Below are 115343 nucleotides of genomic sequence, written 5' to 3'. Positions count from 1 at the left end.
CGGTATCTCCCTCCCGGCAGGAAAAGATGGAACCCCGGCTTCGGAAGATTTCGTCGAAGGTGCTCTTAATGATTGTGGAGTAGGTGTAATTCAATGGTCCACGGCTTACGCCTATTCGGAAGCCACCTTTGGCGACAATCCTCCCTCAAGCATTGCTGATTTCTTTGATACCGAATCGTACCCGGGCGCGCGCGCGATTAGAAATGATCCCACCGTGATTATGGAATGGGCGCTTATGGCGGATGGCGTTGCACGCGATGATGTGTATCCAACTCTTGAAACTCAGGAAGGTGTTGATCGCGCATTGGCCAAGATGGATGCCATTAAGTCCGGTCTTCAACTGTGGTCATCAGGTCTTGGACCCGTTCGATTGTTGAAATCAGGAGATGTCGTAATGTCATCTGTGTGGGCAACTACAGCAGCATCCGCAGCATCTGAAGACGATGCAGATTTTCAAGTCGTTTTTGATGGCCGCGTCATGGAATTGGATCTTTTTGGAGTTCCAAAAGGCAGCCGCTACAAGGCAGAAGCATTGGAGTTTATCCGATTTGCTAGTTCGACTGAGTCGTTAGCCAACATGGTGAACTATCTTCCAAATGGCCCGACCCGACAGTCATCTATGTCATTGCTATCGGACGAGACACTGGCACTGATCCCAAACAGTCCTGCATACTCTGAAAACCTCAGCATCGTTTCGGATGCCACTTGGTGGGCGGAAAACCATGGACGGCTTGAGGAGGCTTTTCAGGCCTGGATAAGCGAAAGTGGACTGCAGGGCCCATCCGGCACAACGCGATAGTAGGGGAAGATAATGTCTGATACCCATAACAAATCTTCGGAAAATCTGATCGCACAATCAGGTTGGTTTTCCGGCATGAACGCCTTTATGGCAATTGCATCGATGCTAATGATCATTGCTTTCGTTGCATATACTATTTTCGATGTTGAGAAATCCTCGGCCGTTTTCGCGGCTGGCAAAAATTTCATAATCGGAACGATGGACTGGTTCTATGTGCTGGTCGTGAATGCGGCACTCATCTTCTCCGTTTGGTTAATGTTCTCTCGGTTTGGCGATGTGAAACTGGGCAAAGAAGACGATGACCCAGATTTTTCGACCTTTTCTTGGATAGCAATGCTGTTCTCAGCTGGTCTTGGCTCAGGGTTGATATATTGGGGCGTTGCCGAGCCGATGTATCACATTCAAGGCAACCCCTTTGCAGACGTGCTTGGACTTGAGGCTGGTTCTACCGAAGCGGCCGTCAAAGCGGTGACAATTACAATCTTCCATTGGGGGTTTCACGGCTGGGGTCTTTATGTCCTTGCAGGGATGTCATTGGCTTACTTTGCCTATCGTCACGACCTGCCTTTGACGCCTCGCGCTGCCCTCTATCCCATCCTGAAAGACAAAATATACGGTCCCTGGGGACACCTGGTAGACTTGATTGCAGTCTTCGGAACGATCTTTGGTATTGCCACCTCTCTCGGGCTAGGAATAGTCCCGATCGGCGCCGGAATCGAGCGGCTGGGCTTGATGGAAAATACGGTGTCCAATCAGTTGATCCTTGTTGCCATCATCACAGTGCTGGGAACAGCATCAGCGGCATCAGGTGTCGGTAAAGGAGTTCGAATTTTGTCGGAAATGAACGTCATGGCCAGCTTAGGGCTTTTGATCCTGTTCATTGTTCTGGGGCCAACCGCCTTCATCCTTGGCATTACGATTTCAGGAATTGGCGATTATCTGTGGAACGTCATACCTATGGGTTTCCAGATCAACGGCGATCCTGAAAATCAATGGCAGAGCTGGTGGACCATCTTCTACTGGGGCTGGTGGATTGCATGGTGCCCATTTGTAGGCATGTTCATCGCCCGGGTTTCCAAAGGTCGAACAATCCGCGAATTTACCCTCGCTGTGCTCTTCGTACCGGTTTCTGTGGTGATGATCTGGATGGGTGTATTTGGTGGTGCCGCAGCAGGTGTTGATCTTTTCTATAACGCCGGTGTCGCGGAAACCGTCAACGAGGATTATGCACGCGGTGTTTTCGCAACCGTAGCTGGATTTGGCTACGACTGGCTAACATTGCCAATGTATGTGCTGATCACCGTGTTGCTGATCTCTTGGTTTGTAACATCCTCGGATTCCGGCACATTGGTGATGTGCACCATGCTGTCAATGGGTGACGAACACCCGCCTGTGAAGTTTCGGATCTTCTGGGGCTTGACATCCGGTATCGTGGCTGCGGTTTTGATGTTGGCGGGTGGTCTCAGTGCGCTTCAGACTGCTTCAATCGTAGCCGGGTTGCCAATCGCAGTTATTGTTCTTCTTATGATCTACGGGATGATAAAAACGTTGCATGAGGAACATCCACTACCCGATTATGAAGACAAACGTGAAATCGAGTTCTTGAATCGATAAGTTGCCGTCGGGTGGAGCCCTTAGGGGCTCCACATATTCGTGGCAATTTTGAGGTGTGTGTTGGCGTATTACGACTGTGTTCCACAAATCATCAACAGTTCGTTTCGAAGAAATTAAACACACCGTCGAACAGGCTGAAGAACAGACTACGAGGTTGGGTTAGGTACTTAGGCGGCAATACTGGATTGGCGCTTTGCACCGGTCGTCGATGCACTGCGCAGTGTGAACACGACGATTGCGTCAACTGTCGTGGCCGAGATCGGCGACATGACGCGAATCGACAATCAGCGACAACTGATGGCCTGGCTCGGGTTGGTAACGAGGGCTCTATTGCGAAGTTTTACTTGGCTGAATAGATCACTCGAAACTGCGTGTTAAGCGGCCAATTCTGTGAATTGCCGAAATGGACAAACACCTGTTGTAAGTTTAGCTTTACGGATCATGTGGGTCACTTCTCAGCAGAAATCAACAATGAGCAAACCAATCAGCCCGCCGTCTCCTTACCTTGGCATGGCGGCGCTCGGAGGCCACCAGCGACTTTTTTTGTGCGTGAAGCCGAGGCGCTTGAGCAGCGAGGTCGATACCGATGTCCGTGTAATCCAAGTGTTGCTGGGTCATGCCAAACTGACGACAGCCGCGCGAAACACCCATGTGGCCACCAAGACGCTGCGCAACGTTGCCAGCCCGTTTGAGAATATCCGGGATGTGACCTGAAAGAGGGCCCAGCGTGCCAAGGCGCGTGCTGGAAGTCGCTGACATCTTCCGTGCTCATGGACGTGCATATCGGCAGGCCAACGCAGGCCATTTGAACCTTTCTCAGCTCAAGGTCATGTCAGCTATAGAAGCCTGCCGGACAGAGGCTCTCGGCGGGCATGTCGCCGTCTGCACAAAGTGCGTTCACCATCACATCGCATATAATAGCAGCAAGAACCGACATTGCCCGAAGTGCCAGGGGCCGGCCGCACGCGATTGGATGGCAGCGCAGGCAGATGACCTGCTGCCGGTGGAATATTTCCATCTGGTCTTCACCGTGCCAGCCGAGATCGCACGGATCGCATACTGGAACAAACGGGCCATTTACGGCCTTCTATTCCGGGCACCCGTGGCCTCGTTGGCAAATATGTGGACAGCTATGAATTCCAGGATGGAACGCTGGAATTCCGGACAAAGGGTGTTCCACCGCCCTACTCTGCTTACGACAAAGATCAACGTGTGAGCCACGCGGCGATCATCGGGAACAAGCGGCTGAGCGCAGTGCTGGAACACATCAAGCAAGAGCAGGATAAAACACCACCGAAGAAGCGCCGCGTCGGCACTCAGGCCACACGCTACAGCTCAACAGGTCGGCGCAACAACGGCTGGAACTCAAGGCTTGCAAAAGTGGCGAAAGAGAAGCGGGAAGCCAGCCAGGGCTCCGATATTTGAGGTCTCCACCCTGTCAGGCTGCACCACCGTTCCGCGGCAACTGGGACATTTGTACTTTGCAGACCAAGTGACATTTCAACTTGATTGCAACACGAAAAGCGATGATAGGCCATCGAGAAGTGACCCACCTTTGTTTATGTCTCAGCGGTTATGTTGTGGTCAATGTCGGCGTTTCCTTTCTCGTTTTCTGTGCAGCCTCAGAGCTGGCCTTGAAACGGTAGCTGTCGTTGACGGTTTAGAGGATGTGGCAGCGGTGCGTGAGGCGGTCGAGTAGCGTGGGTGTCATCTTTGCATCCCCAAAGACCTGCGCCCATTCAGAGAAGCTGAGGTTAGTTGTGATGATGACGCTGGTGCGCTCACAGAGCTTTCTGATCAGGAGGAACAGAACCTGACCGGCGGTTTGAGCGAAGGGCAAATAGCTCAATTCATCCAGGATCAGGAAGTCGCGTCGGGAGATCAGATCAGCTGTTCAACCCTGGCATTCTGCGCGGGCTTCGGCATCGAGCTTGTCCACCAGATCGACGACGTAGAAGAAGCGGCCCCGGCGCCCGGCTCGGATACTGGCACGAGCAATACTGACGGAAAGATGGGTCTTTCCGGTGCCAGTTCCGCAGATCAACACAAGGTTGCGCTGTTGGTCCAGGAAATCACCCCGGCCAAATCACGGATCAGGGTTTCGTTAACCTCGGCCGTCTCAAAATCGAACTCTTCCAGCTCTCTGACCGCTAAAGACAGCCTTTGTCGGCCGCAACAGCAGTTTTCGGCGAAGGCCGAATGGTCACATAGACGATATAGCAGAGCATCAGCGTCACAATGATCAGGATCGTCGCTGATATCGGTCGTTCCACAAATATCATCAGCCCGTCGCGCGAAATCAATAATGACCTTCTCAGGTTGTTTTCCAAGACCGGCCCAAGGATTATACCAATGATAATTGGTGCCAGCGGGTAATTTCCCTTGCGCAGAAGGTACCCGGCAACCCCAAAAAAGAACATCACCCAAAGATCAAAGATCGAGTTTTGCAGGCTGTAAGTACCCATCATCGAGAGTAGCAAAACTGCCGGAAGGAGCCACGCTTTCGATACTTTCAGCACTGCACCGAAGAACGGAACCAATACGATACCAGCAACAAACAGGACTGTATTTCCGCAAAGATAGGCAAGAAAAATACCCCCAGCAATGTCAGGATTATACCGAAATAGCTCCGGCCCCGGAAAGAAACCCAGAAGAAACAACGCTCCAAGTAGAACTGCAGTTGACGCATCTCCAGGGATGCCGAGGGAAAGAGTTGGGATCAACGCGCCGCCGCAGCATCCGTTGTTAGCGGCTTCCGTAGCCACAACGCCACCCTCAGCGCCTTCGCCGTAGCCCTCTTCGGGCTTGGACAGGCGCTTGGCAGCGGCGTAGGACACGAAGGCGCTCACATCGCCTCCTGCCCCGGGAATTGCCCCGAGAAATGTGCCTATGAGTGCCGAGCGTACGACATTGACTTTATGCTTTGCGATTAGACGGAGTGCGCGGAAGGAAATTACCAGTTTCTGAATTTCCGGACGTTTCAAAAAGTCGCCGCTCTCGATCTGGAAAAACAACTCGGAAAGCGCAAATAGCCCGACCACAATGGCGACGATATGAGGACCACTGGTCAAGTTGAAGTTTCCAAATGTAAATCGGTAGGCATTTGTAAATTCATCGGTGCCGATCGTGGCAAGGATCAATCCAAACCCACCAGCGATCAGGCCTTTGATGGCAGAGCTTTCTGAGACAATGGCAATGGTCAGCAACCCGAGAATAGCCATGGCTGCGTATTCTGGTGGCGCGAAGTTGAGGGCGAAAGCAGCCAATATTGGTGAAAACATAACCAAGACCAAGCCGCCGATAAGACCTCCGATCGACGAAGCGGTGATTGATAGTCCAATTGCGTCCTGGCTGCGTCCCTTTTGAGCCAGCGGGTAGCCATCGAACAGAGTGGCTGCGGCCAGTGGTGTACCCGGTATCCTCAGTAGAATTGCGGAGATTGATCCACCTGCAGAGCCACCAACTTGGATTGCGATGAGCATTGCCATCGCAGGAATAGGCGGCAAATGGAAAGCCACGGGCAGCATAAGCACAATGCCCATCAGTGGACCTAGGCCGGGCAGTACACCGATCAGCAGCCCTGCAACAACCCCAACCACGGTGAGGGCGAGTGATGCAAATGTGAAATATAGTGGTGCGCCTTCGCTCAGCAATTGAAACATGTCGAATTTCCTATCCGAACAAAGTGAATTTGAGCGCGCCCAATGGCAACACGACGTTGAGAAGACCCTCAAAGATACCAGCCACAACAATGGTCATCGACAGGGCACCGACGATGCTGGACGCCCAACCAAGGCCGAACATGCGCAACAAAGACGCGAGAAGAATTGGCGTGGCTGCGTAGTAACCGACCGGCTTGAGCGCAATCAGGTATGCCACAAAAACGACCGTGGATACCAAGGCAATACGGGTTGTCGGCGTGCCTTCAATAGGGGAGCGTTTAGACACCCTGCCACCCAGTATTCGAAATAGATTGATACCAGACAATGCAACCATCAACCATGCAACGATCCGCGGAAATATTGCTGCGTTCTGCAATGGCCCGCCACTGGCCACCTCTTGTTCCACCAGCGAGGTGGATATTTGCCAAAAAATGATTAACGGTACGCAGAGCAACATCGCCCATGCGACCCAGTCAAATCCAAACTCCTGAATTCTCATGTGCCCCTCCCAAGTGGTTTGGCCGACCAGTCTGCCCGGTCGGCCCAGTTCTCAATTGCTAGGGTCTTTTACTGCCCGAGCTTTTCTTGCTCCCAAGCAATGGCATCGATGCCGCCTTGAATTTGGTCAGCGATCGGACCCACGGTTTCAGTATAAACATCAGGGCCGAGCAATGTGGGCACATAGCCCATGTCGATCAGACGAGCTTGAATGTCCTCACGCGCCAATGCTGCACCCATAGCGTCCTGCATTTGGGCAACGATATCTGCAGGCGTATCCTTGTGAACCAACCACCAGTTCCAACCCATTGTTGAAAGGCCGGTCATGCCGGTGTCAATTCCGTACTCTGATAGCAACGGAGCCCCGCCATAGGTTTCAGATGCAGCCCCGAAGTCAGATAGCACGACGAGGATATCGACATCCTCTTTGTTGATTTTGTAAACACCGGTGTTGATCACCATGAAATCAAGGATACCCCCACGCACGTCACGAGCGGCGGCGTCGATTTCAGGGTACGGTACGACCTGTGCATGAACGTCGGAAACTTGCATGACTTTAGCTGCAGACATGTGCGGCAATGCCCCAGGAGAGCCCGGTGAGTAGCGCAGCTCACCCGGCCGCTCTCGCATGTATTCAATAAGACCCGGAAGGTCAGTGAACCGGTCTTCACCCTTGCGGACAGCGATCGCAAACGCATTAGCTGTGGCCGACCAAAGCGGGGTGAAATCTTCATAGGACCACTCTGCATTGCCCTGCATCGGCTGCAAAACTAACGGCGCGACGTAGCCGTCAAAGATGGTGTAGCCGTTGGCTTCGCGCGACAGCGCCGTTTCAAATGCTTTCACGCCCCCTGCCCCCGGTGTGGAAACAACCGAAATATTGACGCCAAGCTCCTCACCCATGGCATCGGCAATGACTTGGCTCGCCGCCATAGTGACACCCGGATTCCATGGGTAGATGTTCTCGATGTTGCGCTCCGGGTATTCCGCCAATACAGGTCCTGCAATCAGCGCAACGCCCAATGCGGCGGCGACCAGATTAATTGATAATTTCATGGGTTTCCTCCCTGTTGTTCTCCCGTAGATGACCAAGCCCATACCAGCGGAAGACTTCTTCTGGTGTGTCATGGGTCTGAAGAACCCGGACGGCTTGCCGCAGCAATCGATCCGCGATTCCTGAATTCTCGAGTTGGTTTTTCTGCTTAGGATCAGCGACCAGATCAAATAGTCGCGTGCCGATATCTTGGAACGCCAACCCGTCGTTCATCGGTACTCGCTTGGCTCCGGGAAGGGCTGCAATCGACAGCACGGGAACACCTTTCGTAAAGTCGAATCCCGGAGATAAAGTGGCCGTCTTAAGCTCTTCGAAGGTGAAAAACTCGTCCATGTGGGCTGGGGCCAGAGTGTATTCCCGCAGACCATCCGCATAAAGATCCGGCGGATAATGGTAGAGCGCGTACCGTCCATCGGTGACGCCTAACGGGCCACCAAACAGACCAAAGAGTGCTACGTCGCGACCAGTCTGGTTCTTGCCCGAAATGACATCCCCAAGATCGATGGACCTGACCTCGATAGGCACGGCAACTTCGTGAAAGCCAAGGAGAGTTGGCATAATGTCGGCAGTCTGCGTGAGAGCATCGGTTCGGGTACCCGCCGCCTCAGGTGTGCGCGGATCATGGATCAACAACGGGATGTGGCTGATTTCTTCATAGTAAGGCATTCGCATTTTGCCCCACCAATCATGTTCAGACAGCAAGAAGCCATGATCGGTTGTTAAAATGAGAGCCGTGTCTTTCCACAGATTATTCTCGTCGAAGTGATCGAGTAAACGACCGAAATATTCATCACACATAGCGACCAATGCAGCGTAATTTGCGCGGATTTCGCGCATCTCGACTTCGGACTCGCTGACTTGCTCGTAGCGAGGCCAATCCAATATCTTGCCGTCGTAGCCGCTCTGATAAGCGTCTTTGAATCGGGGGGGTGCACGGAACGGCTCATGTGGGTCGAAACATTCAAGCATGAGCAGCCAATTGTCGGCATCATGGTTCCGTTCTAAAAAATCTAATCCTGCAGCAAAGCACTGTGGACCAGGAAAGTCAGCCTCGTCGCGAATGACTTCGCGATTGACCATGCCTTGAAACCGCTTGTTCGATTTCTCAAAAGGATAATGCCTGCCTGAATACTCTTCGCGGAACCGTTCAACAGGCGGCTTTACCATCGCGACCCAAGGATCGTGCTCCTGCCCACGAATAAAATCCCACGTCGAAAAACGTGTGTGAAAGCCTGTCCCACCGTCTTCGAAGTAATGAAGGTGGTCGCTGATGAGATGGGTGTAAGTGCCGCTGTCCTTCAGAATTTGCGCGAACGAATTGTCAAACGGTTCGAGTGGTCCCCACGAACGGTGGGTGAAATTCAAGCGCCCGGAATGCATGTCGCGGCGCGCGGGCATACAGGGCAATGAGCCGACATAGTGCCGATCAAAGGTCTTGGACCGCGCCGCAAACCGATCAAAGTTAGGCGTCTTTACCGAAACACCACCGTATACGCCCATTGCCGACCGATTAAGACTGTCGAACAAAACAAAAACTGTCTTCATGTGTCCCTCCTGTGTAATGAGAATGGACTTCTTGGTGCGATAATGTAAAATTCAAAAAACTACCGCTAAGATAATTTGGATTTATCGTATGAGTGCGTTATTCATGAACCGCCGCATTGAACAGTTTCTGGCGGTGTATGAAGAAAAAAACATTCACAAGGCTGCCGAGGTGCTGGGAATTAGCCAGCCAGCGCTCACGGTTAGTTTGAAAAACCTTGAAGAAGCCTTGGGTGCCAAATTGTTCACCAGGTCTGTGAAAGGCATGTCACCGACCCCTGCTGCTGGGGTCCTTTACCGATTTGGAATGACGCTCCATCAGTGCGGCAGGTTTGTCGATGAAGAGATTCAAGGCTTGTCAGGTGGGATAACAGGCAGGCTTCGCGTTGGAGCGGGTGTTGCATGGGCAACAACCGTTTTGCCCGATGTCATGAATAGAATGCATGAGAAATTCCCCGCTTTATCGATCGATTTGATCACAGGTGTGGGTGATCAACTTGCCACGCGATTGATAGATGGTGAGTTAGATGTTGTTGTTGCGGCCGGGTCTGTACAGAGCCTCGCCTCACCAGAATTCCACTGTGAGCCAATGATCAACCTGCCCATGAAAATTGTGGCGGATCCAAAATCGAAGCTGGCGCAACAGTCTGTTGTTTCTCCCGAGCAGCTTGCATCGGTCAAGTGGGTGAGTTTTTATGAAGATGAAAGCATGGTGCAATTCTCAAACCACTTTCTCGCCCTACATGGATTACCGCCGGCCAAATTTGTCATGCGAACCAACTCGCCCACTTCATTGACATCTTTTCTCAAGAAAACCGAATTTGTTGCCATTTTGATTGCTCCCCTGGCGGGATCGACGACGATGGCATCAGGGTTGATCCAACTGAAATCGAGTGTTGCTCTCTGGGAACTGCCAGTTGCCATCTATTACCGCAAAATAGTTGAAGGTTCTGAAACGATCGCCAGTTTCAGGAAACTGACCAAGTCAGCGATGGAACAATTCCGCGAGTGAAAACAATAGTCGGTATTACCTGTAGTAACAACCTACTGCACCTCAGAGGATAGCATTGTCCCATATGTTGGGTTTGACAATTACGAGGCAATCTTTGAAGTTGCACAGCATCTGATCGAACTCGGACACCAAAACTTCGCTATGATTGCAAGCATGAACGAAAGTAATGATCGTCAGCGAACGCGCATTGAAACTGCCAATATGATCCGCAAGTGGCAGCTTGGATATTCGAAAGGCGGATTGTATCAATTTGCCGAGCTCGCTGGATAGATACAGCCGATCAAAGCGATAATTCGATCAACGCCAAAGTTTACGGCATGTATGGACATCCCCCTTTGGGCAAGAAGAATCTTTGGTTGGTAATTCGGGTAGTCGGGTGCTGACATGTATGCGGCCTCATAGTGCGGTCTTCACATGCCGCGGGCCGTTCTCTGATTGCGGTCTTGTCAAGTGGAGACTTGGATAGTCCGTCCGGGGACATGGTTCTCTTCGAGGTCAGCCAGTTCGCGCCTCATTTTGGTATCCGGTGGTGGTCGTCTCAAATGTATGGATAGGGTTGTGCAGAATGATCCACATCCCATCGGCCCAGCACGAGATCGACCAACCTCCGCCCCTTCGGGACATAGCTCCCCGCCGTCTGGGGCGGGAATTCCGCTCAGGCAATGGTTTCCTTTGTCCACTTGAACTAGGTTTCTCTCTTCCACAGCGTCAGCATCAGCACGGCGCGTTCGGTTTGGAAGCGCAGGATCTTGTCAAGCGCCTGAACGTCCGTTTTGCCATCCTTTCGGTTGGAGCGGTCAATGCTGAGATGGGTTTCATGCTGCATGATCTGCAAGAGGCCAATCTGGCGCGGCTTGCTATTGATAACGCTCAAATCCGCGTGGTGGTCGCCGATGGCGAAAAACTGGGCAAACGCGCCCCGGTGACCCTGGATGCCCTTGGAAAGATCAACGTCTTGTTCACCTACGCCAAGCCAGATGCATCGATTTCCAAGATGTTGTCGAAAAACGAAATCGACCATGTTTGCGTGAACAAATCAAAACAAGTCCGGTCGATCTGCCAAAACCCACGAGCACCCCCGCCGACGGAACGGGGCTCTATTCGCTGGCAACAGACTGTAAATGGCATTGCCAAGTTATCTGACGGGATGTGTCGCAAATTATGAGGTCCAATTGACGAACATGGGTGCGCGCTACCTTCAATTGCGACTCCTATTAGAAAACAATGAGTTATCTAATGAGGAGATTGTGCCATGGGAGCCGTGTACAAGCAACTGAGCATTGAGGAACGCCGTAAAATCGAACGCTGGCGACATGCAAAGGTCCCTGATCGAGAGATGGCGCGCGTCCTGAAGCGCTCGAAAGCGACGATCCATCGCGAGATCAAACGAATTTCTTCTCCGACGAATGTCTGCCCAAATGTGATGGCTACTACAGTGCCGCCGCGCATCTGATGGCGGCCGATCGGCGCGCGCGGCAGCGGAAACTGGTCCGGCACCCACACTTGCGCAAACGCGTTGTCGAACGGCTAAAGAATGGCTGGACGCCCGAACAGATCGGCAATCGGATGATTTTCGAGCGCGCCGGGCTCAGGGTCTGCCGGGAAACGATCTATCGTTACATCTATTCCAAAGAAGGCATGGCGGATGACCTGTGGTGGTATCTGCCAAACCATCGCAAAGCGCGCAAACCCCGGCGCGCCAGAAAGCGCGTGCCGCCGAAGTTCGATCGCGACGTCAGCATCCTGTTCCGCCCTGACGATGTTGCTCACCGCCGCCAGTTCGGACACTGGGAGGGAGACCTTATGCTGTTCAAATAGTGCCTTGGGCAGTCCAATGTGACATCGCTGGTCGAGCGTGTCAGCCGGTTCACGGTGCTTCTGAAGAATCCGAACAAGCGCACGAAACTGGTGATGGGCAAGATCATGAAGGCCGCACGCGACCTGCCCCACCTGGCCCGGAAATCCATCACCTTCGACCGCGGAACTGAGTTCGTTAGCTGGCCGCACCTGCAAGCCGAGATCGGCACACAGACGTGGTTCTGCGATCCCTCCTCGCCCTGGCAGAATGGCACGGTCGAGAACGTCAACCGACGCGTCCGGAGATGGCTGCCCTGCAGGCGCGACATCACGGCGGTCGCAGATCATTTTCAATTCATGATCTGAGACCGCCTCAACAACACGCCGCGCAATTGCCTCGGGTGGAAGACGCCGGCAGAGGTCTTAAGAGAAAAAATGATGGCGGAGCTGGGCCGATCCCCCTACCCTAGGAGACAATGGGAGTCGCAGTTCAACTATCGCTCACATGCGTGATCTGACGTTTGTTCCCGTCGAATAGATTTCGAACAGGTTTCAACATGATCTCACCGAAAGGCTGCCATTTCCCCAAGGATGCCGCTACCGTGGCCGAGTATTGCTCCGCCGTTAACACATTTTCTGGGTACATTCTCTTGTGAGCCGTGATTCTGGTGATAACTTCGCGCGTGTAATTTGACGCTGTAGTCGATTGCAATGGAGAGAATTGTTGGGACGCGTTAAGATTTCTGACATCGCTAAGGTCGCAGGGGTTTCCAATGCAACTGTGTCATATGCGCTAAGCGAAACCGGCAGGGTATCCACCAAAACCCGTGAGAAAATTCTGCGTATATCCAAAGAAATGGGTTTTCTCCGCGATGATACGGCAGCACAATTGCGAACCGGAAAGTCTTCTCTTATCGGGGTTATTCTAAACACGGTTGTTAACCCGTTCTTCAGCGAGTTGGTCGCTGCTTTGGAAATGTCGGCATATGAGGCGGGGTACCTAACCTTGCTGGCCACTGCTCAGAATGATCCTGTACGCCAACAAAAATTATTGGCGTCCATGATCTCGCAAAGCGTCGCGGGAGTTGTCGTCAGCCCTGTCCACATTCTTGGGCCTGAATCTTTGACAGAATTGACCGCCAGAAATATTCCTACAGTGGTGTGCGTGCGCGATGTGCCGGGATCCGGGGCAATTTTTGTCGGTGCCGACGAAGAGATGTCCGGTTACCTGGCGGCCAGTCATCTGATCGAATACGGCCATCGGTCATTTTGGTTTATGGGGGGATATGAGAGGACAACAACCTGGCAAGGCCGGAGAAACGGGGTTCTGAAAGCTCTGGCCGAATCTGGACTTCCCGCCGAGGTCTGCACTTTGGTTCCTGGATCACAAGTGCCGGACTTCGTTTATCAAAAACTTGTTGGCGCCTATGGAGATGTGAATTTTCCAACGGCGGTTTTGTGTTTCAACGATGACCAGGCAACTGGCGTTTACAAGGCGGCGAAGCACCTGGGAATTCGCATAGGCAAGGATCTGTCAGTTGTAGGAATTGATAACATCCAGCAAAACGATTCTCTCAATCCTGGCCTGACATCTGTAGATATTCACCCTCAGGACATCGGTCGAATTTCAGCGGAATTGGTGTTGAAAAGCATGCGTCTGGACAAGGCTAATATAGATCCCGTGATCCTGGAGCCAGAACTCGTCATCCGGGACTCTGTCGCGCGTTCGGGTTGACTAAATTCCTGGTCTCATGTGATAGTTAGTAACTATATGGTTACTAACTATCACATGAGGTTGGGCGAATGCGACAGAAAAACTACGACTATGTGATCGTGGGCGGGGGGTCGTCAGGCTGCGTGATGGCGGCCCGCCTCAGTGAAGATCGGGATGCCAAAGTCCTGCTGATTGAGGCCGGTGGGCGTGATCGAAGCCCACTTTTCCATATGCCCGCCGGATTTGCAAAAATGACAAAGGGCATCGCGTCCTGGGGGTGGTCCACGGTTCCTCAGAAAGGTTTGAACGGACGTTCTCTGTGGTACACCCAAGCACGCGTGGTTGGGGGCGGGTCCTCGATTAACGCACAGATTTACACGCGTGGCAATCGTCTGGACTATGACAATTGGGCTAGTGACCACAGCTGCGACGGTTGGAGCTATCGCGAGGTTTTGCCTTATTTCAAACGCGCCGAAGGAAACGAGAGGTATGAGGACGATTTCCATGGGGGAGAAGGCCCGCTGGGTGTTTCCATGCCGCGCGGCGCTTTGCCCATCTGCAGCGCGTTCCTTCGGGCGGCCCAACAATGGGGTCTGCCATATAATCCGGATTTCAATGGTAGACAGCAAGCAGGATGCGGATTCTATCAACTGACTCAGAAAGATGCACGCCGGTCTTCCACATCACAGGCCTACCTTAAATCAGCTGAGCTGCGGCCGAACCTGACGGTTATGACGGGCACTCAGGTTCATCGAATCATTTTTGACAAAACGCGTGCCGTTGGCGTTGAAGCCTCGAAAGGGTCTGAACAGATCACGCTACGAGCGGATCGCGAGATTTTGCTGACCTCCGGTGCAATCGGGTCTCCGCGTCTTTTGATGCTGTCGGGGGTTGGGCCTGCCGATCACCTTAAATCTGTTGGTCTTGACGTCATACATGATTTGCCCGGCGTCGGCTCGAACCTGCAGGATCATCTGGATCTTTGTACAATCTCGGAATGCACCGGGCGACATACGTATGACGGGACCGAGCGAATTGACCGGACCATTCTGGCCGGGCTGCAATATTATCTGACCCGGACCGGCCCGGTCACGGCGTCACTGTTTGAAACAGGCGGGTTCTGGTATGCCGACGAAACGGCAGACGCGCCCGATATGCAGTTTCATTTTGGTCAAGGATCCGGGATCGAAAAAGGGATCGTCAAGGTCAATGGCTGCGGCGTCACTCTGAACAGTACATTTGCGCGCCCCCGGTCTCGGGGCACCGTCAGGCTGGCATCAGACGATCCGACCGCCGCGCCGTTGATCGACCCAAATTTCTGGGGCGATCCCTATGACCGCGAAATGTCCCTGCGCGGTTTGGAAATGGCACGGGAAATCATGCGGCAACCGGCGTTAGAAGATTATGTGCGGCATGAGATTCTGCCCGGCCCCGGCGCATCAGAGACCGAAGTGCTGGATTATGCCGTCGGAATCGCCAAGACTGACCATCACCCGGTTGGGACCTGCAAGATGGGGCATGATGACATGGCGGTGGTGGACACCGAACTTAAGCTACGCGGGCTTGAGGGCATCCGTGTCTGCGATGCATCCATCATGCCCGCGATCAACTCGTCAAACACGAATGCGCCAACAATTATGATCGGTGAAAAAGCTTCGGATATGGTTCGGGGACTTGATCCTCTGCCCGCAGTCATTTTCGCGGAAGAGCGGAACTCCAAACGCCGAGAACTGGTTTAGACATTGTAAGTGCTCAATCTTTTGGAAGGATAAAAGTCCTCTTGACTAAGTAACTGAATAGTGCGTTAATCGTTTCATCAAATGACAGGAGATGGCTGTGCACACACTGGGTTTGCATCATATCGGATTCACCGTACCTGACATGGAAGAAGCCGTGGCGTTTTTCACCGACGTATTCGGCGCTGTCACAATCATGGAATGCAGCTCGGTCGATGTGGATGATGACTTTATGCTGACCCGACTGGGTGTTCCTGCAGGGTGCAAGATATCCGATCAAAGGGTTCTGCAGATCGGCCGGGGCGGATCGCTGGAGGTGTTCGAATATTCCGGTGTGACCGATCCGACGCCGATCAAGCACAACGCTGAAGTTGGCGCGATGCATATAGCCTTCGAAGTCGACGATGCTTTTGCCACAGCTGAACGGCTGAAAGCCAAGGGCGTGGATGTGTTGGAGGGTCCTACCCTGATCGAAGGCGGGCCAATGGACCGACTGGTCTGGATGTATCTGCGCGCACCCTGGGGCCAATACATCGAGATCGTCAGCGCAAAAGGGCCACTCGGCTACGAGGCGGAGGCCTCTGAGCTGCTCTGGACCCCGTCCCAGGGCAAATAATTGACAATAGATTAAACGTTTCACCAGAGACGCGACAAGCGTCAAGCAGCGGAGGAAAAACCATGAAATCACTAAGACTAACCGCATTTGCGTCAGCCGTGACGATCACGGCAGCGACAATGGCGCACGCAAAGGATTTTGACGGCGTTGAACTCAAGATGCTCGCCATTGGCGACACGTCTGTGACCCGCCTTGCGCCGATCGTGGACGAGTTCGAGGAACTGACCGGCGCGAAAGTGCAGATCGATATGTTCCCCTATCCCGGCCTGATCGACAAGATCGTGATAGAGGCCAGCGCCGACAGCCCCTCCTATCAACTGATGTGGGTCGACAGCCCCTGGGTCGGCGTTCTGGGTGAATCCGGCGCGCTGGAGGATCTGACGGATCTGGTCAAACGCGATGCCGAGGAAATCCACCTGGACGATATCTTGCCCATCCAGCTTCAGGAAAACACATGGCAGGGCCGATTACTGGCCTTCCCGGCCTCGGGCATGATCTGGCATCAGAATTACCGCAAGGACCTGTACGGAAACGCAGACGAGCAGGCAGCGTTCAAAGAGAAATACGGCTATGATCTGGCCCCGGCGCAAACTTGGGATCAGTATATCGACATCGCTGAGTTTTTTACCCGCAAGGCGGGCGAAACGCTGGCTGGCGAAGCGCTCGAGAAAGACTTCTATGGCAATGCGCAGGCCTATAGCCGTGTAGCCGGTGCGATCACGCACGACTTTTTCCCGATCATGCGCAGTTTTGGCGGCAGTTATTGGGATCCTGAAACTGGCCTTTGCGCCATGGACAGCGAGGCCGCCCTGGCAGCTGCCGACGTGATGAAACGGCTGGTGGCGTTCAACCCGCCGGATTACCTGGGCCTGATGTGGGACATCCGTACCGGCTATATGGAACGGGCCGAGGTGGCCCAGTCTAGCTATTGGTCTGTGCGCACCGTGCGCCTGACCAATCCGGAAGAGGCGGTCCTGCCCACCGTTGGTGAAGCGGGCTATGCCGCCAGCCCGACCGGGGACGGCACCGCCCAGCCCACAATGACCGGCGCACTGAGTTTTGGCATCAACTCCAAGGCCACCGATCAGGAGAAAGAGGCTGCGTGGGAATTCATCAAGTGGGGTACATCCCGCGACATGATGCGCCGCTTTGCCGAGGAAGGATCGGGCGTCAGCCAGTTCTACAAGTCAATCCTGTCCGACCCGGATCTGCAGGAAAAATACCCGTATTATAAGGTCCTTCTTGAAACGCAGGACAACGCGCGCCGCCGCATCTTTCACCCGTTCTACGCCGATGTGGAAGAAATCTTTGGTGTTGAGTTGAACAAATACATGGCAGGCGAGACGGAAACGGCCGAAGAAGCGCTGGCCAACGCTTGCACCAAGATCAACACGCGGCTCAAAGTCTTCCCCGAGGACCTGCGCCTGCGGTGGATCAACGACGCACCGGCTGAAATTTTTAATTAAGGCCGGCCTCCCTGCTGCCCCGGGACCCATGTGCCGGGGCAGCGTTTACCTTTCAAAGACTGACGAAAGCCTCGCTTCATGGCGTATATCCGCAAGCGCAACAGATCAATCTTCCTGATCTTTCTGCTGCCAGCCATCCTGGTCCTTTTCCTGACGACCATTTATCCGATGCTCTATGCTGGGTATCTGAGCTTTCGGTCTTATGATCTGGCCAAACCCTTCGTACCCCGCGTTTTCGTTGGGTTGAGCAACTATCAGAACGTGCTGACGACAGGCGATTTCCTGCACGCTCTGAAGATCACTTTTCAACTGATGGCGATCACGCTGAGCATTCAGTTGTTCATCGGCGTTGGCCTTGCGCTTCTGGTCACGCAGCGTCTGCCTGGAATGAGTATTGCGAGAACCCTGCTGTTAATCCCAATGATGATCTCCCCGGTGATCGTTGGTCTTGTCTGGCTGTTTCTGTATTTTCCCGAGTTGGGCTATCTGAACTATTTCCTCAGCTATATTGGCATCGGCCCCATTTCGTGGATCACCTCGCCGGACTGGGCCCTGTGGGCGATTGCGATCGCCGATATCTGGCAATGGACGCCGTTCATCATGATGGGCACCGCTGCCGCCCTGACCAGCCTGTCGCCCGAACCTTACGAGGCCGCGAAGATCGACGGAAACACGCGCTGGCAGGTGTTTCGCTATGTCACCCTGCCCCAGTTAAAGCCTGTTCTGGTCAGCCTGCTGTTCCTGCGCGCCATCGACGCCTTCAAGATCTACGACATCATCTTTGTCCTGACCAAAGGCGGACCGGGCGATTCAACGGAGGTGCTGTCGCTCTATATCTACCGCCAGTCCTTCACATTCTGGCAGATGGGAGTCGGGGCGGCGGCTTCATTCGTGTCGCTGATCATTATCGTGGTGCTGATCACCTTCTTCTTCAAATCCCTCAACCGCGATCCGATGCAGAGCTGACGGTGACGATATGAACAAACCAAGCACTCAACAAGCGATCCTGGTCTACACCCTGCTGGGGATTGCCCTAATCGTCTTCATGACGCCGATCTATCTGATCGCCTCGTCCTCGGTAAAACCCAGCCCGATCATGTTCCAGAAACCTCCGGCGATGATCTTTGAGCCGACTCTGGACCACTACCGCGATCTGTTCGCGATGCGGCCCTTTGGCAAGTTCATCGGCAACAGCCTAATGGTGGCGTTGGGATCGACTGCGTTTTCGGTCTTTTTCGGCAGCATCGCGGCCTATGCGATCAGCCGGATCAAGCATAAGCGGATGAACGATGTCGCGTTCTGGATTCTGTCGATGCGCATGTTCCCTCCAATTGCCGTGGTCGTGCCGTATTACATCATCTTCAAAACCGTTGGCTTGCTGGACACACCGATTGCGCTGATCATCGTCTATTCCACAGCGAATATTCCGCTGACCGTCTGGCTGATGAAAGGCTTCTTTGACGAGGTGCCCACCGCACTGGAAGAAGCCGCAGCAGTTGATGGGCATGGGCTGATCTCGATCTTCTGGAAGGTCACGCTGCCGCTGGCCGCGCCCGGCCTCGCCGTTTCGGCGGTGTTTTGTTTCATCTTCTCTTGGAACGAGTTCCTGTTCGCCCTGATGCTGACCGGTTCCAACGCGCAAACGGCGCCGGTGGCGGTCATGTCCTTCTGGTCATCCGACGCGGTGCAGTGGGGCCGCATCATGGCCGGTTCTTTCGTCATTCTCATTCCCGGTGTCGTCTTCGTTCTGACCTGCCAGCGTTGGCTTGTACGCGGGCTGACGATGGGATCGGTTAAATAAAGGAAATTCTATGTCTGAAATAACCTTGAGAAATGTCATCAAGCGATACGGAGCGGTTGAAGTCGTCCACGGCATTGATCTGGATGTAGAAGAAGGCGAATTCGTCGTCCTGCTGGGACCATCGGGCTGCGGCAAGACAACTACCCTGCGCATGGTTGCAGGGCTTGAGGATGTGTCGGATGGTAATCTATCGATCGGAGAGACCCGCGTGAATGAAGTCGCGCCCAAGGATCGAGGCGTGGCGATGGTGTTCCAGAACTATGCGCTCTATCCGCATATGACCGTACGCCAAAATATGGAATTCGCGCTCAAGCCACTTGGACTTTCCGCCAAGGAAGTCGCACGGCGGGTTGACGAAATTGCCAATATGCTCGGTCTGTCCGAACTAATGGCGCGTCGCCCGGCCCAGCTTTCTGGAGGGCAACGCCAGCGTGTTGCGATGGGCCGCGCCATGGTGCGGACACCAGATGTGTTCCTGTTTGATGAACCTCTTTCCAATCTGGATGCAAAGCTGCGAACGCAAGTCAGGCTTGAAATAGCCAAACTTCACAACCGTCTGGGTACAACGGTCCTGTATGTCACGCACGACCAAGTCGAAGCGATGACCCTTGCTGACAAGATTGTCATTATGCGCGACGGTCATATCGAACAGGTCGGCACACCCGAACAGGTCTATAGCCAACCCGACAACATGTTTGTTGCCACGTTCATCGGATCGCCCCCGATGAACATGATCCCCGCGCAGGTCCGGGAGAGAGAGCTGCAGGCAAATGGCCTGGCCCTCAAAGTTCCGCCCCGGTTTGAGGGGAGACTGGCGGAGGGGCAGTCCGTAACTATCGGCATACGACCGAACGGATTGTCGCTAGCCGGGGCTGAGATGCCAAACGCTGCTCCGGCGCGCGTCGAAGTTACGGAATACCTCGGCAATGAAGCGCTTCTGGACCTGCGTGTCGGACCGCATGAATTGATCGCCGAAGTTCCCGCGTTAGGGCGACCAGCCCCAGGGACCGAGATTTCCGTACAATTCGACCCGGATGCCATCCATCTGTTCGATACCGAAACCGGCGCAAGCCTGTCACGCTGAAAGAAGGGCATGAACGATATGCCGAAGGAAGTCGTCTTTCCCGCCAAGAATACATTTATCCTATCGGATTATCAGGATGTCCCCCTTGGCCCTGACGAGATCCGGGGCCAAACCATCGCAACGCTGATCAGTCAAGGCACAGAACTGGCCTGGGCCAACGGAGACGACTTTCCGATCCGCCCGGGCTACGCCGCCGTCTTTCGAGTGGATGAGATCGGGACGGCGGTTCAGGGTATCTCTGCCGGGGACCTGCGCTTTTGTATGGGGCACCACCGGTCGACGCAGCAATACCCGGTGCGCTACACTTTGGCGGTGCCGCAGGGAATGGAGGCTGAAACTGCCTTGCTTGCCCGGCTGATGGGCGTGTCCATGACCACGCTGATGACCACAAGGGCGCGCCCAGGTGACAAGGTGATTGTGACCGGGGCCGGCCCGGTCGGCCTGCTGGCTGCACACAACTTCAGCATTGGTGGATATGAGGTCAGTGTGGTCGAGCCTGACGCAACGCGCCGGGCCCAGGTTCAGCAATCGGGCATTAGAACGGCATTGCCCGCTATGCCGGTGGACGATCCCAAATACTCGCGGCAGGTTGCCCTGGTCGTTGATTGCTCTGGCCATGAGGCTGCCATTCTTGACGCCTGCCGCATCGCCCGGCCGGGCGGAGAGGTCGTTCTGGTTGGGGTGCCATGGCAAAAGCGGGCCGAAATCCCGGCCCATGACGTCCTGAAAGAAGTCTTCTTTGGCTATGTCACCCTGCGCAGCGGATGGGAATGGGAAGTGCCGATTCACAGTCGCGACTTTGTTTGGGAAGAGCTGCTGGAAGGATACAACAATGCCCCGCAAAGTGTGTTCTCGGGCTTTGAAAAAGCCATGAAGTGGCTGGCCAAGGGGCGTTTGGACATGGGTGATCTGATGGCTCGGCGTCCCGTTGACAATATCGGGTCTGTCTACTCGGATATTGCCAGCCGGACACTTGCGGAGCCTTTGATCGTTCTGGACTGGGCCGAAAGCTGAACGCCAGAGGAAAACAGCGCTCAAAGACCGATGGCTCGCAGCCCTGCCTCGGCACATTTGATATCGTCAGGACCGGCAGCGCCGGATATGCCAATTGCGCCGATCAGGATACCGTTTTCGTGGATCGGAATCCCTCCGTCCCAGGCACAGAGCCTGGGGCGATTGACCATCCCGAGTTGCAATTCGGGGCTGGACAACATGCGCTCGGCGAAATCGCGTGTCGGCTTGCCCAACACCGCCGTTTGCGCCTTGTCCTGCGCAAATTCGGCCACGGCCGCTGGGGTGTTGTCCAACCGTCCCGCGGCAAGCATGTGGCCGCTTGCATCCACAACCATCGCCGCAACCGCCCATCCGTTGTCTTTTGCGTAAGACAGAGCGGCCTGAACCGCAACGTTCGCGGCCTCCTGCGTGATCATGCGCTTTGTGATTGATACCTTCATGGTTCCCTCGTTCATAAGTCGAAAATCAGTTCGTTTGTGCCTTGCTGCACGCGCATTTCGTCCTGATTGAATACATCGAACCGAAAAGAAATGATGCCGCGTTCAGACGAGGTCGTTGTCCGTTTACTGACAACTGTAAGTTCTGCCCGGATCGTATCCCCGGCAAAGACTGGCTTCTCGAACCGCCAGTCCCAGCCTAACGAGGCCAGCCCCTCAGGTTTGGCCTCGGCTTCAAATTTGAGTCCGTCGACAACCGACAGAACCAGCAACCCATGCGCGACCCGCGCCTTGAACCCACGCACCTTAGCGGCGGAATCGTCCAGGTGCAGTTCGTACCTGTCGCCAGTCAGCGCCGCGAAGTCCGATATGAGATTCGCTGAAATCTCGGCAGACCCTGTTTTTATTACGTCGCCGACGCGCAGGTCGTGAAAGCCGTAGGTTCCAGCCTTCAACGACTCTGTCACTTGGGAACCGGAGCGTCTTCGCGCAGCAGGCCCTTGGCCTTTAGGTCAACCCAGAACTGAGTGGGGATCTCGTGGCTGAACCAAGTCAAATTCTGATCCAGTTGTTCGACCGTCCGCGTCCCTGCCATGAAGGTTGGAACCGCCGGATGCGCGACGACAAATTGCAGCGCGGCAGCTGGCAACGGAACGCCATATTCGGCGCAGACCGCCTCGATCTTGCGAACCTTATCCATGATATCCGCGGGGGCCGGAGCATAGTTGTACTTGGCCCCTTCCTTGGCACCGGTTGCCAGAATGCCCGAGTTGAAGCCACCGCCAACAACAACCGCAGCACCGCGCTCTTCGCACAGCGGCAGGAATTTATCCAGCGCGTCCTGTTCCAGCAGCGTGTAGCGGCCCGCCAGCAGGAAGCAGTCAAAATCGCGCTGCTCAAGTGCGGCATGGCACACTTCCCATTCGTTCACGCCCACGCCGATGGCCTTGACCAGACCCTGCTGTTTAAGGCTTTCCAGTGCCTTCCACGCGCCATCCATCGCCTGTTTGAATACTTCGGGCTGCTCGTCACCACGGGTGAACACGTCGATGTCGTGGATGAAACAGATATCCACCCGTTCCAGCGCCATGCGCTGCAGACTGTCTTCGAACGAACGCATCACACCATCATAGGAATAGTCGAAATGCATGGTGAAGGGGGCGGCGTTGGTCCAGGGCTCGAAATTGATATCCTGACGACGTCCTGGTTTCAAAACCCGGCCCACTTTGGACGACAGGATGAAATCACCACGGTCCTTCCAGCGCAGGCTGTGCCCTGTCCGCATTTCCGACAGGCCGTGCCCATACATCGGAGCGGTGTCGAAATACCGAACGCCTTTGTCCCAGGCGTGCTGGATCATCGCGTCAGACGTTGCCTCATCGATCTCGCGGAAAATGTTGCCAATGGGTGCCGTCCCAAAGCCAAAGGCAGACACCTCAAGATCAACGCGGCCAAACTTGTTTCTCGTGTTCGGATTCATGCGAACCTCCCTATGTGCAAGGTAAAGAATGGGCCAATTGCACGCTAAATAGTAACTGTCTGGTTATTTACTTCGAATCCGAAATCCGATCAACCCACTTGACGAAGGTTGGTGTATTTGCATATTAGTAACCGATTAGTTACTATATGGGACACATGCCATGTTTCTGACAGAAACCCACATCCAGGTCCGCGACATGACCCGCCAATTCGCGCAGGATGTTATCCGCCCTGTCGCAGAAGAATTGGACCGGGACTCGCGGTTCCCGGCAGAAATCTACGATCAGATGGCGGAGCTTGGCCTGTTCGGCATCGGCGTGCCCGAGGACATGGGCGGCCCAGGATTTGATACGTTAACCTATGTGTTGGTGATGGAAGAGCTGTCCCGTGGATATGCCTCGATCGCCGATCAATGCGGCTTGCTGGAACTAGTCACGACGCTGCTGGTGCGCCACGGAACGTCGGAACAGCGGGACAAGTGGCTGGGCGGCCTGCTGGCGGCCAAACTGCGTCCAGCCTATTGCATCACCGAACCCGAAGCGGGAACCGATGTGTCGGGCATCCGCACTACTGCGGTCCGGGACGGCGACGGCTGGGTTCTGAACGGCGGCAAAATCTGGATTCACAACGCACCGGTCGCTGATCTGGGCTTTGTGCTGGCCCGCACCGATCCCGAGGCCGGGCATCGCGGCATGTCGATCTTTGTGGTCGACCTGCACGCCGACGGCGTGACCCGTGGTCCGAAAGAGATCAAGATGGGTCAGCGCGCCAGCCAGGTCGGCCCGCTGTCTTTCGACGATGTACGCCTGCCCGCCGACGCCCTGCTGGGTACCGAGGGGCGCGGCTTCCACATGATGATGAGCGTTCTTGACAAAGGCCGTGTCGGCATCGCAGCGCTGGCCGTTGGCATCGGTCAGGCCGGACTTGAAGCTGCCACCGAATACGCCCAGCAGCGCAAGCAATTCAACAAACCGATTGCGGATTTTCAAGGTGTGCAATGGCTGTTGGCTGACATCGCCAAGGATGTAGAAGCCGCGCGACTGTTGGTACATTCCGCTGCGTATAAACTGGACACCGGGCAAGACGCGACCAGAGCCTGTTCGATGGCCAAGTGCTTTGCCGGGGATATGGCGGTGCAGCGGTCGTCGGACGCGGTCCAGGTCTTTGGCGGATCAGGCTATATCCGCGGCTTCGAAGTCGAGCGCTTGTACCGGGACTCCAAGATCACCCAGATCTACGAAGGCACAAATCAGATTCAGCGCATGATCATTGCGCGTGAGCTTTTGTCGAAGGGAGCAGAAACATGAGCCGACAAGTCGTACTTATCACCGGGTCCAGCCGTGGCATCGGACTCGCAGCTGCGGTCGAGCTGGCCAAAGCCGGTTTCGATATTGCACTGAACGCACGGTCGGACAACGAAGAGCTGGACAATGCGACCCGGACAATCGAGGAGTTGGGGGTAAAGGCTTTCAAAGCAAACTTCGACATCAGCAAAATCAATGAACACACGGGCGTGCTGGATCGGATCGAGGCGTCGTTGGGTCCGATCACGACGCTGGTCAACAATGCCGGTGTTGGCGTGATGAGCCGGGGGGACCCTCTGGACGTTACCGAAGAAAGCTATGATCGCTGTCTGGATGTCAACGCAAAGGCGTTGTTCTTCCTGACTCAATCCCTGGTCAAGCGCTGGCTTTCCCGTGATCGCGATCCGGACCTGCACTATTCGGTCGTGAACGTGACATCGTCAAACGCAAGTGCCGTTGCCGTACCGCGCAGCGAATATTGCGCCTCTAAAGCGGCGGCAGCCATGATTTCCAAGGCGTTTGCCGCGCGTCTGGGGCCCGAGGGCATTCCGGTTTTCGACGTCCAGCCCGGCCTGATTGCAACCGAAATGACCAAACCGGTGATCGCCAGTTATCAAAAACGTGCCGAAGAGGGCCTGTGCTTGTTCCCACGCGTTGGTCAGCCCGAAGAGCTTGGCACCGTGATTGCCTCGCTTGCGACAAACCGCATCCCCTACACAACCGGACAGGTAATCTCCGTCGATGGCGGTATGCTTGTCCCCCGTTTCTGAGGTCGTCCATGAAGATCCAACTCCCCGATGTCGCAGGCAAACTGCATAAATATTCTCTGGTCGGCACCCCGGTCGCATCGCCGAATCTGACACCCGACTCGGCCCGGGTTCTGTATTCCGCCGCCCATGTTGTGTCCGATCCGTTCGGCGATCATGACCCGACTGGCCTGGCCAATGTGGACTGGGCTAAGACGATGGAATTCCGCCACTATCTAGCGGGCATGGGCATGGGCATCGCCGAAGCGATGGACACTGCGCAGCGTGGCATGGGGCTGGACTGGAACGGTGCGCTGGAATTAATCCGCCGCACCAAGGAAGAGCTGCCGGATGCGCTGGTCGCCAATGGCTGCGGCACCGATCATCTTGATCCCGCCGATGCGCACACTCTGGACGATGTGCGCCGCGCTTATCTGGAACAGGTCGAAGCCATCCAGAAGGTGGGTGGTCGCCTGATCCTGATGGCCTCGCGCGCGCTGGCGAAGGTGGCCAAAGGCCCCGAAGATTACATCGCCGTGTACCGCGATGTTCTGGCCGCCTGTGATCAACCTGTGATCCTGCACTGGTTGGGTGAGATGTTTGACCCGCAGCTAGCTGGCTATTGGGGATCGGACAGTTTCGACACCGCGCTGGAAACGGCCCTTGCGATCATTGAGGAGAACGCCGCCAAGGTGGATGGTATCAAAGTCTCGCTGCTGGAAGCGGAGAAAGAGATTGTCATGCGCCGTCGCCTGCCCGAGGGCGTCAAGATGTATACAGGCGACGATTTCAACTATCCCGAACTGATCGAAGGCGACGATCAGGGCTATTCGCACGCGCTGCTGGGCATCTTTGACCCGCTGGCACCTGCGGCGGCCTATGCGGTCAGCAAGCTCAGCGAGGGCGATGCTAAATCCTTCCGTGAGACTCTGGATCCAACGGTGCCGCTAGCGCGCCATATCTTCCGCGCGCCGACGCAGTATTACAAGACCGGCGTTGTGTTTCTGGCTTGGCTCAACGGGTTTCAAGACCATTTCATCATGCTGAACGGCGCACAATCGACTCGCTCGCTGCCCTATTTCACCGATTGCTTCAAAATGGCCGATGAATGCGGCCTGCTACGCGATCCCGATCTGGCGGTCGAGCGCATGGGGAACATGCTAAAGCTGTACGGGGTCTGATTGGCATGCGCGATTTTTCGAAGGACCATTCCGCGCTGGCGCTGAATACCGCGACCCTGGGTCATAATCTTGATGGGCACGGGGCCGGTTGGTCGCCCGAGCGCGTCATTTATGCCTGCGCCGAGCGGGGATACGGTGGTGTCACCTTTTGGCGGCGCGAGCTGGACGGGCGTGAAACCGAAATCGGTCAGCGTGTTCGTGACGCCGGAATGCAGGTTGTCGGTCTGTGCCGCACACCTTTTCTGACCGGCCCTTTGGCTTTGCCCTCCGATCAGGAGATCATGGACGATTTCCATCTGTCCATCGATCAGACTGCGGCTTTGGAAACCTCGGTGCTGACCATCGTCACCGGCGGCCCCGAGCCGGGGACAAAAGGTGTTCTGGAGAGTCAGAAAATTCTGGCCGACCGGGTGGCGCGCGCTGCGGCTTACGCCGCTGAACGCGGTGTCAAACTTGCACTGGAGCCGCTGAACCCCGCAACTGCGGGAAATCGCACTTGCCTGATGACCGCTGCAGATGCACTGAATGTTTGTGACGCGGTGGGTGCAGACAATGTGGGCGTCGCAATTGATGTCTATCACGTCTGGTGGGACACGACGCTGGCTGACACGCTTGCGACCCGCGCCAATGGACGCATTCTGGGCTATCACCTGTGCGACTGGCTGGCCGACACTACTGACGTTCTGCTCGATCGCGGCATGATGGGCGACGGCGTCGCCGACCTGCCCGCCCTACGTGCCGCTGTTGAGGATGCGGGGTACACCGGCCTCTGCGAGGTCGAGATATTCTCTGCCAACAATTGGTGGAAACGCGACCCGAATGAGGTTTTGGACACAATCGTTGACCGCTTCAGATCCGAGTGCTGACGAGAAAGTCTATTCATAACAAGAGAAAGCGCTACAATGAAGGTACTTGTGCCTGTCAAGCGCGTGATTGACTACAACGTGAAAGTTCGTGTTAAGGCGGACGGGAGCGGAGTTGATCTCGCCAATGTAAAAATGTCGATGAACCCGTTCGACGAAATCGCAGTGGAAGAGGCAATCCGCCTTAAAGAAGCCGGCAAGGCTGACGAAGTTGTTGCCGTTTCGATCGGTGTGAAACAGTCGCAGGAAACCCTGCGGACCGCACTGGCCATGGGTGCCGACCGCGCCATTCTGGTAGTGGCCGCCGATGATGTTCATCAGGACATCGAGCCGCTGGCCGTTGCCAAGATCCTTGCCAAAGTGGTTGAGGAAGAGCAGCCGGGCATCGTTCTGGCGGGCAAACAGGCGATCGACAACGACATGAACGCCACTGGTCAGATGCTGTCGGCCCTGCTGGGCTGGAGCCAAGGCACTTTCGCGTCCGAGCTGGACATCGAAGGCGACACCGCCAAGATCACCCGTGAGGTGGATGGCGGTCTGCAGACTATCAGCGTCAAGATGCCGACCATCGTCACCGTTGACCTGCGCCTGAACGAGCCGCGCTACGCGTCGCTGCCCAACATCATGAAGGCGAAGAAAAAGCCGCTGGATGAGAAAACCGCCGCCGATTACGGCGTCGATGTCACGCCGCGTCTGGAAGTCGTCAAGACCGAAGAGCCGCCGGCACGCGCCGCCGGTATCATCGTGGGCTCGGTTGATGAGCTGGTCGAGAAACTCAAAGAAGCGGGGGCTGTGTAATGGCTGTTCTTCTTCTCGCAGAGGTTAACAATGGTGAGCTGTCGGTTGACGCCACCGCCAAGACCGTTGCCGCCGTCAAATCGCTGGGCGACATCACCGTTCTGGCTGCAGGTGGTTCCGCCGCCGCGGCTGGTGAGGCCGCTGCCAAGATCGATGGCGTATCAAAGGTTCTGGTCGCCGAAGGTGCCTCGCTGGGTCACCGCCTGGCGGAATCAACCGCAGCCCTGATTGTGGGTCTGGCCGATGGGTACGAGCATATCGTTGCCCCTGCGACCACCGACGCCAAGAACGTGATGCCGCGCGTTGCAGCCCTGCTGGACGTGATGGTGATCTCGGACGCGTCCGGCGTGGTCGACGCCACGACCTTCGAGCGTCCGATCTATGCGGGTAACGCGATCCAGACCGTGAAATCGAACGACGCCAAGAAAGTCGTGACCATCCGGACCGCCAGCTTCGATGCGGCGGGCGAAGGTGGTTCGGCGGCTGTCGAGACCATCTCGGTTGGCGACAACCCGGGCCTGAGCTCGTGGGTCGAGGACAAGGTAGCCGAAAGCGACCGTCCGGAACTGACCTCGGCTAGCGTTGTTGTCTCGGGTGGCCGTGGTGTCGGCTCGGAAGAAGACTTCAAACTGATCGAAGGTCTGGCTGACAAGCTGGGCGCCGCCGTTGGCGCATCGCGCGCTGCCGTTGACTCGGGCTATGCCCCGAACGACTGGCAGGTGGGTCAGACCGGTAAGGTTGTTGCCCCGGACCTCTATGTCGCTGTCGGCATCTCGGGCGCGATTCAGCACTTGGCCGGTATGAAGGACAGCAAGGTCATCGTTGCGATCAACAAGGACGAAGAAGCGCCGATCTTTCAGGTCGCAGACTTCGGACTGGTTGCAGACCTGTTCAACGCCGTGCCGGAACTGACCGAAAAACTCGGCTGATATCTGCCAAATAGCTTTAATCACACATATGACCTGCTGAAAGGCAGGTCATTGCTCCGAGAGGAATACACCCATGTTGCGCGAAGTTCATTTTCAGCAATTGGTTGAAACCCTGACAAACGTCATCGCGCGACAGGAAAACGAAGCTTGCGCTTCCGCAGTGGGCATGATGCTCCGGCTGGACCGAGACCAGATACAGCCCAGCACTCAGCCACAAGAATTGCGAGCCCTCACTATCCTGCTGCAATTCGCCAACCTGATGCAGGTCACGGCGCCGGAGGATTCCGAGCACGCCGTCCGGAAACTGCAAAAAGATCTGACAAAATTCCGCGCATCCGATCCTGATCTATTCAAGGACACCGTGAAAAATGTGTGTCTGGAGCTTGTTCTGACCGCTCATCCCACGGAAATCAAACGGCAGAGTATCCAGAGGATCGAGCGTGAACTTTACGATACGCTGCTTCAGGACCCTACGGTTGCAGATCCGCAAAAACTGTATCGCTCTGTTCTGACGCTCTGGAACACCGCGCAATCGCGCGGCTCGAAATTGTCGATTTTCGACGAGATAGTGAACGGCGTATCCGTATTGCTGCACTCGGTTCTGCCTGCGGCGGTTGGTTTAATGAAAATTCTGGACCGCCATCCGACCAGCGGTCTGGTTCGTTTTGCGAGCTGGATCGGCGGTGATCGCGACGGCAATCCGTTTGTCGATGCAACGACACTGGAATTCGCGGCAGTTGAGCACGCGACGGCTATTCTGGCCTATTACATGGTTCAGGTTCGAGCACTCGAGCGGAAACTGTCGCTGGATGACAGTCTGATAGATGTCCCTGAAACTGTCAAAGCGCTGGTGGCGGAGACGATTGATGTCCCGCAACATTATGCAACCGAGAGCTTCCGCCTTGCGCTGTGCGGTATTCATCAAAGGCTTGCCGGTTTCAGCCGGGTCCTGAAGGGCAGCGGACCGAAGGAGAGCACCGATTATTCTGCGTCCCGATTCCAGGCTGAATTGCAAATAATCTCGGATGCCCTGCACGCTCTCGATCTGCGGGAATTGTATCAGGACGAATTGGATCTCCTGATTGCCACGGTGGATGTGTTCGGGTTCAGGATGGCATCAATCGATCTCAGGCAGAATTCCAGCAAGCACGAAATACTCGTGGCGGAATTGCTGAGCAAGGTCGCGACCCCGACGGATTATGCCAGCCTGAACGAGAAAGAGCGCGTCCGCCTCCTGACCGGGATGCTGGAAAATGCGCGACCGCTCTGGGTACAGGGCATGGATTTGTCCGAAGAGTCCCAGTCCGAGGTTGCCATCTTCCGTATGGCAGGCAAATTGCGAGATGAGATTGACTCCGAAATCATCACAAACAGCATCATTTCCAACACCGAAAGCGTGTCAGATATCCTGGAACTGGCCGTTTTGCTGCAGAACTTCGGCCTTTTGAACGAAACGACGGCCATCGCCGTATTGCCGGTGCCACTGTTTGAGACCATCGACGATCTTCGGCGCGCACCGGGCATAATGGATGAACTGCTGTCGATCCCGGCCTATCGCCAATTGGTTCAGGCACATGGCGGGTGTCAGCAAATCATGCTGGGTTATTCCGACAGCAACAAGGATGGCGGCATCGTGACCGCGCGGTGGGAGGTTTCCAAAGCTGAGACCGAATTGGCACGGACGATTTCTCGCCACGGCCTGTCCGCTCGTTTCTTTCATGGCAGGGGCGGGTCGATCGGACGCGGCAGCGGCACCGTCGCCGAGGCCATAGCTGCACAACCCAAGGTTCCTTCGTCACTCAGGTTTCGTGTGACAGAGCAGGGCGAGGTCCTGTCCAAGAGGTTCGCCAACCCACAGCAATCCACCGTGCATCTGTGCGAGTTGATTTCGGGCGTCACAAAGTTTGGGATGTCCTTTGGTGAGGACAGGCAAACCGTGGCCGACGCTGACGGATTGTTGGAAGGTTTGTCTCAGAACGCCTATCGGAGTTACCGGGACCTGGTTCAGAAGACCCCCGGCTTCGTCACGTTTATGCGTCAGGCTACGATTTTGGATTACATCGCATCGCTTAATATGGGGTCGCGCCCCGTTTCGCGCGGACAAATCGATAACCTGTCCCAGTTGCGCGCAATTCCCTGGGTATTCAGCTGGGGCCAGAGCCGGTTCATGCTGCCGGCCTGGTACGGGTTCGGCGCGGCGGTGGATCAGATGAACAGCGGTGATCGCGCCGACCTGACCAGGCTTTACCAACACTCGGATTTTTTCAGAGGCATGATCGATGGCATGGCCCTGTCGATGAGCAAGGTCGACATGGATATCGCCCATCAATACGCCCAACTTGTCGAAGATGCCGCCATTCGCACCGAGATCTTCGGGAAGATTCGTGATGATTGGGCTCTGTGCGTCGGCGCATTGGGTGACATCCGGCAACAGGCACTGAAAGACACCAACGCGGATTTTGCATCACGCAGGCAACTCGTGGCGCATTTGAACAACTCACAGGTTGTGCTTCTGGGTCAATTGCGCCGGGATTCTGAAAATCCCGATTTGCAGAACGCGCTGAAACTGACCATCAATGGAATAGCTGCGGGGCTTCAATACACGGGTTGATCAGTACTGCTCAACCCGATGAAATCGCCCCGTAAGGTGATCTGTACCAAACAGATGCATCCCGCTAAGTTACAAGGATGGCGCGGAAATCGTTTACGTTGGTTCCGGTTGGACCGGGCGAAAACAGATCTCCGACCGCCTCGAAGGCGGTGAAAGCATTGTTGCCGGTCAGATCCGCTGTCGGGTTACGACCGGCGGCGCGCATCCGGGCGCAGCTTGTTCCATCCACAAAGGCGCCGGCGTTGGCTTCCGAGCCGTCGATGCCATCGGTATCCGCCGCCAGCGCGACAATGCCGTCAATACCATCAATTTCCTGCGCCAGAGACAGCAGGAATTCGGTATTGCGCCCGCCTTTTCCCTTTCCACGCAGAGTGACCGTGGTCTCTCCGCCCGACAGGATCACAACCGGCTTTCTGAAGGGCCGGTCCTTGCCCGCCACCTCGCGGGCGATCGCAGCGTGCACACGGGCCACGTCCCGAGCCTCGCCCTCGATGGCGTCCGACAGGATCACGGCGGGAACACCCTGCGCTTCGGCAGCGCGGGCTGCCGCGTCCAAAGACAACCCTGCCGAGGCGATGACACACACCTCGTTGCCGGAAAAACGCGCATCCTCTGGTTTAGGGGCTGCGGCGGAGGGTGTATTAAGGTGGGCCATCACCGACCCGGGCAACTCGATACGGTGATCCGTGATCAGGCGCAGTGCGTCATCGCGCGACACCCTGTCCGGCACCGTTGGGCCCGAGGCCACCTGTGCGGGATCGTCTCCTGGCACATCCGAGACCACAAGGGAAACCACCCGAGCAGGATGCGCAAGCGCCGCCAGCCGGCCGCCCTTGATGCCGCTGACATGCTTGCGAATGGCGTTCATGACCGAGATCGGTGCCCCTGATGCCAGAAGTGCCTGGTTGAGGGCCTGTTCATCCGCAAGCGACAACCCGTCGGGCGGGCACGGCAGCAACGATGACCCGCCGCCGCAAATCAGCGCCACCACCAGGTCATCCGGTCCCAAGCCGGACACCGTTCGCATCAAAGCCTGGCTGGCTTGTACCCCGGCTTCATCGGGAACCGGATGAGATGCCTCAAGCACCTCGATCCCGGAACATGCGGCCCCATAGCCATAACGGGTGACAACCACACCGGACAATGGACCGTCCCACAGAGTTTCGAAGGCCTGCGCCAGTTGAGCTGCGCCCTTACCTGCGCCGATCACAACGGTGCGTCCCTTGGGCGGTCGGGGAAGTTGGGCTTTCAGCGCCGCAAGCGGGTCGGCGGCTTCGACTGCCGCGTCAAACAGCGAGGTCAGAATTGCAGCGTTTTTCATTCACATCTCGATGTCGCAGACAAAGACGCCATCCGCGCCGCCGTCCAGCTTTTCAACGATGCGTCCGCCGATTTCCTGATGGGCGCTGTCGTTCAGATAAATCTCGCGCACTGCCACATCCCGAAAGTCGAGCCAAAACATATCGTTGAAATCCCGTACCAGCGGCGTTTCGATCGAGACGTTCTTGCGATGCTGAAAGTCCAGTATCCCGTCGATATGCCCGGAAAGTCCGGCCAGATCGGAATACAGCGCCGCCTTCTCTGCATCGCTTGTGTCTGCTTTGAAACGCAGGTGAACAAGGTGACGTATCATATTGGGCTTCCCTTTCAGCGAGGTGTTACCAGAATTTTGCTTTTTTGCGGTCCTTGAAGGCGGATAGGCCGGTTTTCAGCTCGGGCTGTGCGGCAGCAATACGACCGGCGAGCGCCTCAAAGACACGTTCGCGCTCTTCTCCTTCGGCGGCATTGATCAGCATTTTTGCCAGTTCAATCGCAACAGGACCGCGATGGCGCATCCGTTCGACGAGGTCATCAGCCGTAGCCATACCCCGGCCCTTTTCAACCACCTGATCGACGATCCCTGCCGCCAGCGCCGCTTCGGCCGAAAACTCTTCGCCGAAGATAGCCATGCGCCGCACGAGCTGGGCGCCGAACCGACGCACCGCCCGCTGAGTACCAGACCAGCCGGGGATAATACCAAGCGCGGGCTCAGGTTGCCCGATCCGGATATGGGATTCTGCGATGCGATAATCCGCGCATGCCGCCAGCTCAAGCCCGCCGCCCAAAACATGGCCGTTGAGAACGGTGATGACCGGTTGCCGCAAACGCGTAAGCGCGTCCAGCGCCTGATGCCCATCCCGCAACCAGTGTCGGCCAAACCCGTCGGGAGAGCGGCTTGACCAGGCATCAATGTCACCGCCCGCGCAGAACACCTTACCCGCACCCGTCAGGATGACAACATGCGCATCATCGGCGTGTTCGATCTGTCGGCAGATGGACATAAGATCATCCATCATGGCTTCGTCAATTGCGTTCAACCGGTCGGGCCGGTTGATGGTCAGCCGCGCGACTCCATCTTCGATTTCCAGCAGAAAGTGCTCCATCATGCTATCTACAATTGCAGACCCATGGGGGCCGGATCAAACAGTTCTGCGTCCATCGTCACCAAATCATCCGCCACCAACAACGGGGTCGCCGCCTGATCCAGAACGTCCTTCTGCAGGTCCACGCCTGGCGCGATCTCGGTCACCATCAGACCACGTTCTGTTAACTTGATGACACAGCGCTCGGTCACGTAGGTCACGTCCTGCCCTTGCGCTTTTGCACGCGTGCCGGAAAATGAAATCTGGTCGACCTCATCAACGAATTTGGCAACCTTTCCTTCCTGCAGGATGTTCAGTTGACCATCTTCAATGGTCATTTTTGCCCCGGCATTGAAATTGCCCGAGAACACGATTCTGCGCGCCCGCGCGGTGATGTCGACAAAGCCGCCCGCCCCGGCAGTGCGATGCGGGATCGCCGACAACCGGGACACATTGACCGAACCGTTTTTGTCGACCTCAAGGAAAGACAGAAGCGACGCATCGAACCCGCCCGCCTGGAAGTAACAAAACTGATGCGGCGATGGGACGAACGCCTCGGCATTGGCCGAGCAGCCGAATTTGAAATCCAACAGCGGCACACCGCCGACGGCCCCCTGTTCGATCATCCATGTGACCGCGCCATGCAGCCCCTCTTCGACCAGAATGCGCGGGACATTGGCCGAAATGCCAAAGCCGATATTGACCGCCCATCCGTCTTTCAGTTCCTGGGCGACACGGCGGGCAATCACTTTGCCCACGTTGAATTCCGCCTTACGGAAGCTGCTGAGCGGGCGGGTCAGTTCACCCGATATCGCCGGATCATATTCGGTCGCGGTGGTCTGTAACTGGTCCGGAGCCTCGACAATCGCATCCACCAGAATACCCGGCACATGCACGTCATGGGGCCGGATGCTGCCCGCTGAGGCAATACGCTTGGCCTGCGCAATCACAATTCCGCCGTTGTTGCGCGCGGCCAGAGCCATCTCCATCGCGCCCAGATAGGCTCCCTCATGCTCAAAGCTCAGGTTGCCCTTCTCGTCAGCAGTTGTGGCACGGATAATGGCGACGTTCGGAGCCATCGACTTGAAATACAGCCACTCCTCGCCTTCGAACTCCATCCGTTTGACGATAGGTTCCGCGCGGGCGGCGTCATTCATCGCACAGCCCTCGATATCGGGGTCTACAAACGTTTCCATCCCGACCTTGGTCAACACGCCCGGTCGTTTGGCTGCGGCCTCACGCAGCATATCAAAGATGATGCCCGACGGGACGTTATAGGCCCGCACCTGCTCGCTCGTAATCATCTGCCAGACCAGTGGCGGCTCGGCCTTGCTTGGGCCTGACGGGTACGACCCACCGATAATCCGGGTCAAAAGCCCTGGCTTGGCGATATGATCCACCCCTTTGGTGCCGAACATATCACCTGCGGCAATGGGATGGATTGTCGTCAGGTTCTGCGGCGCAGCTTCGGCGTCAAAGCGCTCGCCAATGCCCTTGAGAACCGCATCCGGACAGCACAGACCGCTTGACGAATTCACGGCAACAGTGGCCCCGTCTGGCACAAGATTTGCCGCTTCGCGCGCCGACATTTGCTTGGTCATGCGATCCTCCAGTAAAGTAACTAACTGGTTATATTATATGCATTGCGGACGGCGAAAAAGCAACAGGAATTTAGCTCGGGACGCAATTGACCTGACACTAAGTAACCAATAGGTTACTTTCAAACTGAATCTATGGGAGGAACACTATGAACATCTACTTTCAAGGCACAAATCAACGCACATTCGGCACTTTCCCCCTGACCGCAAGTGAATTGCGAGATGCGATGAGGATCGCGGCAGAGGTTGGGTATCGTTCTTTCGATACCGCTCAGATGTATGAAAACGAACAGGAAACCGGCGATGCATTGGCTGAGCTTGGACTGTCGCGCGACGAGATTTGCGTCACCACCAAAGTTCATCCTGACAGTTTCAGCGAAGTGGCTTTTTTGTCGTCGGTTGAAGAAAGCCTGAGGAAACTGAGACTGGATTATGTTGACGTGTTGCTTTTGCACTGGCCCCCAATTGGCGGCGACATCGCGCCTTCCCTGAAACTGCTGGAGCAGGCACATTCGCATGGGCTGACCAGGAACATCGGTGTTTCAAACTACACGGCACAGATGATGCGGGACGCAACCAAAATCATCGACACTCCGCTAGTAACGAACCAGGTCGAGTTCCATCCGTTGCTAAATCAGGATACCTTGCTCGCCGCAAGCAGCGAAACCCGGATTCCTCTTTCGTCTTACTGTTCGGTTGCGCGTGGTGAAGTCTTCAAGAATCCGGTCTTTGCCGAAATCGGTGAAGGCTATGGGAAGACCGCAGGGCAGGTCGTGCTGCGGTGGATTCTACAAAAAGGCGTATCGATCAACACGATGTCCACCAAGCGCGCCAATATCCAGGCCAATTTCGACGTAATGGACTTCACCCTGTCCGGCATCGACATGGACCGGATCGACGCCTTGACCCATACCGGCTACAGGATCGTCACCGAAGATCTGGTGCCCTGGGCCCCAGAATGGGACTGAAGAAAAAAAGGGCGGTGCCAATATTCGGCACCGCCAGTCAGGGGAGTTATCCAAGCCTTTGAGAGCGGCCTGCTCAGTGATTGCCCCTGATCATGTCAGAAGCTTTTTCTGCCATCATTATTGTTGGGGCATTGGTGTTTGATCCGATCAGGCTGGGCATGGCCGAGCTGTCGCAGATCCGCAGGCCGTCAATCCCGTGAACCCGCAATTGCGGATCGACCACCGCCATCTCGTCCACACCCATCTTGCAGGTACAGGTTGGATGGTAAGATGTGCGGCCATATTTGCGCGCATAGGCCTCAAACTCAGCCTGCGTTTTGACGCTGTCATCGGGAAAGCGGATCTGGCGGATGTATTTCTGCAGGCTTTTCTGCCGGAAAATCTCAACGCTGTGTTTCACGCCCTCTACCGAGATTTTCAGGTCATCCGGGTGCCCGAGGAAGTTAGGATCGACCAGCGGCATGTCTTCCACCCGGTTGGACCGCAACCGCACTGTTCCCCGTGCTTTGGGCCGCACGGTATACGAGTTCAACGTGATGCCAGAACTGCCTTTGGGAACGCTCGGCACCCCGGCCTCAGCCCCGGCTCCGGCAAGGAAATGGAACTGCAGATCCGGCACAGGTGCGTCGGGATCACCGTACCAAAAAGCCCCTCCTTCGACGACATTCGATGTCACCGGGCCCGAGCCGAACAGATAATACTGCATCCCGGCCCAGACAGACCAATGCAGCTTATTGTATTTGTCCAGACTTTGATGGCCGTTAAGCTCGGCTACAATGTCAATGCCGAAATGGTCGGTCAGGTTTTCGCCCACGCCCAGCAGGTCATGCTTTACGTCGATCCCGTGCTCACGCAGATGCGCGGCAGGTCCGACACCTGACAGCATCATCAGTTTCGGTGTGCCAATTGCACCGGACGTCACCAGAACTTCCTGATCCGCGGTGACGGTACGTAGCTGCCCGCGCTTTTCGAACGCGACACCCGTCGCACGCCCGCCCTCGATCACGATGCGCTGAACCTGACAACCGGTTTCCACCGTCAGGTTTGCACGCGAAAGGACCGGTCTCAGATAACCCACAGCAGCGGAACAGCGTTTCGCGTTCCACGTCGTTGTCTGATATACTCCTGCCCCTTCCTGTTTGGGGCCATTGAAATCGGGATTGTACGGCAGGCCGGCCTCCTGACAGGATCGAACAAAGGCACGGGTCATTTCCTGGGGCTGAGGAACATTGGACACACCCAACGGGCCTTCGGTTCCATGCCAATCACCGGACAGGATGGCATTGCGCTCGGATCGAACGAAATACGGTTTGATCGCATCAAAAGACCACCCTTTGCAGCCTTCCTCATTGGCCCAGCGGTCATAGTCGACTGGGTTGCCGCGGGTAAAAACCTCGGCATTGATCGAGCTGCCACCCCCCAGCACCCGCCCTTGCGCATAGGGGATTTCTCGGTTGTTTGCGTGTTTCTGCGGGACCGTGTTGAAGCCCCAGGTGTGCGGTCCGTCGGTCATCTTGGCAAAGCCCACGGGCATGTGAATCAGCGGATGGCTGTCCTTGCCGCCCGCTTCGAGCATCAGCACCCGAACGTTGCTGTCCTCAGACAGGCGGTTGGCCAGAACACACCCGGCCGAGCCGCCGCCTACGATCACATAGTCATATCCCTTTTCCGCCATCACGCGATCCAATGCGAGCGTTTGCCGATCTCAACATGGATCGACTTGACCTGTGTATATTCCTCGACCCCGTGCATCCCGGCCTCACGGCCCCAGCCGGAGGCTTTGAACCCGCCGATGGGCAGTTCAGGGCCACCTGCCAAAGTTGTGTTCACCCAGAACCGCCCGGCCTGAACCCGGCGCGAAATCGTCAGGGCCTTGTCGATATTCTTGGTCCACACGCTAGCGGCCAGACCGTATTCGGTGTCATTGGCAATCGCGATGGCATCCTCGATCGAGTCAAACGGGATTACAACCAGAACCGGCCCGAAAATTTCTTCCCGCGCGACCGCCATATCGGTCGTCACGTTTGTAAAGACCACCGGATCGATATAGTGCCCGCCGGAAATCTCCGGCGTGGTGCCGCCTGTCAGCAGGGTTGCGCCCTCTTCCTTTCCTTTGGCAATATAGGACAGGATCGTGCGGTTCTGCGCATCCGTAGTAATGGCTCCGGCCTGCGTGCGCTCGTCCAGCGGATCGCCGACGCGCACCTTACGCAGCTTGTCCGCCACCATTTCCGAGAATTTCTGCGCCACTGACCGCTCGACCAGCAGGCGTGCGCCCGACACACAACACTGGCCGGTATTGAAGGCGATGCCAAAGGCCACGCCATCGGCGGCATCCTCAAGGTCGGCATCCGCGAACACGATCTGCGGGTTCTTGCCGCCCAGCTCCAGCCCCAGCTTCTTGAAGTTGCTCTGGCCCGCAGCCGCGACCACCGACCGGCCCACAGCAGTCGAGCCGGTAAAGGACAGCATGTCGACATCCATATGCTCGGCCAGTTTCTGGCCAATCACACTGCCCGAGCCGGTGACCACATTGAATACCCCATCGGGCAGCCCGGCCTCGGACAGGATTTCGGCAAGGATCAGCGTCGTGGCGCTGGTCACTTCCGAGGGCTTGGCGACGATGGTACAGCCCGAGGCCAGGATATAGGGCACCCTCTCGCACAGGATCAGGAACGGGAAGTTCCACGGGGTGATCAGGCCGACAACCCCCACCGGCTCGCGCGTGACGATACCCATTGCGCCGTCGCCGCTGTTGTTGAAGCTTTCGCCATGCAGCGCCCGCGCCAGTCCCGAGGCGAACTCGAACATGCCAACACAGCCCTGAACCTCCGCCCGCGCCTGCGTAATCGGCTTACCGTTTTCCAGCGTCTCCCAATAGGCGATCTCTTCTGTTTTTTCGCGGATCAGCTCGGCGGCTTTCAACAGGACAGATGCCCGATCCGCCCCGGACAGGCCACACCAGCGGCGATCATCGAAACCAGCGCGGGCCGATGCAACCACGTCGTTCAGATCGTCTTCGGTGCAACGCGGTATACGCGTGACCGGCACACCATGACCGGGCGAAGACCGCTCAAACACGTCGCGATCCCCGGCAGGCACCGATTGACCGTTCATGAAAAACCCGAACTCGCGCGGTTCGGAGGGCGGGGTCAGAATGTGGCTTTGTTGATCCATCGGTAATGCTCCATCAATGCGTTGCGTACTGGACCCCGGGCCTTGCGGTCACGGCGATTGGCTCTGCACGCAAAGACCGCCAACCCAAAGTCCTTTTGTGTCCGTCAGGTCAGAACGATCTGCGTTTTCAGATCCCCCGGACGATCGGCAAAACTGTCAAAAGCGTCCTGTATCTGCTCCAGCGCGTAGGAGGCGCCGGTAAAACGGTCGGTTCTGATCCGTCCATGCGTCAGCAGGGTCAGAGCATCATGCATGTCCTGCCCCATTCCAGCAACGGACCCTTTAATCGAGTTTTCCTGCAGGATCACCTGCAGGATATCCACGGGCAGGGTTTCGCCCGCACTGGTAATCCCGAAGGCCGCGATATGCCCGCCTTTGCGGATCAGCCGGATCGCCTGCTGGTACAGCACAGGCAGTCCAACGCTTTCGATCACCACATCGGCACCGCGACCATCCGTGTGTTTCAGCACGGCTTCTTCCAGCGTGGCCGGATCGGTGACACCCACATCAGCGCCAGCCTCCAGTGCCATGTTCACCCGATCGTCGGACAAATCCGCCACGATGATCGGGGCGGCACCGATTGTGCGAAGCAATTGAACGTGCAGATTGCCGATGGGTCCCGCGCCCAACACCACGACGGACTGGCCGAAGGTGATATTGGCCTTGCGCGCGCATCGCACCACGCAGGCCAGTGGTTCGGTCAGGGCCAGAATCTCGGCGGAAACATCATCAGGGGCCCGGATCACCAGCCGAGCGGGAACCGAGATATATTCTGCGAAGGCCCCGTCCATGGTGATACCCGTCTGCTGCATCTCCGGACAATTCAGGATCTCATTGCGGCGGCACCAGAAGCAGGTGCCGCAGCCGATATTCATGTCGACCACCACCGGCGCGCCCAGGCTCAGGCCGGTGACGTCTTCGCCCAAAGCTGCGATCGTGCCGGTGAATTCGTGCCCGGGAACCATCGGCAGATTTTCTGCCGCGTAATGGCCGTTGAAGATATGGATATCGGTACCGCAGATCCCGACACGTAATATACGGACCAAAACCTCGTCCCGGCCGGGTTCAGGGCGCGGGACGTCCTGCACCTCGAACTGTCCCGGCTTGACCAGCACGGCTGCTTTCATGGTCTGCGTCATTTCACAACCTTCAACTTGGTCCGGTCGATGGTCAGCGCAATCGCTCCGATCAGGATCAGGCCGAACACCATCTGCTGCTGGGTCGCATCAACTTCGAAATACAGCATCGAAGACCGGATCACAGCGACGATCAGCGTGCCAATCAATGTGTTGACGACCCCGCCTACGCCCCCGGTCAGAGGCGTGCCACCGACCAGAACGGCAACGATTGCAGGCAGCAGGAACCCGTTGGCCAGTGTGGGAGAACCACCGGACAATTTGACCGAGAACAGCAGGCCCGCAATCGCCGCCAGCCCACCGGACAGGGCAAATGCCATGATCTTGATCCGGTTGACGTTGAGGCCCGAGGCCACGGCCGCGGGTTCCCCGGCGCCAACCGCCTTGAGTGCCCGCCCGAAGGTCGTGCGCGATTGCAGGAACCACGCGCCCAGAACCAGTACGGCAGCTATGATCAATTCACTCGGCAGGCCAGCGACCGAGCCGGTCATCCAGCCAAAGCTCGTTTCCCGCATCGTGGCGTCCATGAACAGAGCGCGTTGACCGGATAGGTATTGCGCGACGGAGAAGGCGATACCGCCAACCGCCAGGGTTGAGATGAAGGACGGCACATAAAGCCGTGTCGTCACATAGCCCGAGATGCTGCCGAGCACGACGCCGGACAGGATGCAGATTAGTGCCGCACCAATGCCAAACGTCGGCAGCGCAATCGTGGCAACAACCGTCGTCATGTTCGCAATCGACTGCGCCGACAGGTCGATGCCACCGATATAGATCGCGAAGGTCATGCCAAGTGCCATGATGAACAACGGCACGATATCCGCCGTCATCGATATCAGGTTGGCAGGCCGCAGAAAGTTGGAATCCGCCGCGCCGACAACCAAAACAAGAAACAGCAGGGTGATCCAGGGCAGATGGGGTTTGATACGTTCAAAACTCATGGGTTCGGGCCTCAGATCATGTGGTGGACAAGGTCATAAAGCGACGGCTTGTCCCCCGGGCTGCAATCGAAACGTTTCTGCGCGACACCGTCTTTCAGAACGATGATCGTGTGGCTGAGGCCAATGGCTTCTTCCAGCGTATCCGCGACCAGTATGATGCCGACGCCATCGTTCGACATTTCGCGCACCATGTCGTAGACATCTTCCTTGGCCCCGATATCCAGACCGCGCGTCGGGTGGTCCAGCAGGATGATATCGGACCCGGCAGACCGCCATTTCGCCAGCACAACCTTTTGCTGGTTGCCGCCTGAAAGCCCGCCGCAATCCTTGTAGACATCCGGTGTCTTGATCGCCAAACGGTCGATCCACTGTCTGGCAAGCGTCTTTTCCTCGCCAATTCGCAGAACGCCGGACCTGGCGTAGTTTCCCATCTGGCTGAGCGTCATGTTCTCATAGACATTCATGCCCGCAACAATACCCTCGACCTTGCGTTCACGCGGGATGTAGCCAACACCACGAGACACGCCGGACTGGGCCGTGAATTTGGAAATGGCATCCCCTTTGAGTACAACACTGCCCTCGGACGGTGTTTCCAGCCCGAAAATCGTGCGCAGAATGGCCTCGCGCCCCGAACCTTCGGTGCCAACCAGGCACAAAACCTCACCCGGGTGCAGGTCAAGCGAGATGTCCGAATAGCTGCCATTGACTGAGACATTCTTGAGTGACACCAGCGGCTTCGCCTCGGCCTGATAGGCCTTTTGCTTCTGTTCGCGGTAATATTCCTTGTCGACGTCGCGACCCACCATCTTGTGCTGGATTGCATCCACCTTGGCGTCGCTTTGGGCGACGACGTCTACAACCTCACCATCTTTCATCACGTAGATGCGGTCGGACAGGTCCAGAACCTCATCCATACGGTGGCTGACAAAGATGAACGACGCACGGTTGGTGAGTTCGCGCACCAGGCTGAACAACAGCTCAACCTCTTCCTTAGCCAGCACGCTGGTCGGCTCGTCCAGCAGAATGACCAGGTCGCCATCAATCCGCTCTTCCAGCGTCAGAACCTTGGCCAATTCGACCAGTTGCCGCTGCGCAAAGGACAGTTTCGAGGTGATCATGCCCGGATCGATATCCAGTTTGACCTTGGCCAGCTGCTTGCGCGCGGCATCGGCCATGGCTTTCCAGTTGATGACGCCATAGCTGACAAACTGCTGCTCGAAACCCAGAAAGATATTCTCCATCACGGTCAGGTTGGTAATCAGGGATTGTTCCTGAAACACCATACCGATGCCGTGATCCATCGCCTGACGCGGGTTCTGGAAGCGGACCTTGGTGCCGTCGATGGTGATGTCACCGCCATCAGCCTGATAGGCGCCATAGATGACCTTCATCAGGGTGGATTTGCCAGCGCCGTTTTCACCGACCAGCCCGACGATTTCGCCGCGCCCGATCTTGAAGTTGACGGATTTCAGCGCGTGAACGCCGGGGAATTTCTTGTCGACATTAGTTAGTTCATACATTTGCCCGCCCCTATTTCACGAAGGTTACGGATTTACGGTCGGTCGACAGAACCACCGCAGCAATGACCAGAACGCCCAGAACACCGTCTTGCACGTAGCCCGGCAGTCCAATCACAACCATACCGTTGTTGATGACGTTCACTATCAAGACGCCGATCAAAGTGTTCCATACACCACCGATCCCGCCCCACAGAGCCGTACCGCCCACGACGACCGAGGTGATCGAGACAAACATGAAGTTCGAACCGGTCGCGGTTTCTGCGATCCCGATCCGCCCAACGGCCAGCAGCGCACCGACCGCATAGAATACACCCGCAAGCGCAAAACCCATGATCCGCACACGGTTCACATTCAGACCCGAGGCATGAGCCAGTTCTTCACCGCCGCCCACGGCATAGAAGTTGCGCCCCAGTGTGGTGCGCGACTGGATGAACCAAGCGATCAGCAGGAACAGCAGCGCCACGTAACACATGATCGGAAAGCCGAACCAGCGCTCGGTCAGCAATGCGCGGAACAGGTCGTCTTCGACCCGGATCCGATCCCCGCCAGTCAGCAGCAATGCAAAACCGGTGCCGACAAAGCCCATGGCCAAAGAGGCCATGAAAGATGGAATCTTGAGAATGACATGGACAAGTCCGTTTACCAGTCCAATTGCGGCACCGACAAGCAATGCAAGCGGTAGGGCCAGCCATGCCCAGGATGCCAATGTGCCCCCAAGCCAGATAAAGGCAAAGGCAAACGCAACCGCGCAGACGGAAACAGTGCCCTCCATCGACAGGTCAATCGACCCCATGATGATGATGAAAGTTACGCCGATGGCGACCATCAGTGCCGGCGTGGACGAGATGCCGATCCGCGCAAAGTTGCGCAGCGAAAAGAAACGCGGCTCCATCACGGTAAAAGACAGAACGAGGATCAAAAGGACGATCAAGGGCGCCCATTTGATCAGAACATCCCGTGTCAGCACATTGCTCACGTGCTTCCTCCCACTGAGTGAATTATTCAGGTCGTCTGCCGGTAAGGTCAGACTTCGATTGACGGACCGGGGCATAGCCCGGTCCGCTGGGGACTTTATTTGTACTGAATCTGGCCGTTGGTCGGGCCCCAGAAATCCTTCCAGTCATAGGCTGGAACGCTGTCCAGATACTCGGCCTTGAACGCCTGCGCGTCTTCCGGACGGATCATGATGGTCGGGCCATAGAACTCACGGCTCGAATGCGGTTCGTCTGACGGCTTGAAGTGACCGGTGGCCGCGTAGTAGGCCAGCGCCGCAGTGATACCACCACCCCAGTGCGGGTTGGTGAAGACGGTGGCGAGGATCTTGCCCTCGGCGACCAGTTCGACCGCCTGCGGGTTGCCGTCATAGGATACGATCGGCATATCCTCGATACCTTCGGCCCGCAGAGCCTCCAGAACACCGTAAGCGATGGTATCGTTGGCACAGTGTACGCCTTTGATCTCATCACCGTACCGGGTCAGGAACGCGCTCATGACCTGATTGGCTTTCTGGGTGTCCCAGTCTGCAGGTTCGGCTGCCAGAAGTTCGACATCCGGGTAATCGTTCAAGGCGGTCTTCAGGCCGGCCAGACGCTCAATTGCAGGGTTGTTCGAGGCGATACCACCCAGATGCACAACACCACCGCTGCCGCCCATGGCGTCCAGCAGGATGCGCGCAGTCTGCTCGGCCGGACCTTCATCGGACCAGGTCATGTGGCTGACATAGTGATCGCCAAAGTCCCACGGATGCAGATCGTCAGTCTTGTTCCAGATAGTCGAAACATACCCGCCGGCTTCTGCAACGGCCTCGACAACCGGGCGGGCGTTCGGCGCGTCATTGGTGTCGATGGCCAGCGCCAGTTCGCCATTGGTCTTTGCCAGCAGCGCCTTGACGTCCGCCAGCGATTTTTCGGACGAGCCTTCGTTGATCAGGTGCGTCAGGAAATCCTTCGGCTTGCCGAGGCTTTCCACAAACGCCTCACCGCCCGAAACAATTTCGTTCCAGTACGGGTTGGTTCGATTGCGGTACGACCAAGCAACTGTCGGGTCAGTGATCGCCGCGCGCGCCATGCCGCCCAGCATGCTCGATGCAGCAGCACCACCGACACCATAAGCTGACGCCAGCAGGAAGTTGCGACGGGTGATCGTCTCCTGCTCGATGAACTTCTTGATAAATGACATATTGTCCTCCCATTACGTTCAGCATGCGGGTCCAAGTGAATGGACTGTGCCCCTCCCCTGGTGCGAATCCAGCTTTGCCATTTCCGCACACCGCGAATGCACTAACTAGTTACTTCTTTACGGAAGCGCCTGTCAAGTGTTAAGAACAGGGAACTTATGCTATAGGCGCGACCGATTGCCCTAACGGGAATCGTCGGCACAACCGGGAATAGCCATTTGGGCAGTTTCGTGAATAGTTCAGACCTGACAGCTGACGATTGAACCGAGGACTAAGCAGTGACCGAAATTACCAAGAGCAAAAAAAAGCGAGATGCCGAGGCGACCAAAGCAAGAATCCTTCAGGCCGCGAAGAAGGAATTCGCCAAGCATGGGCTGGGTGGCGCACGCGTAGATGAAATCGCCGAACGCGCAAATGCCAACAAGCGGATGTTGTACCATTATTTCGGTAGCAAAGAAGATCTGTTTCGCACCGTTCTGGAAGCGGCCTATCTGGATATCCGTAGCGCCGAGCGCAAGCTGAACCTGGAAAGCTTGTCCCCGACAGATGCGATGGAATCCCTGGTCCGGTTTACCTGGAAATACTACCTCAAGAACCCTGAGTTCATTACACTGGTGAACAGCGAAAACCTGCATCGGGCGCGTCACATCAAATCTCTGCCAAACCTGCCCGAAACCATGCACGGTCTTGTGGGTATGGTCGAAGACATTTTGAAACGCGGTCAGGAAAGTGGTGAGTTTCGTGAAGGTATCGATGCCACACAGCTCAACATCACCATCGCGGCAATAGGCTACTACTATTTGACCAACCGATTCACCGGCTCATACCTGTTCGGGAAGAACCTGATGACTGAACAAGCCCTCGAGGAACGGCTGGATTTCAATGTGGACAGCATTCTCAGAATTGTTAAAGCTGAGCAAAACGCTTCAAAATGATTCAGAGAGTGAAACTCGGATTCACCGATATCCGATACCACCCCTTCAATCTTTAGACGAATTTCCATATGACGGCCAATTTGAGACGATTACTTGACTCACCCGGCGTATGACCTTCTATGTTTTGTAACCTTACGGTTACAATGATGCCAACAGGGAGGAAGGCATGAACAAGATAATCAAAACGCTGACGCTTACGACAGCGGCGATAGCGCTGTCCGTCACGGCGGCTCAGGCTGAAGATGTCGAGGTTCTGCATTGGTGGACTTCGGGCGGTGAAGCTGCCGCGCTTAATGTTCTGAAACAAGATCTCGAAGGCCAGGGCGTTGGCTGGCAGGACATGCCTGTTGCCGGTGGTGGCGGGACCGAGGCCATGACCGTGCTGCGCGCGCGGGTCACTGCAGGCGATCCACCCACTGCAGTCCAGGCATTGGGATTCGACATTCTGGACTGGGGCAATCAGGGCGCGCTGGCCAATCTCAACGAGCTTGCTGCCAAGGAAGGCTGGGATGAGGTCGTCCCCGAGGCGCTGCAGTTCTTTGCAAAGGTTGACGGCAAATGGATCTCTGCCCCGGTGAATGTACATTCGACCAACTGGGTCTGGGCCAACAAGTCGGTTCTGGATGCCAATGGCATCGCGGTCCCTGAGACATGGGAGGATTTCGTCGCCGCTGTCGAGACTCTCAAGGCGGCAGGCATCACGCCCATCGCACATGGCGGCCAGGCCTGGCAAGACGCCACTGTGTTTGACGCAGTTGCGATGTCTGCAGGTGGTCCCGATTTCTACAAAGCCGCCTTCATCGACCTTGACGAAGAGGCGCTGGGATCGGACACCATGAAAGAAGCGTTCGACCGGATGGCCTTTATCCGCGACAACGTAGATGACAATTTCTCAGGCCGCGACTGGAACCTTGCGACGGCGATGGTCATCAACGGTGAAGCCGGTTTTCAGATGATGGGGGACTGGGCCAAGGGTGAATTCCTCAACGCAGGAAAAACACCGGGCGAGGATTTCCTCTGCTTCCGCTTCCCCGGCACGCAGGATCAGGTGACGTTCAACGCTGACCAGTTCATGATGTTCGATCAGGGAGGTTCGGTTTCGACAGAACAGGCCGCACTGGCCAGCGCGATCCTGTCGCCCTCGTTCCAGATTGCCTTCAACAAGGTGAAAGGTTCAGTGCCTGCACGGACGGACGTTGACGGCAGTGAACTGGACGCATGTGGCCAGCAGGGAATGAAAGACCTGGCGGCTGCGGCCTCATCGGGCAACCTGTTCGGTTCGATGGCGCATGGTCATGCCGCTCCGGCTTCGGTCAAGAACGCTGTTTATGACGTGGTCACCGCCCATTTCAATGGCGAATATGACAGTGAAACTGCTGTAACAGAACTCGTCGACGCGGTGTCGATCGCCAAGTGATCTGACGTGAAGGGCGGCTTTGGCGCCCTTCACAACCACTCAAATCGCTCTCACCGTCATCTGGAGGGACGTCATGGCTTCGGCTGCCGAGACGGATTTCAAAACCCGTCTGCAACACTGGATTCCGAAACTCGTCCTGTCACCGTCACTGGTCATGGTGTTGGTGTTTGTTTACGGGTTCATCCTGTTCACCGTCTTTGTATCGTTTACCGACAGCCGCATCCTGCCATTCGTCGACAAGGATGGGCAGCGCACATTCGACCTGATCGGGCTGTCGAACTACGAAAAACTGTTCAGGCTGTCCCATTGGGAAATTGCACTGACCAATATGGCGGTCTTCGCCGGTCTCTACATCGTGGTGTGCACGATCATCGGCCTGACGCTTGCCATTCTGCTAGATCAGAAAATCCGCGGCGAGGGCTTTCTTCGCCCGCTCTACTTGTACCCGATGGCGCTGAGCTTTATCGTGACGGGCACCGCATGGAAGTGGTTTCTGGATCCCGGCATCGGCCTTGAAAACATCGTGCAAACCTGGGGCTTGACCAGTTTCGAGTTCGACTGGATCAAAGACCGTGATTTTGCGATCTACACCGTCGTTCTGGCGGCGGTCTGGCAAACGTCCGGCTTTGTCATGGCGATGTTTCTGGCGGGCCTGCGCGGCATCGACAACGAAATCCTCAAGGCGGCGCAGATGGACGGCGCGTCCAACTGGAACCTCTATCGTCGCATTATCATCCCGCAGCTCAGACCCGCATTCCTGTCAGCTTTCGTGATCCTTGCGCATCTGGCGATCAAGACTTTCGACCTTGTAATCGCAATGACCGGAGGCGGACCCGGTCGGGCAACCGAATTGCCCGCAACCTTCATGTATTCCTACACGTTCAGCCGCAACCAGATGGGGATCGGCGCATCCTCGGCCGTGATCATGCTCATGACCATTGCCGCCATCATGATCCCGTATCTCTATGCAGAGCTGAAGGAGAAGAAGTGATGGCGATTGCAAGCTCTGACACCGCCATCCGCACGGGTCGCTTCACCCGCACCCTGATCTACGTCGTGCTGATCCTGTTCGTCCTGTTCTACATGCTGCCGCTATATGTGATGCTTGTGAACTCGGTCAAACCGCTGGGAGAAATCACCGGCGGAGGCATGATGTCCCTGCCCACTGCCTTCACTCTGGAACCCTGGGCCAAAGCATGGTCCACCGCACAAATCGGCGTCGAACCCACGGGTCTACAGCCGTATTTCTGGAACTCCATTTCCATGGTGGTGCCCGCTGTGGTCATCTCGACAACTCTGGGTGCACTCAATGGCTATATCCTGACCAAATGGCGGTTCCGGGGCGATACGATCCTGTTCGGGCTGATGCTATTCTCGTGCTTCATTCCGTTCCAGATCGTTCTGATCCCGATGGCAGCCATTCTGGGCAAGCTGGGCCTTTCGGGCAGCACTGCGGGGTTGGTGCTGGTTCACGTGGTTTACGGCGTCGGATTCTCGACCCTGTATTTCCGCAACTACTATGCCGCATTTCCAACCGAACTGGTCCGTGCGGCACAAATCGACGGGGCCGGGTTCTTTCAGATTTTCTGGCGTATCCTGCTGCCATCGTCGGGTCCGATCATCGTGGTCTGCGTGATCTGGCAATTCACCAACATCTGGAACGACTTCCTGTTCGGTGCCTCCTTCGCCTCAGGTGACGGAGCCCCCATGACAGTCGCTCTGAACAATCTCGTGCAAAGCTCAACCGGGGTGAAGGAATACAACGTCCACTTCGCCGGAGCGATCCTTGCCGCCATGCCAACCCTGCTCGTCTATATCGTCGCCGGACGTTACTTCGTCCGCGGCTTGATGGCCGGCTCTGTTAAGGGGTAACCGATGGGTTTTCTCGATATCAATAACGTCACCAAATCATATGGCACAGTCGAGGTGCTGCACAGGGTTAACATCGCGGTTGAAGAGGGCGAGTTTCTGGTGCTCGTCGGGCCATCGGGCTGCGGCAAGTCCACATTGCTGAACATGATCGCGGGACTGGAAGAAATCACATCCGGTGATATCCGGATCAAGGATTCGGTGATGAACGGGGTGCATCCTTCGAACCGGAACATTGCCATGGTGTTCCAGTCTTATGCGCTCTACCCCAACATGACAGTGGGCCAGAACATCACTTTTGGGCTTGAGATGCACGGCGTACCGAAACCCGAGCGTGAAAAAGCCATGGCCGACGTTGCAAGACTGCTGCAGATCGAACAGCTTCTGGACCGTAAACCGGGCCAGCTGTCCGGTGGCCAGCGCCAGCGCGTCGCCATGGGGCGTGCCCTTGTCCGCAACCCGGATGTGTTCCTGTTCGACGAACCCCTTTCGAATCTCGACGCGAAACTGCGCGTCGACATGCGCACCGAGATCAAGAAACTACATCAAAAACTCGGGACAACTATCGTCTACGTCACCCATGACCAAATCGAGGCGATGACACTGTCGACCCGGATTGCCGTTATGAATGGTGGATATGTTCAACAACTCGGCACACCGAAAGAAATTTATGACACGCCCGCCAACCTGTTTGTGGCAACATTCATGGGCTCTCCGTCGATGAACCTGATCAATGTTACTGTACAGGTCGACGGAAATTCGGTCTATGCGAAGACTCAAAATGACCAGGGTAAAGACCTTCGCCTTGCTCTCTATGAGCCTTCGGAGGCGTTGAAAGCCTTTGACGGCAAAGACGTGATACTGGGCGTGCGGTCCGAGGCGCTGACGGATGTCGAAGGTGCCGACCAGCGATCATCCCATGTGGAGGTCATCCGAAACACGGTAACCGTAACCGAGCCTGCCGGCTCAGACACTTTCGTAGCGACAACCGTCGGAGGTGCCGAATGCGTGGCTCGGATGCGAGCCGACACAGATGTCTCACCGGGTCAACAGGCCGAATTCGCCTTCAACATGGAAAAGGCCGTCGTGTTCGACCCTGAAACAGAAAATCGGATTCAGTAGAAGACCTTCCTCACGAAGATACCGTTACGTGCACTTGGACTAAGGGAGCATTTTCGACGAGACAGGCTTCGTTGCGGAGCATGTCGCTTACGGCGATGATGGCAGATGCGCGGGCTGCGCGACTACGTCGTTTTTGCCGTTTGTGCCCTGCAATATGAACTGTCACTGAACGACTACCGACTGGCGTCGGTAGGATCGGCGATGTGGTTTTCGAGGTATTGCAGCACGATGTCTTCGGTAATGGCTCCGTTGGTGGTTGAGAAATACCCCCTGCCCCAGAACCGGCGACCCCAATAGCGCCTGCGCAGCGCGGGAAATTCCCGTTGTACCTTGTGAGACGAACGCCCCTTCATCTTGCGCACCAGATCCGAGATGGCGATCTTCGGCGGCACCGACACGAACACGTGGACGTGGTCGCTCGACAACACCCCGCGCAAGATGTCGACTTCGTTCTCGTGGCCAACCTGACGGATGATGGCGCGCACCCGCAGGCGCACCCCCCGAGAATTGCCGAGTTTCCACCAATTCGGAACCTGATCCAGCGCTCTAGAGATTGCTGTGCGAAGGGCTGAGCAATCGAGGCAACTGTAGACTTGTTCGGTACGAGTACGATTGCGAGCTTGATCCATGTTCGCCAAATCGTGAAGGACTATTTGTACAGCTAACTGCAGAATCCTGCCGGGCTCGGCGTCGCTCCGGTCTGTGCCTTCAACGCTATACAGGATGAGTGCAGAGCAGAACTCAGCGGCAAACGTGAGGCACCATCAATTGGTGATAAAAAAATTCGGCAAAAGTGTAATAATCTGTGGCACGGCGATCATGACACCTATCAATACAATCAACATGAAAAAGAACGGCAACGTCGCCCAGAATACTCTGTCGATCGGCAGCTTTGAAACCATCGCCACGCCATAAAGCGCCACGCCGACCGGCGGGGTGATCAGCCCGATCACGCAGACGATGCAAAACAGAACACCCAGATGCAGCGGGTCAATTTCATACGCGGTCACCAATGGCATGATCGCGGGCACGAGCATCAGGATAACCGGCGTGGCATCCATGAAGAACCCGAGGATCAGCACCAGAACCAGGATCAGGATCATCACCATGATTTTGCTGTCGACCAGAGTGGTCATGCTGTTGGCCAGCATCATCGGCACCTGCTCGCGGGCGATCACCCAGGCATCAAGACCGGAAACGGAGACGACAAGCATCAATGCGCCAACGGCCGTGGCGGTGCCGACGACCGCTCCGTAGAACGCCCTGAAGCTGATCATCCTGTAGATGATCCCCAGCAGGATTACGTAGACCACAGCCGTCACCGAGGCCTCGGTAGGGGTCAGGATACCTGAGAAAATTCCGCCAATGATGATGACAGGGGTCAGCAAAACCAAAATGGCGCGCCAAAAGGTCTGCATGACCAGCCGAATCGAGAACGGGTCGCCTTTTGGGTATCCGCGCTTCCAACTGATGATCGAGACCAGCGCCATCATCGAGATACCCATCAAAAGCCCCGGACCGATACCGCCGATGAACATCTTGCCGATCGATACATTCGCCGTTGCCCCATAGATGATCATTATGATCGATGGCGGAATGACCGGCGACAGAGTGGCCGATCCAAGCGTGACGGCCGCGGCGAAACTGGGATCGTAACCGCGCGCGCGCATGGCCTTGACGGTGATCGTACCCACGCCCACGGCATCTGCGGCGGCAGAGCCGGACATCGCCGAAAATATCATCGAGGCAACGACCGACACATAGCCCAGCCCACCCCTGATCCAGCCAATGACCGCCTGGGCGAAGTCAAAGATACGCTCGGTTGCGCCGTAAAGGTTCATCAGGCGGCCCGCCAGCAAAAACATCGGCACGGCCAGCAGGATGGATTCGTTTACCGTTCCCAACATCCTCTGAGGGGCCAGCGCAAAGGGCACGCCTTTAAAGTGAAGATACCCCAATGCGGGCAAACCGAGCGCAACGAAAATCGGGGCCCGCATGAGCAGCAGTGCAAAAACCGCTAAAAGAACGAAGGTAATCATCGAACAGCCCTATTCCACAAACGCATCACCCTGTGGGTCGCCGACATGCTGCCGGCGAAAGAGGAAGCCAACTGCATGAATTGCCATAAGAAACATGCCCACCGGAAGCGCCATGGTTTGCATGGATTTCGAGACCTGAAGCACCGGCATGATTTGCGCGGCACCCTTGATCGACGCCTGAGTTCCAATCCAGATCAGCATCATGATAAATACGAGCGTGGCCAGATCGACGATGTACCCCACCACGCTACGCGCGGTCCGGGGCAAAGCGTTGTAAACAGCATCGACAAGAAAATGCTGTGACAAGCGCATGGCGCGCGCCGCACCAACAAACACCAGCCACGCAAACAGCAGACGCGCAATTTCCTCGGTGAAGTCCAGGGGCTGATTCAGAAAAAACCTGAACAATACCTGCATGGTCAGGATGACGACCAAAGCGCATAGCACTACGAACAGGATGACACCTTCGAGCATAAACGCGAAGTCATCGACAGTTTTGACCATTTTGCGCATGAATGGCTCCTTTGGTCGGGGCCGCTTGGGGAGAGAAGCGGCCCCGGAGTTCTGGTGCTTTATTTCGCATTCATAATGCGTTGCACCAATTCCTCTCCGTATTGCGCAGCGTATTCATCCACGACTGGCTTTACGGCTTCGATAAAGGCTGCGCGATCAGGCTCGATGACTGTGACGCCGTTCTCCTTCAGCCAAGCAAGATCGGATGTAAAGTTCGTCCGGAACAACTCTCGTTGCAATTCAGTCACCTTGGCAAAGGCGGCGTCGAATTCGGCGCGCTGTTCAGGTGTCAGCGCCGCAAGCGCGTCCTTGTTCGCGATGACCGGCTTGTACAGGAAGAAATGTCCCGTCAGCGAATAATATGGTGCCTGCTCGAAGAACTTTACGTTTCGATAGCCTGAACTGTCGTTCTCGGCGCCGTCGATCGCGCCGGTTGCCAGACCCGTGTAGACCTCGCCATAGGGCATCGGCGTTGCCTTTGCACCAAGGGCGTTGAACGTATCGATGTAAACCGGGCTGCCAATGACGCGGACTTTGAGGTCTTTCAGGTCGTCGAGCGACTCGACTGGTTCTTCGCGGGTAAAGACATGCCGCATACCCGCCGACCACCAACCAAGAATCTCTACATTCGCCTCCGCTTCGATCCTGGCCTCAATCTCAGCCCCGATCTCGCCATCAGTAACAGCCCAGGGATGTGTGTCGGCATCGCGGAACAGAAACGGAATGTCGTAGACCCCCGCACTAGGTGCAAACGCGGACAGATTGGCGTTGGCCGCCGTTGTCATACTGAGTGCCCCGAACTGCACTTGCTCGATGGCGTCCTTCTCACCGCCGATCTGACCTTGTGGAAAGGTGGTCATGGTGATGCCGGTTGTTCCCTCGTTCAGCAACTTTTCCAGTTCCGCGAACGCAACGTTTGAGGGCTCTCCGGGCGGGTTCACATGCGCCGCGGTCAGTTCGGTCGCTTGTGCGCCGCACAAAGACGCGACAATCGCAAGCGCTGAAAAGACACCAAGTCTGGCATTCCTGTTCATAGGTTCTCCTCCTTTGAAACCCTGGTTGAAGTCTCGGAAATTCCTGCCGTGCCTCCGTCAGTCGGCAGAAGCCTGAGAAATTCCATCATTGCTTCCGACTGGCCGTTCAGCGTGGCATACCCCGGCACGGTCTTGCATCCTGCAGCGCGCGCTGCCTTGAGAAGCGAGGTTTCGGCAGGCTCCATGACCAACTCCGCCACCACTTGACGGGGCTCCAGCAAATCGGCGTCAAACGGTATCTCGCCCTTGCCGTGCATTCCGACAGGTGAGGCATTGATGACGATATCTGCAGTCGGCAGGCTTTCCGCGCCTGCTGCGAATGTTGTGCGGATCCCCGACCCGGACAAACGCGAGACCAGAGCCGCAACCTTATGCTCGTCGATGTCAGAAATCCGAACATCAGCGGCACCAGCCCGCGCAATCGCATAGGCAACAGCGGCACCTGCCCCTCCGCCTCCGAAAATCTGAACACTCCGATCAGTGGGGTCCACGCCTGCCGCCTGCAGCCCGCGTACGAACCCCTCCCCATCCAGAATGTCCGCGATCCAACGCCCATCCGGGTCAACCCGGACAACATTTATCGCTCCGACAGCTTTGGCCGCCGTTGAGACCTCATCAACAAGCTCAAGAAATGTGGGCTTGTGTGGAATTGTAACAACGAAACCGGCCAGATTGCGCAGTTGGCGAAGCCCTTCCAAGGTGACCCCGAGATCAGCGGGGTGAATGTCCGCCGGTACAAATACGGTATTGCTCCCGGCTTGCGCCGCCCTGAGGCTCATCAATGCCGGAGATTTGGTTTGAGACGTGGGGTGCCCGATCACAAGAACGAGACGTGTTTCACCCGAAACAGATATGCTGGTCTGTTCGATGTCCATCAGAATTGGTCCATCGAGAGGCTGCATTTCCCCGCGGGCAAACCAAACCCTGCTTTGGACACAGGATCGTTGCAGCCCCCCCGGCCCGATGTGTCACTAGCATTAGGTAGCATGGCATTCCCCCTTGCTTACACGTGTAAGCAAGGTTGCGTGATTCGGTCAACCGCGGTATTAACCAATCAGTTACTTTTTTTACTTGTCGAACCTCGAACCACCAGGGCAGGCTCCAGTTTGCTGACGGGTAACTCCTGTTGCCAATTCGCAATCTGGCTCAGCAGAAGCCTTCCTGTCTCGACACCGATTTTTCGGTGCCGCACGTCCACAGTTGTCAGCGGCGGATCGCAAACCCGCCCAAAGGTGAGATTGTCAAATCCGGCCAGTCCGATTTCAATTCCGGGGATACGGCCGGCATCGCGAACCGCGCGCAGACATCCAAACGCAACCAGATCGTTGTGGCCAATCACCGCATCTAAATGTGGGCCCTCTTCGAGCAGGCGACGCATTTCCACAAATCCGAATTCTTCCGAAACCGGGCCTGTGCAAACGGCTGCGGGCTTCGTCCCGATTTTTTTCAACGCGCCCTCAACACCTTCCAGCCTATACTGGAACGTGCTTGTTCCCCGATAGCCACCGATCACGGCAATCCTGCGGTACCCCTCGGCCAGCAGGTGCTCTGCCAAAAGCGCTCCGGCAGCTTTGTCATCCAGTGAGACCAGCGGAAGCGAGGATCCGGCAACGCCTCTCACATAGAAGACTGTTGGAATCTGGCGTTTGGTCGGGATGTCAAAATCCTGGGCAGTGGAACCTTTGCTGGGGTTGACAATAAGGCCCGCCACACCAGTGCCGACAAGCTCGCTCAGCAGTTTGGCTTGCCGGGTCTTGTCGTCATAGGATTGCCCGAGAATAGTCGAATACCCGGCAGTCGACAGAAATGACTCGAGATCCGAGATGACGTTTCCATAAAATGGATTGGAAATGTCCGTAACCAGGACACCGACAAGCCGGGATTTCCCCGTCTTCAGCGCAACAGCGCCCTGATCACGCACATAACCGCTCTCGGCCAGTTGCTTTTCGACACGGCGGCGCGTTTCCTTCGAGACCCGGCCTTTTCCGTTAATGACATTCGACACGGTGGCACGCGAAAGGCCAAGCAACTCGGCAATCTTCTTGGTATTTGGGACGTGTGACTGCACGAAGCCTTTCCTGAGACCAAACCTGTTCGACTTTGCAAACGAAAGACCTAAACGTCCAGGCGGCTTTCGTCAAATATCGTGCGCCGCGTGCGGCACCGGGAACCGATAGGATCAGCCAAGACCATTCCTGTCCAAACCTGCCAACACTCTACGTCTGATCAGGCAACAGATGGTCCGGTGAATTCTGATAACAAACCGGCCTGAGGAACCGCCGGATCGACAATGTTCCGACGCTTGTTGCCCCAAAATTCGTCGAAGCGGGATATGGTCCGCCGTGAACCATGCTGCCCGTGACCTTAACACCAATTGGGAAGCCATTGAACAGAAACCTCCCGGCCATGCGTTCGAGGATCGGCAGCAATCTGGCCGCGGCAACTAAGTCCGCGCCATCCATATGGATTGTCGCGGTCAGTTGCCCCATCATTGCACGCGCCAGATCATCGAAGTCACTGACGCTTTGGGTCACTACAACAACTCCTAAAAGCCCAAAAACCCCATGAGCCAAAGCGGGATTGACAGCAAAGGTTTCAACAGTCACTCGATATAGGAAGGCGCTGGCAGTGCGATGCTCCGCGATGCCCTCATATCCGGTTTCCACACCCTCTACGGATGCGATACGGTCGCGCCCTTCGTAAAAGTCGTCCGCAATGCCACCAGACAGCATCGTTTGCGTTGAAGCATCCGCGAGCGCAGCCGCCGCTTCTGCAGAAAATACTTTGGCCGCTGATCCCTCTGGCAGGAAAACAAGCCCTGGATTGGTGCAGAATTGCCCTGCTCCCATGGTCAGCGAAGCCGCCCAGCCGCGCGCGATATCCGCACCACGAGCGTCAACGCCTCGGGCAGCAGGAACATCGGGTTTACCGACCCCAACTCACCAAAGAGTGGGTTCGGTTCTTCGCGAGCCGCACACAGATCGAACAAAGCGCGTCCACCGCGCTGGGATCCGGTAAAGCCCACGGCCTTGATGAACGGGCTTTGGACCAAGGCACCGCCCATGGCAATACCGCCGTCATGGACAACACCTTCAGATCCTAACGCCGATCATTCTGGATTGGCCCGAACGCAGGTTTGCAGCGGCCGCATTTCGAACGAAACTAAGACCATCTGCCGCCTTCAGGACTAAATATCTGGTCTTGCCGGAAACACGGCCTTGCCAGCCATCACGTAAGATGCTGTTGTAACGGACACGCCTGACCTGGCGACAACATCCTTCTAGCCAAAATACCTTCACAGGCAGATAGCTGGCCAGTGCGTCGCAAGTCGGAATGTTTACAGGGAAAATCCGCAGCCGAATTCAAGCGATGTGAGCAGCACAAGAGCGGGACGCCTTCAGACCGTTACCAGGCGGGCAACCAGGCCATTGTGGGCAGGAATTGTGTCCACGTTGATGATGGCAACAGCAAGCGGCAAGAAACGCCAGAAACCTTCAGCTTGGACTATCTGCATCGCTTTTCGCTGTCCCTCATTCTTGCCTCAACGCAACGCGAAGCCGGTGCGCCGTGTCGCTTAGCAAACCATGTTCATCAAGTTCACGAGCGTCGCTCGATGAAAGTGCAATTACCCCAAGTCTCAAGGACCCGAATTCGCGCTCTACAATGTCCTGCAGTATAAGGAATTCCATCTTGCTGTCACGATCTTGGGCTTCGAAGGTGTTTCCCCCAAACACGCCGCTTGTTGAGACAACGTATTGCCCACCAGCTGACAGCGAACGGAAGCTCAAACCTCTACTTGCCGAATAAGCGATAGCCTGCAATTTTCGGTCGGTCAGAACACCCAAGAAAGACGTCCTGCGAGACTGGATTCTCAAATAGCGCACAGTGGCGGCAGCGAACGGGCTGACATCTCCAAAACCCCAAGCCGAAAACCCAATGCGCCAGCCCAAATCACTGAGTGTGATGTCCCCACTTGGCGCTCGGTTCGTGATCCGGAGCTGTTCCAACGTTTCAAATTGCCGGTATGCGGTACTCCTTGGAAGTTTGGCCCGAATGGACACCTGGTTAACACTCGAACCCTTTGCCGCGCTCGCACCATCTAACAGATCGGAAAACCTGGCGACCGCCCGATCATAACTGTTCTGGATTTGGTGGGGGAGCTGGCGATCACTCATCTTTCATTTTCTCACGACAAGAGCGCATCGTCAGGTAGGTCCCACCTCGTGTGATCTTCAGCCCAGATGTCCGCCTTAACGTTTTTTGTCTCATATCCCTTTGTCAGGATGACAGGCGTAGGAGCTTCAATGCGCCGCGTGGTCGATTCACCTCGAAGCAAAGCGATTGCTGTATCAATTGCCTTGGCTCCCATCGAAGATGGATAGTCGATCGCACACAGAGGAATCCGGTTTTTCAAGGCAGCTCGATAGATACCGTTGACGTCGCCGCCAGTATGGGGAGGAATTGGTACGCGGGCGGTCAAAAAGGCGTCGATTGACCCCAGCCCCTGGAGGCCGCTATCCGACCAGACTCCATCCGGAATCTGATCAGATCTAGACAGAAGTTCTTCAATAGAGGAACGCCCTCCTTCTCTCGTCCATGTCGTATAGCGGTGAGCAGTGATGGCCACATTGGGCAGTTCTTCAAACACGGACAATGCAGCTTTCAGCCTGCGTTCTGTTGGGCTTGCACCACGCAGGCCAGACAAAAGCCATACGTTCCCTTCGCCCTTCAGATGTTCGGAAAGCCAAATAGCACTGAGCCGCCCAATCAGATCATCTGACGCGGTAACAAAAACGGTGTAGCAATCATCGCGTACAGGCCTGCGGTCCAATGCGACGACAGGCAAGCCACGTTTCATGCATCGACGCAAACTGGACGTCAACTTGTGATTAGTTTGTGGCGATGCACTGATGACCAGAGCGTCGATGCCGAGAGAAACCAACTCTTCAAGTTGGCTCGCCTGCTGTTCGGCATCGTCTTCGGCATTCCTGACAATGATGTCCGAAATCCACGGCGAGAGGCGAGCGTGTTTTTCCGTCACACTGCGTTCCAATGCCACGCGCCAAGGGTTTGACCGCGACGCATTGGCGAACCCAATCTTCCATGGTGGCGAGGAGCCGATGGGCGGCAAGGAAACAAGGTCGAAGAGTTGAGGGTGCATTTTCAACCCTTCAGGCGCAGCGATCGTGGTCAGGGGACCGGCGCGCAAAGTTGCGCGATCCTCAACGCGGTCAATTGGCGCGAAAGGCAGATCTCGGCTCGCTGATCCAAGACGGTAGCCGCCCTCCACCTTTTCCAAGTAGCCTCTGTTCGTGAGCGCTGCCAAAAGCGCAAAGCCTGTAGATCGAGCAACTCCACTGCGGGTCAGAATATCCATTGGCTGCAACGGCCGATTTTTGTGATCAAAAGCGGATAGGATAGCGACAATGCGTTCAATGTTGGGTGAATGTGTCAAAGGCCAGCTCCGTGATAGCCAACACTAGGCCCGATTGATGGGCGGTACAAACACGGAGCTGCGATTTCAGTCTTCGACGGATACCATTTTTCGTACGACGAGTGGCGTCGCCTGAGCGGCCTCCATGCGCGGTGCCCATTCGCTGAACCAGTCCATTGCAAGATGCTGATCCAAGGCTTCGGCAGAAGACCACACTTCGATGATGGTCATTCGCGATGGATTGTCTGCCTCACGCCACAATTCGTATTGTTCGCACCCAGCTTCCTTACGGGAACGGGTCATGAATTCTTCGCGGAACATCTCCACAAACGTGTCCGCTTCATCTGGCGTTACATCCAGTTCAACAAGTAGTCTCGCTTTTCCCATTAGTCTGCCAGCTCCCAGAAACGTTCGTATTCAGCTTTCAGGGGGTGCAGGTCCTTACGGCTTTCCATGTAGTAACCAACCCATTCAGCAAGGCGGCGACCCGCGCGACGACAGACTTCCTTGGCGGGATCGGCACGAGGTTCCCCCGCGACGACAGCACCGTAATGGAGACTCTCTTTCTTGGCGACGTAGTCAGTGATGCCAAAGACGAAATAGCCCATGTTCATCATCATGATGCTCATCGCCATACATGCCAGCTCGCCGCCCCCACCAAGGCTACCGGCCGAGGTGAAGGGTACGGCGAATTTGCCGTCGGTCTTGAACCAGATATCGGGTGTGCGTTCGTCCCACCATTGCTTCATTTTCCATGAAACGCCACCAAGATGAGTTGGACAACCTATCGCGATGCCGTCGGCCCAGAACACGTCTTCGGTTTCAGCTTCATCGACATGTTTGACGCGGATCTCCATGCCGGAGACTTGTTCGATTCCCTCCTTGACAAAAGGTACGGCGGTTGACGTGAACTTACGGTCGCTTTCGCTGTCGTAGATAATCAGGATTTTAGCCATTTGGTCCTCCCATTGGTTGCAACTTCAGAAGGAGCGTTTTTAGATCATCCATTCAATCCCAATAAACTGTCAGACTTCCCATATTTTGGACTCGCGAGAATATTCACATGAATACGTAAGATGCTGACAAAAAAGGGCATTGCCAACTTGTATGCGCGTTCTGAACTGGTTGCCGCTCACGCATGAAGATACTGCCCACAATGCCGCGCCTGAAGGGCTTTCGTTTTCCGCGCGAGATCATCGCTTATGCCGTCTGGGTCTACCATCGCTTTGCGCTTAGCACCGCGGATGTTGAAGATCTACTCGCGGAACGCGGTGTGACGGTCAGCCGGGAAACGATCCGGCAATGGGTCAACCGCTTTGGCGGCCATTTCGCGAATTGCATCAGGCGTGACCGGCCAGCCGCGGCCGACAAATGGCATTTGGACGAAGTGGTCATCCCGATCAACGGTCGGAAATACTGGCTCTGGCGGGCCGTGGATGCGAACGGAGATACTCTTGATATCCTCGTCCAACCACGGCGGAGTGCTAAGGCAGCCCGGCGCTTTCTGAAGCGGCTGATTTCGCAATTCGGCGAACCCCGTGTTGTGATCACGGATAAGTTGCGAAGCTATTTCAAGCCGATCCGCGATCTCGCGCCAATTGCGGATCACCGAGCACACAAAGGGTTGAACTATCGGACGAAGGATCACACAGACTCACTCGAAAGCGAGAAAAGCTCATGGGAAGCTTCAAGTCGCCAAAGCAAGCGCAAAGGTTCCTTGCCGCACACGACCAGATCAACACCGTCTATCGACCCCGCCGCTATCAACTCTCCACCGTCTCATACCGTCACGCCAGAACCGAGACTTTCGGCCTCTGGGACGGTTACGCTCTCGAAATGACCGCCTGACAGACGCAGGTCAGACCGCCGTCAGCCGCGTGCAAACAAGTTGGCAATGCCCTTTAATCCCTCGTCGCTAGCCGGACAGCAGTCAATCCTTTCCACAACCGGCGTGATGGCATGACCAACATCATGTCGTCGTAGGGTGTAGTCACTGCCCGGTCGCCGTCATAGCCGATCAGCGTTCCGGCCCGCTGAATGATCTCGCCACCCGAAAAAGCCTCGGCAAAGGTGAACCCTGTCTCGGACTGAATGGTCACCGCCTCTTCGACCGTGAAATATTGTTGTTCATCGGAGGGCAATGCAAATTGGTCGACTAGGTCGAGGTCAATTGTCCCCAAGGCAGCGAGGAAACGGATCGAGGATTCCCGGGCAAGGATTCCGGCACCAGCAGACCAGTGCTGCCCACATTCAATAAGCAATGCGGTTTTTTCTGAAGCCGGGTCATCAAATCCGCCATAGTCGCGCATCCTACGGCCATTGGCATGCCCAAAATCGCCCACGACGCGTTCCGGAACACCTACTTGCGCGGCTAACGCCTTTGCCTTTTGGTGCTTACCGGTCATCATCAAAGGCGGCGAATAGTGCTGCATCGTGTGGATGTCGAGCAAATAATCGATGTCTTTCAGCGCCGGGCGCACCTCGCGTGCGCGCCGAAGCTCAATACTGTCGCGTTCGCCCTCCAGCACGCTACTGTCCCAGACACGGTTCATGTCCTCGTCCACCCACCGACTGGCATTGGGATCATTGGGGTCGAAGGCATTGTAGGCTTCGATATTCATGAAGGCCAAGGTAAGTGAGCCCGCAATGGGGCGAATGTCGCTATTGAGTATCCATTCCAGCGCGATGGCGCCACTGGGTTCATTGCCGTGAATGATCGCCGAAATCATTGTATTGGGGCCGGATACGTTGCTGTCGAAACGCCAAACGTAGGGGATGCCAGTATTGCCAGCCTCAAAGGCAGAAATGTCCGGAGGAGTCAACTCGACGGGATATTCATTTGGTGAACTGGGGGTCGGCATGGCGGTTCTCTCACATATGTCAAATTGAAGTGGAATAGGGATCAGGCGGAGTCGTCAGCTTGACGTAGCGCATGAACTGACGGGCAATTTCCGACGGGGTTCGCCCGGCAGGCATGACGAAGCTCGATTCATAGACGATATCGGCGTCGAAAGGGCGCACGCAGATGCCCGGAAACACACCGGTCAATAGCGGAAACGGATTCAACAATGTCACTCCCAGACCGGCCTTCGCAAGTTGCAGCGCAGCAAGGCTGGTGGAGGTCTCTGCTACCGGATAGGTGGTCACCCCAGATCTTGCGAGAATGCGGTCTGTCAGCGGGCGTGTTCCAAGACGGTGCGACAGTGTAATGGTTCTTTCCCCGTCCAAATCCTCAGGACTAACCGTGTTCAGCGCGGCAAGTCGATGGCCTTCCGGCATCGCACAGATGATCTGAGAGCGTCGCCAAGATACCAGTTGGACGCCTGCGTGGTGGATCATGCCAGTGGTGATGCCCAAATCGTAGCGCCGATCGAGAATGCCAAGCACAAGGACATCGGTGCTCTGGACGTCTAAGTGAATCTGTTTTGACGGGTTTTTTTGGAGAAACCCCGCGAGTCTGGAGGTTACAAAATTATGCGCCAGTGTAGGTGGGACCACTAGCTTGAGCGGCTGATCCGCCGGATCGGCCCAGACGGATCCGTCGATTTGCGCCAGCGTCTTGAAGATAGGGTCGAGCATCCCATCAAGCGTAAGTGCCTCCTCGGTCGGTTCAATTCGTCCAGAAGTCCTGACAAAAAGCGAGCGTCCGACGCGCGCCTCAAGTTGCGACAAGCATCGACTGACAGCTGATTGCGAAATACCCAATCGCTGCGCGGCACCAATTGTAGTGCCGGTGGTCACGAACGCACGTAACGATTCAAGTTCCTTCAATCTATGCAGTTGCTTGCCCATGCCGCGCAGTCTCCCTGTGTTTTGCGATCATCACCATCCACCCAATGCGAATTGCTTTATGCATTTTTGCATAGCTTCTTCTGTTGTTAATGAAAAAGCTACTGCCTAGCATCTCAAATTGAACGAGAGACTACTCATGACGACCGAGAATATCGGAAACCGCCAATAAATCAGGGAGATGTTCACATGAAATTCTCAACTATACTGCTGGCTTTGGCAGGAGGCGCGATCACCTTCGGATCCAGTCCGGCTTCGGCGGAAAAACTGACCTTCGGCCTCGCCTCGGAAACAACATCAATGGACCCTTATTTTCACAATGTTGGTCCGAACAACGCGCTTTTACTGCACATCTACGACCGTCTAATCCGCCAAGACGAACGTCAGCAGCTGAGCCCCGGTCTGGCCCTGTCCTGGAAACCCATCGACGATCTGACATGGGAGTTCAAGCTGCGCGAGGGCGTCAAGTTCCACGATGGCACCGACTTTAACGCCGACGACGTTGTTTGCTCGTTCGAGCGGGCGCCGAACGTCCCCGATTCGCCCTCCAGCTTTGCGACCTACGTAAAGGGCAAGTCGGTTGTGAAGGTTGACGACTACACCGTCCACTTCAAGACCGAGACCCCTTATCCGCTGATGGGGAATGATGTTTCAACCGTGGCCATCGTGTCGGATTCAGTTGGATGTGGTGCAGCCACAGCCGACTACAACTCCGGCGCGGCCGCCATCGGAACAGGGCCTTTTATGTTCGGAAGCTACACACCAGGCGAGTCGGTCGTACTCAAGAAAAACCCGAACTACTGGGACGGCGCAGCAGAGTGGGACCAGGTGGAGTTCCGACCTATCGCCTCGAACCCATCTCGTGTCGCGGCGCTGCTGGCGGGTGATGTGGATGTGATTTCCGGCGTGCCGACCACCGATATTGTCACACTCAGAAACAACGATGCGGTTGAGTTGCACCAAGGGCCGTCGAACCGAGTGATTTATCTGCACTTGGATCAGTTCCGCGAAAACTCGCCCTTTATCAAGGCGCTGGATGGCAGCGACATCAAGAACCCGCTGCTGGATGTGCGCGTACGCAAGGCGATCAGCAAAGCGATCAACCGTGATGCCATTGTCGAACACGTGATGGAAGGTGTCGCTATTCCGGCAGGGCAGTTGATGCCAAGCGGTTTCTTCGGTGTTTCCGAAAACCTTCAACCGGAAACGTATGATCCCGATGGTGCCAAGGCACTGCTGGCCGAGGCCGGCTATGGCGACGGCTTCCAGATGACGATCCATGGGCCTAACGACCGCTATATTAATGACGCCAAGATCGCCGAGGCCATCGGTCAGATGCTGACCAGGGTAGGTATTCAGATGTCGGTCGAAACCATGCCACGCTCGGTTTACTTCAAACGCGCTTCGTCCGGTTCACCGGAAGGCACTCCGGAATTCAGCTTTATCCTCGTTGGTTGGGGTGCAGGATCGGGCGAGGCATCTTCACCGCTAAAATCTTTGATCCACACCTTCGACAAGGAAAAAGGGTTCGGTTCCTCCAACCGCGGGCGTCATTCCGACGCGGCAATTGACGCGGTGATAGAGGAAGCGCTGGCCACTGTCGATGATGCAAAACGGCAGGATCTTCTGGCCAAGGCCACGGAAATGGCTATGGAGACCCAGGCGATCATCCCGACCCATTTCCAAGTTAACACTTGGGGTACACGCAAAGGCCTGTCCTACATCCCGCGTACAGACGAGTATACGGTTGTGATGAGCGTCAAAAAAGACTGACAAATTCTGAAACGGGCCGCAGACGATTAGCGGCCCTTTCGTTTTAGCGGTCAGGAGAGGACGAATGTCCACATTCATTATTCGCCGTCTGTTGCAGGCCATCTTGGTAATGGCGTTGATGTCGGTCATCGTATTTTTCGGCGTCAACGTGATCGGAGACCCGGTCCACATGCTGGTCAGTCCAGAAGCCGATCAGGCTGAGATCGAAGCGGCAATTCGGCGGCTTGGGCTGGATAAGCCAATCTGGGAGCAATATCTGCTTTTCGTCAAAAACGCCATGCAAGGCGATCTAGGAAAGTCCTTCATCTTTGGTGAACCTGCGCTAAAACTCATCTTTCATCATATGCCAGCAACTCTTGAACTGGCCTTCAGTGCATTATTCCTAGCGGTGCTTATCGGTATTCCCCTGGGTCTTTTTGCAGGGTTGAACCCCGACAGCCCCATCTCTAAGGGGATCATGGCCGGGTCGATCTTCGGTTTTTCACTTCCGACATTCTGGGTCGGACTGATGTTGATATTGGTCTTTTCCGTGGAACTTGGCTGGTTGCCTTCGACTGGGCGTGGAGAAACCAGGTCTGTCTTGGGATTTGAGACGAGCCTCGCGACCGTCGATGGGCTCAAGCATATCATTTTACCCGCACTCAACCTTGCACTGTTAAAAATATCACTGGCAGTCCGGCTGACCCGCGCGGGCGTGCGCGAGGCAATGGGGCAGGACTATGTTAAATTCGCACGCGCTAAGGGGCTATCGACCAACCGCATCATCTTTGTCCATGTCCTGAAGAACATTATGATCCCGGTAGTCACGGTGATGGGGCTTGAATTAGGCAGCCTGATTGGCTTTTCCGTGGTGACTGAAAAGATCTTCGCCTGGCCCGGCATGGGCAAACTGTTGATCGACGCGATTCTTCAGCTCGATCGGCCAGTCGTCGTCGCCTATCTCATGATCATCGTTGTGTTCTTCGTTCTTATCAACATGATCGTCGACATTCTTTATTCGATCCTCGATCCGAGGGTCCGCTTGCAGGATCAGGGCGCATGACCGATATGACCGCAGCCAAGCCCGCTGTCCGGGTAGAGACACCGTTTCAGCGGTTCCGTGCGGAATTCTTTGAAAGCCGGATCGCAACAGCCGCACTAATCGTGTTCAGCTCTATCGTGGTGCTGGCGCTGCTGGCACCTTGGATTACACCGCAGAATCCTTACGATCTGGGGCAGGTTGATGTGTTGGACGGGCGCTTGCCACCGGGTTCGGAGGCTTTTGCCGGTTACACTATGTGGCTCGGCTCGGACGGGTCCGGGCGCGATCTTTACTCCGCCATACTTTACGGGCTGCGCATTTCCCTGTCGGTAGGAGTGGCATCGGGGATTATCGCGTTAGCGATTGGCATGATGATCGGGCTTATAGCCGCCTATATGGGCGGGCGCATCGAGGCTGTGATCATGCGGCTTGTGGACCTGCAACTGTCCTTCCCGGCCTCGCTGGTCGCTTTGATGCTGGTAGCGATCCTGGGCAAGGGCGTGGACAAAATCATTCTGGCTCTGGTTGTCGCACAATGGGCCTATTACGCGCGTACTGTTCGCGGTACTGCGCTCGTCGAGCGGCGCAAAGAGTATGTCGAGGCCGCGCAATGCCTTGGCCTGTCGCAGACACAGGTCGTGTTCCGGCATATCTTGCCCAACTGCTTGGCCCCGTTGATTGTCGTTGGAACCGTGCAGACCGCACATGCGATTTCGCTGGAGGCTACCCTGTCCTTTCTTGGCGTAGGATTGCCTCAGACCCAGCCGAGTCTTGGCGTGCTAATCGCCAATGGATTCGAATATCTTCTGTCGGGCCGCTACTGGATATCCGTCTTTCCAGGGCTGGCGCTGCTAACCACCGTGATGTCGATAAATCTGGTGGGTGACCATCTGCGCGATGTCTTAAACCCGAGGTTAAAAAAATGAGCGCCGTACTCGAAGTCAACGGCCTCAAAACGCATTTCTTCACCCGGGCCGGTGTGGTCAAGGCCGTCGACGGTGTCGATTTCTCGGTAAGCAGCGGCGAGATAATGGGACTTGTCGGCGAAAGCGGATCGGGCAAATCCATCACCGGGTTTTCCATCCTCGGCCTGATCGACTCGCCGGGACGTATCGTCGAAGGTTCTGTCAAGTTTGACGGAACCGAAATCGCCGACGCGCGCGAAGAAGCACTCAAGCAATTGCGCGGCAACCGGATCGCGATGATCTTTCAAGATCCGATGATGACGCTCAACCCGGTCCTGCGTATCGACACGCAGATGATCGAAGCGATCTTGGCGCATGAGAAAATCGACCGGGCAACCGCGCGCGAACGCTGTCGCGATGCGCTTGGCCTCGTCGGCATTCCCTCGCCAGAGGAGCGCCTGAACGCCTATCCGCACCAGCTTTCCGGTGGTATGCGCCAGCGCGTGGCGATCGCCATCGCGTTTCTGAATCGGCCCCGATTGATTATCGCGGATGAACCGACTACTGCGCTCGATGTCACGATCCAGGCGCAGATCATCCATGAGGCACAGAAGCTGACCCGCCAAACCGGAACCGCGATGATCTGGATCACCCACGATCTTGCCGTGGTAGCGGGGCTGGCCGACCGGATTTCGGTTATGTATGCGGGCCGGATCGTTGAGCAGGGCGAAACCGACGACGTTATCGACCGCCCGCGACACCCCTATACGGTGGGACTGCTCGGGTCAGTGCCATCGGCCAACAAACGCGGCCAGCGGCTCTATCAGATCGAAGGCATGACACCGAACATGCTGGCGCTTCCGCAGGGATGCGCTTTTGCCCCCCGTTGCACCCGTGCCAGCGATGAATGTAAAACCGCGCCGCCTATCCAGAAAAGCGGCGGCAGCCGCATCCGGTGCTTTCATCCCTTTGGCGAGGGAGGCCGGGCATGACTAAGCCAATTCTGGAAATCCGAGGTGTCTCCAAAAGGTTCTCTAAGAAGCTTGATATTGCGGGCCGTCTGGCGCGCAGATTTGGCGCTGCCATCTCCGAAGAAACCGTTCACGCGGTGGACAATGTCGACCTCGATATCGCCAAGGGCGAGGTCCTGGGCCTTGTCGGCGAATCCGGCTGCGGAAAATCCACGCTGGGCCGGGTTGTGGCGGGCATTCATCCCGCCAGCGATGGCGCTTTGCTCTATGAAGGGCGCGTCATCACAAAGAAGCGGTCCGACAAGGCGGCGACGCTGGCCATCCAGATGATTTTTCAGGACCCATTCGCCAGCCTCAATCCTCGGATGCGGGTCGAGGATATCATCGGTGAGGCGCCGCGCCTGCATGGGCTGGTCGCTGCTGCAGAAATTCCTGCCTATGTCGATGACGTCATGCGCAAGGTGGGGCTCGACCCAACGCTGAAGAAACGCTACGCGCACCAGTTTTCAGGCGGCCAGCGACAGCGGATCGGAATAGCCCGGGCGCTGGCGGTGAAACCCGACTTCTTGGTCTGCGACGAGGCGATTGCGGCTCTTGACGTGTCGATCCAGGCCCAGGTTATCAACCTTTTCATGGATCTGCGCAAAGAACTGGAGCTGACCTATCTCTTCATCAGCCACGACCTCAGCGTGGTTGAACATATCGCCGACCGCGTAGCGATCATGTATTTAGGACGGATCGTCGAGATCGCAGCGACCGAAGAGATTTTCGCCGATCCCAAACACCCCTACACAAAGGCGCTTTTGGCCGAGGCCCCGCGCCTCGATCAGCGCAAGCGAGACTTCACTCCGGTCAAGGGCGAAATTCCCTCCCCGCTGGATCCCCCGCCGGGATGCCATTTCAACCCACGCTGCCCGATGGCCAATGACAAGTGCCGCGCCGAGCGTCCGCAACTGGAAGAAATCAGTCCAGTCCGCGCGGTGTCCTGCCACCACTGGAGAGACGCATGAACGAATTTGTCCGAGTCGAGCACCCTTCCGGCACCCCGCTGCCAGTGGTATTCGACAGCCCGCATTCTGGATCAGTCTATCCTGACGATTTCGGCCATGCACTTGACCGTATGGTCCTGCGACGTTCCGAGGACGCGCATATCGAAGAGCTATTTGCTCATGTCACCAAACAGGGCGCGACGATGGTTCATGCGCTCTTTCCGCGCTGCTATATAGACCCGAACCGAAACGAGGACGATATCGACCTTGACATGATCGACGGGGACTGGCCCGGGCCGGTCAACCCGAGCGCCAAGACAATTGATCGCGGCGTTGGGTTGATCTGGAAGAAAATGCGGGTTCAGGGCGCTGTCTATGACCGAAAACTCTCGCCTGCCGAGGCCGCAGGACGAATTAAAAACTACTGGCGACCCTATCACGAAACGCTGCGTCAGCAGCTAAATGAGGCGGTTGCTGCCCATGGTTTTGCAATCCACATCGATTGCCATTCGATGTCCGGCATGGGTGACGCCGAAACCGAGGACGGCGCAGTGCAGCGTCCGGACTTCGTGATTGGCGACCGCGACGGTACCACCTGTGCGCCAGAGGTGACCGCCTGCGTCGTGGAGGTTCTGCGGGACCTGGGTTATTCGGTGGCCGTCAACTACCCCTACAAGGGTATGGAGCTTATCCGCCGTCATGGGCGGCCACATGAAAACCGCCACGCGATCCAGATCGAAATCAACCGGAGCCTCTATATGGACGAAGGGACAATGGCAAAGACCGAGGGATTTCTTGCCCTGCGGCGTAATCTGGAAACACTGACCGGGGCAATCTGCGCACTCTGCGACACCCTGCGCGAGGAAAGAGCGGATGCGCAGTGACGGCAACACATGAGATCCTCAACCGGCTGATTGCTTTCGATACGGTCAGCGCCAACAGTAACCTGGATCTTGCCGCCTATGTCGAAGCTTATCTGGCAGACCTTGGCGTCACCTGCGACCGGGTGCCCAACGGGACCGGTGATAAGATCGCGCTGTTGGCCAGCATTGGCCCGACCCGGCCAGGCGGTGTCGTCCTGTCAGCGCATACCGATGTCGTGCCCGCCGAAGGACAGTCTTGGACCCGCGACCCCTTTGCGCTGACGTTCGAAGAGGGCCGGGCCTATGGGCGCGGGACCGCCGACATGAAAGCCTTTCTGGCCTCGGTGCTCGCCGCCGTACCACAGCTTGTGGCCGCCAATCTGCAATCGCCGGTCCATCTAGCTTTTTCTTATGACGAAGAGGTCGGCTGCGCCGGAGTCCAACCGCTGATCGCCCATATGCTGGACCGGGGCCTTGCGCCCGGCGCCTGTATTGTCGGCGAACCGACAGGCATGACACCGGTCACGGCTCATACCGGCAAACAGATATTTACCTGTACCTTCAAGGGCACGCCAATGCATTCCTCGCTGTCTCCTCGCGGCGTCAATGCCATCGCCGAAGCAGGGGAGGCGATTGCCCGTCTTAACGATCTCTCCCGCGAGTTGCTCACAGAGACAACCAACGACCTTCGCTTCCCAATTCCCCATCCCACCATCAATTTCGGCACCATCGAAGGCGGCAAAGCCACTAATATCGTCGCCGAGGATTGCGCCTTTGTGATCGAATACCGCTATCCGCCGGGCACGTCCCCGGATCTTCTGCGGCGCGCGCTCGAAGGGCTTGGCGATCGCGATCCGGCGCCGCAGGTGACAGAAGTAGTCTCCTATCCCGCTTTCACCGCACCAACCCGGTCGAAAGCACTAGAGCTTGTCACCGGCATCGTCGGCACAAACGCCACACTGGCGGTCAATTACGGAACTGAAGCAGGGCATTATTCCAGCGCGGGCATCGACACAGTAGTCTTCGGGCCCGGCGATATCGCTCAGGCGCATCAGCCCGACGAATTCATCACTCTGTCACAGCTTGACGCCTGCGACCGGTTTCTCGCCGGGCTTTGTGACGCGTTGTCCCGAGGAGATTAAGGGCTTGGTGCATGACATCCTCAGAGCGGGGAGTCTCGACGAATTCGCGAGCGCCGCCGCCGCGCATCCCCAGATCACCTGTGAAGCCGAGACAGAACCGGCCCGCGCAGCCATTGCCGATACCATTGCTTGTATGATCGCCGGGCAAAGTGACCCCGCGACGCAGGCGGTTTTGCGCGCGCTTCCTGCAGGGACGGCGGGATTGTCGTCGGTTTTGGGCCATGCCCAAAAGCTGAGCGCGGAACAGGCGGCGATGGTCAACGGCACGGCGGCCCATGCGCTCGATTTCGACGACAATTTCCTACCTGCGGTCACGCACGCCTCCGCAGTTCTGGTTCCTGCTCTGCTGGCTCTGGGCGAAGAGACCGCGGCCACGGGCGCCGATTTGATCGACGCCTATGTCATCGGCTTGGAAGTGCAGGCCTGGCTCGGGCGACGGATGAATCCCGACCATTACCGCGCCGGATGGCATGCTACCTCGACCATCGGTGCGATTGGTGCGGCTGCTGCCTGTGCCCGGCTGCTGCGGCTGGGAGACGAGCCGTTTCGCAATTCGCTCAGCATCGCGTGTTCGCTTGCGGGCGGATCGAAAATCCAATTTGGCACTATGACCAAACCGCTGCATGCCGGGCTGGCAGCTCGATCCGGGATTCTGGCCGCAAATCTCGGCCACGCCGGAGTGGAGGCCAACCCGGATCCGATTTTCAGCGAATGGGGATTTATCCACCACCACCATGGGCATGGTCGTACCGATCTTCCCGTGCCACATGCGTTGTCCATCGCATTGGACGGGCTTGCCCAGAAACGCTTTCCCTGTTGCGGTAGCGCGCACAGAACGCTAGACGCTATCATCGAAATACGCGCGCGCGAGGGGTTCGCGGTCAACGACGTAGATCGGGTTGAAACCGTCATACCCGATACGAATTACCGAAATCTCCGCTTTGAAAACCCGCAAAACGAGAAAGAGGCGCGCTTTTCCATGACCTATTGCGCCACGCTGGCGCTGCAATATGGTGAAGTTCGGTTGGCCGATTTCACCCCGGAGGCCATCTGGCGCCCTGAATTACGCGCAACTATGCAACACATCAAGATGCGTGAGGCGAAAAAGACGTCATCCGCGGAGACCGATATCTGGAACCGCCCAGCATACACTTGTGTCCAGCTCAAGAGCGGGACACGGTTCGAGATGAACGTCCTAAACCCAGTGGGCACTATCTCGGTCCCATTTACGCCCGAACAGGAGGTCACGAAATTTCAGGACTGTATCGGATCCCGCCTATCCGCAGATCTGCTCAAGGAACTCCACGCGACGTTGAACAACCTCTCAGGCCAGGAGATTAGAGATTTGATGGCGTTGCTTGTCCCACAATAACGGGTTCCGAAGGTGTAGACGCCTCCAAGATGTTTGTAAAATTCATAATGGCACAACGAGGCAAGCGGGCGACGTCTACTCCTATAGAACCAATATGCTGCACTAATAGAGGTCCAATGCGAGACCGCCCTACTCTGCACAGAGCCGGACACAATCCCAACACGTCGAAACTGCGCGCTTGTTGACGTATTATCTCGTACGTGGCTCTATTCAAGAACGTTGGGCTCCACGGTTTTACGAAGTCTCGTCGCACGTTCTGGCGAGTTAGTATTGAAAACCAAAAACTTCTGAAACTGAGATTTTAGGAACTTAAGATGGCAAGCGAAATTGCCCTTGAATTGACAGTAGAATCTATTGGCCTAAATTTCCAAAACTGGCGGCTCTTGAGCCTTCTGTATCTCGAGTTTGTTAACTTGACCCCGTCAACCGTCTTGGCCGAGGTTGTTGATGGGGTGGTGTATGGCGTCTGAGCCTTGAGGTTTGACCACGTTCCCCAGCAAGCCAGCACCGTCTCTCTTCATCGTTTCGGACAGTCGCATATGGCCGGTCAGATCAACGGATCAGAAGGAAGAGGGTATAAGCAAAGTAATACAGGCGTCAGTCATCGGAACCGATGTCAGCCGCGATTGGCTGGATCTTCACTGCCTGCCCGATGGTGAGCGCTTAAGGTGGTCAAACACCGCTGATGGTCACAAGCAAGTTGTCAAACTGACCATGTCGCAGGATGCGCTCGTTTGTTTCGATGCCACTGGTGTACAGTAATGGCGACTATGGGCCGCGTTGGATGCAGTGGGTGCACCCTTAATCGGAAACCGCGACTGCTCAAAGTCGAGATAAGGCGCCATTTCACGCAATTCATCGAGGTAGACCAGCCGCGCATCGTCGCCCTGAACCAGCATCGAATTGCCCCGCCGCGCTGCCGTGTCGAACTGCCCGTCCGAATGCAGCAAGCTCAGGATACCGCGTTGCGACAACATCACGTTATAATTGAGCTCCTGCTCTAGGTTTTCCCAGAGTTTCAGCGAGTGGGAATAGAACTCCGAGTTGCCGGGCAGGAAATAGTTGGCGCGTATGATCGTGGTATTGCGCCCGATATTGCCGCTGCCGAGCCAGCCCTTTTCCAGCACCGCGACGTTTGTGACCCCATGGTTTTTCGCCAGATAATAGGCCGTGGAAAGGCCATGACCGCCGCCGCCAATGATGATGGCGTCATAGCTTGGCTTCGGGTCCGGGTTGCGCCAGTGCGGCATCCAGCCCTTGTTACCTGTCAGCCCCTCTCTCAGGATGCGTAGTGCGGAAAACTTCATTTGCTTTCGACTTTCAAGTGTGCGGGCGTCATGGTGGGCACATAAGTGGAGCGGTTACGAAATCAGGAAGACTTTAGGGCCGTAACCTCGATTTCCACCTTCAAATTCGGTTTCGGCAGACCCGAGACAACCAACGTTGCCGCTGGCCGGATAGCATCGAATTTCTCTTTCAGAACCGGAATAACCTCGGGCGCATGGCTGTCGGCGGTCAGGTAGTAGACAGCCCGCACCACGTCCGAGAGCGCAAACCCCGCTTTGTCCAGAACCGCCTCGATGGAGGAAAAGCAATTGCGCGCCTGCGCTTCAGCACTTTCGGGCATGTCGCCGGTTTCCGGATCCACACCCGTAATGCCAGACACAAAACACCACGGACCCTGCACAACAGCCCGGCTAAAGGCAGCAATATCTTCGGCGGGCGAATTCATCGAAATGTTTTTTCGTTCCAAGGCTGAATTCCTTCAATTGGTCAGGGTCGCACGATTGGCTGTCACTATTGAAATTGTTGGCGATAAGCGAACAGCCCAGGTGCGCCGCCTGTATGTAGAAAGATGACGCGCTCATCAGAGGCGAACCTACCTTGTCGAACATAGTCTACCAGTCCCGCCATGCCCTTGCCGGTATAAACTGGGTCCAGCAAGATACCTTCGGTGCGAGCGGTAAGTTCAATGGCCTCAATAGTTGAAGCGGCCGGGATGGCATAACCTTCTCCGACATAGTCGCTGTTTGTCAGGACCAACTTTTCGCGGTCATGCGCGGTATGACCAAGTAAGTCCAACGTCTGCTCCAGCAGGGATTCGACAATCGTTTTCATCATCTCCCGCGGTTTACTAACGCTCATGCCATGCACCGGCAAATTCAACCCGGCGAGCGATATCCCTGCCAACAACCCAACCTGCGTACCTGCGCTGCCCGTGGACATGACAAGATGATCAAAGTCCGTGTCCAATTGAGAAATCTGGTTGATGAGTTCATGGGCACAGGAAACATACCCCAAAGCCCCGATCGCATTTGATCCTCCAACCGGAATAAAATATGCCGTTCGCCCCTCGTCAGAAAAACGCCGCATGGCGGCATCAATTAAGGCTTCCATATCCGCATCCGCAGGCAATACCTCACTGGTAGCGCCGACAATACGATCCAGCAATGCGTTGCCGTTTCCGAGGTATTCCGGCTCTGAGGAGCCAAGGCCGTTTTCAAGCAAAAGATGACAATCAAAGCCAAAACGTGCGGCGGCAGCAGCGGTCTGCCGGGCATGATTGGATTGCACCCCGCCTGCGGTTATCAGAACGTCAGCCCCTTTGCTTTGCGCATCTGCAATCAAGAACTCGAGTTTTCGGGTCTTGTTTCCACCGAATGCAAGGCCCGTGCAGTCGTCACGCTTAATCCAGATTTCAGGTCCGCCCAAGGCGGCGCTCAGCCGAGGTAAGTGTTCCAATCGCGTCGGCGCATGCACGATGTCGCATTTTGCGAAATGGGCAAGACTGTAGAATTGATCTGTTACGCTCAAGGTTTCAGTCATCATTCCTTTTGTCCTCCCGCTCCTGCTGGTTTCACTCAAACCCTACTATCAACCATGTTGTAGAGCCTCGTGCCGAGTTCGTAATAGGCGGCGCGAACATTGCGCCAGCTCTCGACCCGCACTTGTTTGAGCGGCAAAGGGAAATCCTTGATCGACCCACCCTGAACAAGGTCTGCACAGGTTTTCCCTATGACTGTTCCGGGGCCAATGCCGCGACCGTTATAGCCGATCGGTACTGTCAGTCCCGGTGCGGGCTGAAAAACTCGCGGAAGGTGGTTGTCGGTAAAGCCCATCTGGCCAGACCACCAAAATTTCCATTCCTGCCCCTGCAGTTGCGGGAAAAGGCGATCGCGGACGCGCGTTGCCCAGTTTGTCCGCAAAGAACGCCCATCACCTGTCATGCGGCCCGCGCTGCACACGATGTATCGTCCGGCGTCGTCGATGCGAGACGAAATCATCGTCTTGCGCGTGTCGAACAGCCCATTGCGGCGCGGCGAAATTGATCCGGCAATATTGTCGGAAAGCGGCCCCGTCGCAGCCTGGAACATGAAGACCGGCACAGTGGCGTTCCTGATCTGTGGCAGGAAATGGTCGGTATAGGCGTTAGTGGCAACAATGACCTGTTCGGCTCTGACAGAACCCCGCGCTGTTTGCGCGGTCCAGCGATTGCCTGTCAGCGTTAGGCTCTGCACCGGGCAATTCTGATGGATCGTGGCTCCTGCACCGAGTGCTGCCCGCGCGAGACCCCGAGCGTAGGACATCGGCTGGATTGTACCCGCGCGTGGGTCGAAGACAGCGGCGTGACGGTAGACTTTTGAGCCGGTCATCACTTGAAGATCGCTGCCTGTTATTAGTTCGACCGGCAAGCCGAGCGAGGCCATCTGCGAGTGGCGATCCTTGACCCACTGCACTTTCGACCGGGCATGTGCCGCCTGCAACATACCGTTACGTTTGGCTTCGCAGTCGATCTCGTACTTGTCGATGATCGAAAACACCAGATCGGGAGAGTTCGACAGCGCTGCGTTCAAGCGCCCTCCCGCCTGCTTGCCCAACTGTTCCTCAACCTCGTTCGGCAAGAGCCAGACGCCGGGATTGACCAGACCGGCATTGCGCCCCGACCCGCCATGTCCGACTTCTTGCGCCTCCAGTACAATGGAGCGTACACCAGATTCACCTAGATGCAGCGCTGTTGAAAGCCCGGTGTACCCGCCTCCGATTATCAGGACATCCGTGTCCAAATCGCCTGCGAGAGCTGGTGTTTCCACCTGTGGACTGGCAGAATATTCCCAAAGAGAGTTGTGGTGTTTTTCGACGTCTGCCATTGGATCTGTCCGAAGGTTTCCGTTGTTTTGATTTGCCTAGTCTTCCTTGACTGGAACCGTATAGCCAAGGGCTAGTCGGCCGCCGTCAATGTAGATTGTCTCGCCCGTGATATAGCTGGAATAGTCACTTGCCAGATACAGCGCGACATCCGCGACTTCAGAAGGTTCACCCAATCGACCGAGTGGGGTGCGCGACAGGATTGCCCCCTTGCCATGCGGGTCTCTTGACAGGGCATCGGCCAACATTTCGGTGCCAATTGATCCAGGGCCGATCGCGTTGACACGAATGCCTTCGGGGGCAAGCCGGATCGACGCAGCTCGAGTCAATTGGGCAAGCGCCCCTTTGGACATGGAATAAGCCAGCTGATTGGGCAAGCCCACAACCGAGTTAACCGAAGACATGTTGATTATGCTGCCCTTGGTGCCGGCCTCGACCATAGCACGTGCGGCTGCCTGCGCCATCAGGAAGGCTCCGCGCACGTTGACGCTGAACACGTGATCAAAACCGTCAGCATCCAGATTTAGAATGTCGCCAGCATGTACAACACCAGCATTGTTGACCAGCACGTCGAGCTTGCCATTTGCTGCGATTGCATCCGCGACGAGCTGGGCGCAGTTTTCCGGTTGTCTGACATCAGCCACAAAGCAAGCAACCGTGCCATCGCCAAGAGACTTGAGCGTATCCAGAGCATTCGAGCATCCATCAGCATTGATATCCGCAATCGTTACATTGGCGCCGTGTTCGACAAAGGCCTTTGCACAGGCAAGGCCAATTCCCTGCGCACCGCCGGTAATCAAAACATGTGTGCCTGCAAAATTCATGCGATTTGCCATCTCGTTCTCTTTCGTTTTTAGGCAGATGCGTCGGCGCGCAGCCGCGCGGTTTCCGCCTCATTCACCTTCAGATCTTCGTACAATACGACACCGTAATCCCGGGCAGCGGTGTCTATGGTGATGAAACCAAGCCGCACGTCTTCGACGACGTAGGCCGGGTCGCGTTCGAATGCCGCCCCATATCCGCCACCACCGGGCGTCTTCAGCACCAAGCGTTGCCCGGCAGGAATGACCTGTTTTCCTTTGACCCGCTGTTGCGTACCGGTCGAGCTAACCACTTCGCCGGGCAAACCCATGCCACCATCTGCCCTGCCGCGAGGAGGGTTGTTTACCCTGTCAAACATTGCGGAAAAGGCAAAGGCATCCTCCGAGCGCAGCGATGCTTCGATGATCTGGCCCGCGCCGCCCCGGAACTTGCCCGGGCCACCTGAATCCTGACGGAAATCCTTTCGCCAGAGCACGATAGGGGCCATGGTTTCACTGATTTCGACAGGCACGTTGCGAATACCGCTGGGAAACGCCGTGCAGTTGAGGCCGTCCTTGGTCGGGCGCGCGCCGGTGCCGCCGGTGTTGAACATGGTGATGGTGAACTCGCCAGTTCTGGCGCCGTTTTCGGGCGCATTCATCAGGATCGGTGCCCAGATGCTCGATGTGCCCTCGGCCGGCGCCATACCCTCCACAGCCTGATGCAGGCAGCCATAGACGACATCCGGCAACATCTGACCAATTACGTGGCGCGCGCAAACCGCGCGCGGTGGCCGTGCGTTGACGATGGTGCCCAGGGGTGCCGTGACCTCGATCGCGCCCAGCGATCCCGCATTGTTCGGAACCTTGTTCCCGATGACGCAACGCAGACCAAAGGAACCGTAGGCCTTGGTATAAGACAGCGGCACATTGATCCCATAAGACGACTCGCCGGACGTGCCATCAAAGTCTATTCTGATCTTTTCGTCTTCAATGGTCAGAGTTGCACAAAGCGTTACATCCGCTTCATAGCCGTCTGTTGTCATCGACGATGTCCAGCTCCCGTTGGGCAGTTCGCGGATCGCGTCCTGCATAGCCTTGCGCGAGCTGTCGATGATCATCTGGCCCAGATCCTCGATATCCTCCAGCCCGTATTCGGTCATCATTTCCAGCAGGCGGCGACCACCAGCTTCGTTACAGGCGGCCAGGGAATAGAGGTCGCCCTCGACCTGTGCAGGTTCGCGCACATTGGCGCGCACGAGCCCCAGAAGATCGTCATTCATTGTACCTGCGCGGGCCAGGAACATTGGCGGGATATAAAAACCCTCTTCATAAACTTCGCGCCCGTCCGCCACGAAACCGAGGCCGCCTATATCTACGACGTGGGTGGTGCAGGCGAAGATCGCGATCGGCCGGCCATCCCTAAATATAGGCGTCACAACGGTGAAATCGTGCAGATGACCCGTACCCTTCCAGGGGTCGTTTGTAATCAGAACGTCACCCTGCGTTAGTTCGTTCCAGGCAAAATCCGCCACGAAATGCTTGACCGATTCAGCCATGGCGTTGACGTGTCCCGGTGTGCCGGTCACAGCCTGCGCCAGCATGTCTCCGCTCGTGTTGTAGACACCGGCTGAAACGTCCCCGGCTTCGCGCGTACTTGTCGAAAACGCAGTGCGGATCAGTGTCTGTGCCTGCTCCTCGACCACCGCGATTAACCGGTCCCACATGATCTGAAGTTGGACCTGCTTCATTTGGTCTGATGGTTTCATGCCTCGTCCCCCTGATTGCGGCGGATGTCGATGTAACCAAGACTGTTCAGGGTTGCCCTGAAGTTCTTGGACAGGATCGTTGTGGTTTGTTCCTCGACAATGGCAGCGGGTCCGGTCATGATCTGACCTGGCGTGACTGCGTCACGGTCGTAGACCTGGGCAGTCAGATAGATACCACTTTCAGCGTCGAAAATCTTGCGAGTTCCGATTGTGGGTGCCCGAGACCCTTCGTTGAATTTGGTTTGACCAGTTGCGTGCAACGCTTTGTCGGCGACTGTACGCACGGTCAGTGTCCATGTTAGCGCCTCTACTCCCATAGCGGGAACCGAACGACTGTAGTTGTCTTCGTAGACCTTGTCGAAAACCTTGATCATTCCGCGGAGTTCGTCGGCGCTCATTTCGTGTGTCGGCACTTTGATCAGCAATTCATGCCCCTGTCCGACATAGCGCATCAGTGCGTGGCACTCCTCTTCGGTTTCAACACCTTCGGCACCCGCATGCACAACAGCCTCTGCCTCGGCACGCATGTCGGCGATCATTGCGTTGACCGCATCTGCATCCGGTTCATTCAGCCGCACGTGATGCGAGCGCACCACCTCATAGGCCACTGGTGCCCGCAGGAACCCGACGGCCGAACCGACACCAGCGCCGGTTGGTACGATAACCCGGTCAATCCCCAGCTTCTCAGCCATACGGGACACGTGCATCGGCGCACCGCCGCCAAAAGCCACCATTGTTCGGGTGCTGACATTCTTGCCCGCTTCGATCGCATGAACACGTGCGGCATTCGACATGTTCTCGTCCACGACCTCCCGCATCGCGAAAGCAGCGATCTCGGAGGTCATGCCCAGCTTATCGGCAATGTGAGTGCCGAGGGCCTCATTCGCATTATCAACGCTCAATTTCATCCGGCCGCCGGCAAAATTATCAGCATCAAGATTTCCCAGGACAAGGTTGGCATCCGTCACGGCCGGGCGGGTGCCGCCCAGATCATAGCAGGCAGGCCCCGGTTCGGACCCCGCCGACTCCGGGCCGACCTGCACCCGGCCCATCTGATCGATATGCCCGATGGAGCCACCGCCCGCGCCGATCTCGACCATTTCGATCACAGGGATACGAATCGGCATGCCCGAGCCCTTCATAAACCGGTACTGCCGGTCTACCTCGAAGGTACGCGACATTTTCGGACGCCCTGAATCGATCAGACAGATCTTCGCTGTAGTTCCGCCCATATCGTAGGACAAAACCTCGTCCAGGTTGCATTCCTGCGCAACCTGCGCTGCCAGGATCGCGCCGCCCGCCGGCCCGGATTCGACCAGTCGCACAGGGTACTGGCTGGCCGTTTCGACGGTTGCAAGTCCGCCGCCCGATGTCATCAGGAACAGTGGACAGGTCGCGCCCATTTCTCGCAGCGCCTGATCCAAATTTCCAAGATAACCAGCCATCTGCGGTTGCACGTAAGCGTTGGCGACTGTTGTGCAGGTGCGCTCGTATTCGCGGATTTCCGGCGCAATCGCTGATGATTTACTGATCAGAACGCCGGGTAATTCCTCGCGGAATATAGCTTCGACCCGATCCTCATGCCGACCGTCGACATAGGCATGGAGCAAGCAGATCGCGATGCTTTCAACACCCATCTCGCGGTATTTCGGAACAAGCGCACGGACGCTGCCTTCGTCCAATTCGATCAGGGTGTCCCCGTTTGCCGCTAAGCGTTCGGTCACACCAAATCGCTGGGAACGGTCCACCAGCAGCTTGGGTTTCACGACGTTGATATCATACTGCTCGAAACGGTTTTCGTAGCCCATCTCGATGACATCAATAAACCCTTCGGTCGTAACCAGCACCGTGTTGGCACCATTGCGTTCGATCAGGGTATTGGTTGCGAGTGTCGTTCCGTGAATGATTAGATCAACATCGCCGATGTCGACATTGCCAGCCTCTAGTACGACGTTGATCCCTTTCAGAACACCCATTTCAGGCGCCTGATGAGTCGTCAGGACTTTCCGTGCATATTGTTGGTCCGACGTTTCAAGGACAACGTCTGTGAAGGTACCGCCAATATCTGCTGAAAGCCTGATTCTTCCTTTTGTAGCTTTTGTCATGATCTGCTCTCAACTATCAGGCAGAAGTTTCCAATGAAGCGACCCAAGCATCATATTCCGCGCGGGTTTCTTCATTTGGTGGGTAGGTACCCAGTGTTGGGCGCCCTTGTTCAACAAGAGATGTCAGGAAGCCCTCGAGCCTTTCCTGTTCGGCACCTTCGATGGCAACTGTTTCGACGCAGGCACGCGGCACGACAATGACACCGTCCTCGTCACCGATCAGGTAATCACCCGGAATGATCGCGGCGCCACCACACCCAATCGGCACCTGGTAGTCGGCGCCGTAATGCATTGTGATACTTGCAGGGGCACCAGTGCCATTGCAGTAAATTGGAAGCTTGCCGTCCGACAATTCTCTAGCGTCACGCACAGCCCCATCGGTGATAACCGCTGCACACCCACGCTGATGCAAGCGTAGTCCGAAAATACCACCAACAACACCCACATCAGTGACACCACGCGCATCAATCACCAAAGCTGACCCCTCGGGCACCGTTTCGATGACTTTGCGCGGGGCATACTCCTGATCGCCCAAAATCTCCGGGCGGCTCAGGTCCTCGCGATGCGGTATGAAACGCAGTGTGTAGGCTTCGGCACAGATTTTCCCTTGCGCGGGGTTCAATGCCTTTACACCGCGCAGATAACAATTCCGTATCCCGAATTTCTTCAGCAGAATTAGTGTTGCCGTTGCGCTTGGGACGGTTTTCAGTTTTTCCAGAACCTTTGGCGCAATCGGTGCAAGTGTTTTGTTCATATCCCTACTCCGTCACTTTGAATGACAGAGAACCAAGTTGCTGAATCTCGGTTGAAACGGTCATTCCTGCTTTTAACTCGACAGCGGCAGTTGCCGCGCCAGCTAACACGATGTCACCCGCCTTCAGTGTTTCACCCGACTGTGCGACCATCTTCGATGCTGCGGCAAGCGACCGCAGCGGATGGCCAAGAATAGCGGCGGATGACCCAACCGCGACAGGCTGGTCGTCAATCGACAGCACCATGCCGAGGTTGCCGATATCAAAATCCATAGCCCGCGCCGGCCCCATCAGATATCCCGAGGAAGAGCAATTGTCCGCAACGACATCGCAGAGATCGAATTTGAAGTTTTCAAAGCGCGAATCGATGATTTCAATTGCCGGCGCGACGCATTCCACGGCTGCGGCGGCTTCCGCGGTGGTCACCGGGCCAGCCAGATCTTTTTTCAGAATGAACGCTATTTCCGGTTCCGCGCGCGGGTGGACATATCGAGACATTGAGGTGCTGCCGCCGTCTTCGACATACATGTCGTTGGTCAATCGGCCCCAGATCATCTCATGTACCCCGACCTGCTCCATCTTGGAGCGACTGGTCAGGCCCATCTTGATCCCGACGCGGCGTTCTCCGCGTTTTAGCCGCTCGGCAATCGAGGCGGCCTGGATTAGATAGGCATCGGATACACTCAGGCCGGCGGCTTCGGAAAACTGAGCAATGGCCGTCGCCTCCTGCGCGGCTCTGTCCACTCTGCGGGCGAGGTCGATGATTTGGCTCACGTTACCTGTCCTTCCTTATTAGTCGAGCGTGCCAGATCCAGCGCGACATCAACGATCATATCTTCCTGGCCACCGACCATCTTGCGGCGCCCCAACTCCATCAGGATGTCGCGCGTGTCGATCCCGTATTCCGCGCTGGCTTTCTCGGCATGGCGCAGGAAGCTTGAATAGACACCTGCAAACCCAAGCGACAGGGTTTCGCGGTCAACCTGAACCGGGCGATCCTGCATCGGGCGCACAATATCGTCCGCGGCATCCATCAGCGCATAGACATCGCAGCCATGGGCAATGCCGGCGCGCAAGGCGGCCACCGCAAAGACTTCCAGAGGGCAATTTCCTGCCCCTGCCCCCATACCCGCAAGTGAGGCATCGACGCGTTTCGCCCCATACTGCACAGCAACCAGCGAATTTGCGACGCCCATGCCGAGGTTATGATGCGCATGGATTCCCATCTCGGTTTCCGGTTGCAGCACGTCGCGGAACGCTTTCATCCGCGCCACCACATCATCCGGCAAAAGCGCGCCGCCCGAATCGGTGACATAAACGCAATGCGCGCCGTAGCTTTCCATTAGCAAAGCCTGCTGCGCCAGCTTTTCGGGTGGGTTCATATGCGCCATCATCAGGAAGCCCGACACATCCATGCCCAGTTCGCGCGCCCGGTTGATGTGCTGTTTTGAAACGTCTGCTTCGGTGCAGTGCGTGGCCACACGAACCGAACGAACCCCGGCAGCATGGGCCGCTTCCAGGTCCTTGACGGTGCCGATACCCGGCAACAGCAACGTGGTTAATCTCGCGTGGTTCACGACATCGGCAACCGCTTCGATCCATTCCAAATCTGACTTCCGGCCAAAACCATAGTTGAAGCTGGTCCCATTCAGCCCGTCGCCATGGGACACCTCGATTGCGTCAACCCTGGCCCTATCCAGCGCCGAGGCAATCGCAACCACGTCATCTATCGAATACTGGTGCCGGATCGCATGCATGCCGTCGCGCAGGGTAACGTCCTGCACGTAGATCCGGCTTTCCTGAGATACATTGCTCATGCCAGAAGCCTTTTGATTGCAATTCGTTCGGCCGTGGCGAGCGCCGCAGCTGTCATGATATCGAGATTGCCCGCATAGTTCGGCAGGTAGTCACCGGCGCCTTCGACCTCCAGAAACACCGTCGTTTTCAGACCGCTCTTAAGTCCGATTTCAGGCAGGTTGACTGGATTATTGTCGCCAATGACTTCGAACTGAACTTGCTGTTTAAGCCGGTATCCCGGAACATAGCTTTGCACCTGGGCAACCATGTCCGCGACCGCAGCGCGAATTTCGTCCTGATTGGCATTGTCGGTCAGCGTGAACACCGTGTCACGCATGATCAGTGGCGGTTCCGCCGGGTTGATGACGATGATCGCCTTACCCTTCTTCGCACCGCCAACAATCTCAATCGCCCGCGAGGTCGTTTCGGTGAACTCGTCGATATTCGCCCGAGTGCCCGGACCAGCCGAACGGCTGGAAATCGAAGCGACGATCTCTCCATAATGGACGGGGGCAACTTTCGAGATTGCGGCGACGATCGGGATGGTCGCCTGACCACCGCAGGTCACCATGTTGACATTGGACACGTCCCGCAGCGCATCAAGGTTGACGACGGGCACGACAAATGGGCCGATAGCCGCCGGGGTGAGGTCCATCATGCAGACACCGTGGGGCGCAAGCGCCTCTGAATTGGCCCGGTGCGCTCCGGCGCAGGTCGCATCAAATACGATTTTGATGTCAGTCATTTCGGGCATGCGCAGCAGACCCTCAACACCCTCGTGGGTGACCGGTACACCCATTTCAGCGGCCTTTCTCAAACCATCTGAATCCGGGTCAATGCCGACAAAGGCCACACATTCAATCGGTCCGTCAGACCGCTGGATTTTTTTCAGCAGATCGGTTCCGATATTGCCAGACCCGATGATGGCCGCCTTGATTTTTTTCGCATGCGCCATTCTTCAAGACCCTGCAAAGACGGCACGAACCGAACCGAGGCCAGAGATATTCGCCTCATATGTCTCGCCGGATTTTGCTGGTGCCATTGGCCCCAGCGCGCCCGACATAATGACGTCACCGGCCCGGAGGCTCTGACCAAGTGAAGTCATTTTCTGCACCAGCCAGAGTGTGGCATTGAGGGGGTTCCCAAGACAGGCCAGCCCGGCGCCGGTGGCGATGGGCTCACCCCTGTTCAGCATCGCCATGCCACATAGCCGCAGGTCAAGCTCGGACAGTTTCCGTGGCGTTGTTCCAAGCACGCAGAGCGCGCCCGCGGCATTGTCTGCCACGGTGTCGGTAATCCGGATGTTCCAATCCTTTACACGGCTGTCCACGACCTCGATCGCGGGCAGCGCATGGTCAATTGCATCCATCAGTTCAGTAATCGTGACATCGGCATGTGCGATGTCACGGCCCAGAACAAATGCTATTTCAGCTTCGACCTTCGGGGCGATCAGTTGGGACGTATCAATATCCGAAGTGTCGCCCAGCATCATATCTGCGTAAAGAACGCCGTAGTCTGGCTGGTCTACGCCAAGCTGCTTTTGGACCGCTTTGGCAGTTAGTCCGATCTTGTAGCCAACCTGCCGCCGTCCGGACGCAAGAGCGTGTTCATGATTGATGCCCTGAACTTTGTACGCCGCGTCGATGTCGGTTTCGCCGATCAGGTCTCTTATGGGCGCGCAGGCCTTGCGGGTTTCCTGCGCTGTGCGGAGCAGCTCCGCTGCTTCGGCTATCTCTGCATTTTCAGACATGTCTATTTCCTAGTTCAACTTGGCGACGGAGGATTTGATCCTTTTCATCGCTTCGGCCAACAGCTCGTACGAAGTGGCAATCGAAATCCTGAAGTAGTTTGGCGCACCGAAAATGATCCCCGGTACAATTGCGACTTTTGCGTCGTTCAGAATGTATTTGCAGAAGTCATCGTCGTTGTTGATCACACCGTCAGCATGTTTGCATCCGACCAGCCCTTCCATGGAGGCGAAGGCATAAAATGCGCCCTCCGATTTGGGACAGCTCAATACGTTTGTCTCGTTCAGTTCCTTGACGACCAAGTCCCGGCGGCGCTCATATTCGCGGCATTGCTGCGCAACCGTTTCATCGGTGTCGTCCAGCGCGGTTATCGTCGCGGCCTGTGCAATCGAGCAGGCGCTTGTCGTGCTCTGGCTTTGAAGGGCCGCCATGGCCGCGATCAGTTTGGCAGGGCCTCCGGCATATCCAATCCGCCAGCCGGTCATCGCCTGTGCCTTGGATACACCGTTAACCACCAACATCCGGCCAGCGAGGTCTGGTGCCGCGTCCACAAAGCTCACAAAAGGCTTTCCGTCGAACACAATCTTTTCATAAATCTCATCGGTCAGGATCCAGACTTGCGGATGGCGGCGAAGTACGTCTGCTAGTGCCGCTAGCTCTTCACGGGAATAGACAGCGCCGGTTGGGTTGCTGGGGCTGTTGATCATCAGCCAGCGCGTGCGCGGTGAAATCGCCGCTTCAAGCTCAGCAGCGGTAACTTTGAACCCATTTGCCGCTGAAGCATGCACCATGACAGGCGTGCCGCCGGCGATTTTTACGATTGCCGGATATGAGCTCCAAACAGGAGAAGGAATGACAACCTCATCTCCGGCATTGAGTGAAACCACCAGCGAATTGAAGAGAAGCTGCTTAGCACCAGTGGAAATTGCAATTTCATCGTCGCTGTAAATGATCTTCTGGTCGCGTTCAAACTTGCGCCGGACCGCAGCTTTGGCCTCGGGTATGCCGTGAACTGGAGTATATTTCGTGATGCCGTTCTGAATTGCCGCGATCCCGGCTTCCTTGACATTCTGAGGCGTGTCGAAGTCAGGCTCTCCGGCACCGAGCAGGATAACGTCATGGCCCTCCTTCTTCATCTTGCGTGCCAGTTCGCCGAGCGCCATGATCGGTGACACACCGGTCTTTGCAAAGACCGCATTAGGCTCAAAGACTTTCTCCTCGATTTCACCCTGACCGGCAATTTGCATAAGACGTCCTTTTCACTTCTTGAGTGCCCCGAAGTTATTCTGGTCACGCAGGAGAGGCCAATGAGTTCCACGTAAGCTTTATGATAAATATCTATGTATATCGCGTCGTATCATGAGTGGATTCAAAGACACAAATCCTACTTATTTATTGTTTTACATAGTAATTATGCTCTTTTACTCACCAGTTCTCGCTTTGCCTCATTGATCACGATGCTTTCGATTGATACGGTTCCTCAACATTTCTTTTGGGATGCCTTGGCGTGACGACAAGTCGAAACCGTGACTTCTTACCTACGCGCGAAGCGATCTTCGCATTCGATGCAGTCATGCGTCTAGGAAGCTATACCCACGCCGCTAAGGAGCTTGACATAACTCAGGCGACGGTGAGTTGGCATATCAAAACACTGGAAGAGGGATTGGATGTTCTGCTTTTTAAACGACACGGACGCAACCTGCGTCCTACCGATGCCGCAACCGCCTATCACGAAAAATCCATGGCGGCGATGCGACTTCTTCGCGAAGCTATTATGTCCCTAGACACAAAAAATGAGAAAAAGAATATTAGGGTAGCGGTACTGCCAACGGTCTCCAGCCGGTGGTTGGTGCCTAACCTTGCGCGCTTTCTCGAAGCTAACGACGATATCACGATCAGCCTCAGTGTAGAAACCAAACCCTTCAACTTTCGAACAACCGGATACGACGTCGCAGTCCACGCGGGTTACGGCGACTGGCCCGATGCCCATTCCGAGCTGTTGTTTCCCGAAGAAGTGATGGTTGTCTGTAGCCCCCAAATCCTGAAAAAGTATCAGGTCGCTTCGGAAACAGATCTTGCAAACATTCCTTTGCTGGTGACCGAGGTCGTCGGCCTGGGTTTTCTGGATCAGTTTCAGGGAAGGTCAATCCCCACTCCCAAAAACAAGGTCATCGAATTCGAAGCTTTCGGTTCGGTAGTGCGCGCTGCGGTTCAGGGAATGGGTATTGCAATACTACCTGTTTTTCTGATCCAGAGGGAATTACGCACTGGCGAACTCGTCTGTGCGTGGGGCGGTATGTTTAAAACCGGGCGTGGGTACTATCTTGTTCATCCACGGGACAGGCTCGATTTCGATTACGTAACCCGTTTTCGGAACTGGTCATTGGCTGAATCGGCCACGCTCGTGGTGTCAATCAAGAATCAACTTTCAAAACATCAAAAGCTGCAGCCTTTTTTGACTCGCGAATGATCCAGGATCGCAAGTTGCGAAACAGGGCAAAATCCAACTTAGTTTTGGAGTAGCAAAAGTAATAACCACGAGAAGTTTCAGCCAATAATCCGTCGACGGGAAGGAGTCGTCCTTTGTCAATATCTTCGTGCACTGTATGGGATGGAAGGAATGCAAGGCCGACGCCTTTGCGTGCGGCTGCAAGCACCGACTCATCGGGAACGCGTAGGTAACTGGTCGTGTGATCCAGTGTCAAACCAGCGGCTCGTGCCAGTTCGTCCCAGCCCAAAAAACCAGTGTCGGATTGCGCCGAAAGGTGAGGTTCGATCAAAGTGTGTCCGCAAAAACCTTTATCCGGGTTAGCAGGCTTGTTCGCCAGCAGATCTGGCGCGCCAACTACCAAACATGCCTCTTCGAATAACAGTTCGCTCCGGTAACCGGGCCGTTGGTCCGCGCTCAACGTGACTTCTGCATCAATCTGATCGTCTGCCTTTGTGCCGGATCGGACTCCGTAGACCGTGGCAATGGACGTATCAGTATGTGCTTGCAAGAACTCTGGCAGCGCATTTGTAAGCCAGGACATTTGTAACGTTAACGGAAGGCGTAGCACAAACTGCTTCTGACCATTGGTAAGTGCTGTCTCTCGCGAAGCAAATCGCAACTCACTCAGCCCTTCTTCCACAAGAGCCGCGAACTCTGCGGCATAACTCGCCAGTCTGATCTTGCGCCCGTCCCTGAGGAAAAGCCGAACGTTCAGAAATTCTTCGAGCCGCATAATCTGGCGACTAACAGCGCTTTGGGTAACCCCCAATTCCTGTGCGGCGCGTGAAAAGCTGCCCGTTCGGCAGACTTCCTCGAACACAACAAGAGCACGCAGGGAGGGTAACTCGCTCATTTTCTCATCTTCTGACGCCAGGCCACGCTGACGGGACCACCATTTCCAGCGTAACGGTTTGACGACGAACTACAAGATTTGACATCGTAAAAGCGGGGTAGGATTCAGAATTTGTCCCTGAGCTAAACGACATTTACACTAGGCTTCTCCGATACCGCCACTTCCAGAAAGGAAGAATCGTTTCCAAAAGCCTGATTGTTCAACAGATCGAGGAAGCGTTGGCTGTATTGGTGTCAGCCCATGTGGACCAAAACTTGCAGGACCAGACCGAACTTGAGCCTTTCCGAATTAAATTCGAAGAAACCCAAGATCAGCCGGGAGAGAGCTGATTTTCAGTGTTGCAAAATCTGGCTCAGGAATTCTTGGGTGCGCATATGTTGCGGATTGTCGAAAAAGCTATGGGGGTCGTTTTCCTCAACAATTTGACCCGCATCCATGAACACGACCCGGTCTGCGACCGCTTTGGCAAAACCCATTTCGTGGGTTACGCAGACCATTGTCATACCCTCTCGGGCCAGATGAATCATCGTTTCCAGCACTTCGCTTACCATTTCCGGGTCGAGTGCCGATGTTGGTTCGTCAAACAACATAACCTTCGGATTCATGCAGAGCGATCTCGCAATGGCGACCCGCTGTTGCTGTCCGCCGGAAAGTTGCCCAGGATATTTGTCTGCCTGTTCAGGGATACGTACGCGCTCAAGGAAGGTGCGCGCAGTCTTTTCGGCATCCGACCGATTTACCTTACGCACCCACATAGGTGCGGCCATCAGGTTTTCCAGAACTGTCATATGGGGGAACAGGTTGAAGTGCTGAAATACCATCCCGACATCCATCCGCACTTGATCGATATTTTTCATCTTGGCGTGCAATTCGACGCCGTTCACCTCGATCTTGCCCACTTGGTGTGCTTCGAGCCAGTTCAGCGTACGAATCATGGTGGATTTACCCGACCCGGATGGACCGCAAACTACAATCTTGTCGCCTTGATTCACCGAGAAGTTGATGTCTGTCAGAGCTTGGAACGTACCATACCACTTGCTGACACCGGTCATTTTTATAATTGGTTCGGCCATAAATCAGCTCCTTTAATGGCTCTTGGTACGAAAATGGCGTTCGATCTTGCTCTGAATCAACTCAAGACAAATCGACATCGCCCAGTAGATCAGCGCGGCCGTAACCAGCATTTCCAAGTGACGGTAGTCTTTTGAGCCGAGCGTGCGAGCGAGGAACATCAATTCCCAAACACCGATGATTGACACCAGCGAACTATCCTTCAGCATAGCGATAAACTGGTTTCCGGTGGGTGGAATAATAAGAGGGAACGCCTGAGGTAGAATGATCCGCTTCATCGTTAGACCAAAACCAAACCCGAGAGAGCGCGAGGCCTCCCACTGCCCTTTGGGAATGGACTGAATCCCAGCGCGGAAAATCTCGGTCATGTAAGCGCCGTAGCAGAGTGTCAGCGCCAGGATGCCAGCAGGAATTGCATCGATGACGTATCCCAGCTGCGGCAGACCAAGATAGATCAGGTAAACCTGCATCAGCAAAGGAAGCCCGCGAAAGAATGACGTGTAAAAGCTGGCAATCGCGTAGGCAAATCCATTCGACGATAGCTTTGCTACCGCGCCAACTATTGCAACCATGGCGGCCAAAGTGATTGAGAGCGCCGAAACATACAGCGTCGTAACTAGGCCCTGCGAAACCATGAACCATATCTTCGACCGAATAAATTCAAAATTTAAGTCAAAGCCGTAAAAGAACGCCATAAAGAGGATGAACAATTCAGCCCAAACGATCAGGACCTGTATGCGAAACCGTACAAACCCGATGGCTACGACGTTGATTGTGAGTAACAAACCAACTAAGAACCCTACTGACAAGCTGCCCAAAAAGCCCGCTTCTGATGGCTCACCGATCACCGGACGCATTAAGTGGCCGAATAAAGACTCTGTCAGATCAAATAGTGTGAAAAGCGCCGTAAATATCAACAGCATTCCAACTACAAAACTGGGCTTGTGGACTAGCGTTTCGCTCTCCACCGTATCCGCGTACAGCATCCTGGCAACTCCTATTGAGGCCATCCAGCCCGATTGAACACCGGGCTGGTCACAATTGTCTTAGTAGCCTTTGGTGAAATCGTGGTTGAACCACTTCAGCGAGATTTCGGTGAGAGTCCCATCCTCATGCATCGCCTCGATAATCTCAGCCAGCTTGTCGTTGAATTCCTTATCGCCTCTGTCGATAGCGACGGTCAGCGGTTCATAAAACAGTGGATCACCAACGATCTTAATCGGGTAACCGTCTTCGATCGCCTTCACCAGCGGCGGGAAGCCAGCAATGATCCCGTCCAAGCGAACACCGTCACCTAGGCGAAGGTCGTCAAGACCAGGAGCGGTACTCGGATAAGAACGGATTTCACCCGGATCGATTTGGAAATTAATATCCTGACCATCAATGACGAGGCTGTGATCTAGGTAGTAGTAATAGGTCGTGGCTTCCGTCGCGCCCACAACTTTGCCGCTCAGATCGGATGGCGTCGTCGCCGTACTATCTTCATGAACTCCAAGTGAATTGGGCGTATAGTAGTAGACGGCCGGGAAATCCAGGACCGTGGCACGTTCCTTGGTCGGGGTCATAGAGCCTACGGAAATATCCCAGCGCCCATTCCAGCGACCTGCGGTGATCACACCCCAGTCAGGCGTGACAAATTCGATGCCCACACCAAGACGTTCGGCAATTGCACGGGCAACGTCCACGTCAAACCCATCCATTTCGTTGTTTTCGTTAACGAAGCTTTGCGGCGGCCAGTTTGCGTCAGTTGCCACTTTCAGCACGTTGTTCGACATAACTCGGTCCAAGGCTTCACCAGCGAAGGCCGATCCCGCAATTGCCATCAGCGATGCAGCGGCGGCGCCCATAAGGTAGCGTTTCGTAATCATGGAGTTCTCCCTTTGTTGATTGCTACTTTGTGATCTCTTGTTTGGATTACCCAGGTTCTTGCGCATCCAATTCAGCGACGTTCAGGTGCAGGCCAGTGCGCGCCAGAACACGTTCGTATTCCGCTAAAGTGAAATTATCGGCGACGGGCGATGGTGACCGGATGAAATCCGACGTGATTATGCCCATCTTGTTGTAAACATGCTTGCGGAACGACAGTCCCAAACCGGGTTGGAACTCGTAGCGAAAAACCGAAGCATAGGTATCAAAAACCCTGTTCGCTTCATCATGGTTGCCGCTCTCAAACAGGTTGAATATCCTTATTAGAACCTCAGGAAACGAGAAGCCGGACATGATCCCATTGGCACCGCGCTCCATTTCCTCGGCCATGTAAACTGCGCCTAAGCCGCCGAAAATGCCGATCCTGTCGCCAACAAGACAACGCAACTTCGAAGTCTTCGGACCGACTGGCTCATCTTCCAGTTTAATGTAGGGTGTGATTTCGTCGTCGACCAATCGCTTGATCAATTCGGGTGAATGTTTGATCCCCCCGAAGATTCCGGGATAGTCGTGTATGGCGACAGGAATAGATACAGCTTCTGATACACTCTTGTAGTGCTGATATTGCGCCTCGTCATTTTGGACTGGCAGCGGAGCGACATAGACTGCATCAATTCCATAGGCCTCGGCTTCCTGGGCCTGCTGCACTGCGCCAATCGTTCCAAGCGCTCGAATGCCCGACCAGAGGACAAGCTCCTTACTCTTGTTGTCTCGCGTGGCAGACAAAATCTCTTTGCGTTCCGCATCGGATATATTGTGGGCTTCACCCATGAACCCCAAAACGCATACGCCATGCACCCCGGTGTTGTTGTGGTGCCGGATCAATCTGGCTTGGCTTTCAACATCCACTGCACCGCTGCTGGTGAACGGCGTAGGCAAGATGGGAAAGACACCTCGATATAGTTCAGACGAAACCGACAATTTTTTACTCCGTTTGCAGTGGAGGGTGCGGATTAACACCTCCGTGCAAACTCCAACAAAGCTCACTGGACAGGCAAACAACTAATCTTCACGATGCATGACTTCTATCAATGGAAAAAGCTCGGTCTTTGCATCGAACACATCGCAGAACGCGTTCTACCCCTTTCCAGTTATTGGAGATAGGATCGTGAAGAAAAAATTTTAAAATAGTTATTTATCAATGCGATATATTCAATCAGACAGAGAGAAATACACAGCAGCCGAAACATCCCCCAAAAGTCCGTGCGGTTGATTACGCCTAACAAACCCGTTTGAAGACAAGTGGTTTCATTGCTTTCTGTCACATGGTTTGGGTTGCAATTCCGTTGAAAATCGATTTCTTCCTGAGAAAAATTCCTATGCACAAGCTATGAAATATCAGCAGATAAGATTGGTGAGGTAGATGGATTTTGATCAGGTTGTCGATAGGCGCAATACTTTTTCAAATAAATGGGACGACATGAAGGCGGTATACGGTATCTCTCCGGATACCGGCATCGCAATGTGGGTTGCGGACATGGACTTCCGTTCACCGCGCTGCGTTCAGACAGTACTTAGTAAAGCCGTTGATCATGGCATTTTTGGATATATGAGCAATAGCACAGGTTATCTCGAAGCAATCTGCTGGTGGATGCACAGCCGACACGGATGGGCAATTCGACCTGAGTGGATTCAGACGACCAACGGTCTGTGCAACGCGATAGCGCTTATTCTCGATACCTTCACGCAGCCGGGCGATCATGTCATACTCTTCAACCCGGTGTATCATGCGTTCGAAAAGACCATTCGGTCGGCCGACCGCCAAATAACCCAGTGTCCGTTGGTCAGGGTGGGTGATACTTACAGGATGGATTGCGACAACTACGATCAGTTCCTGACCGGCAAAGAAAAGGCCGCCATTCTCTGCTCTCCTCATAATCCTTCGGGACGTGTATGGCACCCAGAAGAGCTTCGCAGCGTTGCAAGATTTTGCGAAAGAAACGACTTACTTCTGATCTCGGACGAGATTCATCAAGATCTCGTTTACTCAGGTAACAAGCACACTCCCCTTCCCGTCGCGGCGCCTGACGCAATTGATCGCATCATCGTTCTCTCCTCCGCGTCAAAAACCTTCAACATTGCCGGATTGCATACGGGTCAAGTCATCATCCCGGATGAGACGCTGCGCGCACGCTTCAATAACCGAGTGGCTGCACTGGCAATTGGGTCGAACAGCGTGAGCGTTAGAGCAACAACGGCGGCATATAGTCCGAATGGAGCGAAATGGGTTGATGAATTAGTCAGCTATCTTGACGTGAATAAGGCTATGTTTGAGTCCGGCGTGAATTCCATTCCCGGTGTACAGGCGATGCCTGCCCAATCTACTTATCTGTGCTGGATCGATTTCGCCGGAACCGGATTGTCAATCAAGGAGGTCGAAGACAGGGTTTTCCGCAAGGCAGAGATTGCGGCGAATGCAGGCCGCACATTCGGCCCGGGTGGTGAGAACTTTATGCGTTTTAACGTCGGCATGCCACGCTCTCAGGTTAACGAGGCGATAGAGCGCCTCAACTTTGCTTTGCGCAGCTAGTTTGCTTCCTGAAAATGTGACGTCGATGCTAATATTTCGTAGCTCCATTGCAGACTTATTGCTACAGCCGGGGCATGGATGGATGGCCATGTTCACGCCTTTGCCTCCTTCGGCCGTGTCCCTCCCTCGGTCCATTTCGACAATGACAGTTGCCGGATGTGTCGCAAACTTTTGACCTGGATTGACGAGCGTATAGATTTCGACTTTTGGTGTCCGCGCATTGTTCTCCAACAGGTTTCAGCATGATTTCCTTGAAAGGCTGCCATTTTCCCAAGGATGCGGTTTTGTACGCCGTTTACTTCTACCTGCGGTACACGGTTTCTTATCGCGATTTGGAAGAGATCATGGCTGAGCGCGGTGTGCGAGTTGACCACGCCACATTGAATAGGTGGGTTGTGAAGTTCTCGCCGATCGTCGCAGCTCGCGCGCAATCGAAGAAGCGCCCAACGCAGAGTTCATGGCGTATGGATGAGACCTATATTCGTGTTCGCGGGAAGTGGATGTATCTCTATCGAGCAGTCGACAAACACGGCAAGACCCTTGATTTCATGCTGTCTGAGCGACGAAATCGTCCAGCAGCTACTAGGTTCTTTGCCAAAGCACTGTCGTCAAACGGGATCCCAAACAAAATCGTCATGGACAAAAGCGGCGCAAATGCAGCTGGCATTCGAGAAGTGAAAAGGATCCTGAAGCGGTTCGGCTGCCCAGCCAAAGTACAAACGATCAGGTCCAAATATCTCAACAACCTGATTGAGCAGGATCACAGATTCATCAAGCGACGCGTGCGGCACATGTGCGGGTTCAAGTCGTTCAGATCCGCGTCGGCGACATTGGACGGCATTGAGGTCGCCAACATGATCCGCAAGCAGCAATTCCCCAGCACTACCACGTCGGGCTTTCGGCTATTTGCCGAGATCGCAGGATAGGTGTGTCCGGTAGGTCGCTGGCGCTGGCTGTTCTAAATGTTTGCGACACATCCCCTGAACGCCGATGACTGTCGCGATGTGGCTCTTGCCAGAACCGGGGCCGCCGATCAGGACAACGTTCTCTGCATTTTCCATGAACTCTCCGCGGTGCAATTGCCGGACAGTGGCCTCGTTGATCTCGCTGGATTTGAAGTCGAAGCCTGCGAGGTCTTTGTAAGAGGGGAAGCGCGCCACCTTGGTGTGATAGGCGATTGGGGTATGGCGGGGGCTATTTTGATCGCACGTTAGCGGTGCTGGACCCGGCCTTGTTCAAGATTGGCATTGGCTATGCGACAGCCAAGCTGCCGACGATCTATCCGCAACCACATGACATCGCGATGGACCTCATTGTGACCGAAGCAGGTGTCTTGGAAGATTGCGTCGTTCGATAAGTTCAGTCGAAACCCATATACAACGTCGTGTTCAATTGTATTTCCTTCGCCGAACGATCCAAGTTCGCCGAGAAAAACGCGGACACCACGCCCGCCACAAAAACGCTCATCTGGTCTAAGGGCATAGCGGTCCTTCACGCTTAGCGCAGAGAATGCGTCGAGCGAGCCCATAGTAACGGATGCTGCAAAAATCCAGATGGTTGCTTTATTGCGGTGCCGCGGATCGCTGCGTTCAGAGTACCAAATAATGTTACCTATCGGCGTATTTGTACGAGGCAAATGTATCCAAGAAAAGGCGAACTCTTGGCAGCGTTAAGCGTCGGGTCGGCATCAGCGCAAAGACTTTTAGTGGCTGACATTCGTAGTCAGCAAGAATGCGTTTCAAAAGCCCGGCATCGACTTCGTTCTTGCAAAACGTCGATGTTACCCGAAATATCCCGACACTTTCCACGGCTGCGCGTTTGCGAAAATCGGCATTAGCACTAATCAGGCGTGGCTGACCAACATCAATATCCAGCGGTTCACCTTCACCATTTGCTGGTGTAAACCGCCAGGTTTTTTCGTCCACCCCACATAAAAGTGGAAGTCCCGTCAGATCCTCGGGCGTTCTTGGTTCTGCGTAATGGCGAAGAAATTTCTGTGAGGCGAATATCCATCGATCCAATTCAAATACGCGTTTCACGACGATAGTGGAATTGGGTAACTCCCGATCTGTCATCGAGAACACGATGTCGTAGTTGGTGTCATAAAAATCGACCAATCCATATTTGATATCCAGAATAATCCGCAATTCGGGGTATACGGCCATCAGGTGTGCGGCAACCGAAGACAGATGATGTGCCCCAAACTCATAAGGAGCGGCTAGCTGCAGCGTGCCGGAAATGGATCTGCCTTGCGTTTGCGCGGACAGCATCAGGTCCTGCAGGGCATCCAGATGCTCTCCGCTGTCATTGTAAAGATGCACTCCTGCGTCGGTCAGCCTGATGCGCCGGGTTGAACGCTCAAGCAGCCGAAGCCCCAGATGTGCCTCCAACCGAGACACCGCTGTGCTGATGCTCGACTTTGGCCGCCCAAGATTGCCTGCAGCTTTTGTGAAAGATCCATCAGCTGCGACCTGTCGGAAAATGTTCAAATCATCAAAGCTCATTGTTCAAATTATCGAACAAAGTTTTCATGAATCAAGACTATTCGAATGATCCCGCCCATGATTGAATAAGTTTTGCGAACAACTCTGCGTCAAATAACGCCGCCACCAGACTCCTGAAAACCGAAGGAATATGGCGAAAGATCACCAAACACGCAGGCCATAACATCAAATGCATAGGCGTGATCCTATGTGCGTTGGGGGGACAGCATAATGCGGGCGATAATTATCGGGGCGGGAATGGGCGGGTTGATGACGGCCCTGGCGTTGCGCCAATCCGGTGTCTTTTCATCTGTCGATGTCTTTGAGCAGACGGAAAAGCCCAGCACGGCGGGGGCCGGTTTGAACATCCCCCCTAACGGCGCGCGGCTCTGCCGGTGGCTGGGTGTGGATCTTGATGGTGGTGACCCCAAGGGGCCGGATGGTGCCGTTGATGGTGGCCGGGCGGCCATTCTGAAATCGACACGCCAGTTCAACACCGACGGCAGTGTAACGGAGCGGCCCTTTGATCATGACACTGCGGTGGGGGACGGTGCCGGGTTTCATCACATGCACAGGCTGGACCTGCTGATGTGTCTGTATAAACGGGTGTTTGAATTTGGCCCCGACAGCGGCGGACCCTGCCCTATTGCGGTGCATATGGACAGCAGGCTGACCCAGTTGAATCAGACCGCCGACGAGGTGACGGCAACCTTCTCGAATGGGAAAGTTGCAACCGGCGATATCCTCGTCGGAGCTGATGGGATCAACTCGGTTACCCTGCATCTGGCATGGCCGAACCCACGCCCCAAGCGCTGGACCGAGGTAACGGTTTTTCGTGGCCTCATTCCTCGCGAAGATGTCGCGGCACTTCGTAAGGCGGACGGCAGTCCGCTGGATCACAATCCCATCGATTCTTTCAGTATGGACCGCCACAAGACAGACACCAGCGGGTTGACATCATACTGGGTTCGGGGCGGCGAATTGCTGAATGTCTGGATTTCGTATTTCCAACCCAATTCAGCCGAATTTGAACAGGAAGAAGGCGATTGGTTTCCTGTCAGCAAAGAGGAAATCATCCGCGACGTCACCCGCGCCTTTGTGGAAAGCCCCAATCGCGGCGATCTGATCGCCCTTGCAGGGGCAATTGTGCGCCCTACCAAATGGGGGCTTTATGACCGTGATGCTCTCGAAACCTGGGTGCAGGGTCGCGTCTGTCTGTTGGGTGATGCGGCGCATCCAATGCTCCCGACCTTTGGGCAGGGCGCCGCACAGGCGTTCGAGGATGCGGCCGCTCTTGCCGAAGTGTTTTCCCTGCACGGCACCGATATCACGAGCGCGATGCTGCACTATGAACGCGTGCGCCATTTCCGCGCCACGCGCTTCCAGCTCGGTTCCAAATTTGCCTTTGAACATCTGAGACCCAAGGATACTGCCGAGCAGAAAGCACTTCTTGAGGGCGTAGACGAGCGCGTCAGTCCGACCTTCTCCCACGACAAGGAACGAGGTGGCGAGGATGAATCGTGGATCTATGCCTATGACGCGCGCAACATTGGCACCAAACTCCCGCGCAAGAAACTGGGGCCGTGGGACTTTCGCAAATCCACCGAACTGCGCTATGCGGCAGCAAAGCAACAACTCTGGACGCCGGAGACATCGGCCAACGGAACCCGCAAAGTTACTCGTGAAGAGGTTGCCCAACACAATACCCGCGAGGATTGCTGGGTCATCATCTCGGGAAAAGTCTATGACATCACCGATTGGGCACCACATCACCCGGGTGGCGCCGGAATAGCGCGCATGTATGCCGGCAAGGACGGGACAGCCGAATTCGGGGACTACCACAGTGCGAAAGCCGTCAGGCACATGGCGCATTTCTGCATAGGGGAGCTCGTCGAGCGCGCGTCGTAACCCCAGCCCCAACTTGACAATCCGGGCAGGCAAGTCGCCAGTCTGATACCAGATTTCGATCCGGGCACGCCCGGTGCCGGACTGACAGAAACGGATGATGGTGCTGCGACCATCATCCGAAGGTTGTTATGCAACCACCCGCAAAGATGCTTTCATATGCGGATGATAGATGCAGAAATAGTCGCGCGTACCGACCTGGTCGAACGTCACGCTGGCCTTCTGGTTTTTTTTCAGCGCGCCGGTATCCCAGCTCTTGTCAACGCTGGTCGCCGTGTGTGGTGCTGCATCTTCATTCACCCATTCGACCGTGTCACCGGGCCTGATCTCCAGTTCCGGCGGTTCGAATTTGAACCGTTTGATCCGGACGACATGGGTTTTTGCAGAACCCGCCATACCGCCCGTGCCGATCAGGCCCAGCTGAGCGGCCAGCAGAACACCGAAGCTGCGCCGATTGAGGACATACATCAATTGGCGCATTGAAGCTCTGCAACCATCATTTCCGCGTGTTTTTCATGTTGCTGGAATGTGGCCAGGGCATCTTTCAGCAGTTCCGCCAGCGGCTCAACGGTAACGGCCGGAATAAAGCTGCCTTCGACTGTCGAGTTTACCAGTTGGTGATAGGCCAGTTCATTGGTTGCATAGGCGCAATCGAACGCATCACCACTCAGACCTGCAAGCTCGGCCCGTTTAGCTGCGGCCCCGTCATTAAGCGCCTTTGACAAATCGTTATCCTGCGGGGACACGTCCAGTTCGGTCAACAAAGCCAGCGCAGCTTCATTCACGGCATTGTGGTCGCGCAGCATCGTGGCGGCGAATTCGATGACAGCAGGATTGTCCGAGAGAGCCGTGGCAAGATGCGCGTAACGAACATCAATCGCGCCAGCCGTATAGGCCGTATGTGCGATTTCAAGGTCATTCATCGCCTCTTGCGCCAATGCGCCGGTTGAACACAGGCCTGCGACAAGGATGCTGGTCAGTTTCAGATGTTTCATGATGGGTTTTCCTTCTTGGGGTTTCGTGTTGGTTCGCCCTGCGCACCGGGCTTCTGTGTCAGGTTATTGCGGACTTCTTCCGAGGGTGTCTGGCGCGGGTTGCAGGTCGGGATGGTAGTGATTTCATATTTGATAATGTTTGTCATTTAAAAACATTACAAAGTTGCGTCAAGAGAAAACTTCCTTTATGTCGAAGGGAGTTCGATAACAGGTGCGGCCCAAATGCTTGGAAACAGTCAGACGGAAATTCTCAAAACCCTGCTATATGCGCAGGAAGCTGTGAATATTGACGCGATGTCGCAACATTTGGGCATTTCGCGAAACGCCACTTATCAGCACATAAAAACGCTGGAACGCGATGGGTTGATCGCAGGCCACAAGATTGCGCGCACAAAAGGGAGGCCAAGCCAGACCTATCAACTGACACGCGCAGGGCGCGCCACGTTCACTCAATCCTATGCACTTGTTGCAACATCGCTGATCGATGCGTTGAAAAAAAAGATGACCGAGGCAGAGCTGAAGGACCTTCTGGAGGATCTTGGTGGCTCGCTTGCCGCCGGTGTGAACGAAGACCTGACGTCAATGCCATTGCCCGAGCGAATATCGAGAATTGCGGACCTCATGGAAACTCTGGGATACGAAACGGAACTCGAAGGCGACGAAACAGCGTCGAAAGCACCGCCCGAAATCGTCGCGCATAATTGCGTGTTTCATGACGTTGCCGAAGAACATCCAGAGGTCTGTTCTATGGATTTAGCTCTGCTCGACTCACTTTCGGGATGCGAGGTTGAGCACCGCGAATGTATCGTGCGCGGTGAAAACAAATGCAGGTTTGCGTTTAAGGAAAAAAACTAACCAGGCCCAACATCGGTGTCCGATAGCGGCCATTGGCGCGGCCGCAGCGAAAGAGTGCTGTGTCTAAGATTTTTTGATGCGGGCCAGTGCGTTAGGTTTGGTCTTGTCCCGGTGGCCCGCATCAAAAAATCTTAGACAAACCCGCCGTTAGCCCAATCTATCTCAATGGCAGCTATACACCTTAGAAATTTGCAAACAAGAGTTTCGATAATTGATAATTTTCAAAGTCCCCCTGAGATTTTCACGATGTACAGGTGCACCCGTCCATCGCGAAAATTATGTCTCCATCCCGGATTCATCGAGGCCGGTTTTGTTGGAAAATATCAGAATTCGACCAACTGGCGATAGATTTCCGGATCCGTGGCCCCTTCAGACCCGATCAACAACACGCGAGAAGTTTCCGATAGATCCAACGCTGTTTTGAGGTCGGAATTCTGGCATGCAGCATTGAGACCAGAAAGTCCGTAGATTGCACTTTCACCCGCGACAATTTCCGGATCACCCTCAATCGGGCGGGCGAGCAACCGCATGGCTGGGGTTCCGTTGCAAACTTTTGGCCATTGACGCTTTCGGAATTAACGAGTGAATGACTCGTCGGTCGTATCAAGTCGAAAGCGAGCTCATGATCTCTTTTAAAGGTGCAAAATACCCGAAAGATGTGATCCTATTCGCAGTATTCTTCTACGTTCGATACGGCGTTTCCTACCGCGATCTGGAAGAGATCAGCCGCCCGGTCGCGTCGAATGTCCATTCCATCACTACCTCTCAAACTAAAGGCCGGACGCTTTAGGAGACGCCAGATTTTTTGCCTTAGTAAGTTGTGACCGTCACTTAGGGAAAGGATAGGCCTTCTTCGAATGCCCAAGCCCTTGTGATAGTAGACTGTCAAGCACCTGAACCGTCAGAGGCAGTGGATCAATAACAGGAACGGGATAGTCGATTTCCTGCAAATAATGACCAATTTCCTGGCCCATTCCTGTCCAGCCCGTGCACCCCAATACAACCACATCCGCCCGCAACTCTTCAACCGCTCGACGCGCAGATGCTTTCACCAAGGCCACAGATTCGGCTGGATCATCGCCAAAACTCAAAACTGAAATAGGCACAACTTCGGTTCCGGCATAACGGGTTTCCAGCCCGTATTTGCGCACAAGATCTTCCATCATCGGACGTGTGCGATCCAGCACAGTCACCAGCGAAAACTTTCGTCCAAGCGTGGCCGCGATCCCCATTGCGATCTGGGCTGGCCCAAGCACTGGAATGGATAGCACTTCGCGCAGAACATCCAACCCGGGATCCCCCATGCAGTCGATGACAACGCCATCAATCCCCGCCTCCTGGGCTTCTTTCCCGGCCCGCAACAAACCCGGTACACACCATGTTTCTTCCCATAAGCTTTCAATGGACTTTGGCCCCTCATCGATCAGGGTGAAATCTACATTAAGATTGTCGCCTAACAGCTCTTTCGGTGGGAAATTCAGCGGACCAACGATCGGCGTCAGAATACGAATGTTATTCATTCTTGATTCCTTGCGTGCTTTACGAGGCCCGTCTCCAATTTAAGCGTTGATAAGCTGCTCCGTGTATTCGTGGGCCGGGTTGGCGACGATTTCATAAGTCAGACCAAACTCAATTTGTTCACCGTGTCGCATGACCAGAAGGTTATCGGATGTGTGCTGAACAACCCCCAGATCATGGGTTACCATCAGCATCGACAGCCCCAGGCTTTCTTTCAGCTCGTCCAACAGGTTCAGGATTTGCGCCTGCACCGAGACATCCAGCGCCGATGTGGGTTCATCGAGGATCATCAACGTGGGTTCCAGCGCAAGTGCACGGGCAACAGCGACCCGCTGGGCTTGCCCCCCCGACAGTTCCCGCGCCCTGCGTTTCAAGTAATCGGCAGGCAACCCGCATTGTCCAAGCAGCATTTCAGAGCGATCCGCGATTTCGCTTTGGCTCAGATCGCCACTGGCAACCATCGGTTCTGCAAGGATCTTCGCAATCGAAAGCCGGGGGCTGAGCGATAGAAACGGGTTTTGTGACACAACACCGATACGGGCCCGCTGTTTACGCATTTCGGTGCCTCTAATGGCCAACCAATCCTGCCCGTCCAGTTTAATATGCCCAGATTCCGTTGGGATCAGGCGCAAAATAGATTTCAGAACGGTACTTTTTCCCGAACCACTTTCCCCGACAATTCCAAGAGTTTTGCCCTGTTCCAGCGCAAAAGATACCCCATCAACCGCCGGTTTCGGTGGGGCCGAAAAGAACGAACCTTTGCTGTATCGAATAACAAGATCGGACACTTCGACAATTGCATTCGTCATTTGGAAACCTCCAGATGGCAGGACCAGGAATGCTGGGGAAGCTCATGTTGTGGCGGTGGGGTATCGGCGCAGGCAGGCATGACACTCGGACAGCGATCTGCAAAAGGGCACCCGGCGATGCGTTCGTTGGGTTTCGGGGGATGCCCCTTGATCCCGGCAAGTTTCTGCCCCTTTGGCACCGACCCCGGCAGCGCATTCATCAGCGCACGGGTATAGGGGTGCTTCGGATTGTTTAGCAGAGCTGCCGTCTGCCCGTCTTCAACCGTTGTACCAGCGTAAAGTACGCTGGCACGCGTGCAACAATATTCAATGACATCCATGTCATGCGTGATCATCAGGACGGTCAGGCCACGGGTTTCCACCAATGACTTCAATACGCTCAGCACCTGCTTGCCAACGGTTTTATCCAGCGCGGTTGTCGGTTCATCCGCAATCAGGAAATCGGCCCCAGTCGCCAGCGCCTGTGCAATCACAACACGCTGTTGCATTCCGCCTGACAGTTCATGAGGGTAGCTTTTAAGAACCTTTACTGGATCCGGCAGGCCGGTCGCGGCCAACAGCTCTTTTGCGCGTCCATACCGCTGCTTTTTGCCCCCGGCGCTATGGATTTTCAGAACGTCATCCAATTGCGTGCCAATTGACAGAACCGGGTTCAACGCGGCAGCCGGATCTTGCGAGATCAGGCTGATTTTGTGCCCCCGCAAGCTGTCAGCCACTTCACGAAGATCTTCGCCAGCGTATTCAAACTGCTCGGCTTCAACACGAGCTCCATCAGGCAGCAAGCCTAGAAACGCCATGCCAGTGATGGATTTGCCGCAGCCGGATTCACCTATGATGCCATGGATTGTTCCAGCTTCTACAGACAAGGACACATTGCGAACAGCGCGCAAGGCTCCGAAGTGAATACTAAGTCCTTTTACTTCAATGATCATGGCTACCGCTCTTTTCTGCGTCGCGAACCGCATCGCCAAGCATACTGAAGGCGAGTGCGATGATAAAGATTGTCAAACCAGGCATCACGGCAATCCACCAGCGATCCGGGAAAACGGCCCGGCCGGCATTGACCATTTCGCCCCAATCCGCTGTTGGCGGCCTTACGCCAAGTCCCAGGAACGACAGCGCCGATCCGGTCAGAAGCGCCGGGCCGAAGTCCAATGCGCCCTGCACGCTGAGCGGGCGGAATACTGCAGGGAGGATGTGGCGAACCAGAATGACAGGGTGCGAGACACCCATAACCTGCGCCGCTTCGACATAGGGTTGTCCACGCAGCACCAGAACCTCGGATCGAGCCATACGTGCGTACCATGGCCACCAGCTGATCGAAATTGCGATGATACAGTTCCACATGCCCGCCCCAAGGGCCGCAGCGACCAGAACTGCCAGCAGCAGGGCCGGGAATGCCAGGAAAACGTCAGTAATTCGCATCAGCGTTTCATCGATCCAGCCACCCGAATAACCTGCAACAATGCCAACAGGCAATCCGATGCACAGCCCAATGATTACAACCGTCACACCGATGGTTACGGACACGCGCCCGCCATATATCACACGCGACAGGATATCCCGTCCAAAGGCATCGGTACCCAGCCAATGCTCGGGCGATGGGGGTAACAAGCGCGACGCGATATTCGGATCTCCTACCCCTTGCTCTGGGAACGGGGCAACATATGGGGCAAAAATGATGGCCAGCAGGAAGAGGCAAATAACCCCAAGCGCAATCGAGCCTGCCACTCCGAGTCTTGAAATAGCTGTATTCATGATACGGTCACCCTTGGATCGATGAAGGCCTGGGCGACGTCAATCACCAGATTCATGAAGACGTAGCAGATCGTCACAACAAGTGCCGATGCTGCGATCACCGGGAAATCCTTGGACAAGATCGCTTCGGAGATGTAGCGCCCAAGCCCAGGCCAGGCATAGATGATTTCAACCAGCACGGCACCGGTCAGCGAGAAGGCAAAGCTTAGCCCGATGATGGTCAGGGCGGGGCCAACGGCATTTGGCAGAGCATGGCCAAACAGAATGCGACGATGCGAGAGACCAAGAGCCCGTGCGGCAACTACGTGTTTACGCTCAAGGATCTCGATCATGAGCGACCGGGTCAGGCGCATAGCAATGCCAGTCGGATAAGCGGCCAGTGTCAGGGCCGGTAAGATAAGATGTTTGATCGCATCCCAAAAAGCATCGAAACGACCAGTCAACAGCGAGTCGATCAACAAAAAACCCGTTATCGTTTCGACTGGATCAAACAATGAGATGTCGCGGGAAATTCTGCCCGACAGGGGTAGAACATCAAGCCATTGTGCAAAGACCCACTGCAAAAGCATGGCCAGAAAAAAGCTTGGCATCGCAACAGCGGCAATAGAACCAATGCCTGTGGACGTATCAAACCAGCTGTGCTTCCAGTCTGCTGCAAAGACGCCCAGCGGGATTCCGATGACCAGGGCCAAACCGGTCGCAAAAAGTGCCAGTTCCAGCGTTGCAGGCAGGAATGATGCCAGATCGTTCCATATCAATTGGCGTGTTCGATAGGAAATGCCAAAATCTCCGACCGCCATCGAGGTGATAAAATCTGTAAATTGCACCCAAAGCGATTGATCCAGCTTTAGCAATTCACGGGCAGCGGCGATCTGGTCTGCCGTAGGGCGTGGTCCGGCGAACAATGTCGCCGGATCCGATGGTACAATTCGTGATGCCACGAAAACAAGGAAGGCAACGCCCAGCAACACAAAAGCCGACATAAACAACCTTCGAAGAATATACATCAATAGCTGCATGGTCCTGCCTCCCTTTCTGTTACTTGCTCAGTTCATCGCTGAAGACGACATGCGCATAGGCGGGGTTGTCGACATAGCCTTTGATGTCCGAACGAACGACATGAACATTCGGCAGATCCATGATGAAAACTGCCGGATAATCAGCGATCAGCATGCGCTGAGTGTCACGGAACATCTGTTCGGATGCAGCCCGATCTGATGCAGAAAGCTCATGCGCCGCATCAAGGTTGGCGTCAAATTCTGGGTTCGAATAGTACCCCAGATTGTAGATCGGTTCATCTTCGGAACGGAACATGTTGAGCAAATAGTCGTAGGGCGTGACATAGGTTGGCCACCAGTAGAACATGAAAATGTCCTGGGCATTTGCCGGGTCAGACTTGGCAAGATCCCACTGCGCTTCCCAACTCATGGGTTGCAGGTTCATCTTCACACCAATCGTGGCAAGGTTTGCACGCCACAGTTCACTTGCCAGCGCCTCGAGCTTATCACCGTTGAAATAGGTCAGCGTGAGCTCAAGATCGGTGACACCGGTCGCTTCCAGAATGGACTTCGCTTCTTCCAGATTGGTCATCGCCATTGGCGCTTCCGGGTCATGGCCCCAGATACCAGGCGGAATTGCACCACGTGCTCGGCTACCCAAACCATTGGTGCCTGCGCCGACGACATCATCGTACGGGAAAGACATCGCCAGCGCGCGCCGGACGTCTACATTGTCCAATGGGGCCTTCTTCGTGTTCATGAAACCCACCAGGTTCTGGAAAGATGGGTTTACAACAACATCCAGATCCGGGTTGCTTTCCATCCTCTCCAGGTTTTCGTATGGCAAACCATAGGTCCAATCCGCCTGCCCGCTTTCCAGCATGCTTTGCGCCAGAACCGGATCCTCGCTGATTTCCAGAACCACATTGTCAAAGCGGTCTTCATCACGGCCGCCCCAATAGTTTTCATTGCGCGCCAGAATACAACGCTGACCCGGCTCATTGCGCATGATCTTGTAGGGGCCTGTGCCGCCGGAATTGCCTGCATTGAACCATTCGTTGTCCTGCTCAACAGCAGCCGGGCTTAGAATCCAGGCCGCATAGCCAGCCGAAACCGTAACGTCCATCGGCTGGGCATAGGCCAGCTTCAGAACAACAGTCATGTCATCAGGTGTCTCAATCTGTTCGACAGCATCCCAAATAAAGGACGCACCGCCAGCAAGCGTTTTTGTGCGCTCGATGGATTTTTTGACCGCTTCAGCATTCAATGGCGCACCATCGTCAAAGGTAACTCCCGAACGCAGGTGGAACGTCCATGTGCGCCCCTCATCTGCCGATTCCCATTTTTCGGCCAGCAAAGGTGAAACCGTGCCTGATCCGGTTTCAGGATCCGGGATGTAACGGGTCAAGGTTTCATAGCAGTTCGCCATGACGGCGTTGTCATTCGAAAATGAGGTGGAAGGATCTAGACTGGGAAAGCTGGTCGGATATGCCAGCGTCAGCGTTTTCCTGCCTTGCGCGGCAGCAAACATCGTTGACGAAAAATATCCGGCGGTCGCCAGCCCCGTGAGTGTTGCTGATTTAAGAAAATCACGACGTTTCATTGTAGGTCTCCTTTGTCGGTTAAGTCTCTTCAGTGATTGATTTCGCTGTATTTTTGTAGAATTTTACTGGTGCAGGGTCGTAGGGCTCATCCATTGGGACGAACTCACAGTCATACCCGAAGGCGCGAGGTCCCATGACGTCCAGCGCCGCGTCGCTGCGTAAATAGCGGGGGGCAGGCAGACACAGAACACTGATGCGCAACCCATAGCGCAGTTCTTCGGTCTGGATTGGTTTGCCTGTTTTACTGTCTACGATGCAGATCAAATCCGGCACCATTACCAATGGCTCATCGTTTTCACGGGCAAAAATGAATTCGTTCTGGATGTCGATTTTCACATTGCGTCCGGTGTCATCCCCCAGCCCCGCAACATTCAAAAGCCCGCGCGCAAAACCGCCCGAAAGCGTGCGCTCGATATCAATGATCTTGCCCCGGATCAAAGGTCTGCCGCCCGAAGTTGCCAAAACAGCATCCACGGGATCCGTCTTGTCGTCTTGTGCGTTCAACACTGCATTGCCCAATTCCCAGGCAAAACTCACTGTGTGCCGAATGCTGTGTTTCTTGATGAACGCACCCGTCATCGGCGCGGTGGCCATGAAAGCGGAACATCCCATGGTGATCGTCATCGACCGCATCATGCGCTCAAGCTGCACGGCGTCCTGTACTGCGGTTACGACCATCGCATTGCCATGGGTATCCGTCAGTGCCGCTGGAGTGGTCGCCTGCCCACCCACAAAGAACGATGTCATCTGGGTCTCGGGAAAGGCGCGGCCCATGCCATCGGCATCAACAATCGGCAGGCCGCGAACTGCGGCGGGATTCATCGGGGAAAGCCCATTGCCACCGCCGATCTCATCGGCAATCAATGCCGCAATCTTCAGCCCTGTCGCCTGCTCCATGGCATCGATGATCCGATCACCTTCGAAACCCTCTTCGATTTTCTCCAGGCCAACCGTAGGTGCGCCGATGGCCCCAACAGCCAGAACAATGGCATCATCGGGCAGATCATCGGGCTGAATGATTTTGATTTCATGCCCCTGACGCAGTTTTTCGCGGGCCATCAGTTTTGCAAGATATGAGTTGCCACCACCACCCGTGCCAAGGATGCCGGTCCCGATGGCGATACGCTCAATGTCGCTTTCTGTAAGTGTCCAGGTCTTCATGCGCTCAGATCTCCTACGACTTTGACCGAAATGCGCACCGCATTGCCCGGCAGATAGGCCAGCGGTGTTTCGGAAATGTCGGTAATTTCGATATTGCTTTGGGAGGCACCGGCTTCGACCGCGCGTTTTGTTGCCTCGCTGATCACGTCTTTCAGAGCGGCATCGCGAGAAGTGCCATCAAGGGAAACGATGGTGTCCATTTCACCCGACACCTGCGCGATGGCCGCACCGATCGCATTCGCCGATCCGAAATGTTCGGGCTTGAGAACCTTGCTCACGCCCTCCAATTCGCGGCCAACCAGGATAGAACCACCACCAACCAGAATGGCCGGGATCGGTTCCTGGCTGGGTTTCATACGATCAATCACATCTTCGATGTCGGCTTTCATCCTGGCAACGGCTTTGCTTACCAGTGCAGGATCAAGATCCGCAACGCGCGATGCATCACCAAGCGTGGCCAGGCCAGATGCCACGGCAATATCGGAAGATGTTAGGACATCGCCGCCAAAAATCCGGGCCATTTGGATGATTTGATAGCCAACTGATTCAGGGCCGATTTCAAGTGCGTCAGCGGTACCTTGAACAATACTGCCACCACCCAGACCAATGGAATAGACATCCGGCACGCGGAAATTTGTTTGCACATCTGCGATCTTGGCGCCTTCGCCTCGGCCTCGCGGGAAGCCGCCGACCAAAAGGCCGATATCTGTGGTGGTCCCACCAATATCAACCACAGCCGCATCGTCCAATCCGGTCAGGAATGCCGCACCCCGCATTGAGTTTGTTGGGCCAGACGCAATGGTAAAGATAGGGAATCGCTCGGCAAAATCGGATGACATCACGGTGCCATCATTCTGCGTCAGATAAAGCGGACAGGTCATCCCCAGCCGTGCAAAGGCCTCGCGGAAGGCTGCAACCGTACGAATGCCAAGGTCCGTCAGGCTGGAATTCAGAATAGCGGCACTTTCACGCTTCAAAAGGCCGGTGTGACCAATACGGTGCGACAGGCTGATTGCTGCGCCGGGCAATTCTTCGGCCACGATCTCACCAGCGCGCCGCTCCATTTCCCCGTCAACCAGCGCAAAGACTGCGCAGATTGCAACGGCATCGACCCCGCGGCTTTTCCAATCACGGCATTGGGCCCGGATCGCGTCTTCATCAAGCGGCGCCAGCGGGCGCCCATCAAATTCAACTCCACCACCGACAAGGGCCACGCCTCCGTCGACCACTTCACGCAAGGCTTCGGGCCAGTCCACCATGGGCGGCAACGAACGTGTCGCAGGACCACAAAGCCTGAGCACACCAACTTTCTGAAGATGGCGGCGCTCAACGACGGCATTCAGAAAATGCGTTGTACCGATCATCACGGCTTCAACGTCTTCTCCGGTCACTCCCGCTTTATCAAGGACACTTTTAATTGCATCCACGACGCCATCGTCGACATTAGCAGATGTTGGCCGTTTGACAGTGGCCATCACCGTTGAGCCCTTTAACAGAGCCGCATCGGTATTTGTGCCTCCGACATCCACTCCAATTCGCAGGATTTCATTCATCTACTCTGTTCCTTTTACAGATGCGCCTGCTTCGCTGCTTTTGCTCAGGGCTGTTGTGCGTGTTCCAAAGACCTTGTAGAAACGCAGAACAATTCTGACATCAACGCGGCGCACGCCTTCTGTCTTGGCCATTCGTTTTTCCGTGAAGTCGAAAAGGGATGCGTTATCGGCGGCAAAGACTGATGCGCTCAGCGAGTTTTCCCCCGTTGTGGCTGCCAGAAATCCAACTTGGTCAAATTCACCCAATCGTGCAGCAACTTCGTCAATCCGACCCGGATCTACGTCGATCATTACTTCGGCATGGATGCCGGGATCATCAATTGAGGGATCCGGAATTGCGCTTATGACGATCTGACGCGATTGCAGCAAAGAGGCGATTCGGTTTCGGATCGTACGCTCTGTGACTTTGCCTATTTTTTGTGCAATTTCCGAAGCGGAAGCACGCCCATCCTGCGATAGATACCGAATGATGTCTCGATCAATATCGTCATGTTTAACGCTCATCTCCATTTCCTCCCGCAGCAATCAATAGCAGATTTCCGAAAAAGTTCAATATTTGTAGCTTTGTTTCCCTTTCGGAAGCCATAACTTCAAAACCTTGCCTTTTAGGTTGCAGATCTAAACATTATTCCCTTCCGACAATCCTTGCGGCCACCTTCTAACCGACGGATTGGATGCCCCTCCTGCCGGTTCAAAACGGAACCACCCGAGCCGGGACAATTTGGGAAAAATGCAGGGGGACAATTGCAAAGGGGGCGGAGTATATCGCACGCGAAGTCGGGCCGCTACGTCACGAAGGCATTTGGGAAGTCGCATGCTCGGACATTGCGTTCGTCGTACATGGTCAGGTGGGCATCAAGGAAAAGTGATATTTCTGGGTCTGCCATGTGTCGCTGACGCCTTGACATAAGCTTTGATAAAGTTCGCCCATCTGCGGGGCACGATCCTCCTTTTAGCCATTCACGATAGTTGTGCTTGCGTCCTGACAACCGGGAAACTGTCAATCGGCCGCGATGACGTGAGAATGGCGGTGAGAAAGTCGACCACGGTAGCGGCGGGATGACCCTGCTGCGGGCGGCGTAAAAGTCGTCCATCTTTGCCCTTCTTTTCGTAACGGAGGGGGGGCGGGAGGATCTTTTCCGTGGATTTGTATCGTAAAGTTCGTCTGGCCTGTGCCGAGGGCATGAGCCAGCGAGAAGCGGCCCGGCATTTCGGGATATCTCGTGACAGCGTTCGCAAGATCTTGGCGTTTTCGGTCCCGCCCGGCTACCGGCGGTCAGCACCGATCCGGCGGCCCAAGCTGGATGGGTTCACCGGGATCATCGATCAATTGTTGTCGGAAGATCGGCAGCGACCGCGCAAACAGCGGCATACGGCCAAGCGGATCTTCGAACGCCTGCGCGATGAGCATGGCTTCGAGGGTGGCTACACCATCATCAAAGACTATGTTCGGGAGCACTGTCGACGGCATCGGGAGATGTTCGTGCCGCTTAACCATGCACCCGGCCATGCTCAGGCCGACTTCGGCGAAGCAGTGGTGGTGATCGGCGGCATTGAGCAGAAGGCTCACTTCTTTGCCTTGGATCTGCCGCACAGCGATGCCTGTTACGTTCGAGCCTATCCAGCGGCTACGGCCGAGGCCTGGATGGACGGGCACGTCCATGCCTTTGGGTTCTTCGGGGCGGTTCCGCAGTCGATCCTGTACGACAACGACCGGTGCCTTGTGGCGAAGATCGAGCCCGACGGAACTCGCAGACGCGCGCGGCTGTTCAGCGAGATGCTGTCTCATTACGTGATCCGGGACCGCTACGGACGTCCAGGTAAGGGCAACGACAAGGGGTCCGTCGAAGGGCTGGTTGGCTATTCCCGGCGCAACTTCATGGTGCCGGTCCCGAGTTTTCCGACTTGGGATGCCTTCAACAACTGGCTCGAAGAGCAGTGCCGGAAGCGCCAAAACGACAAGCTGCGCGGGCACAATGAGACGATTGGAGAGCGACTTCAACGCGATCTGGAGATCATGGCGCCGCTTCCCGCCCGGTCCTTCGAAGCCTGTGACCAGGCAACGGGCCGGGTCAGTTCGCTTGCGTTGGTGCGCTACAAGACCAATGATTATTCCGTACCGGTTGCCTTTGGACACCGCGATGTCTGGATCCGCGCCTATGTTGACCGAGTGGTCATCGGATGTGGTGGTGAGGCCATCGCGCGGCATGTTCGCAGCTACAACCGCGAGGACATGGTCTTCGATCCGGTTCATTACCTGCCGCTGATCGAGAAGAAGATAAACGCTTTCGAACAGGCGGCTCCGCTGGCCGGATGGGAGCTTCCCAAGGCGTTTGATACTCTCCAGAAGCTAATGGAGGCACGCATGCTGAAAGCCGGACGGCGCGAATACGTGCAGGTCCTACGGCTGCTCGAAAGCTTCGAGATGGAGGAGGTTCATGCTGCCGTGAAGACGGCTCTTTAGATGGGTGCGATCAGTTTCCCCTCTCATTGATTGCTGTGCAATCAACTGCCGGGCAGTGGATGCCGTGAAGCATCTGGTGCTGTGTCGGGTGGAGCGGCGACCGCCGAGGCTCGACTTGGATGTCTACCCGTTCCTGCCACGGGCCAAGGTGGCGACGACATCTCCGGCCAGCTACATGTGCCTGACAACAGGTACCTCAACATGACGGAGACGCCACAAATCCTGCTGAACCACCAACTCAAAAAGCTGAAGCTGCCGACCATCCTGCGGGAATACGACAAGCAGGCCCGGCTCTGTGCCGCCGAGGGCCGCGACCATGTCCAGTTCCTGTCCCGTCTGATCGAGCTCGAACTCATAGACCGGGAACAGCGGATGATCGAACGCCGGATCAAGGCCGCGAAATTCCCGGCGACCAAGAGCCTTGATAGCTTCGATTTTGCCGCGATCCCTTCTTTGAACAAGATGCAGGTCCTGGAGTTGGCGCGTGGTGAATGGATCGACCGCGGAGAGAACGTCATCGCTCTCGGCCCCAGCGGCACCGGTAAGACCCACGTGGCGCTCGGCCTCGGTCTGGCCGCCTGCCAGAAAGGCCTGGCGGTTCTGATCAGCCCCACCTGAGTGGTCCAATTTGATTGTTAGTGCATGATCGGCCTTTGGTCCATCTGGACGATGGTTTCCGGGGCTGGGGGTCGGTAGCCCAGAGCACTATGAGGGCGTTTCGTGTTGTAGTGTCTCCTCCATTCTTCGATCAAAATCTGCGCCTCGCGCAGGCTGTAGAAGACTTCTCCATTAAGGAATTCATCGCGGAAGCGAGCGTTGAAGCTTTCGCAGTATCCGTTCTCCCAAGGTGAGCCTGGTTCGATGTAAGCCGTCTTGGCTCCAACGGCTTTGATCCAGTCCTGTATGGCCTGGGCAACGAACTCTGGGCCATTATCCGAACGAATGAACGTCGGCACGCCGCGCAGGATGAACAGGTCGCTCAGCGCATCGATGACATTGCCCGAGTTGAGCTTACGGTCCACACGGATGGCCAGACATTCCCGGCTGTACTCGTCGATGATGTTCAGTGTCCGGAACGCCTTCCCGTCGTCAGTCCGACAATGCACGAAGTCATAGCTCCAAACATGATCGCGGTGTTCAGGCCGTAACCGAACGCACGATCCATCATTGAGCCAGAGCCGCCCTTTCTTTGGTTGTTTCATTGGCACTTTCAGCCCCTCTCGTCGCCAAAGTCTTTCGACGCGCTTGTCATTCACATGCCAGCCTGCATCTCTCAGCATCGCTGCGATCCTATGGTAGCAATACCGGCCGTATTGCCGGGTGAGCTCGATCATGTCGGTTACCAACCGCTCTACGTCAGCACGTCCCATGGGCAATTTGCGTTGGGTGGATCGGTGTTGTCTCAGAACGCGGCATGCACGGCGCTCTGAGACCTTCAACTCAGCGCGCACACGATCAATGCAGGCTCGGCGGCGAGCGGGGCTCAGAAGTTTCTCTTGGCCGCCTCCGCAAGGATGAGCTTGTCCAAAGTCAGATCCGAAACGGCCTTTCTCAGCCGTTCGTTCTCTTTCTGCAGGCGCTTCAATTCCTTCAATTGGTCCGTGCCCATTCCACCGTATTTCTTCTTCCAGCGGTAATAGGTTTGTTCTGTCACACCAATCTGCCGGATCGCATCCAGACGCGGCATCCCTTGCCCCGTCAGAACCTCAACCTGCCGCAACTTCGTGACAATCTCTTCGGGTTTCGGTCGCTTGTTGGCCATGTGTTTCCTCCGTTTTACTAACATAGCGGAGGACCACTTCAGTGGGGGAAGACCCGTACACGAGTCTGAAGCCGCCAGAGACCTCAGCCAAAACGATTGCTGTTATCAACGGCACGCTGAGATAGGCCGCAAAATGTAGCAACTCTGTGGGGATCAACGAAACCTGCATACTCAGATACCTATACAAACAAACATGGGATTATTTCACATCTGGTCCAGCGACCCGAGCACTAAAACCGATATGAAGCTGAAGGTAGAATGATCAGCACCCACTGACCGACGCTGTGAGTAGACGAGAGAGACATCGGTCAGTGGGGGTTGCCGAGTGTTGTTTCGCGAGGGGGTCGGCTGAAACAACTGTGTCGGCATCGGGTTTGCTTTTCCTGGCTGGATCGTGAGTGGTTTGGGTCAAATTAGCGGTTCGAGAATTTCACTTAATGTAACTCAACTATAGCACGAGTTACGTGGGGTGAGGAGGGCCTCAATTTGGTACTTTTCCGTACAAAAACAATGATTTGTTCAATTAATTGAGAGTTTGGCAGCTCTATAGCTAGGCTCCAGACTCATTGATTTACAGCCAGAACAAGACGGTTGCGGCGAGAGCTATAGCGGACAGGAAGACCTTGG

109 protein-coding genes and 10 pseudogenes (1 of these 119 running past the window's edge) are annotated in these 115343 nt (G+C 55.7%); 50 read left to right on the top strand and 69 right to left on the bottom strand.

Translation table 11 applies throughout. The annotated features are described in order from the left end of the window. From Q0816_RS17200 to Q0816_RS17180, 6 genes and pseudogenes are all read left to right on the top strand, one after another. A protein-coding gene (locus tag Q0816_RS17200; RefSeq protein ID WP_298852846.1) for an extracellular solute-binding protein crosses the window boundary here: on the top strand, positions 1–799 show its 3' portion. The gene continues 341 nt to the left of window position 1, outside the view; 799 of the gene's 1140 nt are visible here — the last part of the coding sequence; the start codon falls outside the window, past its left edge; its stop codon occupies positions 797–799. 12 nt (positions 800–811) lie between these two features. Continuing rightward, a complete protein-coding gene (locus Q0816_RS17195) occupies positions 812–2413 on the top strand; it encodes a BCCT family transporter (RefSeq protein WP_298852842.1) in 1602 nt (533 codons plus the stop codon). A gap of 222 nt (positions 2414–2635) precedes the next feature. Continuing rightward, positions 2636–2791: a transposase gene (locus Q0816_RS26100; RefSeq protein ID WP_367180523.1), complete on the top strand. Its 156-nt coding sequence runs from the start codon at positions 2636–2638 to the stop codon at positions 2789–2791. Positions 2792–2995: 204 nt separating this feature from the next. Beyond that, positions 2996–3127: pseudogene (locus Q0816_RS17190) on the top strand (integrase); the annotation flags it as partial. A gap of 13 nt (positions 3128–3140) precedes the next feature. Then, positions 3141–3512 (top strand): annotated as a pseudogene (locus Q0816_RS17185) (transposase zinc-binding domain-containing protein); the annotation flags it as partial. A gap of 23 nt (positions 3513–3535) precedes the next feature. Then, entirely contained in the window at positions 3536–3838 is a 303-nt protein-coding gene (locus tag Q0816_RS17180; RefSeq protein WP_298852944.1) for a hypothetical protein, read from the top strand. 235 nt (positions 3839–4073) lie between these two features. Here the strand turns inward: Q0816_RS17180 and Q0816_RS17175 are convergent, their stop codons facing one another. The 6 genes from Q0816_RS17175 to Q0816_RS17150 form a co-directional block, all read right to left on the bottom strand. Further along, a complete protein-coding gene (locus tag Q0816_RS17175) occupies positions 4074–4253 on the bottom strand; it encodes an ATP-binding protein (protein ID WP_298852931.1) in 180 nt (59 codons plus the stop codon). 54 nt (positions 4254–4307) lie between these two features. Beyond that, positions 4308–4460, bottom strand: coding sequence for an ATP-binding protein (locus Q0816_RS17170; RefSeq protein WP_298852840.1), 153 nt, complete (start codon positions 4458–4460; stop codon positions 4308–4310). A gap of 103 nt (positions 4461–4563) precedes the next feature. Beyond that, the gene (locus Q0816_RS17165) at positions 4564–6075 is read right to left on the bottom strand and encodes a tripartite tricarboxylate transporter permease (RefSeq protein WP_298852837.1); all 1512 of its coding nucleotides are present in this window, start codon (positions 6073–6075) and stop codon (positions 4564–4566) included. 10 nt (positions 6076–6085) lie between these two features. Further along, positions 6086–6574, bottom strand: a complete 489-nt coding sequence (locus tag Q0816_RS17160) for a tripartite tricarboxylate transporter TctB family protein (RefSeq protein WP_298852835.1) — start codon at positions 6572–6574, stop codon at positions 6086–6088. Positions 6575–6642: 68 nt separating this feature from the next. Continuing rightward, a complete protein-coding gene (locus Q0816_RS17155) occupies positions 6643–7629 on the bottom strand; it encodes a tripartite tricarboxylate transporter substrate binding protein (protein ID WP_298852833.1) in 987 nt (328 codons plus the stop codon). Continuing rightward, positions 7613–9172, bottom strand: a complete 1560-nt coding sequence (locus Q0816_RS17150) for a sulfatase (RefSeq protein WP_298852831.1) — start codon at positions 9170–9172, stop codon at positions 7613–7615. The genes Q0816_RS17155 and Q0816_RS17150 overlap by 17 nt, the downstream gene beginning before the upstream one ends. 103 nt (positions 9173–9275) lie before the next feature. Here Q0816_RS17150 and Q0816_RS17145 point away from each other — a divergent pair, with 103 nt between their 5' ends. From Q0816_RS17145 to Q0816_RS17090, 13 genes and pseudogenes are all read left to right on the top strand, one after another. Further along, complete coding sequence (locus tag Q0816_RS17145; RefSeq protein WP_298852829.1) at positions 9276–10181, top strand: LysR family transcriptional regulator; 906 nt, start codon at positions 9276–9278, stop codon at positions 10179–10181. A gap of 27 nt (positions 10182–10208) precedes the next feature. Further along, a pseudogene (locus Q0816_RS26095) lies at positions 10209–10451 on the top strand (hypothetical protein); the annotation flags it as partial. Positions 10452–10746: 295 nt separating this feature from the next. Beyond that, positions 10747–11346 carry a hypothetical protein gene (locus tag Q0816_RS17140; protein ID WP_298852827.1) on the top strand — a complete coding sequence of 200 codons (600 nt, stop codon included), beginning with the start codon at positions 10747–10749 and terminating at the stop codon, positions 11344–11346. A gap of 87 nt (positions 11347–11433) precedes the next feature. Next, positions 11434–11634, top strand: a complete 201-nt coding sequence (locus tag Q0816_RS17135) for a helix-turn-helix domain-containing protein (RefSeq protein WP_298852825.1) — start codon at positions 11434–11436, stop codon at positions 11632–11634. Beyond that, a pseudogene (locus Q0816_RS17130) lies at positions 11634–12344 on the top strand (IS30 family transposase). The gene Q0816_RS17135 and the pseudogene Q0816_RS17130 overlap by 1 nt, the downstream one beginning before the upstream one ends. A gap of 358 nt (positions 12345–12702) precedes the next feature. Continuing rightward, complete coding sequence (locus tag Q0816_RS17125) at positions 12703–13713, top strand: LacI family DNA-binding transcriptional regulator (protein ID WP_298852822.1); 1011 nt, start codon at positions 12703–12705, stop codon at positions 13711–13713. A gap of 68 nt (positions 13714–13781) precedes the next feature. Then, positions 13782–15431 (top strand): GMC family oxidoreductase, encoded by a 1650-nt coding sequence (locus Q0816_RS17120; RefSeq protein WP_298852820.1) that lies wholly within the window; start codon positions 13782–13784, stop codon positions 15429–15431. Between the two features lie 97 nt (positions 15432–15528). Beyond that, a complete protein-coding gene (locus Q0816_RS17115; RefSeq protein ID WP_298852818.1) occupies positions 15529–16044 on the top strand; it encodes a VOC family protein in 516 nt (171 codons plus the stop codon). A gap of 62 nt (positions 16045–16106) precedes the next feature. Beyond that, positions 16107–17510, top strand: a complete 1404-nt coding sequence (locus Q0816_RS17110) for an extracellular solute-binding protein (protein ID WP_298852816.1) — start codon at positions 16107–16109, stop codon at positions 17508–17510. A 78-nt stretch (positions 17511–17588) separates the two neighbouring features. Beyond that, a complete protein-coding gene (locus Q0816_RS17105) occupies positions 17589–18476 on the top strand; it encodes a carbohydrate ABC transporter permease (protein WP_298852814.1) in 888 nt (295 codons plus the stop codon). A gap of 10 nt (positions 18477–18486) precedes the next feature. After that, positions 18487–19311, top strand: a complete 825-nt coding sequence (locus Q0816_RS17100; RefSeq protein ID WP_298852812.1) for a carbohydrate ABC transporter permease — start codon at positions 18487–18489, stop codon at positions 19309–19311. A 10-nt stretch (positions 19312–19321) separates the two neighbouring features. Next, positions 19322–20395, top strand: coding sequence for an ABC transporter ATP-binding protein (locus Q0816_RS17095; RefSeq protein WP_298852809.1), 1074 nt, complete (start codon positions 19322–19324; stop codon positions 20393–20395). 9 nt (positions 20396–20404) lie between these two features. Continuing rightward, positions 20405–21409, top strand: coding sequence for a zinc-binding dehydrogenase (locus tag Q0816_RS17090; protein WP_298852807.1), 1005 nt, complete (start codon positions 20405–20407; stop codon positions 21407–21409). Positions 21410–21429: 20 nt separating this feature from the next. On the opposite strand, the gene Q0816_RS17085 is transcribed toward Q0816_RS17090, so the two are convergent. From Q0816_RS17085 to Q0816_RS17075, 3 genes are read right to left on the bottom strand one after another with little or no spacing between them, the layout of a single operon-like run. Next, positions 21430–21849 carry a heme-binding protein gene (locus tag Q0816_RS17085; protein ID WP_298852805.1) on the bottom strand — a complete coding sequence of 140 codons (420 nt, stop codon included), beginning with the start codon at positions 21847–21849 and terminating at the stop codon, positions 21430–21432. Between the two features lie 11 nt (positions 21850–21860). Further along, positions 21861–22313: a MaoC family dehydratase gene (locus Q0816_RS17080; RefSeq protein ID WP_298852803.1), complete on the bottom strand. Its 453-nt coding sequence runs from the start codon at positions 22311–22313 to the stop codon at positions 21861–21863. After that, positions 22310–23326: an aldo/keto reductase gene (locus Q0816_RS17075; protein WP_298852802.1), complete on the bottom strand. Its 1017-nt coding sequence runs from the start codon at positions 23324–23326 to the stop codon at positions 22310–22312. Before Q0816_RS17075 ends, Q0816_RS17080 begins: the two co-directional genes overlap by 4 nt. Before the next feature lie 160 nt (positions 23327–23486). Between Q0816_RS17075 and Q0816_RS17070 the strand changes: the two genes are divergently transcribed. The 7 genes from Q0816_RS17070 to Q0816_RS17040 all read left to right on the top strand — a co-directional run bounded on the left by Q0816_RS17070 (position 23487) and on the right by Q0816_RS17040 (position 31757). Continuing rightward, positions 23487–24632: an acyl-CoA dehydrogenase family protein gene (locus tag Q0816_RS17070; RefSeq protein ID WP_298852800.1), complete on the top strand. Its 1146-nt coding sequence runs from the start codon at positions 23487–23489 to the stop codon at positions 24630–24632. Beyond that, positions 24629–25399, top strand: a complete 771-nt coding sequence (locus Q0816_RS17065; RefSeq protein ID WP_298852799.1) for a 3-ketoacyl-ACP reductase — start codon at positions 24629–24631, stop codon at positions 25397–25399. The genes Q0816_RS17070 and Q0816_RS17065 overlap by 4 nt, the downstream gene beginning before the upstream one ends. Positions 25400–25407: 8 nt before the next feature. Beyond that, on the top strand, positions 25408–26556 hold the full coding sequence (locus Q0816_RS17060; RefSeq protein ID WP_298852796.1) for a dihydrodipicolinate synthase family protein: 1149 nt from the start codon (positions 25408–25410) through the stop codon (positions 26554–26556). 5 nt (positions 26557–26561) lie between these two features. Further along, complete coding sequence (locus Q0816_RS17055; protein WP_298852794.1) at positions 26562–27422, top strand: sugar phosphate isomerase/epimerase; 861 nt, start codon at positions 26562–26564, stop codon at positions 27420–27422. A gap of 36 nt (positions 27423–27458) precedes the next feature. Then, positions 27459–28217, top strand: coding sequence for an electron transfer flavoprotein subunit beta/FixA family protein (locus Q0816_RS17050; protein WP_170392589.1), 759 nt, complete (start codon positions 27459–27461; stop codon positions 28215–28217). Beyond that, positions 28217–29146: an electron transfer flavoprotein subunit alpha/FixB family protein gene (locus tag Q0816_RS17045; protein WP_298852789.1), complete on the top strand. Its 930-nt coding sequence runs from the start codon at positions 28217–28219 to the stop codon at positions 29144–29146. Before Q0816_RS17050 ends, Q0816_RS17045 begins: the two co-directional genes overlap by 1 nt. Positions 29147–29219: 73 nt before the next feature. Continuing rightward, on the top strand, positions 29220–31757 hold the full coding sequence (locus Q0816_RS17040; RefSeq protein ID WP_298852785.1) for a phosphoenolpyruvate carboxylase: 2538 nt from the start codon (positions 29220–29222) through the stop codon (positions 31755–31757). 64 nt (positions 31758–31821) lie between these two features. Here Q0816_RS17040 and Q0816_RS17035 read toward each other — a convergent pair whose 3' ends face one another. Genes Q0816_RS17035 through Q0816_RS17020 form a run of 4 tightly spaced genes read right to left on the bottom strand, consistent with a single transcriptional unit; the run spans position 31822 to position 35760 of the window. Further along, positions 31822–33078, bottom strand: a complete 1257-nt coding sequence (locus Q0816_RS17035; protein ID WP_298852782.1) for a glycerate kinase — start codon at positions 33076–33078, stop codon at positions 31822–31824. Continuing rightward, a complete protein-coding gene (locus tag Q0816_RS17030; RefSeq protein WP_298852780.1) occupies positions 33079–33390 on the bottom strand; it encodes a Dabb family protein in 312 nt (103 codons plus the stop codon). It lies immediately after the preceding gene. A 25-nt stretch (positions 33391–33415) separates the two neighbouring features. Further along, on the bottom strand, positions 33416–34183 hold the full coding sequence (locus Q0816_RS17025) for an enoyl-CoA hydratase/isomerase family protein (RefSeq protein WP_298852778.1): 768 nt from the start codon (positions 34181–34183) through the stop codon (positions 33416–33418). A 5-nt stretch (positions 34184–34188) separates the two neighbouring features. Then, entirely contained in the window at positions 34189–35760 is a 1572-nt protein-coding gene (locus Q0816_RS17020) for an acyl CoA:acetate/3-ketoacid CoA transferase (protein ID WP_298852776.1), read from the bottom strand. 146 nt (positions 35761–35906) lie between these two features. On the opposite strand from Q0816_RS17020, the gene Q0816_RS17015 reads away from it, so the two are divergent. Next, the gene (locus Q0816_RS17015) at positions 35907–36725 is read left to right on the top strand and encodes an aldo/keto reductase (protein WP_298852773.1); all 819 of its coding nucleotides are present in this window, start codon (positions 35907–35909) and stop codon (positions 36723–36725) included. Between the two features lie 73 nt (positions 36726–36798). Here the strand turns inward: Q0816_RS17015 and Q0816_RS17010 are convergent, their stop codons facing one another. The 7 genes from Q0816_RS17010 to Q0816_RS16980 all read right to left on the bottom strand — a co-directional run bounded on the left by Q0816_RS17010 (position 36799) and on the right by Q0816_RS16980 (position 45677). Next, complete coding sequence (locus Q0816_RS17010; RefSeq protein WP_298852771.1) at positions 36799–38400, bottom strand: GMC family oxidoreductase; 1602 nt, start codon at positions 38398–38400, stop codon at positions 36799–36801. Beyond that, positions 38400–39902, bottom strand: coding sequence for an aldehyde dehydrogenase family protein (locus Q0816_RS17005; RefSeq protein WP_298852769.1), 1503 nt, complete (start codon positions 39900–39902; stop codon positions 38400–38402). The genes Q0816_RS17010 and Q0816_RS17005 overlap by 1 nt, the downstream gene beginning before the upstream one ends. Positions 39903–40006: 104 nt before the next feature. Next, complete coding sequence (locus Q0816_RS17000; RefSeq protein WP_298852768.1) at positions 40007–41041, bottom strand: alcohol dehydrogenase catalytic domain-containing protein; 1035 nt, start codon at positions 41039–41041, stop codon at positions 40007–40009. Beyond that, positions 41038–41979, bottom strand: coding sequence for an ABC transporter permease (locus Q0816_RS16995; protein WP_298852766.1), 942 nt, complete (start codon positions 41977–41979; stop codon positions 41038–41040). The genes Q0816_RS17000 and Q0816_RS16995 overlap by 4 nt, the downstream gene beginning before the upstream one ends. Positions 41980–41990: 11 nt before the next feature. Further along, positions 41991–43499, bottom strand: coding sequence for a sugar ABC transporter ATP-binding protein (locus Q0816_RS16990; protein ID WP_298852764.1), 1509 nt, complete (start codon positions 43497–43499; stop codon positions 41991–41993). 10 nt (positions 43500–43509) lie between these two features. After that, a complete protein-coding gene (locus Q0816_RS16985; protein ID WP_298852762.1) occupies positions 43510–44475 on the bottom strand; it encodes an ABC transporter permease in 966 nt (321 codons plus the stop codon). Positions 44476–44570: 95 nt separating this feature from the next. Continuing rightward, entirely contained in the window at positions 44571–45677 is a 1107-nt protein-coding gene (locus Q0816_RS16980; RefSeq protein WP_298852761.1) for a sugar ABC transporter substrate-binding protein, read from the bottom strand. 276 nt (positions 45678–45953) lie between these two features. Between Q0816_RS16980 and Q0816_RS16975 the strand changes: the two genes are divergently transcribed. The 5 genes from Q0816_RS16975 to Q0816_RS16955 all read left to right on the top strand — a co-directional run bounded on the left by Q0816_RS16975 (position 45954) and on the right by Q0816_RS16955 (position 51018). Next, on the top strand, positions 45954–46610 hold the full coding sequence (locus Q0816_RS16975) for a TetR/AcrR family transcriptional regulator (protein WP_298852759.1): 657 nt from the start codon (positions 45954–45956) through the stop codon (positions 46608–46610). Positions 46611–46776: 166 nt separating this feature from the next. Beyond that, on the top strand, positions 46777–48027 hold the full coding sequence (locus Q0816_RS16970; protein ID WP_298852757.1) for an ABC transporter substrate-binding protein: 1251 nt from the start codon (positions 46777–46779) through the stop codon (positions 48025–48027). A gap of 73 nt (positions 48028–48100) precedes the next feature. Next, positions 48101–49018 (top strand): carbohydrate ABC transporter permease, encoded by a 918-nt coding sequence (locus Q0816_RS16965; protein WP_298852755.1) that lies wholly within the window; start codon positions 48101–48103, stop codon positions 49016–49018. Further along, positions 49018–49899 (top strand): carbohydrate ABC transporter permease, encoded by an 882-nt coding sequence (locus tag Q0816_RS16960; protein WP_298852752.1) that lies wholly within the window; start codon positions 49018–49020, stop codon positions 49897–49899. The genes Q0816_RS16965 and Q0816_RS16960 overlap by 1 nt, the downstream gene beginning before the upstream one ends. A 3-nt stretch (positions 49900–49902) precedes the next feature. Then, entirely contained in the window at positions 49903–51018 is a 1116-nt protein-coding gene (locus Q0816_RS16955; RefSeq protein WP_298852750.1) for an ABC transporter ATP-binding protein, read from the top strand. A gap of 173 nt (positions 51019–51191) precedes the next feature. Here Q0816_RS16955 and tnpA read toward each other — a convergent pair whose 3' ends face one another. The 12 genes from tnpA to Q0816_RS16900 form a co-directional block, all read right to left on the bottom strand. Beyond that, complete coding sequence (gene tnpA, locus Q0816_RS16950) at positions 51192–51647, bottom strand: IS200/IS605 family transposase (protein ID WP_298852747.1); 456 nt, start codon at positions 51645–51647, stop codon at positions 51192–51194. 135 nt (positions 51648–51782) lie between these two features. Then, the gene (locus tag Q0816_RS16945) at positions 51783–53057 is read right to left on the bottom strand and encodes a TRAP transporter large permease (RefSeq protein ID WP_298852745.1); all 1275 of its coding nucleotides are present in this window, start codon (positions 53055–53057) and stop codon (positions 51783–51785) included. Between the two features lie 9 nt (positions 53058–53066). Beyond that, a complete protein-coding gene (locus Q0816_RS16940) occupies positions 53067–53570 on the bottom strand; it encodes a TRAP transporter small permease (protein WP_298852743.1) in 504 nt (167 codons plus the stop codon). A gap of 59 nt (positions 53571–53629) precedes the next feature. Beyond that, positions 53630–54604 (bottom strand): TRAP transporter substrate-binding protein, encoded by a 975-nt coding sequence (locus tag Q0816_RS16935; RefSeq protein WP_298852741.1) that lies wholly within the window; start codon positions 54602–54604, stop codon positions 53630–53632. Then, positions 54601–55479 (bottom strand): shikimate dehydrogenase, encoded by an 879-nt coding sequence (locus tag Q0816_RS16930; protein WP_298852739.1) that lies wholly within the window; start codon positions 55477–55479, stop codon positions 54601–54603. Before Q0816_RS16930 ends, Q0816_RS16935 begins: the two co-directional genes overlap by 4 nt. A gap of 179 nt (positions 55480–55658) precedes the next feature. Beyond that, positions 55659–56672 (bottom strand): LacI family DNA-binding transcriptional regulator, encoded by a 1014-nt coding sequence (locus Q0816_RS16925; RefSeq protein ID WP_298852737.1) that lies wholly within the window; start codon positions 56670–56672, stop codon positions 55659–55661. 148 nt (positions 56673–56820) lie between these two features. Then, entirely contained in the window at positions 56821–57453 is a 633-nt protein-coding gene (locus tag Q0816_RS16920; protein WP_367180519.1) for a hypothetical protein, read from the bottom strand. A gap of 2 nt (positions 57454–57455) precedes the next feature. Next, on the bottom strand, positions 57456–57668 hold the full coding sequence (locus tag Q0816_RS26090) for a hypothetical protein (protein WP_367180518.1): 213 nt from the start codon (positions 57666–57668) through the stop codon (positions 57456–57458). Positions 57669–58134: 466 nt separating this feature from the next. Continuing rightward, positions 58135–58779, bottom strand: a complete 645-nt coding sequence (locus Q0816_RS16915) for a hypothetical protein (RefSeq protein ID WP_298852735.1) — start codon at positions 58777–58779, stop codon at positions 58135–58137. An 11-nt stretch (positions 58780–58790) separates the two neighbouring features. Next, on the bottom strand, positions 58791–60059 hold the full coding sequence (locus Q0816_RS16910; protein ID WP_367180517.1) for a substrate-binding domain-containing protein: 1269 nt from the start codon (positions 60057–60059) through the stop codon (positions 58791–58793). 66 nt (positions 60060–60125) lie between these two features. Then, positions 60126–60425 (bottom strand): putative quinol monooxygenase, encoded by a 300-nt coding sequence (locus Q0816_RS16905; protein ID WP_298852733.1) that lies wholly within the window; start codon positions 60423–60425, stop codon positions 60126–60128. Further along, a complete protein-coding gene (locus Q0816_RS16900) occupies positions 60425–60994 on the bottom strand; it encodes a flavodoxin family protein (RefSeq protein WP_298852728.1) in 570 nt (189 codons plus the stop codon). The genes Q0816_RS16905 and Q0816_RS16900 overlap by 1 nt, the downstream gene beginning before the upstream one ends. A gap of 182 nt (positions 60995–61176) precedes the next feature. On the opposite strand from Q0816_RS16900, the pseudogene Q0816_RS16895 reads away from it, so the two are divergent. Further along, positions 61177–61886: pseudogene (locus Q0816_RS16895) on the top strand (IS6 family transposase). A 53-nt stretch (positions 61887–61939) separates the two neighbouring features. Here the strand turns inward: Q0816_RS16895 and Q0816_RS16890 are convergent. Both Q0816_RS16890 and Q0816_RS16885 read right to left on the bottom strand, forming a co-directional pair. Next, positions 61940–62899 (bottom strand): succinylglutamate desuccinylase/aspartoacylase family protein, encoded by a 960-nt coding sequence (locus tag Q0816_RS16890; protein ID WP_298852727.1) that lies wholly within the window; start codon positions 62897–62899, stop codon positions 61940–61942. Positions 62900–62918: 19 nt separating this feature from the next. Continuing rightward, positions 62919–63830, bottom strand: coding sequence for a LysR family transcriptional regulator (locus Q0816_RS16885; RefSeq protein ID WP_298852724.1), 912 nt, complete (start codon positions 63828–63830; stop codon positions 62919–62921). A 186-nt stretch (positions 63831–64016) separates the two neighbouring features. On the opposite strand from Q0816_RS16885, the gene Q0816_RS16880 reads away from it, so the two are divergent. The 8 genes from Q0816_RS16880 to Q0816_RS16845 all read left to right on the top strand — a co-directional run bounded on the left by Q0816_RS16880 (position 64017) and on the right by Q0816_RS16845 (position 72863). Next, positions 64017–65600 (top strand): ABC transporter substrate-binding protein, encoded by a 1584-nt coding sequence (locus Q0816_RS16880; protein ID WP_298852721.1) that lies wholly within the window; start codon positions 64017–64019, stop codon positions 65598–65600. Positions 65601–65664: 64 nt separating this feature from the next. Beyond that, positions 65665–66642: an ABC transporter permease gene (locus Q0816_RS16875; RefSeq protein ID WP_298852719.1), complete on the top strand. Its 978-nt coding sequence runs from the start codon at positions 65665–65667 to the stop codon at positions 66640–66642. Continuing rightward, a complete protein-coding gene (locus Q0816_RS16870) occupies positions 66639–67547 on the top strand; it encodes an ABC transporter permease (protein WP_298852717.1) in 909 nt (302 codons plus the stop codon). The genes Q0816_RS16875 and Q0816_RS16870 overlap by 4 nt, the downstream gene beginning before the upstream one ends. Next, a complete protein-coding gene (locus Q0816_RS16865) occupies positions 67544–68518 on the top strand; it encodes an ABC transporter ATP-binding protein (protein ID WP_298852715.1) in 975 nt (324 codons plus the stop codon). The genes Q0816_RS16870 and Q0816_RS16865 overlap by 4 nt, the downstream gene beginning before the upstream one ends. Beyond that, on the top strand, positions 68515–69507 hold the full coding sequence (locus tag Q0816_RS16860; RefSeq protein WP_298852712.1) for an ABC transporter ATP-binding protein: 993 nt from the start codon (positions 68515–68517) through the stop codon (positions 69505–69507). The genes Q0816_RS16865 and Q0816_RS16860 overlap by 4 nt, the downstream gene beginning before the upstream one ends. Continuing rightward, positions 69504–70370 (top strand): N-formylglutamate amidohydrolase, encoded by an 867-nt coding sequence (locus Q0816_RS16855; RefSeq protein ID WP_298852710.1) that lies wholly within the window; start codon positions 69504–69506, stop codon positions 70368–70370. The genes Q0816_RS16860 and Q0816_RS16855 overlap by 4 nt, the downstream gene beginning before the upstream one ends. Beyond that, positions 70367–71491 carry an acetylornithine deacetylase gene (gene argE, locus Q0816_RS16850; RefSeq protein ID WP_298852708.1) on the top strand — a complete coding sequence of 375 codons (1125 nt, stop codon included), beginning with the start codon at positions 70367–70369 and terminating at the stop codon, positions 71489–71491. Before Q0816_RS16855 ends, argE begins: the two co-directional genes overlap by 4 nt. A 7-nt stretch (positions 71492–71498) precedes the next feature. After that, positions 71499–72863 (top strand): MmgE/PrpD family protein, encoded by a 1365-nt coding sequence (locus tag Q0816_RS16845; protein ID WP_298852926.1) that lies wholly within the window; start codon positions 71499–71501, stop codon positions 72861–72863. Positions 72864–73552: 689 nt separating this feature from the next. Here Q0816_RS16845 and Q0816_RS16840 read toward each other — a convergent pair. From Q0816_RS16840 to Q0816_RS16780, 13 genes are all read right to left on the bottom strand, one after another. Further along, positions 73553–74170, bottom strand: coding sequence for an FAD-dependent oxidoreductase (locus Q0816_RS16840; RefSeq protein ID WP_298852706.1), 618 nt, complete (start codon positions 74168–74170; stop codon positions 73553–73555). A gap of 62 nt (positions 74171–74232) precedes the next feature. Continuing rightward, positions 74233–74616, bottom strand: a complete 384-nt coding sequence (locus Q0816_RS16835) for a RidA family protein (protein WP_367180516.1) — start codon at positions 74614–74616, stop codon at positions 74233–74235. Positions 74617–74660: 44 nt separating this feature from the next. Beyond that, complete coding sequence (locus tag Q0816_RS16830) at positions 74661–75728, bottom strand: D-cysteine desulfhydrase (RefSeq protein ID WP_298852703.1); 1068 nt, start codon at positions 75726–75728, stop codon at positions 74661–74663. Beyond that, positions 75725–77011, bottom strand: coding sequence for an FAD-binding oxidoreductase (locus Q0816_RS16825; protein WP_298852699.1), 1287 nt, complete (start codon positions 77009–77011; stop codon positions 75725–75727). The genes Q0816_RS16830 and Q0816_RS16825 overlap by 4 nt, the downstream gene beginning before the upstream one ends. Before the next feature lie 36 nt (positions 77012–77047). Further along, entirely contained in the window at positions 77048–77845 is a 798-nt protein-coding gene (locus tag Q0816_RS16820; protein WP_298852697.1) for an SDR family NAD(P)-dependent oxidoreductase, read from the bottom strand. Between the two features lie 17 nt (positions 77846–77862). Next, on the bottom strand, positions 77863–79578 hold the full coding sequence (locus Q0816_RS16815; protein WP_298852695.1) for a hydantoinase B/oxoprolinase family protein: 1716 nt from the start codon (positions 79576–79578) through the stop codon (positions 77863–77865). Continuing rightward, complete coding sequence (locus tag Q0816_RS16810) at positions 79575–81683, bottom strand: hydantoinase/oxoprolinase family protein (protein ID WP_298852693.1); 2109 nt, start codon at positions 81681–81683, stop codon at positions 79575–79577. Before Q0816_RS16810 ends, Q0816_RS16815 begins: the two co-directional genes overlap by 4 nt. Before the next feature lie 16 nt (positions 81684–81699). Continuing rightward, positions 81700–82437, bottom strand: a complete 738-nt coding sequence (locus tag Q0816_RS16805; protein WP_298852691.1) for a ribonuclease activity regulator RraA — start codon at positions 82435–82437, stop codon at positions 81700–81702. Between the two features lie 4 nt (positions 82438–82441). After that, positions 82442–83209, bottom strand: a complete 768-nt coding sequence (locus Q0816_RS16800; protein ID WP_298852687.1) for a fumarylacetoacetate hydrolase family protein — start codon at positions 83207–83209, stop codon at positions 82442–82444. Further along, on the bottom strand, positions 83206–84252 hold the full coding sequence (gene dmpG / locus Q0816_RS16795) for a 4-hydroxy-2-oxovalerate aldolase (RefSeq protein WP_298852686.1): 1047 nt from the start codon (positions 84250–84252) through the stop codon (positions 83206–83208). The genes Q0816_RS16800 and dmpG overlap by 4 nt, the downstream gene beginning before the upstream one ends. Then, on the bottom strand, positions 84249–85187 hold the full coding sequence (locus Q0816_RS16790) for an acetaldehyde dehydrogenase (acetylating) (protein ID WP_298852685.1): 939 nt from the start codon (positions 85185–85187) through the stop codon (positions 84249–84251). Before Q0816_RS16790 ends, dmpG begins: the two co-directional genes overlap by 4 nt. A gap of 3 nt (positions 85188–85190) precedes the next feature. Next, a complete protein-coding gene (locus tag Q0816_RS16785; protein ID WP_298852683.1) occupies positions 85191–85982 on the bottom strand; it encodes a fumarylacetoacetate hydrolase family protein in 792 nt (263 codons plus the stop codon). A gap of 9 nt (positions 85983–85991) precedes the next feature. After that, positions 85992–87227, bottom strand: coding sequence for a pyridoxal phosphate-dependent aminotransferase (locus Q0816_RS16780; protein WP_298852681.1), 1236 nt, complete (start codon positions 87225–87227; stop codon positions 85992–85994). Positions 87228–87487: 260 nt separating this feature from the next. Between Q0816_RS16780 and Q0816_RS16775 the strand changes: the two genes are divergently transcribed. Beyond that, on the top strand, positions 87488–88450 hold the full coding sequence (locus tag Q0816_RS16775; RefSeq protein ID WP_298852678.1) for a LysR substrate-binding domain-containing protein: 963 nt from the start codon (positions 87488–87490) through the stop codon (positions 88448–88450). Here the strand turns inward: Q0816_RS16775 and Q0816_RS16770 are convergent. From Q0816_RS16770 to Q0816_RS16750, 5 genes are all read right to left on the bottom strand, one after another. Continuing rightward, the gene (locus Q0816_RS16770; protein WP_298852674.1) at positions 88395–89324 is read right to left on the bottom strand and encodes a LysR family transcriptional regulator; all 930 of its coding nucleotides are present in this window, start codon (positions 89322–89324) and stop codon (positions 88395–88397) included. The two genes, Q0816_RS16775 and Q0816_RS16770, sit on opposite strands and share 56 nt — an antisense overlap. A 332-nt stretch (positions 89325–89656) precedes the next feature. Continuing rightward, positions 89657–90397 carry an amino acid ABC transporter ATP-binding protein gene (locus tag Q0816_RS16765; RefSeq protein WP_298852672.1) on the bottom strand — a complete coding sequence of 247 codons (741 nt, stop codon included), beginning with the start codon at positions 90395–90397 and terminating at the stop codon, positions 89657–89659. A gap of 12 nt (positions 90398–90409) precedes the next feature. After that, the gene (locus Q0816_RS16760; RefSeq protein ID WP_298852670.1) at positions 90410–91381 is read right to left on the bottom strand and encodes an amino acid ABC transporter permease; all 972 of its coding nucleotides are present in this window, start codon (positions 91379–91381) and stop codon (positions 90410–90412) included. A gap of 60 nt (positions 91382–91441) precedes the next feature. Beyond that, on the bottom strand, positions 91442–92263 hold the full coding sequence (locus Q0816_RS16755) for a transporter substrate-binding domain-containing protein (protein WP_298852668.1): 822 nt from the start codon (positions 92261–92263) through the stop codon (positions 91442–91444). A gap of 46 nt (positions 92264–92309) precedes the next feature. Next, positions 92310–93242 carry a dihydrodipicolinate synthase family protein gene (locus tag Q0816_RS16750; RefSeq protein WP_298852666.1) on the bottom strand — a complete coding sequence of 311 codons (933 nt, stop codon included), beginning with the start codon at positions 93240–93242 and terminating at the stop codon, positions 92310–92312. A 442-nt stretch (positions 93243–93684) separates the two neighbouring features. On the opposite strand from Q0816_RS16750, the gene Q0816_RS16745 reads away from it, so the two are divergent. After that, a complete protein-coding gene (locus Q0816_RS16745) occupies positions 93685–94851 on the top strand; it encodes a MalY/PatB family protein (RefSeq protein ID WP_298852663.1) in 1167 nt (388 codons plus the stop codon). 242 nt (positions 94852–95093) lie between these two features. Further along, positions 95094–95777, top strand: a complete 684-nt coding sequence (locus tag Q0816_RS16740; RefSeq protein WP_298852660.1) for an IS6 family transposase — start codon at positions 95094–95096, stop codon at positions 95775–95777. Between the two features lie 48 nt (positions 95778–95825). Here Q0816_RS16740 and Q0816_RS16735 read toward each other — a convergent pair. Beyond that, positions 95826–96029: pseudogene (locus Q0816_RS16735) on the bottom strand (ATP-binding protein); the annotation flags it as partial. A 53-nt stretch (positions 96030–96082) separates the two neighbouring features. On the opposite strand from Q0816_RS16735, the gene Q0816_RS16730 reads away from it, so the two are divergent. Next, positions 96083–96208, top strand: coding sequence for a hypothetical protein (locus Q0816_RS16730; RefSeq protein WP_298852657.1), 126 nt, complete (start codon positions 96083–96085; stop codon positions 96206–96208). A 250-nt stretch (positions 96209–96458) separates the two neighbouring features. Here Q0816_RS16730 and Q0816_RS16725 read toward each other — a convergent pair whose 3' ends face one another. After that, positions 96459–97121 (bottom strand): substrate binding domain-containing protein, encoded by a 663-nt coding sequence (locus Q0816_RS16725; protein ID WP_298852655.1) that lies wholly within the window; start codon positions 97119–97121, stop codon positions 96459–96461. A gap of 63 nt (positions 97122–97184) precedes the next feature. Further along, positions 97185–97355 (bottom strand): annotated as a pseudogene (locus Q0816_RS26085) (LysR family transcriptional regulator); the annotation flags it as partial. Between the two features lie 210 nt (positions 97356–97565). Here Q0816_RS26085 and Q0816_RS16720 point away from each other — a divergent pair. After that, positions 97566–99242: a cytochrome b5 domain-containing protein gene (locus Q0816_RS16720; RefSeq protein ID WP_298852653.1), complete on the top strand. Its 1677-nt coding sequence runs from the start codon at positions 97566–97568 to the stop codon at positions 99240–99242. Between the two features lie 126 nt (positions 99243–99368). Here Q0816_RS16720 and Q0816_RS16715 read toward each other — a convergent pair whose 3' ends face one another. From Q0816_RS16715 to Q0816_RS16705, 3 genes are read right to left on the bottom strand one after another with little or no spacing between them, the layout of a single operon-like run. After that, positions 99369–99719: a cupredoxin family copper-binding protein gene (locus Q0816_RS16715; RefSeq protein WP_298852650.1), complete on the bottom strand. Its 351-nt coding sequence runs from the start codon at positions 99717–99719 to the stop codon at positions 99369–99371. Further along, positions 99707–100234, bottom strand: coding sequence for a DUF4142 domain-containing protein (locus Q0816_RS16710; protein WP_298852645.1), 528 nt, complete (start codon positions 100232–100234; stop codon positions 99707–99709). The genes Q0816_RS16715 and Q0816_RS16710 overlap by 13 nt, the downstream gene beginning before the upstream one ends. Then, positions 100231–100380: a hypothetical protein gene (locus tag Q0816_RS16705; protein ID WP_298852643.1), complete on the bottom strand. Its 150-nt coding sequence runs from the start codon at positions 100378–100380 to the stop codon at positions 100231–100233. Before Q0816_RS16705 ends, Q0816_RS16710 begins: the two co-directional genes overlap by 4 nt. A 76-nt stretch (positions 100381–100456) precedes the next feature. Here Q0816_RS16705 and Q0816_RS16700 point away from each other — a divergent pair, with 76 nt between their 5' ends. Further along, positions 100457–101089 (top strand): HTH domain-containing protein, encoded by a 633-nt coding sequence (locus tag Q0816_RS16700; RefSeq protein WP_298852641.1) that lies wholly within the window; start codon positions 100457–100459, stop codon positions 101087–101089. Between the two features lie 323 nt (positions 101090–101412). On the opposite strand, the gene Q0816_RS16695 is transcribed toward Q0816_RS16700, so the two are convergent. After that, positions 101413–101619, bottom strand: a complete 207-nt coding sequence (locus Q0816_RS16695; RefSeq protein ID WP_298852639.1) for a hypothetical protein — start codon at positions 101617–101619, stop codon at positions 101413–101415. 92 nt (positions 101620–101711) lie between these two features. On the opposite strand from Q0816_RS16695, the pseudogene Q0816_RS16690 reads away from it, so the two are divergent. Then, positions 101712–101813, top strand: a pseudogene (locus Q0816_RS16690) (IS6 family transposase); the annotation flags it as partial. A gap of 103 nt (positions 101814–101916) precedes the next feature. Here Q0816_RS16690 and Q0816_RS16685 read toward each other — a convergent pair. Genes Q0816_RS16685 through Q0816_RS16645 form a run of 9 tightly spaced genes read right to left on the bottom strand, consistent with a single transcriptional unit; the run spans position 101917 to position 110994 of the window. Then, a complete protein-coding gene (locus Q0816_RS16685) occupies positions 101917–102609 on the bottom strand; it encodes an aspartate/glutamate racemase family protein (RefSeq protein ID WP_298852636.1) in 693 nt (230 codons plus the stop codon). A gap of 39 nt (positions 102610–102648) precedes the next feature. Next, positions 102649–103416 carry a dipeptide/oligopeptide/nickel ABC transporter ATP-binding protein gene (locus Q0816_RS16680; RefSeq protein WP_298852635.1) on the bottom strand — a complete coding sequence of 256 codons (768 nt, stop codon included), beginning with the start codon at positions 103414–103416 and terminating at the stop codon, positions 102649–102651. After that, positions 103413–104348 (bottom strand): ABC transporter ATP-binding protein, encoded by a 936-nt coding sequence (locus Q0816_RS16675; protein WP_298852633.1) that lies wholly within the window; start codon positions 104346–104348, stop codon positions 103413–103415. The genes Q0816_RS16680 and Q0816_RS16675 overlap by 4 nt, the downstream gene beginning before the upstream one ends. Then, positions 104338–105174, bottom strand: a complete 837-nt coding sequence (locus tag Q0816_RS16670; RefSeq protein WP_298852631.1) for an ABC transporter permease — start codon at positions 105172–105174, stop codon at positions 104338–104340. Before Q0816_RS16670 ends, Q0816_RS16675 begins: the two co-directional genes overlap by 11 nt. After that, positions 105171–106193 carry an ABC transporter permease gene (locus tag Q0816_RS16665; RefSeq protein ID WP_298852629.1) on the bottom strand — a complete coding sequence of 341 codons (1023 nt, stop codon included), beginning with the start codon at positions 106191–106193 and terminating at the stop codon, positions 105171–105173. The genes Q0816_RS16670 and Q0816_RS16665 overlap by 4 nt, the downstream gene beginning before the upstream one ends. Before the next feature lie 19 nt (positions 106194–106212). Next, the gene (locus Q0816_RS16660) at positions 106213–107775 is read right to left on the bottom strand and encodes an ABC transporter substrate-binding protein (protein ID WP_298852628.1); all 1563 of its coding nucleotides are present in this window, start codon (positions 107773–107775) and stop codon (positions 106213–106215) included. Positions 107776–107794: 19 nt separating this feature from the next. Next, positions 107795–108937, bottom strand: a complete 1143-nt coding sequence (locus tag Q0816_RS16655; RefSeq protein WP_298852626.1) for a DUF917 domain-containing protein — start codon at positions 108935–108937, stop codon at positions 107795–107797. Next, complete coding sequence (locus Q0816_RS16650) at positions 108934–110490, bottom strand: hydantoinase/oxoprolinase family protein (RefSeq protein ID WP_298852622.1); 1557 nt, start codon at positions 110488–110490, stop codon at positions 108934–108936. Before Q0816_RS16650 ends, Q0816_RS16655 begins: the two co-directional genes overlap by 4 nt. Beyond that, complete coding sequence (locus tag Q0816_RS16645) at positions 110491–110994, bottom strand: Lrp/AsnC family transcriptional regulator (protein ID WP_298852618.1); 504 nt, start codon at positions 110992–110994, stop codon at positions 110491–110493. It lies immediately after the preceding gene. Positions 110995–111673: 679 nt separating this feature from the next. Between Q0816_RS16645 and istA the strand changes: the two are divergent. Continuing rightward, positions 111674–113159, top strand: a pseudogene (istA, locus tag Q0816_RS16640) (IS21 family transposase). After that, positions 113156–113554, top strand: a pseudogene (locus Q0816_RS16635) (ATP-binding protein); the annotation flags it as partial. The pseudogenes istA and Q0816_RS16635, both read left to right, overlap by 4 nt. Positions 113555–113589: 35 nt before the next feature. Here the strand turns inward: Q0816_RS16635 and Q0816_RS16630 are convergent. Next, positions 113590–114716, bottom strand: a protein-coding gene (locus tag Q0816_RS16630) for an IS3 family transposase (RefSeq protein ID WP_298852615.1) whose coding sequence is annotated in 2 segments (ribosomal slippage) — positions 113590–114449 and positions 114449–114716 — 1128 coding nt in all. Because the reading frame shifts where the segments join, the coding sequence is not laid out codon by codon here. Between the last annotated feature and the right edge of the window lie 627 nt (positions 114717–115343).

This window comes from uncultured Ruegeria sp., assembly GCF_947497005.1.
Taxonomy (GTDB): Bacteria; Pseudomonadota; Alphaproteobacteria; order Rhodobacterales; family Rhodobacteraceae; genus Ruegeria.
This window is presented reverse-complemented; position numbering and strand designations above follow the sequence as displayed.

Coding starts and splice junctions, on each gene's coding strand:
- Q0816_RS17195 (WP_298852842.1), top strand. CDS start 812: ATGTCTGATACCCATAACAAATCTTCGGAAAATCTGATCGCACAATCA.
- Q0816_RS17165 (WP_298852837.1), bottom strand. CDS start 6,075: ATGTTTCAATTGCTGAGCGAAGGCGCACCACTATATTTCACATTTGCA.
- Q0816_RS17160 (WP_298852835.1), bottom strand. CDS start 6,574: ATGAGAATTCAGGAGTTTGGATTTGACTGGGTCGCATGGGCGATGTTG.
- Q0816_RS17155 (WP_298852833.1), bottom strand. CDS start 7,629: ATGAAATTATCAATTAATCTGGTCGCCGCCGCATTGGGCGTTGCGCTG.
- Q0816_RS17150 (WP_298852831.1), bottom strand. CDS start 9,172: ATGAAGACAGTTTTTGTTTTGTTCGACAGTCTTAATCGGTCGGCAATG.
- Q0816_RS17145 (WP_298852829.1), top strand. CDS start 9,276: ATGAACCGCCGCATTGAACAGTTTCTGGCGGTGTATGAAGAAAAAAAC.
- Q0816_RS17140 (WP_298852827.1), top strand. CDS start 10,747: ATGATCCACATCCCATCGGCCCAGCACGAGATCGACCAACCTCCGCCC.
- Q0816_RS17135 (WP_298852825.1), top strand. CDS start 11,434: ATGGGAGCCGTGTACAAGCAACTGAGCATTGAGGAACGCCGTAAAATC.
- Q0816_RS17120 (WP_298852820.1), top strand. CDS start 13,782: ATGCGACAGAAAAACTACGACTATGTGATCGTGGGCGGGGGGTCGTCA.
- Q0816_RS17110 (WP_298852816.1), top strand. CDS start 16,107: ATGAAATCACTAAGACTAACCGCATTTGCGTCAGCCGTGACGATCACG.
- Q0816_RS17105 (WP_298852814.1), top strand. CDS start 17,589: ATGGCGTATATCCGCAAGCGCAACAGATCAATCTTCCTGATCTTTCTG.
- Q0816_RS17100 (WP_298852812.1), top strand. CDS start 18,487: ATGAACAAACCAAGCACTCAACAAGCGATCCTGGTCTACACCCTGCTG.
- Q0816_RS17095 (WP_298852809.1), top strand. CDS start 19,322: ATGTCTGAAATAACCTTGAGAAATGTCATCAAGCGATACGGAGCGGTT.
- Q0816_RS17090 (WP_298852807.1), top strand. CDS start 20,405: ATGAACGATATGCCGAAGGAAGTCGTCTTTCCCGCCAAGAATACATTT.
- Q0816_RS17085 (WP_298852805.1), bottom strand. CDS start 21,849: ATGAAGGTATCAATCACAAAGCGCATGATCACGCAGGAGGCCGCGAAC.
- Q0816_RS17075 (WP_298852802.1), bottom strand. CDS start 23,326: ATGAATCCGAACACGAGAAACAAGTTTGGCCGCGTTGATCTTGAGGTG.
- Q0816_RS17070 (WP_298852800.1), top strand. CDS start 23,487: ATGTTTCTGACAGAAACCCACATCCAGGTCCGCGACATGACCCGCCAA.
- Q0816_RS17065 (WP_298852799.1), top strand. CDS start 24,629: ATGAGCCGACAAGTCGTACTTATCACCGGGTCCAGCCGTGGCATCGGA.
- Q0816_RS17060 (WP_298852796.1), top strand. CDS start 25,408: ATGAAGATCCAACTCCCCGATGTCGCAGGCAAACTGCATAAATATTCT.
- Q0816_RS17055 (WP_298852794.1), top strand. CDS start 26,562: ATGCGCGATTTTTCGAAGGACCATTCCGCGCTGGCGCTGAATACCGCG.
- Q0816_RS17050 (WP_170392589.1), top strand. CDS start 27,459: ATGAAGGTACTTGTGCCTGTCAAGCGCGTGATTGACTACAACGTGAAA.
- Q0816_RS17045 (WP_298852789.1), top strand. CDS start 28,217: ATGGCTGTTCTTCTTCTCGCAGAGGTTAACAATGGTGAGCTGTCGGTT.
- Q0816_RS17040 (WP_298852785.1), top strand. CDS start 29,220: ATGTTGCGCGAAGTTCATTTTCAGCAATTGGTTGAAACCCTGACAAAC.
- Q0816_RS17035 (WP_298852782.1), bottom strand. CDS start 33,078: ATGAAAAACGCTGCAATTCTGACCTCGCTGTTTGACGCGGCAGTCGAA.
- Q0816_RS17030 (WP_298852780.1), bottom strand. CDS start 33,390: ATGATACGTCACCTTGTTCACCTGCGTTTCAAAGCAGACACAAGCGAT.
- Q0816_RS17025 (WP_298852778.1), bottom strand. CDS start 34,183: ATGATGGAGCACTTTCTGCTGGAAATCGAAGATGGAGTCGCGCGGCTG.
- Q0816_RS17020 (WP_298852776.1), bottom strand. CDS start 35,760: ATGACCAAGCAAATGTCGGCGCGCGAAGCGGCAAATCTTGTGCCAGAC.
- Q0816_RS17015 (WP_298852773.1), top strand. CDS start 35,907: ATGAACATCTACTTTCAAGGCACAAATCAACGCACATTCGGCACTTTC.
- Q0816_RS17010 (WP_298852771.1), bottom strand. CDS start 38,400: ATGGCGGAAAAGGGATATGACTATGTGATCGTAGGCGGCGGCTCGGCC.
- Q0816_RS17005 (WP_298852769.1), bottom strand. CDS start 39,902: ATGGATCAACAAAGCCACATTCTGACCCCGCCCTCCGAACCGCGCGAG.
- Q0816_RS17000 (WP_298852768.1), bottom strand. CDS start 41,041: ATGACGCAGACCATGAAAGCAGCCGTGCTGGTCAAGCCGGGACAGTTC.
- Q0816_RS16995 (WP_298852766.1), bottom strand. CDS start 41,979: ATGAGTTTTGAACGTATCAAACCCCATCTGCCCTGGATCACCCTGCTG.
- Q0816_RS16990 (WP_298852764.1), bottom strand. CDS start 43,499: ATGTATGAACTAACTAATGTCGACAAGAAATTCCCCGGCGTTCACGCG.
- Q0816_RS16980 (WP_298852761.1), bottom strand. CDS start 45,677: ATGTCATTTATCAAGAAGTTCATCGAGCAGGAGACGATCACCCGTCGC.
- Q0816_RS16970 (WP_298852757.1), top strand. CDS start 46,777: ATGAACAAGATAATCAAAACGCTGACGCTTACGACAGCGGCGATAGCG.
- Q0816_RS16965 (WP_298852755.1), top strand. CDS start 48,101: ATGGCTTCGGCTGCCGAGACGGATTTCAAAACCCGTCTGCAACACTGG.
- Q0816_RS16960 (WP_298852752.1), top strand. CDS start 49,018: ATGGCGATTGCAAGCTCTGACACCGCCATCCGCACGGGTCGCTTCACC.
- Q0816_RS16955 (WP_298852750.1), top strand. CDS start 49,903: ATGGGTTTTCTCGATATCAATAACGTCACCAAATCATATGGCACAGTC.
- tnpA (WP_298852747.1), bottom strand. CDS start 51,647: ATGGATCAAGCTCGCAATCGTACTCGTACCGAACAAGTCTACAGTTGC.
- Q0816_RS16945 (WP_298852745.1), bottom strand. CDS start 53,057: ATGATTACCTTCGTTCTTTTAGCGGTTTTTGCACTGCTGCTCATGCGG.
- Q0816_RS16940 (WP_298852743.1), bottom strand. CDS start 53,570: ATGCGCAAAATGGTCAAAACTGTCGATGACTTCGCGTTTATGCTCGAA.
- Q0816_RS16935 (WP_298852741.1), bottom strand. CDS start 54,604: ATGAACAGGAATGCCAGACTTGGTGTCTTTTCAGCGCTTGCGATTGTC.
- Q0816_RS16930 (WP_298852739.1), bottom strand. CDS start 55,479: ATGGACATCGAACAGACCAGCATATCTGTTTCGGGTGAAACACGTCTC.
- Q0816_RS16920 (WP_367180519.1), bottom strand. CDS start 57,453: ATGGGAGCAGGGCAATTCTGCACCAATCCAGGGCTTGTTTTCCTGCCA.
- Q0816_RS26090 (WP_367180518.1), bottom strand. CDS start 57,668: ATGGGCGGTGCCTTGGTCCAAAGCCCGTTCATCAAGGCCGTGGGCTTT.
- Q0816_RS16915 (WP_298852735.1), bottom strand. CDS start 58,779: ATGAGTGATCGCCAGCTCCCCCACCAAATCCAGAACAGTTATGATCGG.
- Q0816_RS16905 (WP_298852733.1), bottom strand. CDS start 60,425: ATGGGAAAAGCGAGACTACTTGTTGAACTGGATGTAACGCCAGATGAA.
- Q0816_RS16900 (WP_298852728.1), bottom strand. CDS start 60,994: ATGGCTAAAATCCTGATTATCTACGACAGCGAAAGCGACCGTAAGTTC.
- Q0816_RS16890 (WP_298852727.1), bottom strand. CDS start 62,899: ATGCCGACCCCCAGTTCACCAAATGAATATCCCGTCGAGTTGACTCCT.
- Q0816_RS16885 (WP_298852724.1), bottom strand. CDS start 63,830: ATGGGCAAGCAACTGCATAGATTGAAGGAACTTGAATCGTTACGTGCG.
- Q0816_RS16880 (WP_298852721.1), top strand. CDS start 64,017: ATGAAATTCTCAACTATACTGCTGGCTTTGGCAGGAGGCGCGATCACC.
- Q0816_RS16875 (WP_298852719.1), top strand. CDS start 65,665: ATGTCCACATTCATTATTCGCCGTCTGTTGCAGGCCATCTTGGTAATG.
- Q0816_RS16870 (WP_298852717.1), top strand. CDS start 66,639: ATGACCGATATGACCGCAGCCAAGCCCGCTGTCCGGGTAGAGACACCG.
- Q0816_RS16865 (WP_298852715.1), top strand. CDS start 67,544: ATGAGCGCCGTACTCGAAGTCAACGGCCTCAAAACGCATTTCTTCACC.
- Q0816_RS16860 (WP_298852712.1), top strand. CDS start 68,515: ATGACTAAGCCAATTCTGGAAATCCGAGGTGTCTCCAAAAGGTTCTCT.
- Q0816_RS16855 (WP_298852710.1), top strand. CDS start 69,504: ATGAACGAATTTGTCCGAGTCGAGCACCCTTCCGGCACCCCGCTGCCA.
- Q0816_RS16840 (WP_298852706.1), bottom strand. CDS start 74,170: ATGAAGTTTTCCGCACTACGCATCCTGAGAGAGGGGCTGACAGGTAAC.
- Q0816_RS16825 (WP_298852699.1), bottom strand. CDS start 77,011: ATGGCAGACGTCGAAAAACACCACAACTCTCTTTGGGAATATTCTGCC.
- Q0816_RS16820 (WP_298852697.1), bottom strand. CDS start 77,845: ATGGCAAATCGCATGAATTTTGCAGGCACACATGTTTTGATTACCGGC.
- Q0816_RS16815 (WP_298852695.1), bottom strand. CDS start 79,578: ATGAAACCATCAGACCAAATGAAGCAGGTCCAACTTCAGATCATGTGG.
- Q0816_RS16810 (WP_298852693.1), bottom strand. CDS start 81,683: ATGACAAAAGCTACAAAAGGAAGAATCAGGCTTTCAGCAGATATTGGC.
- Q0816_RS16805 (WP_298852691.1), bottom strand. CDS start 82,437: ATGAACAAAACACTTGCACCGATTGCGCCAAAGGTTCTGGAAAAACTG.
- dmpG (WP_298852686.1), bottom strand. CDS start 84,252: ATGAGCAATGTATCTCAGGAAAGCCGGATCTACGTGCAGGACGTTACC.
- Q0816_RS16790 (WP_298852685.1), bottom strand. CDS start 85,187: ATGGCGCATGCGAAAAAAATCAAGGCGGCCATCATCGGGTCTGGCAAT.
- Q0816_RS16785 (WP_298852683.1), bottom strand. CDS start 85,982: ATGTCTGAAAATGCAGAGATAGCCGAAGCAGCGGAGCTGCTCCGCACA.
- Q0816_RS16780 (WP_298852681.1), bottom strand. CDS start 87,227: ATGCAAATTGCCGGTCAGGGTGAAATCGAGGAGAAAGTCTTTGAGCCT.
- Q0816_RS16770 (WP_298852674.1), bottom strand. CDS start 89,324: ATGAGCGAGTTACCCTCCCTGCGTGCTCTTGTTGTGTTCGAGGAAGTC.
- Q0816_RS16765 (WP_298852672.1), bottom strand. CDS start 90,397: ATGGCCGAACCAATTATAAAAATGACCGGTGTCAGCAAGTGGTATGGT.
- Q0816_RS16760 (WP_298852670.1), bottom strand. CDS start 91,381: ATGCTGTACGCGGATACGGTGGAGAGCGAAACGCTAGTCCACAAGCCC.
- Q0816_RS16755 (WP_298852668.1), bottom strand. CDS start 92,263: ATGATTACGAAACGCTACCTTATGGGCGCCGCCGCTGCATCGCTGATG.
- Q0816_RS16745 (WP_298852663.1), top strand. CDS start 93,685: ATGGATTTTGATCAGGTTGTCGATAGGCGCAATACTTTTTCAAATAAA.
- Q0816_RS16740 (WP_298852660.1), top strand. CDS start 95,094: ATGATTTCCTTGAAAGGCTGCCATTTTCCCAAGGATGCGGTTTTGTAC.
- Q0816_RS16725 (WP_298852655.1), bottom strand. CDS start 97,121: ATGCTGTCCGCGCAAACGCAAGGCAGATCCATTTCCGGCACGCTGCAG.
- Q0816_RS16720 (WP_298852653.1), top strand. CDS start 97,566: ATGCGGGCGATAATTATCGGGGCGGGAATGGGCGGGTTGATGACGGCC.
- Q0816_RS16715 (WP_298852650.1), bottom strand. CDS start 99,719: ATGCGCCAATTGATGTATGTCCTCAATCGGCGCAGCTTCGGTGTTCTG.
- Q0816_RS16710 (WP_298852645.1), bottom strand. CDS start 100,234: ATGAAACATCTGAAACTGACCAGCATCCTTGTCGCAGGCCTGTGTTCA.
- Q0816_RS16705 (WP_298852643.1), bottom strand. CDS start 100,380: ATGACAAACATTATCAAATATGAAATCACTACCATCCCGACCTGCAAC.
- Q0816_RS16700 (WP_298852641.1), top strand. CDS start 100,457: ATGCTTGGAAACAGTCAGACGGAAATTCTCAAAACCCTGCTATATGCG.
- Q0816_RS16695 (WP_298852639.1), bottom strand. CDS start 101,619: ATGCGGTTGCTCGCCCGCCCGATTGAGGGTGATCCGGAAATTGTCGCG.
- Q0816_RS16685 (WP_298852636.1), bottom strand. CDS start 102,609: ATGAATAACATTCGTATTCTGACGCCGATCGTTGGTCCGCTGAATTTC.
- Q0816_RS16680 (WP_298852635.1), bottom strand. CDS start 103,416: ATGACGAATGCAATTGTCGAAGTGTCCGATCTTGTTATTCGATACAGC.
- Q0816_RS16675 (WP_298852633.1), bottom strand. CDS start 104,348: ATGATCATTGAAGTAAAAGGACTTAGTATTCACTTCGGAGCCTTGCGC.
- Q0816_RS16670 (WP_298852631.1), bottom strand. CDS start 105,174: ATGAATACAGCTATTTCAAGACTCGGAGTGGCAGGCTCGATTGCGCTT.
- Q0816_RS16665 (WP_298852629.1), bottom strand. CDS start 106,193: ATGCAGCTATTGATGTATATTCTTCGAAGGTTGTTTATGTCGGCTTTT.
- Q0816_RS16660 (WP_298852628.1), bottom strand. CDS start 107,775: ATGAAACGTCGTGATTTTCTTAAATCAGCAACACTCACGGGGCTGGCG.
- Q0816_RS16655 (WP_298852626.1), bottom strand. CDS start 108,937: ATGAAGACCTGGACACTTACAGAAAGCGACATTGAGCGTATCGCCATC.
- Q0816_RS16650 (WP_298852622.1), bottom strand. CDS start 110,490: ATGAATGAAATCCTGCGAATTGGAGTGGATGTCGGAGGCACAAATACC.
- Q0816_RS16645 (WP_298852618.1), bottom strand. CDS start 110,994: ATGAGCGTTAAACATGACGATATTGATCGAGACATCATTCGGTATCTA.